This window comes from Pseudonocardia sp. Ae331_Ps2 (assembly GCF_001932405.1).
Taxonomy (GTDB): Bacteria; Actinomycetota; Actinomycetes; order Mycobacteriales; family Pseudonocardiaceae; genus Pseudonocardia.
The window spans coordinates 3742662-3829514 of sequence record NZ_MCIM01000001.1 but is presented as its reverse complement, the minus strand read 5'-3'; the positions used below and the strand labels follow the sequence as shown (position 1 = coordinate 3829514).

86 protein-coding genes (1 of these 86 cut by a window edge) are annotated in these 86853 nt (G+C 73.6%); 35 read left to right on the top strand and 51 right to left on the bottom strand.

All coding sequences use genetic code 11. The features are described from left to right. From Ae331Ps2_RS18410 to Ae331Ps2_RS18400, 3 genes are all read left to right on the top strand, one after another. Nucleotides 1-412 (top strand): transposase family protein (locus tag Ae331Ps2_RS18410; RefSeq protein ID WP_254864910.1); only part of this gene is annotated, 412 nt, incomplete at its 5' end. A 448-nt stretch (nt 413-860) separates the two neighbouring features. Further along, entirely contained in the window at nt 861-1628 is a 768-nt protein-coding gene (locus Ae331Ps2_RS18405; RefSeq protein ID WP_212611730.1) for a 2-phosphosulfolactate phosphatase, read from the top strand. 272 nt (nt 1629-1900) lie between these two features. Continuing rightward, nucleotides 1901-2725, top strand: a complete 825-nt coding sequence (locus Ae331Ps2_RS18400) for a transposase family protein (protein ID WP_075313133.1) — start codon at nt 1901-1903, stop codon at nt 2723-2725. On the opposite strand, the gene Ae331Ps2_RS18395 is transcribed toward Ae331Ps2_RS18400, so the two are convergent. The 3 genes from Ae331Ps2_RS18395 to Ae331Ps2_RS18385 form a co-directional block, all read right to left on the bottom strand. Next, a complete protein-coding gene (locus tag Ae331Ps2_RS18395) occupies nt 2726-3793 on the bottom strand; it encodes a hypothetical protein (RefSeq protein WP_075307519.1) in 1068 nt (355 codons plus the stop codon). A gap of 5 nt (nt 3794-3798) precedes the next feature. Beyond that, nucleotides 3799-4050, bottom strand: a complete 252-nt coding sequence (locus Ae331Ps2_RS18390) for a hypothetical protein (RefSeq protein ID WP_075307521.1) — start codon at nt 4048-4050, stop codon at nt 3799-3801. 173 nt (nt 4051-4223) lie between these two features. Further along, nucleotides 4224-4703: a DUF456 domain-containing protein gene (locus tag Ae331Ps2_RS18385; RefSeq protein ID WP_020627871.1), complete on the bottom strand. Its 480-nt coding sequence runs from the start codon at nt 4701-4703 to the stop codon at nt 4224-4226. A 230-nt stretch (nt 4704-4933) separates the two neighbouring features. Here Ae331Ps2_RS18385 and Ae331Ps2_RS18380 point away from each other — a divergent pair, with 230 nt between their 5' ends. From Ae331Ps2_RS18380 to Ae331Ps2_RS18365, 4 genes are read left to right on the top strand one after another with little or no spacing between them, the layout of a single operon-like run. After that, nucleotides 4934-5917, top strand: coding sequence for an ABC transporter permease (locus tag Ae331Ps2_RS18380; protein WP_020627872.1), 984 nt, complete (start codon nt 4934-4936; stop codon nt 5915-5917). A 1-nt stretch (nt 5918) separates the two neighbouring features. After that, nucleotides 5919-6875 carry an ABC transporter permease gene (locus tag Ae331Ps2_RS18375; protein WP_060712828.1) on the top strand — a complete coding sequence of 319 codons (957 nt, stop codon included), beginning with the start codon at nt 5919-5921 and terminating at the stop codon, nt 6873-6875. Next, a complete protein-coding gene (locus Ae331Ps2_RS18370) occupies nt 6872-8944 on the top strand; it encodes an ABC transporter ATP-binding protein (RefSeq protein WP_075307523.1) in 2073 nt (690 codons plus the stop codon). Before Ae331Ps2_RS18375 ends, Ae331Ps2_RS18370 begins: the two co-directional genes overlap by 4 nt. 41 nt (nt 8945-8985) lie before the next feature. Then, nucleotides 8986-10680, top strand: a complete 1695-nt coding sequence (locus tag Ae331Ps2_RS18365; RefSeq protein WP_075307525.1) for an ABC transporter family substrate-binding protein — start codon at nt 8986-8988, stop codon at nt 10678-10680. Nucleotides 10681-10840: 160 nt separating this feature from the next. Here the strand turns inward: Ae331Ps2_RS18365 and Ae331Ps2_RS18360 are convergent, their stop codons facing one another. The 7 genes from Ae331Ps2_RS18360 to Ae331Ps2_RS18330 all read right to left on the bottom strand — a co-directional run bounded on the left by Ae331Ps2_RS18360 (nt 10841) and on the right by Ae331Ps2_RS18330 (nt 18510). Next, the gene (locus Ae331Ps2_RS18360) at nt 10841-12157 is read right to left on the bottom strand and encodes a pitrilysin family protein (RefSeq protein WP_075307527.1); all 1317 of its coding nucleotides are present in this window, start codon (nt 12155-12157) and stop codon (nt 10841-10843) included. Between the two features lie 64 nt (nt 12158-12221). Continuing rightward, the gene (locus tag Ae331Ps2_RS18355; RefSeq protein WP_075307529.1) at nt 12222-14498 is read right to left on the bottom strand and encodes a polyribonucleotide nucleotidyltransferase; all 2277 of its coding nucleotides are present in this window, start codon (nt 14496-14498) and stop codon (nt 12222-12224) included. 244 nt (nt 14499-14742) lie between these two features. After that, entirely contained in the window at nt 14743-15012 is a 270-nt protein-coding gene (gene rpsO, locus Ae331Ps2_RS18350; protein ID WP_020621572.1) for a 30S ribosomal protein S15, read from the bottom strand. A gap of 300 nt (nt 15013-15312) precedes the next feature. Then, the gene (locus tag Ae331Ps2_RS18345; RefSeq protein WP_083695722.1) at nt 15313-15852 is read right to left on the bottom strand and encodes a helix-turn-helix domain-containing protein; all 540 of its coding nucleotides are present in this window, start codon (nt 15850-15852) and stop codon (nt 15313-15315) included. Nucleotides 15853-15916: 64 nt separating this feature from the next. Beyond that, entirely contained in the window at nt 15917-16879 is a 963-nt protein-coding gene (locus tag Ae331Ps2_RS18340; protein WP_075307531.1) for a bifunctional riboflavin kinase/FAD synthetase, read from the bottom strand. Between the two features lie 65 nt (nt 16880-16944). Then, nucleotides 16945-17841 carry a tRNA pseudouridine(55) synthase TruB gene (gene truB, locus Ae331Ps2_RS18335; RefSeq protein ID WP_075307533.1) on the bottom strand — a complete coding sequence of 299 codons (897 nt, stop codon included), beginning with the start codon at nt 17839-17841 and terminating at the stop codon, nt 16945-16947. 9 nt (nt 17842-17850) lie between these two features. Continuing rightward, nucleotides 17851-18510, bottom strand: coding sequence for a response regulator transcription factor (locus tag Ae331Ps2_RS18330; protein ID WP_075307535.1), 660 nt, complete (start codon nt 18508-18510; stop codon nt 17851-17853). Between the two features lie 116 nt (nt 18511-18626). Here Ae331Ps2_RS18330 and Ae331Ps2_RS18325 point away from each other — a divergent pair, with 116 nt between their 5' ends. Then, nucleotides 18627-20093: a cation:dicarboxylate symporter family transporter gene (locus tag Ae331Ps2_RS18325; RefSeq protein ID WP_075307537.1), complete on the top strand. Its 1467-nt coding sequence runs from the start codon at nt 18627-18629 to the stop codon at nt 20091-20093. Nucleotides 20094-20217: 124 nt separating this feature from the next. Next, entirely contained in the window at nt 20218-22029 is a 1812-nt protein-coding gene (locus Ae331Ps2_RS18320) for an ATP-binding protein (protein WP_075307539.1), read from the top strand. Nucleotides 22030-22387: 358 nt separating this feature from the next. Here Ae331Ps2_RS18320 and Ae331Ps2_RS18315 read toward each other — a convergent pair whose 3' ends face one another. The 9 genes from Ae331Ps2_RS18315 to rimP form a co-directional block, all read right to left on the bottom strand. Next, nucleotides 22388-23818, bottom strand: a complete 1431-nt coding sequence (locus Ae331Ps2_RS18315) for an MATE family efflux transporter (protein WP_075307541.1) — start codon at nt 23816-23818, stop codon at nt 22388-22390. After that, the gene (locus tag Ae331Ps2_RS18310) at nt 23815-24453 is read right to left on the bottom strand and encodes a class I SAM-dependent methyltransferase (protein ID WP_020623266.1); all 639 of its coding nucleotides are present in this window, start codon (nt 24451-24453) and stop codon (nt 23815-23817) included. The genes Ae331Ps2_RS18315 and Ae331Ps2_RS18310 overlap by 4 nt, the downstream gene beginning before the upstream one ends. A gap of 127 nt (nt 24454-24580) precedes the next feature. After that, complete coding sequence (locus Ae331Ps2_RS18305; RefSeq protein WP_075312112.1) at nt 24581-25567, bottom strand: bifunctional oligoribonuclease/PAP phosphatase NrnA; 987 nt, start codon at nt 25565-25567, stop codon at nt 24581-24583. Between the two features lie 8 nt (nt 25568-25575). Next, a complete protein-coding gene (gene rbfA / locus Ae331Ps2_RS18300) occupies nt 25576-26022 on the bottom strand; it encodes a 30S ribosome-binding factor RbfA (RefSeq protein ID WP_020623264.1) in 447 nt (148 codons plus the stop codon). 82 nt (nt 26023-26104) lie between these two features. Continuing rightward, nucleotides 26105-26398: a DUF503 domain-containing protein gene (locus tag Ae331Ps2_RS18295; RefSeq protein ID WP_075307543.1), complete on the bottom strand. Its 294-nt coding sequence runs from the start codon at nt 26396-26398 to the stop codon at nt 26105-26107. Nucleotides 26399-26467: 69 nt separating this feature from the next. After that, complete coding sequence (gene infB / locus Ae331Ps2_RS18290) at nt 26468-29434, bottom strand: translation initiation factor IF-2 (protein ID WP_075307545.1); 2967 nt, start codon at nt 29432-29434, stop codon at nt 26468-26470. Between the two features lie 97 nt (nt 29435-29531). Further along, the gene (locus Ae331Ps2_RS18285) at nt 29532-29918 is read right to left on the bottom strand and encodes a YlxR family protein (protein WP_083695718.1); all 387 of its coding nucleotides are present in this window, start codon (nt 29916-29918) and stop codon (nt 29532-29534) included. 35 nt (nt 29919-29953) lie between these two features. Continuing rightward, entirely contained in the window at nt 29954-30997 is a 1044-nt protein-coding gene (gene nusA, locus Ae331Ps2_RS18280) for a transcription termination factor NusA (RefSeq protein WP_020628120.1), read from the bottom strand. Further along, nucleotides 30994-31629, bottom strand: coding sequence for a ribosome maturation factor RimP (rimP, locus tag Ae331Ps2_RS18275; RefSeq protein WP_083696304.1), 636 nt, complete (start codon nt 31627-31629; stop codon nt 30994-30996). The genes nusA and rimP overlap by 4 nt, the downstream gene beginning before the upstream one ends. 377 nt (nt 31630-32006) lie before the next feature. Between rimP and Ae331Ps2_RS31310 the strand changes: the two genes are divergently transcribed. Together Ae331Ps2_RS31310 and Ae331Ps2_RS18260 are read left to right on the top strand one after the other, a co-directional pair. Next, entirely contained in the window at nt 32007-32519 is a 513-nt protein-coding gene (locus Ae331Ps2_RS31310) for a hypothetical protein (protein ID WP_139318778.1), read from the top strand. Next, nucleotides 32516-32998 (top strand): ferritin-like domain-containing protein, encoded by a 483-nt coding sequence (locus tag Ae331Ps2_RS18260; protein WP_060711415.1) that lies wholly within the window; start codon nt 32516-32518, stop codon nt 32996-32998. The genes Ae331Ps2_RS31310 and Ae331Ps2_RS18260 overlap by 4 nt, the downstream gene beginning before the upstream one ends. 22 nt (nt 32999-33020) lie before the next feature. Here Ae331Ps2_RS18260 and Ae331Ps2_RS18255 read toward each other — a convergent pair whose 3' ends face one another. Then, complete coding sequence (locus tag Ae331Ps2_RS18255; protein WP_075307551.1) at nt 33021-34088, bottom strand: aminotransferase class V-fold PLP-dependent enzyme; 1068 nt, start codon at nt 34086-34088, stop codon at nt 33021-33023. Between the two features lie 38 nt (nt 34089-34126). Here Ae331Ps2_RS18255 and Ae331Ps2_RS18250 point away from each other — a divergent pair, with 38 nt between their 5' ends. Both Ae331Ps2_RS18250 and Ae331Ps2_RS18245 read left to right on the top strand, forming a co-directional pair. Then, nucleotides 34127-34537, top strand: coding sequence for a secondary thiamine-phosphate synthase enzyme YjbQ (locus Ae331Ps2_RS18250; protein ID WP_075307553.1), 411 nt, complete (start codon nt 34127-34129; stop codon nt 34535-34537). 98 nt (nt 34538-34635) lie between these two features. Continuing rightward, on the top strand, nt 34636-35388 hold the full coding sequence (locus tag Ae331Ps2_RS18245; protein WP_075307555.1) for a hypothetical protein: 753 nt from the start codon (nt 34636-34638) through the stop codon (nt 35386-35388). Nucleotides 35389-35451: 63 nt separating this feature from the next. Here the strand turns inward: Ae331Ps2_RS18245 and Ae331Ps2_RS18240 are convergent, their stop codons facing one another. Then, nucleotides 35452-37197, bottom strand: coding sequence for a proline--tRNA ligase (locus Ae331Ps2_RS18240; protein WP_075307557.1), 1746 nt, complete (start codon nt 37195-37197; stop codon nt 35452-35454). Between the two features lie 66 nt (nt 37198-37263). Between Ae331Ps2_RS18240 and Ae331Ps2_RS18235 the strand changes: the two genes are divergently transcribed. Beyond that, nucleotides 37264-37686: a PPOX class F420-dependent oxidoreductase gene (locus Ae331Ps2_RS18235; RefSeq protein WP_060711411.1), complete on the top strand. Its 423-nt coding sequence runs from the start codon at nt 37264-37266 to the stop codon at nt 37684-37686. A gap of 55 nt (nt 37687-37741) precedes the next feature. Here the strand turns inward: Ae331Ps2_RS18235 and Ae331Ps2_RS18230 are convergent, their stop codons facing one another. Both Ae331Ps2_RS18230 and Ae331Ps2_RS18225 read right to left on the bottom strand, forming a co-directional pair. Further along, a complete protein-coding gene (locus Ae331Ps2_RS18230; protein ID WP_075312116.1) occupies nt 37742-38878 on the bottom strand; it encodes a homoserine O-acetyltransferase in 1137 nt (378 codons plus the stop codon). Nucleotides 38879-38903: 25 nt separating this feature from the next. Next, nucleotides 38904-40214: a bifunctional o-acetylhomoserine/o-acetylserine sulfhydrylase gene (locus Ae331Ps2_RS18225; protein WP_075307559.1), complete on the bottom strand. Its 1311-nt coding sequence runs from the start codon at nt 40212-40214 to the stop codon at nt 38904-38906. Between the two features lie 288 nt (nt 40215-40502). Here Ae331Ps2_RS18225 and yaaA point away from each other — a divergent pair, with 288 nt between their 5' ends. The 3 genes from yaaA (at nt 40503) to Ae331Ps2_RS18205 (ending at nt 44744) form a co-directional block, all read left to right on the top strand. Next, complete coding sequence (gene yaaA, locus Ae331Ps2_RS18215; protein WP_075307561.1) at nt 40503-41252, top strand: peroxide stress protein YaaA; 750 nt, start codon at nt 40503-40505, stop codon at nt 41250-41252. Between the two features lie 464 nt (nt 41253-41716). Then, on the top strand, nt 41717-42655 hold the full coding sequence (locus tag Ae331Ps2_RS18210) for an RIO1 family regulatory kinase/ATPase (RefSeq protein WP_083695715.1): 939 nt from the start codon (nt 41717-41719) through the stop codon (nt 42653-42655). Between the two features lie 829 nt (nt 42656-43484). Further along, nucleotides 43485-44744, top strand: a complete 1260-nt coding sequence (locus Ae331Ps2_RS18205) for a DEAD/DEAH box helicase (RefSeq protein WP_075312120.1) — start codon at nt 43485-43487, stop codon at nt 44742-44744. A gap of 46 nt (nt 44745-44790) precedes the next feature. On the opposite strand, the gene Ae331Ps2_RS33380 is transcribed toward Ae331Ps2_RS18205, so the two are convergent. Beyond that, nucleotides 44791-45216 carry a lipopolysaccharide assembly LapA domain-containing protein gene (locus tag Ae331Ps2_RS33380; RefSeq protein WP_083695713.1) on the bottom strand — a complete coding sequence of 142 codons (426 nt, stop codon included), beginning with the start codon at nt 45214-45216 and terminating at the stop codon, nt 44791-44793. Nucleotides 45217-45393: 177 nt separating this feature from the next. Beyond that, nucleotides 45394-45861: a GNAT family N-acetyltransferase gene (locus Ae331Ps2_RS18195; protein ID WP_075307563.1), complete on the bottom strand. Its 468-nt coding sequence runs from the start codon at nt 45859-45861 to the stop codon at nt 45394-45396. Between the two features lie 54 nt (nt 45862-45915). On the opposite strand from Ae331Ps2_RS18195, the gene Ae331Ps2_RS18190 reads away from it, so the two are divergent. Beyond that, nucleotides 45916-47307, top strand: a complete 1392-nt coding sequence (locus tag Ae331Ps2_RS18190) for a mycothione reductase (RefSeq protein ID WP_075307565.1) — start codon at nt 45916-45918, stop codon at nt 47305-47307. Nucleotides 47308-47311: 4 nt separating this feature from the next. On the opposite strand, the gene Ae331Ps2_RS18185 is transcribed toward Ae331Ps2_RS18190, so the two are convergent. The 3 genes from Ae331Ps2_RS18185 to Ae331Ps2_RS18175 are packed head-to-tail and all read right to left on the bottom strand — an operon-like array spanning nt 47312 to nt 48804. Continuing rightward, entirely contained in the window at nt 47312-47740 is a 429-nt protein-coding gene (locus Ae331Ps2_RS18185; protein ID WP_020622012.1) for a type II toxin-antitoxin system VapC family toxin, read from the bottom strand. Continuing rightward, nucleotides 47721-47954, bottom strand: coding sequence for an AbrB/MazE/SpoVT family DNA-binding domain-containing protein (locus Ae331Ps2_RS18180; RefSeq protein ID WP_020622013.1), 234 nt, complete (start codon nt 47952-47954; stop codon nt 47721-47723). The genes Ae331Ps2_RS18185 and Ae331Ps2_RS18180 overlap by 20 nt, the downstream gene beginning before the upstream one ends. A 40-nt stretch (nt 47955-47994) precedes the next feature. Further along, complete coding sequence (locus tag Ae331Ps2_RS18175) at nt 47995-48804, bottom strand: 1-acyl-sn-glycerol-3-phosphate acyltransferase (RefSeq protein ID WP_170917089.1); 810 nt, start codon at nt 48802-48804, stop codon at nt 47995-47997. A 345-nt stretch (nt 48805-49149) separates the two neighbouring features. Between Ae331Ps2_RS18175 and Ae331Ps2_RS18170 the strand changes: the two genes are divergently transcribed. The 7 genes from Ae331Ps2_RS18170 to Ae331Ps2_RS18140 are packed head-to-tail and all read left to right on the top strand — an operon-like array spanning nt 49150 to nt 55920. Continuing rightward, on the top strand, nt 49150-49878 hold the full coding sequence (locus tag Ae331Ps2_RS18170) for an alpha/beta hydrolase (RefSeq protein ID WP_020622016.1): 729 nt from the start codon (nt 49150-49152) through the stop codon (nt 49876-49878). 5 nt (nt 49879-49883) lie between these two features. Further along, nucleotides 49884-51155, top strand: coding sequence for an NAD(P)/FAD-dependent oxidoreductase (locus Ae331Ps2_RS18165; RefSeq protein WP_075307567.1), 1272 nt, complete (start codon nt 49884-49886; stop codon nt 51153-51155). Continuing rightward, entirely contained in the window at nt 51152-51928 is a 777-nt protein-coding gene (locus Ae331Ps2_RS18160; protein WP_075307569.1) for a DUF1365 domain-containing protein, read from the top strand. The genes Ae331Ps2_RS18165 and Ae331Ps2_RS18160 overlap by 4 nt, the downstream gene beginning before the upstream one ends. Beyond that, nucleotides 51925-53232, top strand: coding sequence for a cyclopropane-fatty-acyl-phospholipid synthase family protein (locus tag Ae331Ps2_RS18155; RefSeq protein ID WP_083695711.1), 1308 nt, complete (start codon nt 51925-51927; stop codon nt 53230-53232). The genes Ae331Ps2_RS18160 and Ae331Ps2_RS18155 overlap by 4 nt, the downstream gene beginning before the upstream one ends. A gap of 21 nt (nt 53233-53253) precedes the next feature. Next, nucleotides 53254-54618, top strand: a complete 1365-nt coding sequence (locus Ae331Ps2_RS18150) for a cyclopropane-fatty-acyl-phospholipid synthase family protein (RefSeq protein WP_020622020.1) — start codon at nt 53254-53256, stop codon at nt 54616-54618. Nucleotides 54619-54622: 4 nt separating this feature from the next. Continuing rightward, nucleotides 54623-55423: a DUF1295 domain-containing protein gene (locus tag Ae331Ps2_RS18145; protein ID WP_075307571.1), complete on the top strand. Its 801-nt coding sequence runs from the start codon at nt 54623-54625 to the stop codon at nt 55421-55423. A gap of 32 nt (nt 55424-55455) precedes the next feature. After that, a complete protein-coding gene (locus Ae331Ps2_RS18140) occupies nt 55456-55920 on the top strand; it encodes a peroxiredoxin (RefSeq protein ID WP_075307573.1) in 465 nt (154 codons plus the stop codon). Between the two features lie 37 nt (nt 55921-55957). Here Ae331Ps2_RS18140 and map read toward each other — a convergent pair whose 3' ends face one another. From map to dxr, 9 genes are all read right to left on the bottom strand, one after another. Further along, nucleotides 55958-56815, bottom strand: coding sequence for a type I methionyl aminopeptidase (map, locus tag Ae331Ps2_RS18135; protein WP_075307575.1), 858 nt, complete (start codon nt 56813-56815; stop codon nt 55958-55960). A gap of 24 nt (nt 56816-56839) precedes the next feature. Continuing rightward, nucleotides 56840-57223 (bottom strand): DUF3054 domain-containing protein, encoded by a 384-nt coding sequence (locus Ae331Ps2_RS18130; protein ID WP_233147468.1) that lies wholly within the window; start codon nt 57221-57223, stop codon nt 56840-56842. Between the two features lie 68 nt (nt 57224-57291). Further along, nucleotides 57292-59124 (bottom strand): penicillin-binding transpeptidase domain-containing protein, encoded by a 1833-nt coding sequence (locus tag Ae331Ps2_RS18125; RefSeq protein WP_158071463.1) that lies wholly within the window; start codon nt 59122-59124, stop codon nt 57292-57294. A gap of 169 nt (nt 59125-59293) precedes the next feature. Next, nucleotides 59294-60004 (bottom strand): CPBP family intramembrane glutamic endopeptidase, encoded by a 711-nt coding sequence (locus tag Ae331Ps2_RS18120; RefSeq protein ID WP_075307577.1) that lies wholly within the window; start codon nt 60002-60004, stop codon nt 59294-59296. A 105-nt stretch (nt 60005-60109) separates the two neighbouring features. Next, entirely contained in the window at nt 60110-60943 is an 834-nt protein-coding gene (locus Ae331Ps2_RS18115; protein WP_043276319.1) for a GNAT family N-acetyltransferase, read from the bottom strand. Between the two features lie 45 nt (nt 60944-60988). Then, the gene (gene ispG / locus Ae331Ps2_RS18110) at nt 60989-62146 is read right to left on the bottom strand and encodes a flavodoxin-dependent (E)-4-hydroxy-3-methylbut-2-enyl-diphosphate synthase (protein ID WP_043276332.1); all 1158 of its coding nucleotides are present in this window, start codon (nt 62144-62146) and stop codon (nt 60989-60991) included. 56 nt (nt 62147-62202) lie between these two features. Then, complete coding sequence (locus Ae331Ps2_RS18105) at nt 62203-62694, bottom strand: nucleotidase (RefSeq protein WP_020622029.1); 492 nt, start codon at nt 62692-62694, stop codon at nt 62203-62205. Continuing rightward, entirely contained in the window at nt 62691-64010 is a 1320-nt protein-coding gene (locus Ae331Ps2_RS18100; protein ID WP_075307579.1) for an RIP metalloprotease, read from the bottom strand. The genes Ae331Ps2_RS18105 and Ae331Ps2_RS18100 overlap by 4 nt, the downstream gene beginning before the upstream one ends. Further along, nucleotides 64007-65170, bottom strand: a complete 1164-nt coding sequence (gene dxr / locus Ae331Ps2_RS18095) for a 1-deoxy-D-xylulose-5-phosphate reductoisomerase (protein WP_020622031.1) — start codon at nt 65168-65170, stop codon at nt 64007-64009. Before dxr ends, Ae331Ps2_RS18100 begins: the two co-directional genes overlap by 4 nt. A gap of 73 nt (nt 65171-65243) precedes the next feature. Here dxr and Ae331Ps2_RS18090 point away from each other — a divergent pair, with 73 nt between their 5' ends. The 3 genes from Ae331Ps2_RS18090 to Ae331Ps2_RS32100 are packed head-to-tail and all read left to right on the top strand — an operon-like array spanning nt 65244 to nt 66721. Further along, on the top strand, nt 65244-65531 hold the full coding sequence (locus Ae331Ps2_RS18090; protein WP_020622032.1) for a DUF2631 domain-containing protein: 288 nt from the start codon (nt 65244-65246) through the stop codon (nt 65529-65531). Nucleotides 65532-65555: 24 nt separating this feature from the next. After that, entirely contained in the window at nt 65556-66533 is a 978-nt protein-coding gene (gene ligD / locus Ae331Ps2_RS18085) for a non-homologous end-joining DNA ligase (RefSeq protein WP_075307581.1), read from the top strand. A gap of 11 nt (nt 66534-66544) precedes the next feature. Beyond that, nucleotides 66545-66721 carry a hypothetical protein gene (locus Ae331Ps2_RS32100; protein ID WP_158071462.1) on the top strand — a complete coding sequence of 59 codons (177 nt, stop codon included), beginning with the start codon at nt 66545-66547 and terminating at the stop codon, nt 66719-66721. Here the strand turns inward: Ae331Ps2_RS32100 and mug are convergent. Continuing rightward, a complete protein-coding gene (mug, locus tag Ae331Ps2_RS18080; protein ID WP_075307583.1) occupies nt 66718-67311 on the bottom strand; it encodes a G/U mismatch-specific DNA glycosylase in 594 nt (197 codons plus the stop codon). The genes Ae331Ps2_RS32100 and mug overlap by 4 nt on opposite strands. Before the next feature lie 122 nt (nt 67312-67433). Here mug and Ae331Ps2_RS18075 point away from each other — a divergent pair, with 122 nt between their 5' ends. Further along, nucleotides 67434-68498, top strand: a complete 1065-nt coding sequence (locus Ae331Ps2_RS18075; protein ID WP_020622036.1) for an ATP-dependent DNA ligase — start codon at nt 67434-67436, stop codon at nt 68496-68498. Between the two features lie 7 nt (nt 68499-68505). Here Ae331Ps2_RS18075 and Ae331Ps2_RS18070 read toward each other — a convergent pair whose 3' ends face one another. Continuing rightward, entirely contained in the window at nt 68506-69486 is a 981-nt protein-coding gene (locus Ae331Ps2_RS18070; RefSeq protein WP_198932143.1) for a LacI family DNA-binding transcriptional regulator, read from the bottom strand. Between the two features lie 168 nt (nt 69487-69654). Here Ae331Ps2_RS18070 and Ae331Ps2_RS18065 point away from each other — a divergent pair, with 168 nt between their 5' ends. The 4 genes from Ae331Ps2_RS18065 to Ae331Ps2_RS18050 are packed head-to-tail and all read left to right on the top strand — an operon-like array spanning nt 69655 to nt 74005. Continuing rightward, nucleotides 69655-71052, top strand: a complete 1398-nt coding sequence (locus tag Ae331Ps2_RS18065) for a sugar ABC transporter substrate-binding protein (RefSeq protein ID WP_075307585.1) — start codon at nt 69655-69657, stop codon at nt 71050-71052. Beyond that, nucleotides 71049-71987: a carbohydrate ABC transporter permease gene (locus Ae331Ps2_RS18060; protein ID WP_020622040.1), complete on the top strand. Its 939-nt coding sequence runs from the start codon at nt 71049-71051 to the stop codon at nt 71985-71987. Before Ae331Ps2_RS18065 ends, Ae331Ps2_RS18060 begins: the two co-directional genes overlap by 4 nt. After that, entirely contained in the window at nt 71987-72850 is an 864-nt protein-coding gene (locus tag Ae331Ps2_RS18055; protein ID WP_020622041.1) for a carbohydrate ABC transporter permease, read from the top strand. The genes Ae331Ps2_RS18060 and Ae331Ps2_RS18055 overlap by 1 nt, the downstream gene beginning before the upstream one ends. Before the next feature lie 30 nt (nt 72851-72880). Further along, nucleotides 72881-74005: an ABC transporter ATP-binding protein gene (locus Ae331Ps2_RS18050; RefSeq protein WP_075307587.1), complete on the top strand. Its 1125-nt coding sequence runs from the start codon at nt 72881-72883 to the stop codon at nt 74003-74005. Between the two features lie 89 nt (nt 74006-74094). Here the strand turns inward: Ae331Ps2_RS18050 and rlmN are convergent, their stop codons facing one another. Further along, nucleotides 74095-75204 (bottom strand): 23S rRNA (adenine(2503)-C(2))-methyltransferase RlmN, encoded by a 1110-nt coding sequence (gene rlmN, locus Ae331Ps2_RS18045; RefSeq protein WP_075307589.1) that lies wholly within the window; start codon nt 75202-75204, stop codon nt 74095-74097. Between the two features lie 32 nt (nt 75205-75236). Next, a complete protein-coding gene (locus Ae331Ps2_RS18040) occupies nt 75237-75815 on the bottom strand; it encodes a hypothetical protein (protein WP_020622044.1) in 579 nt (192 codons plus the stop codon). Nucleotides 75816-75987: 172 nt separating this feature from the next. On the opposite strand from Ae331Ps2_RS18040, the gene Ae331Ps2_RS18035 reads away from it, so the two are divergent. Further along, nucleotides 75988-76473, top strand: a complete 486-nt coding sequence (locus Ae331Ps2_RS18035) for a Rieske (2Fe-2S) protein (RefSeq protein ID WP_075307591.1) — start codon at nt 75988-75990, stop codon at nt 76471-76473. A gap of 21 nt (nt 76474-76494) precedes the next feature. On the opposite strand, the gene Ae331Ps2_RS18030 is transcribed toward Ae331Ps2_RS18035, so the two are convergent. The 5 genes from Ae331Ps2_RS18030 to rpsB form a co-directional block, all read right to left on the bottom strand. After that, complete coding sequence (locus tag Ae331Ps2_RS18030; protein ID WP_083695704.1) at nt 76495-77247, bottom strand: class I SAM-dependent methyltransferase; 753 nt, start codon at nt 77245-77247, stop codon at nt 76495-76497. After that, on the bottom strand, nt 77244-78179 hold the full coding sequence (locus tag Ae331Ps2_RS18025; protein ID WP_020622046.1) for a phosphatidate cytidylyltransferase: 936 nt from the start codon (nt 78177-78179) through the stop codon (nt 77244-77246). The genes Ae331Ps2_RS18030 and Ae331Ps2_RS18025 overlap by 4 nt, the downstream gene beginning before the upstream one ends. A gap of 5 nt (nt 78180-78184) precedes the next feature. After that, on the bottom strand, nt 78185-78742 hold the full coding sequence (gene frr, locus Ae331Ps2_RS18020) for a ribosome recycling factor (protein WP_020622047.1): 558 nt from the start codon (nt 78740-78742) through the stop codon (nt 78185-78187). A 101-nt stretch (nt 78743-78843) separates the two neighbouring features. Then, nucleotides 78844-79659: a translation elongation factor Ts gene (gene tsf, locus Ae331Ps2_RS18015; protein WP_020622048.1), complete on the bottom strand. Its 816-nt coding sequence runs from the start codon at nt 79657-79659 to the stop codon at nt 78844-78846. 92 nt (nt 79660-79751) lie between these two features. Continuing rightward, nucleotides 79752-80615 carry a 30S ribosomal protein S2 gene (gene rpsB, locus Ae331Ps2_RS18010; RefSeq protein ID WP_060711374.1) on the bottom strand — a complete coding sequence of 288 codons (864 nt, stop codon included), beginning with the start codon at nt 80613-80615 and terminating at the stop codon, nt 79752-79754. A 373-nt stretch (nt 80616-80988) separates the two neighbouring features. Between rpsB and Ae331Ps2_RS18005 the strand changes: the two genes are divergently transcribed. Further along, complete coding sequence (locus Ae331Ps2_RS18005) at nt 80989-81777, top strand: M23 family metallopeptidase (protein ID WP_233147467.1); 789 nt, start codon at nt 80989-80991, stop codon at nt 81775-81777. Here Ae331Ps2_RS18005 and Ae331Ps2_RS18000 read toward each other — a convergent pair. The 5 genes in view from Ae331Ps2_RS18000 to Ae331Ps2_RS17980 are tightly spaced (at most 31 nt apart) and all read right to left on the bottom strand, a layout consistent with a single transcriptional unit that may run on beyond the window. Continuing rightward, nucleotides 81734-82777 (bottom strand): FliA/WhiG family RNA polymerase sigma factor, encoded by a 1044-nt coding sequence (locus Ae331Ps2_RS18000; protein ID WP_083695702.1) that lies wholly within the window; start codon nt 82775-82777, stop codon nt 81734-81736. The two genes, Ae331Ps2_RS18005 and Ae331Ps2_RS18000, sit on opposite strands and share 44 nt — an antisense overlap. Next, on the bottom strand, nt 82752-83837 hold the full coding sequence (locus Ae331Ps2_RS17995; protein ID WP_083695700.1) for a tyrosine-type recombinase/integrase: 1086 nt from the start codon (nt 83835-83837) through the stop codon (nt 82752-82754). The genes Ae331Ps2_RS18000 and Ae331Ps2_RS17995 overlap by 26 nt, the downstream gene beginning before the upstream one ends. A gap of 31 nt (nt 83838-83868) precedes the next feature. Further along, nucleotides 83869-85080, bottom strand: a complete 1212-nt coding sequence (locus Ae331Ps2_RS17990; protein ID WP_233147466.1) for a DNA-processing protein DprA — start codon at nt 85078-85080, stop codon at nt 83869-83871. Next, nucleotides 85077-86591, bottom strand: coding sequence for a YifB family Mg chelatase-like AAA ATPase (locus Ae331Ps2_RS17985; protein WP_075307595.1), 1515 nt, complete (start codon nt 86589-86591; stop codon nt 85077-85079). The genes Ae331Ps2_RS17990 and Ae331Ps2_RS17985 overlap by 4 nt, the downstream gene beginning before the upstream one ends. Further along, on the bottom strand, nt 86591-86853 hold the 3' portion of the coding sequence (locus Ae331Ps2_RS17980; protein WP_020627283.1) for a YraN family protein. It continues 100 nt past the right edge of the window; 263 of the gene's 363 nt are visible here — the last part of the coding sequence; the start codon falls outside the window, past its right edge — the gene reads right to left on this strand; the stop codon is at nt 86591-86593. The genes Ae331Ps2_RS17985 and Ae331Ps2_RS17980 overlap by 1 nt, the downstream gene beginning before the upstream one ends.

Sequence of the window (86853 nt, the reverse complement as noted above, 5' to 3'; positions counted from 1 at the left end):
CGGGAACATCCAGGTCCTCACCGCACCTGATGGATGGCCGCTATGGACCAGCGACGTGCGGCCGGGCCGCGAGCACGACACCCGCTGCGCCCGTACCCACCCCGGGCTGCTCGAGGGCCTGGCCGCGTTCACCGACGACACCCACGCCGAGCTGGGCGACCTCGGCTACGAAGGCGAAGCCGACCGGCTCACCGTGCCCATCAAACTCGCCCCCGGCCGCGGGCAGACGGTCAACCAGCGCACCGTCAACACCCTGCACTCAGCCCTTCGTGCTCTGGCCGAACGCGGAAACGCCCTGCTCAAGACCACCTTCGCCGCGTTGCGGCGAGTCACGCTATGTCCCTGGCGCACCGGCGCGATCACCGCAGCTGCGCTCGTACTACTCCACACCGAGTACGACCGCACGACATGATCAACCCGCTACTGAGAACACCTCAATGTTCTTTCTGGCTGGGCGACACTCTCCTCCCTTCTTGATGAACAAGCGCGATGCATAGGAAGGATGCACCTGGACGCAGCGATGGGGGATCGGTACTGCTTGGCAACTAGATTCGAGCAACTCGCCGATCTTGAGTCGAGGTTGTATGTGGCCGCAATTGACGCCAGGGCTTGTGATCGAAAGTGAACGTAGGTATCTCCACTGCGGAGCCGCACGATGACGAGAGCCCTTGGGCTACTGCTAGCGCGGGCTCGCACTGCTAGTCGAAGTAACGTGCTGCGAGTTTCGAATGCTGCCGGATCCGCCTCTTGAGGATCAAGGCGCCGCCTCCGGCGGCGCGGGCCGGCCCAGCCGCCCGGATTGCGCCCTGCTGTCAAGTCGATCGAAGCAGCTGCACGGTGGTGCCTCTACTGTCGCCCACGTGACCCGGATCAACGATGCGCATCGCCAGAGCACGTACTCGCTGCGTCTGGACTGGGGGCCAACGGGCGCCGATGCGCTCGGTCCAGGGTGCGACGTCGCGGTCGTCATCGACGTCCTCAGCTTCACAACGACGCTCACAGTCGCCGCGGATCGCGGAGTTGTGGTCTACCCCTACCAGTGGCGCGGCGAGAGCGCGGAGACCTTCGCGAGGGAGCATGACGCGGTGCTTGCGGTCGGCCGTTCCCATGTCCGGCACGGACAGATCAGCCTGTCCCCGGCGAGCGTCCGCGCGGCGCCCGCAATGTCGCGCCTTGTCCTGCCATCCCCGAACGGGTCGACCATCGCCGCTCGACTCGCTGCCACCTCGCCAGAAGTGCTCGGTGTCGGACTCCGTAACAGGCAAGCGGCCGCGGAGTGGCTGCATCGTCGGGGTCAGGCGGATTCGACGCTGCGCGTGGCTGTGATCGCAGCGGGGGAGCGCTGGCCCGACGGTGGTCTTCGCCCCGCCGTAGAAGATCAGTGGGGAGCGGGGGCGCTCATGAAGGAACTCGTCGAGCATGGCTGGAAGAACCTCTCGCCCGAGGCGCATGCAGCGATCGGAGCCTTTGACACAATCTCGGATGATGTCGAGGGTGCGTTGCGGCGGTGCGCCAGCGGGCGGGAGCTCATCGACATCGGCTTCATGGACGACGTAGAGACAGCCGCGCAGCTCGATCAAAGCGCCGCTGTCCCGCTCCTGCGCGGTGACGCCTTCACCCCGCAGTAGATCCATACGTCCAACCTTCGGGCTCCGCCCGAACCCGGCACCGCTTCGTAGATCAAGAGGAGTGCGGCGGGGGTGGTGATCTCCTCACGGCGCGCCGAGACGGTTGCCAGCCCGAGGGGTGGGGTACAAGGCGGGACTGAGTGAGGTGTTCTCAGTAGCGGGGTGGCAGGTCGTGGCGACACGCCGAGGGTGGTGAGATGAGCGGGAACGGGGCAGGACCCCGGTAGATCGGTTCGGTCCAGCACAGATCGACACCGTCACCGAGGTCCTGCATGTCTGATCCTGTCACCTACACCGCTGTCCTCCCGATCGGGGAGCGCACCGTGGCCTATCTGGCGCGGCTCCTGGTCCTTCAACGCCGTCGACGTGGCACCCGGCGGCGGGCGTTGACCCCGTTCGCCCAGGCAGTGCTGGTGATCCGCTGGTTCTGTGATGCTACCCGGGTCCGATGTTTGGCCGGTGACAACGCGATCAGCACTGCAACGGCCTACCGTTACCTGCACGAAGGCATCGACGTCCTCGCCGCGGCCGCACCCGGCCTGCACGGAGCCCTGCTCGCCGCCCGCACAGCCGGGCACACCCACGTGAATCTCGACGGCACCCTGATCGCCACCGACCGGTGCCGCGCGCTCGGCCTCACCCCCGGGGTCGACCTGTGGTGGTCGGGCAAGCACCGCCGCCACGGCGGGAACATCCAGGTCCTCACCGCACCTGATGGATGGCCGCTATGGACCAGCGACGTGCGGCCGGGCCGCGAGCACGACACCCGCTGCGCCCGTACCCACCCCGGGCTGCTCGAGGGCCTGGCCGCGTTCACCGACGACACCCACGCCGCGCTGGGCGACCTCGGCTACGAAGGCGAAGCCGACCGGCTCACCGTGCCCATCAAACTCGCCCCCGGCCGCGGGCAGACGGTCAACCAGCGCACCGTCAACACCCTGCACTCAGCCCTTCGTGCTCTGGCCGAACGCGGAAACGCCCTGCTCAAGACCACCTTCGCCGCGTTGCGGCGAGTCACGCTATGTCCCTGGCGCACCGGCGCGATCACCGCAGCTGCGCTCGTACTACTCCACACCGAGTACGACCGCACGACATGATCAACCCGCTACTGAGAACACCTCAATGGGACAGGCGCCCTCGAAGTCGAGAAGGTGCACCCGCCCCCGGGATCCGACCACGATGTTGGCCGGCTTGCAGTCGTTCCAGATCCAGCCGTGGGTGTGTACCGACCGCACGGACTCGGCGAGGCGCAGCACGATGGCACGCAGTGTGTGTGCCGGAACGTGTCCGTGGACCATCTGCGCGACGTCCACACCCGCGATCGGCTCCATCTTCAGGTAGACGTGCCCACCTGCGGTCTCGACGCCGGTCAGGACCGGCATGCAGCCCAGTCCGCGCAGAGCCGTGAGCGCATCCGCCTCGTCGAGGCCCCGTCGACGGCCGTCGACACCGTCGAAGTCGGTCTCACCGTGCCTGCGCCCCTCCTTGGCGATGCACAGGTGGCGCCGACCGGCATTGCGATCCACCGCGAGGTAGACGCCGCCCTTACCCCGCTGGCTGACGGCCCGGAGCCCGACGAACGACATCGCCTCCTGTCGGTGCACCGTCCGGGCCCGCCACACAACCGGGTCCCGCACCCACGCCGGAGGCTCCGTGTCGGAACGACGGTCGGGCACGACCTGCCCGTCGGGGCCCCTCAGGTGGCACGCCCCGAGCGTCGTGTCGACCGAGGGGTCGACGACGCCGTACCGGTAGAAGACCGGACGACCCGCGGCCAGCTGCTTCTCGAAGGGGACCGCGGGCCAATGATCGCAGTCCTCGGTGGCTGCGACGAGTGCGTCCCCGAGTGCGACGAACTCCTCGTCGGAGGACGGATAAACGGTGAAGATCTTGCCGATCTGAGAGTACGTCGGTCCTATTCCCTGGTTCAGCCGGGCCACTCCAGCGAGGGTCCGCGGACATTTCGCGAGGACGCCGTACTCCCGCACGATCTGCGCGACCCGATCGAGGATCACGGGCACCGTCATGACCGTGGCCGAGACATGGATCTTCCACCCGGCATGGGGAAGATCCGCGTCCTCGGGCGGCGAGGTGAATCGCCACTCGCCCCGCTCGCACGGGAAGGTCCGCGACGACTCCCGCAGCCAGTCGTCAGCGAGGTGCACGCCCGTTACGCCTCCTGCACCGCGGTCAACGTCGTCAGCGTTGCGGTCGTCACGGTCGTCGGGCTGGTCAGCGTGCACGTCGTCGCCGTCGTGACGGTCGTCGAGAACTCGGCTTCATTCCCGGCCGCCTGGGTGAGGTTCCCGAGTCCGGCCGGATCGAGCGCCATCTTGCGCCGCAGGTCGTCGGTGGTGGCCGTGCCGCTCACGACCTTGTTCAAGGTGGTGCGCATGTCCTCCGCATAGGCCTCGTCGGTCACGAGTCGATTGACGTATTCGGCGACGGAGTTCTTGTGAGCATCAGGCATGAGAGCTGCTCCTCGTCCTGGGATTCGCGTCTTCGCCCTCGTAGTGTTCGCTCCCCCCGAACGTCGGACATGATGCGAATTGACGATATCCGGGCATGCCGAGCGGGCAGTCCACGCCGAAGGACTCACCCTACGACGAGGCCGCCGATCCACACCGCGACCGTGACCAGCCCCGCGGCGAGCTCGATCAGGATGCTCCAGCCGACGGCGGTGAGCGCCTCGCGTGCCGAGCGCCAGGCGGTGGCGGCGTCGGGCAGACGGGCCAGCTCGGCCAGCCAGACCCCGAGCACGAACCCGAGGAACAGCCCGACCACCGGCACGACGAAGAACCCGACGACGCCCAGCACGAGCCCGGCGAACAGGGTGCGGGTCGGGACCCCGGCGGCCTTGAGCCGGCGTCCCGGGAGCAGGTACTTCGCGACCTGGCCGGCGACGGTGACGAGCACCGCGATGCCGAGCACCCACCAGCCGACCGCATCGCCGCGCGGGACCGCCCAGACCGCGACCCCGCCGACGATCAGCAGCGGCCCGGGCAGGACCGGCAGCACGATCCCGGCCAGTCCGACGAGCATCATCAGGCCGGCGACGACGGCGAGGGCGGTCATGGCGCCCAGCCTGCCAGCAGGTCCGGCGGTTCCCTCGGACGAACCCGCGGTGCCGGGAGGGTGTCATCATCACGAGTGGGTAAACGCTGTGAGCCGGGACTACCAACTTCTGGTACTGGCGTGCCAGCCTCGATGTCGCCCGAAACAGTGACACCCGCTCACCTGCGGTCGTCCCACCACCCGCGCGCTGCCGGTCACCACCGCACCGCGGACGAACAGAGAAGAGCAGCGTGCTCCGGTACCTCCTGCGCAGGGGCGCCGGGTGGCTCGCGATGATCGTCGTCGCGACCAACCTGGTCTACTTCCTCGCGAACTCCTTCCTCGACCCCCGGGTCAACTACCTGCAGCTGCGACCGCCGCGCACCGACGCGGAGATCGCCCGGTCGCTGGGCCAGTACAACCTGGACTCGAACGTCCCGGTCCTGGAGCGGTGGTGGATCTGGATCACCGGGATCGTGACCCGCTGGGACTGGGGCACCAGCCCGATCGGCGACCCGGTGAACGCGCAGGTGGCGTTCCGCGTCGTGGTGTCCGGGCAGCTGGTGTTCTTCTCGCTGCTGCTGTCGATCGTGATCGGGGTGGCGCTCGGGGTCTACTCGGCCCAGCGCCAGTACCGGCTCGGTGACCGCGCCGCCCAGCTGACCTCGGTGTTCACCCTGAACATCCCGTCGGCGGTCGCGGCGCTGGCGGTCGTGTTCGTCGCCATCGCGATCAACCAGGGTGTCGGCGGGACGCTCTTCTACGTCGCGGGGTCCGAGTCGCCCGGGGTCACCGGGTTCTGGCCGCTGCTGGTCGACCGGGCCCAGCACCTCGTACTGCCGACGATCTCGCTGCTGATCATCTCCTACGCGGGTTACCACCTGCTGCAGCGCTCGATGCTGCTCGACGTGGTCAACTCCGACTACGTGCGGACCGCCCGGGCCAAGGGGCTGACCCGCAGGCAGGCCATCCGGCGTCACGGGCTGCGCAGCTCGATGATCCCGGTGGCGACTCAGGTGGCGTTCGCGATCCCGGCGCTGTTCACCGGTGCGGTGATCACCGAGAAGACCTTCGCCTGGCAGGGCATGGGCGACTACTTCATCCGCACCATCTCGACCAACGACATCCACGGCGTCGTCGCCACGGCGGCGTTCGGCGCGGTGACGACGGCGGTCGGCGCCATGCTCGCCGACATCGCGGTCGTCGCCCTCGACCCGAGGGTGCGGGTGGGCTGACATGAGCCTGAACATGCCCGAGCTCGCCCCCACCGTCTCCGACGGTGCCGACGGCGCCCCGGGGCCGGGCGCACCCCGTCGTCGCCGGGGTGCCCGCGCCGCGCTGGTCTGGCGTCGCTACCGGCGCAACCGGCCCGCGATGGCAGGTCTGGTCGTCTTCGGTCTGCTGGTGCTGTTCTCCCTGGTCGGCGGGTTCCTCTCCCCCTACGACCACACCGACGTCGACTTCGCGGCGCTGACCGCGGCGCCGTCGCTGGACCACCCGCTGGGCACCACGGCCGGCGGTAACGACGTCTACGCCCAGGCCGTGCACGGCCTGCAGCGCTCACTGACCATCGCCGTCACGGTCTCGCTGCTGACCACCCTGATCGCCGCGGTGGTCGGGGCGGGCGCGGCCTACCTGGGCGGCGGGCGGACCTGGGCCCGGCGCGGCGAGCGCGTCCTGCTCACGGTCGTCCACTTCCTGATGGTGGTGCCGTCGTTCCTGATCCTGGCGCTGGCCTCCCAGTGGGGGTCGGGCGACTACCGGATCCTGATCGTCGCCCTGACCCTGCTGGGCTGGATGACCACCGCCCGCGTGGTCTGGACCGTCGCGACGACGCTGCGCGAACGCGAGTACGTCTCGGCCGCCCGCTTCATGGGGGTGTCCGGGCCGGGGATCGTCTTCCGCCACCTCATCCCGAACATCGGCTCGCTGCTCATCGTCACCTTCACCCTGAACGTGGCGAGCACCGTGCAGAGCGAGACCGCGCTGTCGTTCATCGGGTTCGGCGTGCAGATCCCCGACGTCTCGCTGGGCACGATGCTCGCCGACGGCGGCTCGTCGATGGCGACCGCGCCGTGGATCTTCATCGTGCCGTCGGTGCTGCTGGTGCTGCTGACCGCGTCGCTCGCGTTCGTCGGCGACGGCCTGCGCGACGCCCTCGACCCGACGTCCCGGGCCGGAGGCAGCGCATGAACGCCCCCGTGCTGTCCGTGCGCGACCTGACCGTCGCGTTCCCCTCCGAGGCCGGCCGGGTGGCGGCCGTCCGCGGCGTCGACTTCGACCTGTTGCCCGGGCGCACGCTCGGCATCGTCGGCGAGTCCGGATCCGGCAAGTCGGTGACCTCGCTGGCCGTGATGGGCCTGCTGCCCGAGACGGCGTCGGTGACGGGCTCGATCACCCTGGCCGGCCGCGAGCTGGTCGGACTGTCCGACGAGGAGCTGTCCGGGATCCGCGGCAACGACATCGGGATGGTCTTCCAGGACCCGCTGTCCTCGCTGACACCGATCTTCACCGTCGGCGACCAGCTCGTCGAGGCCATGCAGATCCACCGCGACATCGGCCGCGCGAAGGCCCGCGAACGTGCGGTCGAGCTGCTCGACCTGGTCGGCATCCCCGATCCTCGACGACGCGTGCGCGCCTTCCCGCACGAGTTCTCGGGCGGCATGCGTCAGCGCGTGATGATCGCGATGGCGATCGCGAACGACCCGTCGGTGATCATCGCCGACGAGCCGACGACCGCCCTGGACGTCACCGTGCAGGCACAGATCCTCGACGTGCTGAAGGTGGCGCGTGACGAGACCGGCGCCGCCGTCGTCATGATCACCCACGACCTGGGAGTGGTCGCCGGGGTCGCCGACGACGTGCTCGTCATGTACGCCGGGCGCCCGGTCGAGACGGCCCCGGTGGACGAGCTGTTCGCCGCGCCGCGGATGCCGTACACGATCGGTCTGCTCGGCGCGGTCCCCCGCGTCGACAGCGTCGAGCGGCGCCCGCTGGTCCCGGTGCCCGGCAGCCCGCCCGCACCGACCGACCTGCCGACGGGCTGCCCGTTCGCGCCGCGCTGCCCGGTCGCCGTCGACGCCTGCCGCACCGCCGAGCCGCCGCTTCGGCCCGTCCCGGGTCGCGACGGCCACGCCGCCGCCTGCGTGCGGACCGGCGAGATCGTCGACGGTGCGATCGACGGCGAGCCCGTGTTCGCCGTTCCGGACCTCCTCCTCGACGACGACCGCGCCGGCGACCGCGAGACCCGTCCCGCGGTGCTGTCGGTGAGCCACCTGCGCAGGACGTTCCCCCTGATGAAGGGGTCCCTGGTGCGACGCCGGGTCGGCACGGTGCACGCCGTCGCCGACGTGGACCTCGACATCCGCCGCGGTGAGACCCTCGGCCTGGTCGGCGAGTCCGGCTGCGGCAAGACCACGACGCTGCTGGAGATCATGAACCTGCTCCCGCCGGAGAGCGGGACGATCGAGATCGCCGGAACCGACGTCGCCACGCTGCGCGGCCGCAGCGACATCGCCGCGCTGCGTCGCGAGATCCAGATCGTGTTCCAGGACCCGATGGGCGCGCTCGACCCGCGCATGACGGTCGGCGACATCCTCACCGAACCGCTGCGGGCGGCCGGCTGGACCGACCGGGACCGGGTCGCCACCCGGGTCGACGAGCTGATGGCGCTGGTCGGTCTGGACCCGGAGCACGTCGACCGGTTCCCGGCGGCGTTCTCCGGCGGGCAGCGCCAGCGCATCGGGATCGCCCGCGCGCTGGCGACGAAGCCGTCGCTGCTGGTGCTCGACGAGCCGGTGTCCGCCCTCGACGTCTCGGTGCAGGCCGGGGTGCTGAACCTGCTCACCGCACTGCAGCGCGAGCTGGGGCTGAGCTACCTGTTCGTCGCGCACGACCTGTCGGTGGTGCGGCACGTCGCGGACCGGGTCGCGGTCATGTACCTGGGCCGGATCGTGGAGTCCGGCGCGGTCGCCGACGTGTTCGGCAACCCGCAGCACCCTTACACCCAGGCGCTGCTGTCGGCGATCCCGGTGCCGGACCCGCAGGTCGAACGGACCCGGCAGCGGGTGGTGCTCTCCGGGGACCTGCCCAGCCCGACCGACGACGCGCCGGGCTGCGCGTTCCTGGGCCGCTGCCCGCTGGCCCGGACGCTGTCCGAGCACGAGCGCTCGCGCTGTGCCGGCGAGACCCCCGAGCTCCTGGTCAAGGACGGCGCGAGCGACGCAGACTCCGACCACCGCAACGCCTGCCACTTCCGCTGACCCACCTCAACCCCGACCGGGGAACCGAACGAAGGAGAGACATGCGCAGACCCATCCGACGCGGGGCGACCACCGCCGCCGTCGCGGCGCTGGCCCTGGTGCTGGCGGGCTGTGGCGGAGGTGGCTCCGGCGGGCCCGCGCAGACGGCCGAGTCGCTGTCGACGACGCCGTCGTACAACGCCCAGCCCTACGAGAACGTCAAGGACGGCGGCCAGGTCACCCTGCCGTTCCGCTCGGACCTGAACCCGCAGTTCAACCAGTTCCAGGGCGACATGACGACGGACACCCGTCTGGCCTGGGGCTTCTACAACCCCATGGTCATCACCTTCACCCCCACCGGTGAGCCGGTGATCAACCCGGACTACGTGACCAAGGCCGACACCGTCGACAACGGCGGGAAGACCACCGTCACCTACACGATCAACCCGAAGGCCGTCTTCAACGACGGCACGCCGATCGACTGGCGGGCCTTCGAGTCGACCTGGAAGGCCAACAACGGCAAGGACAGCGCCTTCATCCCGAACTCCACCGACGGCTACGACCGGATCACCTCGGTGACCCGCGGTGCCGACGACAAGCAGGCCGTCGTCGCCTTCAACGGGCCCAACCCGTGGTGGCAGGGCCTCTTCAACAACCTGCTGCACCCGAAGGCGGCCACCCCGGACGTCTTCAACAAGGGTTACCTGAACAACCCGCATCCCGAGTGGGGCGCCGGCCCGTACGTCCTGTCGAACTTCGACAAGCAGAACTCGACGCTCACCTTCGAGCGCAACCCGAAGTGGTGGGGCAAGAAGGGCAAGCTCGACCGCATCACCCTGGTGCAGATGGAGACGCAGGCGAAGGTCAACGCCTTCCGCAACGGGCAGATCGACGCCGCCGAGGCGGAAACCGCCGACCTGCTCGCCCAGGCCCGCAGCGTGCCGAACGCCGACATCCGCATCTCCGGGACCCCGGCCAACTTCCTGCTGACGCTCAACAGCACCACCCCGGTCCTCAAGGACCCCGCGGTCCGCAAGGCGGTGTTCGACGCCATCGACCGAACCCAGCTCGCCAAGATCGCGTTCCAGGGGCTCGACTACACCGAGGACCCCGGTGGGTCGTTGGTGCTGCAGCCCTACCAGAAGGGCTACGAGGACAACCTCGCCGCCGCGGTCGCCTTCGACCCGGAGCGCGCGAAACAGGGCCTCGACGCCGCGGGCTGGGTCGCCGGCCCGGACGGCGTCCGGACCAAGGGCGGTCAGCCACTGACCTTCACCTACGTACAGACCGGAGACACCCCCACCAAGCGGGCGTCCTCGGGTGCCATGGTGGCCATGCTGAAGAACATCGGCGTCGACCTCAAGGTCCGCGTCGTACCCTCGACCGACTTCTCGAAGGTCATGGCGAACAAGGAGTTCGACATGGTCTTCAGCGGATTCAAGTCCTCGGACCCGTACGGCGTCGCCTACATCTGCCAGCAGTACTGCTCGGACTCGACGCTGAACAAGTCCGGCACCGGCACCGGCACCGCCGCGCTCGACGAGGAGCTGCGCAAGGTCAACACCCTGCCGACCGCCGACGAGCAGTACGCCGCCGCGAACGCGGTGGAGAAGAAGGCATTCGCGACGTACGGGCTGCTCCCGGTCTACTCGGGCCCCGCGATCTGGGCCACCAAGCCCGGGCTCGCGAACTGGGGCGCAAGCCTGTTCGCCTTCAACCCGCTGCCCGAGACCCTCGGCTGGCAGAACGGATCCTGAGCGACCCCGCACCACACCGACGGAGCCCCGGACCCGCACCGGGTCCGGGGCTCCGCCTCTGCCTCCTCGACACACGAAACGGGCCCCTCGTACGGAAGTTCGTACGAGGGGCCCGTTCGTGCGTAGGAAGCCGCCCGGCGAGGCGGCCGAAAGGGTGGGGTCAGGCCAGGTCCCGCAGGGCGACCGGGAGGTCGTCGACGTCGGCGTAGGGCCCCACGACGGCCGCCGTCAGCGGCTGGGCCAGCAGGTCCGCGGCCAGCGCCGCGACCTCGCCCGGGGTGACCGCGTCGATGCGGGCGAGGCTGTCGGCCAGCGACCGCTGCCGCCCGTGGTCCAGCTCGGCGCGGCCGAGCCGGTTCATCCGCGACGCGGTGGCCTCGCAGCCCAGCACCAGTCCCCCGCGCAGGGCGCCCTGGGCACGGACGACCTCGGCCTCGGTCAGTCCGTCGGCCGCGACCCCGCCGAGCACGTCGCGCACCACGGCGACGACCTCGCCGAGGCGTTCGGGGGCGCATCCGGCGTACACCGACAGCGCGCCGGCGTCGGCGTAGCGCACCGTCGAGGAGTAGACCTGGTAGGCCAGCCCGCGCTGCTCCCGGACCTGCTGGAACAGCCGCGAGGACAGCCCCCCGCCGAGGGCGGAGTTGAGGACGGCGAGCACCGGGAGGCCGCGGCCGGCGCGGCCCGCGGTGGGCACGCCGAGCATCACGTGGGCCTGCTCTGACTCGTCGTCGAGCAGCCCGAGGGCACCGGTGCGGACCGGGCGGACACCTGTGGCGCTGCGCGGGGGCACCGGACGGGCCCCCTCGTGGTGCCGCGCGGCCGCGCCGAGGGCGGCGGCCACGAGCTCGGCGACGTGGGAGTGGTCGAGGTTCCCGGCCGCGGCGACGACCATCCGCGGCGCCGTGTACTGCCCGCGCCAGAAGCTGTGCAGGGTGTCGCGGCTCATCGCCCGGACCGACTCCTCGGAGCCGATCACCGGGCGCCCCAGCGGGTGGTCGCCGAACAGGGTCTCGTCGAACAGGTCGCCGAGCAGGTCCTCCGGGTCGTCGTCGCGCATCGAGATCTCCTCGAGCACGACGCCGCGTTCCAGCTCGACGTCGGTGTGCGCCAGCTCGGCGTCGGTGACGACGTCGGCCAGCACGTCCACCGCGAGCGCCACATCGGTGTCGAGGACGTGGGCGTAGTAGCAGGTGTGCTCCTTGGCGGTGAACGCGTTCAGCTCACCGCCGACGGCGTCCATCTCCTCGGCGATGCCCGCCGCGGTGCGCCGCCGGGTGCCCTTGAACAGCAGGTGTTCCAGGAAGTGCGCGGCGCCGGCCTGCTCGGGTGTCTCGTCGACCGAGCCGATCCCGATCCAGATGCCGAGTGCCACCGAGCGGACCCCGGGCACGGCCTCGGTGACCAGCCGCACCCCGCCGGGCAGATCGCTGCGGCGGACGGTGTCACCGGAGTCGGCGTCGGGGAGCGGGGACACACGGGCGGCGGCCCGGGAGGAGTCCCGGGCCGCCGTCGCGTGGTCGTTCTCAGATGCCAACAGTTCAGCTCGGGTTGGCGGCGGCCTCGGCCGGAGCCTCGGCGTCGACGACGCCCTCGGCGGGCGCCTCCGCGACCGCGGACTCGTCGACCACCGGGATCAGCGAGATCTTGCCGCGGTTGTCGATGTCGGTGACCTCGACGCGCAGCTTGTCGCCGACCTTGACGACGTCCTCGACCTTGCTGATCCGCTTCCCGTTGCCGAGCTTCGAGATGTGGACCAGGCCGTCCTTGCCGGGGACCAGCGAGACGAAGGCACCGAACGCGGCGGCCTTGACCACCGTGCCCAGGAAGCGCTCGCCGACCTTCGGCAGCTGCGGGTTGGCGATCGCGTTGATCATGCCGATCGCCTCCTCCGCGGAGGGGCCGTCGTTCGCACCGACGTAGATCGTGCCGTCGTCCTCGATCGAGATGTCGGCGCCGGTCTTCTCGGTGATCGAGTTGATCATCTTGCCCTTCGGGCCGATGACCTCGCCGATCTTGTCGACCGGGACCTTCACCGCGGTGACCCGCGGCGCGTACTTGCTCATCTCGTCCGGGCCGTCGATGGCCTCGCCGATCACCTCGAGGATGGTCAGGCGGGCGTCCTTGGCCTGGTTCAGCGCGGCGGCGAGCACCTCGGACGGGATGCCGTCCAGCTTGGTGTCCAGCTGCAGCGCCGTGACGAACTCCTTGGTGCCGGCGACCTTGAAGTCCATGTCGCCGAAGGCGTCCTCGGCGCCGAGGATGTCGGTCAGCGCGACGTAGCGCGTCTGGCCGTCGACCTCGTCGGACACCAGGCCCATCGCGATGCCCGCGACCGGCGCCTTCAGCGGCACACCGGCGTTGAGCAGCGACATCGTGGACGCGCAGACCGAGCCCATCGAGGTCGAGCCGTTCGAGCCGAGGGCCTCGGAGACCTGGCGGATCGCGTAGGGGAACTCCTCGCGGTTCGGCAGGACCGGGATCAGGGCCCGCTCGGCGAGCGCGCCGTGGCCGATCTCGCGGCGCTTCGGCGAGCCGACGCGACCGGTCTCACCGGTCGAGTACGGCGGGAAGTTGTAGTGGTGCAGGTAGCGCTTGCGCGTCTCCGGCCCCAGCTGGTCGATCTGCTGCTCCATGCGGAGCATGTTCAGCGTGGTGACACCCATGATCTGGGTCTCGCCGCGCTCGAACAGCGCCGAGCCGTGCGCCCGCGGGACGACCTCGACCTCGGCCGACAGCGGCCGGATGTCGGTCAGGCCGCGGCCGTCGATCCGGACCTGGTCGGTCAGGATCCGGCGGCGGACCAGCTTCTTGTTCAGCGCGCGGAACGCGTTGCCGAGCTCGGACTCGCGGCCGACGAAGCGCTCGCCGAGCTTCTCGAGCACCGACGCCTTGATCTCGTCGGTGCGGGTCTCGCGCTCCTGCTTGCCGGCGATGGTCAGCGCCTGCGCCAGCTCCTGCTCGACGGCCTCGGAGACGGCCTCGAAGGCGTCCGGCTGGTAGGCCGGGAACACCGGGTAGTCGCCGGTCGGCTTGGCGGCGACGTCGGCCAGCTGCTGCTGGGCGATGCACAGCGAGCGGATGAAGGGCTTCGCGGCCTCGAGGCCGTCGGCCACGACGCCCTCGGTCGGGGCGGTGGCGCCGCCCGCGATCAGCTCGATCGTGTTCTCGGTGGCCTCGGCCTCGACCATCATGATCGCGACGTCGTCGCCCACGATGCGGCCCGCGACGACCATGTCGAACGCGGCGCGGTCGAGCTGGTCGTGGGTCGGGAAGGCGACCCACTGGGTGTCGGTGCCCGCCTCGTTCGCGATGAGCGCGACGCGGACGCCGCCGACCGGGCCGGAGAACGGCAGGCCGGCGAGCTGGGTGGACGCCGACGCGGCGTTGATCGCCACGACGTCGTAGGGGTCCTTCGGGTCGAGCGACATGACCGTCACGACGACCTGGATCTCGTTGCGCAGACCGTCCACGAAGGACGGGCGCAGCGGGCGGTCGATGAGGCGGCAGGTCAGGATCGCGTCGGTGCCCGGGCGGCCCTCGCGGCGGAAGAACGAGCCGGGGATCCGGCCCGCGGCGTACATCCGCTCCTCGACGTCCACCGTGAGCGGGAAGAAGTCGAACTGGTCCTTCGGCCGCTTCGAGGCGGTCGTGGCGGACAGCAGCATGGTCTCGTCGTCGAGGTACGCGACGACGGACCCGGCAGCCTGGCGCGCGAGCCGGCCGGTCTCGAACCGGACGGTGCGGGTGCCGTAGGTGCCGTTGTCGATGACGGCGGTGCTCTCGTGCACGCCGTCCTCGGAGATGACGTCAGTCATACGGGGGTGTTCTCCTCGTCGTTGGGAGTGGTCTTCGTCTACCCCCACCACCGTGGCGCCGGCTCGATCCCCTGCTGGGCCGGTCTTCGATCGAAGCCCCCGGCCGCGCGTCGCGCTCCGGGGGCCACTACCGAGGACCGGCGGATGTCCGGTCGCCTCGCGTGGCGGGCTCTGTTCAGTTGTGTCGCTCGGTGTTACGGAACGACCCGGCACCGGGAACCGGTGCCGGGTCGCCCCAGGCGGGTCAGCGGCGCAGACCCAGCTTCTCGATCAGCGCGCGGTAGCGGGCGACGTCGACCTCGCGCAGGTACTTGAGCAGCCGGCGACGACGACCGACCAGCAGCAGCAGGCCGCGCCGGCTGTGGTGGTCGTGCTTGTGCTGCTTCAGGTGCTCGGTCAGGCCGACGATGCGCTGCGTCAGCAGCGCGACCTGGGCCTCGGGGGACCCGGTGTCGGTGGCGTGGGTGCCGTACTGCTCGAGCGTGCTCTTCTTCTCGGCGGTGGTCAGTGCCACTGCTCAACTCCTTCATCCTTGAGACGGTCCGTGGGGCCGTGACGTCCGACGAAACCCGGGTGAACCGGCGGGACGGCAGGAAGTCGGTCGCGGCCGCCACGGACTGCAGCCGGACCCGAGGTGAAACGGTACCAGCGACGGGTGCGCCGACCGCCGCCGACCCGCGTCACCCCGGTGTGTGGTCCGGTGTCCCGGCGTTGTGTGCTCCGGTGTCCCGGCACGCGGCGGGACCCGGTGGACCACCGCGGCCACCGATGCGGGTCACCCCACCGCGTCCGCACCCGGGGTCGGCAGCCGGGCTCAGCGCCGTCCGGCGGCGGCCCGGCGCAGCACCTCGGCGATCTCCGGGAACGCCGCGGCCAGCTCGGCCGCCGCCGCGACGAGCCGGGCCGGCGCACTCACCCCGCGCAGCGCGTCCTCCGCGGTCGGCTCGGCCGGGGCCCGTCGCGGCTGCGGCACCGCCGGCCCGGTCGTGGGTGCCTGCCCGGCGCAGCGGCAGGCACCGGTCGGTGCACCCGGCGTCGGCTCCTGCCGGACCCTGGCCAGCAGCACCTCGCGTTCGGCCTCGGGCACCGGACCGTGCGCGAGCCGCCGGTCCAGCGCGGTCATCCGGCCCAGCACCGCAGGGTCCCCGATCTTGACCCGGCGCCCGCCCGCCAGCTGGGACAGCATCGCCGGGCTCAGCCCGATCGCGGCGGCGAGGCGGGCCTGGGTGATGCCGAGGCCGGTCGTGAGCCGGCGGATGCGTTCGTCGAGGGGCTCGCCGTAGATCGCGCTCTGGCGGTCGCGGTTGCGCGCGATCTCCTGCGCCACCGGGTCCACGGTGCGGGGGTCGTCCATGCCTGCCAGCCTCGGTGACCACGCGGTTTGGCGCGGTCGTTCGGCCCCGGCAGGGGGTTTTCACCTAATCCGGCACCCAGTCGGGTCCGGTGGCGTCGCCGGCCGCGGTGAGGATCTCGCGGCAGGTCTCCACGTCGCGGCCCATCTGCGCGACGAGCGCCTCGACGCCGTCGTAGTGCTCCTGGCCGCGCAGCCGCTCGACGAACTCGACGCTGACCTCGTGGCCGTAGAAGTTCTCGTCGACGTCGAGGACGTAGACCTCGACGGTGCGCACCCGCCCGGAGAACGTCGGGTTGGTCCCCACCGAGATCGCGCCCATCAGACGACGGTCGCCGATGCGGAACCAGCCCGCGTAGACGCCGTCGGCGGGGATCGCGGTGTGCGGCGGGGTGGCGACGTTCGCGGTCGGGTAGCCCAGGTCACGGCCACGTTTGTGGCCGTGCACGATCACGCCGTCCACCCGGTGCCAGCGGCCCAGCGCGTGCGCGGCGTCGCGGACGGCCCCGGCGGCGATGCAGGACCGGATGTAGGTGGAGGAGAAGGTCACGTCGTGGTCGGAGACCAGGTCGAGCGCCTCGCAGGCGAACCCGAAGCGACGGCCCAGCTCGGCGAGGGTCCCGACGTCACCCTCGGCCCGGTGGCCGAAGGTGAAGTTGCTGCCCACCACGACGACGGCCGCGTGCAGCCGGTCGACCAGCACCTCGTGCGCGAACCCGGCGGGCGGCATCCGGGACAGCGCCTCGGTGAACGGGATGACACAGAAGACGTCCGCGCCCACCTCGGCCACGAGCTCGGCCCGCCGGTCGAGTGTGGACAGCCGCGCCGGGTGGGTGCCGGGCCGGATCAGCTCGGCCGGGTGCGGGTCGAACGTCACGACGACGGCGGGCAGGCCGCGCTCGTGCGCCCGTTCCACCGCGCGGGAGATCAGCTGCCGGTGTCCACGGTGCACCCCGTCGAACACGCCGACGGTCACGACGCACCGGCCCCAGCCGGGCGGAACCGCCTCCAGACCACGCCACCGCTGCACGGGCGCGAGCCTAGGCGAACCGGGCCGGGTCCCGCGCAGCGGGCGACCGCGCTCGGCCCGCAGGGTCAGCCGGCCGGCGCGAGCACGACGACCGGGCGGGCGGCGGCACCGCGGTCGGCCATCAGGGCCAGCGCGGCGCCGTCCGGGGCGAACACCCCGTAGGTGCCCGCGATCCCGGCCGCCGGCAGTGACTTGCCGAACCGCACGTCGGTGGCGGCCGAGGCGTCGAGGTCGACCCGCGGGAACGCCGTCGCGACGGCCGCGGCGAGGTCCAGCGACAGCCCGGGTTCCTCTTCGAGCTGCTCGACGGTGCGCGCGTGCTCCAGGGTGAAGGGTCCGACCCGGGTGCGCCGCAGCGCGGTCAGGTGCCCGGCGGAGCCCAGCGCAGTGCCGAGGTCGCGGGCGAGCGCGCGGACATAGGTGCCCGAGGAGCAGTCGACGGCGACGTCGAGGTCGCACCACGGGCCGTCACGGCGCACCGCGAGCAGCTCGAACGCCGACACGGTGACCGGGCGGGCCGGGATCTCGACGGTCTCGCCGTCGCGGACCCGCTGGTAGGCGCGCTTTCCGTCGATCTTCACCGCGGACACCGCGCTGGGGACCTGCATGATCTCCCCGGTCAGCGCGGCCATGGCGGCGCGGACGGCGTCGTCGTCGGCCCCGACCGGGACGGGCTCGCCGACGGGCGTGCCCTCGGCGTCGTCGGTGTCGGTGCCCTGCCCGAGCCGCACGGTCGCGGTGTAGGCCTTGGTGTCGAGCGACAGGTGCCCGAGCAGCTTGGTGGCCCGCTCGATGCCGACGACCAGCACCCCGGTCGCCATCGGGTCCAGCGTCCCGGCGTGGCCGACCTTGCGGGTGCCCATGATCCGGCGGAGCTTCCCGACGACGTCGTGGCTGGTCGGGCCCCGGTCCTTGTCGACGATCACGAGGCCGGGCGGCGGGGGCGGGTTGCGTGCGGGCACGCCGGGACGCTAACGCGCCAGCCGGTACCCGACTCCACGGACCGTCACCACGACGTCGCGGGCCCCCAGCTTCGACCGCAGCGACGCCACGTGCGCCTCCAGCGTGCGTGCCGCGGACGCGTCGGCGGTCCCCCACACCTGTTCCAGCAGCTCGGTGCGCGGCAGCACCGCTCCCTCCCGGCGGGCGAGCGCGGCGAGCAGGTCGAACTCCTTGCGGGTCAGCGCGACCTCGGTGCCGGCCGCGGTCACCGCCCGCCGGTCGAGGTCGACGACGACGTCGCCGACGCTCACCGTCGCGGCCACCGCCGCGCCGGTGGCACGACGCAGGACGGCCTCGATCCTGGCCACCAGCTCGTCGGTGGAGACCGGCTTGACCAGGTAGTCGTCGGCGCCCGAGCGCAGTCCCTGCACCCGCGCCGCGACGTCGCCGCGGCCGGTGATGGCGAGGATCGGCACCCGGGACCGCTCCCGGATCTCCCGGCAGACGCCGATGCCGTCGCGGTCGGGCAGGCCCATGTCGAGCAGCACGACGTCGGGCTCCCGCTCGGCGACGGCGGCGATGGCCGCGGACCCGCTGGTCACGAGGTCGGTCGGGTATCCCTGGCGGACGAGGCTGCGTCGCAGGGCGTCGCCGAGGACCGCGTCGTCCTCGACCAGCAGCACCCGCACGGACCCACCCTAGTCACGATTCCTCAAAGCTTCCTCAAGCTCGGTGCCCCCGCGGTTGCCCCACGACACGCCCCGGCTCCATCGTGTCCGCACCGAACACGTCGAGGAGGACGGACATGGCCGAGGTCGCCAACGCAGACGGCTCGTCCGGGACGGGGTCCACCACCCCCACCCGGACCAAGAAGAAGGTCTACACCCAGCTCTGGTTCTGGGTGCTCGTCGGCATCGCGTCCGGCATCGCGGTCGGGTTCCTCGCTCCCGGCTTCGCCGGTGAGCTGAAGTGGCTCGCCGACACGTTCGTCCAGATGATCAAGGTCATCATCGGCCCGGTCATCTTCTGCACCGTCATCGTCGGCATCGCCTCGCTGGGCAACCTCGCCCGGGCCGGGGGGCTCGCCGCGCGGGCCATGGGCTACTTCCTGATCATGACGGTGATCGCGCTGACGCTCGGCCTCATCGCCGGCAACGTCTTCCAGCCGGGTGCCGGTTTCGAGGGGCAACCGAGCGCAGCGGAGCTGACCCGGGCCGAGGGACAGTTCGAGACCGGGGCCCAGGAGTCGGGTGTCATCCCGTTCATCCAGGACTCGCTGCTCCCGAAGAGCTTCTTCGGCCCGTTCGTGGACAACTCGGTCCTGCAGGTCCTGGTGCTGGCCATCCTGGCCGCCTGCGCCATCTCCTCGCTGAACCCGGCCCTGCGCAGCCGCCTGGTCGGCGGCATCGAGGGCATCGCCCAGGTCATCTTCGGCATCATCAAGATCATCATGTGGGCCGCGCCGGTCGCCGCGTTCGGCGGCATGGCCTACACCGTCGGCCAGATGGGCGGCGCGTCGCTCATCAACCTGCTCAAGCTGATGCTGGTCTTCTACGGCACCTGCCTGTTCTTCATCGTCGTCGTCCTCGGTGCGGTGTCCTGGATGGCAGGCATCAACATCTTCAAGGTCATCCGCCTCATCAAGGACGAGCTGCTGATCATCCTCGGCACCTCGTCGTCGGAGTCGGTGCTGCCGCGCTTCCTCACCAAGCTGCAGTCCGCCGGTGCGTCCAAGCAGACCGTCGGCATGGTCATCCCGACCGGCTACTCGTTCAACCTCGACGGCACCTGCATCTACCTGACCCTGGGTGCGCTGTTCATCATCCAGGCGGGCAACGAGTACCTGCCGATCGGCGCGCAGATCGCGCTGGCCGTGCTCATGGTGCTCACCTCGAAGGGCGCCGCGGGCGTCACCGGCGCCGGCCTGGTCACCCTGGCCGCGTCGCTGCAGGCCTTCGGCGGGGAGTTCTTCACCCCCGAGGCCATCGTCGTCGGTCTCGCGCTGATCGTCGGCATCGACCGCATGATGTCCGAGGGCCGTGCGCTCACCAACGCGATCGGCAACGTCGTGGCGACCTTCGTCGTCGCCCGCTGGAACGGCGAGCTCGACCGCGAGCGGCTCGCCGCGGTGCTGGACGACCCGAAGCTCGTCGAGGCCGACATGGAGGCCGCGCACGGGGGCGGTGCCGCCGACGAGCAGATCGAGCAGGCCGCCGAGGGCGCCGAGAAGCCCGAGTCCGGCTCCCGCGAGAAGGTCGGCGCGGGCTCCTGACCACGGCGCGGGTCCTCCTCCCATGACCGTCGCACCCCCGCGGAGCCGGCAGGCCCGCGGGGGTGCCGACGTCCCGGCCGGTGCACGGGTCCCCCTGCCACTCCCGCGGTGGCAGGCTGGGCCCGTGCGCCGGCCGTTCCGTTCCTCCCCACCGCTGCAGCGGTCGCGGCTGGTGCGGCGGCTGTTCCTGCTCCAGGTCGTCACCGTGCTGCTCACCGTCGGCGGGCTCGCCGCGCTGGGTGTCGTCGGTGCGACCCGCCTGGAGCACGACGCCGCCGGGCGGCTCACCACCGCCACCGCGCTGTCGCTGGCCTCCGATCCCGAGGTCGTGTCCGCGGTCGGCGAGGGCGGCGGGCTCGCCACCCTCGCCGGGCGGCTGCAGCCGGTGGCCGAACGCGTCCGCCGGGCCACGAACAGCAGCTTCGTCGTCGTCATGTCCCCGCAGGGCATCCGCTACAGCCACTACAACCCCGACGAGATCGGGCGGCCGTACCAGGGCAACATCGTCCCGGCACTGGCCGGACGCACCTCCACCGAGGTCTACACCGGCACCCTGGGCCCCTCGGTCCGCACCGTCACCCCGGTGCTCGTCGACGGCCGGGTCGCCGCGGTCGTGTCCGTCGGCGTGCTGCAGACCCGGATCAGCGATCTCGCGCTGCGCTGGCTGCCGGGCATCCTCGCCGCGGCCGTGGTCGCGGTGCTCGTGGGCTCGGGACTGGCGGTGGTGCTGGCCCGGCGGCTGCGTCGCCAGACCCTGGGCCTGGAGCCCGAGGACATCACCGCCGCCTACACCCACCACGAGGCGGTGCTGCACGCCGTCGGCGAGGGGCTGCTGGTCGTCGACGGCGACGGGCGGCTCGTCGTCGTCAACGCCGAGGCCCGGCGGCTGCTCGGCCTGCCCGACCACGACTCCCCCGGCGACCCCGCCGTCCCGGGCCGGCCGCTCACCGGGCTCGGCATGGACCCGGCCGTCGCGGCCGTGCTCACCAGCGGGCTGCGCTCGGACCTGCGCGACCGGGCCGCGCTGGCCGGGGAGCGGGTGCTGCTGGTCAACAGCAGGCACGCCGGGCCGGCCGCGGGCCCGGGGACGCGGGTGTTCACCCTGCGCGACCGCACCGAGCTGGCCGGGGTGCTGCGCGAGCGCGACGAGGCCCGCGACACCGTCGCCGCGCTGTCCGGGCAGGCGCACGAGTTCGGCAACCGGCTGCAGACCGTGCTGACCCTGATCGAGCTCGGCGACACCGCCGACGCCGCGGCGGCCGGCACCGCGGCGCTGGACCGCACCCGCGGGCCCGGCGCGCGGATCGTGGCCGAGGTGTACGACCCGGTCCTGGCCGCGCTGCTCGCCGACAAGGCGTGGCAGGCCTCCGAGCACGACGTCACCTTCTCCGTCACCGACGCCTGCGACCCCGACGTGCTGCCGGAGCTGCGGCTGCCCTTCGCCGCGAACGACCTGGTCTCGCTGGTCGGCAACCTCGTCGACAACGCGGTCGAGGTCGTCACCGGGCGCGCCGGGGAACGGTCGGTCGCGGTCGTCCTGCGCACCGGGCCCGACGGCCGCGAGCTGCTCCTGGAGGTCGCCGACAGCGGCCCCGGGGTGCCCCCCGACACCGCCCGCGAGCTGTTCACGTTCGGGTTCAGCACCCGTGCGACGCCCGGCGGCCGCCCCCGCGGCATCGGGCTGGCGCTGGTCGACCGGATCGCCCGCCGCCTCGGCGGGTCGGTGACGGTCGGTGCCCGCGACGACGGCACCGGCGCCGTGTTCACCGTGCGGCTGCCGCTCCCGGCCGCGCCCCCCGGGGACACCGGACCGCCGGAGGACCCCGGCCCCCCGGTACACCGGCCGGACGCCCCGGTACACCGCCCGGACGCCCGGGTGGACCGGCCGGACGCCCCGGGCCACCGGCCGGAGACCTCGGCCACCGGCCGGGGCTGACCACCTGCCGCCACCGGATCCCGGCCCGCGGGGAACGCGACCACAGCCCGGCACATCCCGTCCGGTGCCCCGTCCCGGAGGCGCCGAGTGGCACGTCACATACCTCCGGGCCCCACCACAGAGTGCCTGGTGTGCCACTCGGCCGTCCGGACTCCGTCGACGGGTCGCTCCACGCACCGCGGCGAACGGGCCCCGTCGCGGCGACGGAGGGGTGCGGACTCGTTCGTCCTGCCCGGCCGAGGCCGACGACCCCGGCGACCGGGCGGACATCTCCTGCGGGCCGAGCAGGCCGGCCACCGAGCCACCGGGGCCCGCAGCCCGGGGAGGGCCACATCGCGGGGTGCAGCAGGTCGGACGGTCAGGCCCGGATCTCCCCCGGGACCGCCCAGCGCCCCGACCGTGCCCGCAGCCCCACCGCGACCAGGCGGACCACCATGAACGCGGCGAGCCCGGTCCAGATCCCGGCCAGCCCCCACCCGAACAGCAGGGACAGCCAGATCATCGGCAGGAACCCGCCCAGTGCGGCGAGCAGCGTGGTGGTGCGCAGGAAGGCCGCGTCACCGGCGCCGAGCAGCACACCGTCCAGGGCGAACACCACCCCGGCGATCGGCTGCAGCGCGGTGAAGAACCACCACGCGGCGGGGATCGCCGCGAGGACGGCCGCGTCGCGGGTGAACACCGGCGGCAGGACGGGATAGAGCGCGGCGAACAGCACGCCGAACCCGCAGCCGAGCACGAGGCCGTAACGGGTCACCCGGGCGGCGAGCGCCCGCGCCGGACCCGTGTCCGCACGGTCGCCCCCGGCGCGGTCGTCGGCAGAACGGTCGTCAGCAGCACGGTCGCCGGCAGCACCCTGCTCGCCGGCAGCACCACCGAGGGCGGCCCCGACCAGCGACTGCGCCGCGATCGCGACCGCGTCGAGCACCAGGGACTGGAACACCCACAGCTGCAGCACGATCTGGTGCGCGGCGACGGACTCGGACCCGAACCGGGCGGCCACCGCCGTCGCGGACAGGAAGCAGGCCTGGAACCCCAGCGACCGCACGATCAGGTCGCGGCCCATCGTCGCCTGGGAGCGGAGGACCGCGGTGTCCGGGGCGAAGCGGACCGGGTCACCGGCGGGGGCGCGCCGTCGTTCGACGACCAGCGCCCGCAGGAACAGCGACGCCGCGACGGCCTGCCCCGCGACGTTCGCGATCGCCGAGCCCTCGAGCCCCCAGCCCGCCCAGTCCCCCGCCCCGTGCACCAGGAGCGGGCAGAGCAGCGCGGACAGCAGGTTGCCGCCGATCACGATCCACATCGGACGACGCGTGTCCTGCACCCCGCGCATCCACCCGTTGCCGGCCAGCGTCACCAGGACCAGCGGGGCACCGAGCAGGGCGATGCGCAGCCACGAGACCGCGCCCTCGGCGATCGCCGGGTCCCCGGCGATCAGCCCCGCCAACGGTGCGGCGGCGAGCTGTCCGAGCGCGACGACGAGCAGCCCGACGCCCAGCGCCAGCCAGGTCGCCTGTACTCCCTCGGTCACCGCGGCCGAGCGGCGCCCGGCGCCGTAGAACCGGGCCGCGCGCGCCGTCGTCCCGTAGGACAGGAACGTCAGCTGGGTCGTGACCTGCGCGAAGAGCACCGCCGCGACGGCGAGCGAGGCCAGCGGCAGCCCACCCAGCCGTCCGACGACGGCCGTGTCGACCAGCAGGAACAGCGGCTCGGCCGCCAGCACCGGGAGAGCGGGCAGGGCGAGCCGGAGGATGTCACGGGGCCCGCCCGCGAGAGGGGCGGGCCGGGTCACCGACGAGGGCGGCGGCAGAGGAAGCAGAACGCGGGCGGCAGGTTGCGCCACACCGTCCGGGTCATCACGACCTCGTCGAACGTGTCGTGCAGAGTCGCCTTGAACCGCCGCGCCGAGGGCATCGGCAGGGTGTGGGAGTAGGCGAACGTCGCGAACGCGCCGGTCTCCCCCACTGCCCCGACGACCTGGTCGAGGATCTCCTGCTGCATCACGCGGTCGAACAGCGACCAGGGCAGCCCGGAGATCACCGCGTCGACCGAGGTGATGTCCCGCTCGGCGAGCAGCGCCCCCAGCTTGCGGGCATCGCCGTTCACGACCTCGACGCCCGGGTGGCGCTCCTGGAGGTAGCGGGCCATGCCCGGGTCGAGCTCGACGGCGAGATGCCGCCCCTCCGGGGGCAGCCGCCTGCTGACCTGCGTGGTGACGGCGCCGGTGCCCGGCCCCAGCTCGACGACGACCGGGGCGCCGTGCCCCGGCGCGATGCGGGCCAGCTTCGCCGACAGCCGCGGCGAGCTCGGCCACACCGCACCCACCCGGGCCGGGTTGCGCAGCCAGGCACGGAGGAACTCCGGCCACCCGCTGGACGCGTTGCCGTGACTGTCGCCCCCGCGGGCCGCAGCGGGCTCGGATCGCACCGCACACCTCCTGGTCTCGCGGGACACGCTACGTGCCCCGACGCCGTGACGCCGGACCGCCCCGAGGTGTACCCGGTCGTGATGTCGGGGCCGTGTACCCGGGATGAACCCGGTCAACCGGGCGTTCTCAGCGGGCCAGCTCCGCACGCAGCAGCGCCAGGATGCCGTCGCGGGTGCCGGCGCGCTCGAACCCGGCCGCACCGGCGTGCCCACCGCCACCGAGCGCCGTCGCCACCCGGGACAGGTCCGGGGAACCGCTGCCGCGCAGCGACACCGACCACTCACCCGGCGCCGTCTCGGTCAGCAACGCCGCGACCCCGCCCCCGGCCGCGGCCTGCAGCGACCCGACCAGCGTCACCGTGCGGTCCCGGAACCGGGCCGCGGTCGCCACGTCGACGGCGGCCCACACCAGGTCCGCCCCGGCGGCGACGCCCGGTTCGCGATGGGCCCCGGCCAGCACCGTGGCCTGCGCCGCGAGCCACGCGAACGGCACCGGTCCCCCGATGTCCCGCAGCAGCGGGGCGGGCTCGACGCCGGCGTCGACGAGCTCGGCGCCCAGCCGGAGCGCGTCCGAACCGCCGCGCCGGAAACCGCCTGTGTCGGTGTAGAGCCCCGCGAACAGCGACCGGGCGAGGACCGCGTCCAACGGGGTGCCCAGCTCGGCGAGCACCTCCCGGACGAGCGTCACCGTCGCCGGGGCCCCCGGGTCGACGAGGTACCGGTCCGTGAACGCCGCGAACGACGCGTGGTGGTCCACCGCCAGCGACGACCCGGCCGTGTCCAACACCGGCTCCAGGTCCCCGAGCCGACGGGCCGCGGAGATGTCGCAGCAGACCAGCAGGTCCGGCGAGCGCGGCGCGTCCACCGAGGCGACGACGAGCCCGTGGGGATCGAGGCTGTCGACCAGCGCGGCCGGCACCTGGTCCGGCCCACCGAACGACACGGTGACCGGGGTGCCCGCGCGGTGCAGCGCCGTGGCCAGGGCCAGGGCGCTGCCCGCGGCGTCCGCGTCGGGCCGGACGTGCCCGACCACGAGCACGTCACGGGCCCGGCGCAGGATTGCCGCGGCCCCGGCCGGATCGACCGGACCGGGGCCCGGGACGGTCTCGTGCACGACGCCGGTCACTCGTCGTCGGTCTCCCGCGGCGCCTTGTACGGATCCGGGTCCCCCGCCGGGGACGCCGTGGCCGCCAGCCGGGCCACCTCCTCGTCGGAGGCGCGGGTGCGCGCCAGCAGCTCCTCCATCCGGCGGGCCGTGTCCGGCACCGCGTCCAGCACGAACGCGAGGCTCGGCGTGTGCCGCACCCCGGTCTGCTGCCCCACCCGGCTGCGGAGCACTCCGCTCGCGCTCTGCAGCGCCGCGGCGGCGCCCGCGGTGTCCGGCTCCTCTTCCAGCGAGGCACCCATGACCGTGTAGAACACGGTCGCCTCGCGCAGGTCCCCGGTGACACGGGTGTCGGTGATCGTCACCATCGCCAGCCGCGGGTCCTTCACCTCGTGCTCGAGGGCCTCCGCGACGATCTGCGAGATCCGCTTCGCGAGCTTGCGGGCGCGGGCCTGGTCGACCATGTCCTGCTCCTTCCACCGGGTCGTGCGAGACCGAGTCTAGGCACGGGTCGCGGGGTTGCGCCGCGCCCGAGCGGGGCGGCGGTCAGTCGTCGTCCGGGCCGAACAGCCGTGTCCGCGCGGACAGCAGCTCCAGCTCGGGACGGGCGGCGACGAGTCGCTCGCACCGCTCCAGCAGGGCGTGCACGTGGCCCGTGTCGGCGGCCACACAGCTCACCCCGATCAGCGCGCGCCGGTGCAGGTCCAGGTGGCCGGCCTCGGCGGCAGCCACCTCGAACCGGCGCAGCTCGGCGAGCAGCGGACGGACCATCGACCGCTTCTGCTTGAGCGACCGGACGTCGCCGAGCAGGACGTCACACTCCAGGGAGCCGACGTACACACACACCTCCACTGACGCCGACGGGGCGGCCGGTGACCGGCCGCCCCGTCGGAGCGCGTTCGTCAACCGCTAGTCGCGCGGCTTCTCCCGCATCTCGAACGTCTCGATGACGTCGTCGACCTTGATGTCGCTGTAGGTACCGAGCGTCAGACCGCACTCGAAGCCCTCGCGGACCTCGACCACGTCGTCCTTGAACCGGCGCAGCGACGAGATCGGGAGGTTCTCGTGGATCACCTTCGAGTCGCGCAGCAGGCGCGCCCGGGCGTTCCGGCGGATCTCCCCACTCATCACCAGGCAACCGGCGATCGTGCCGAACTTCGAGGACTTGAAGACGTCGCGGACCTCGGCGCGGCCCAGCTCGACCTCCTCGTACTCCGGCTTGAGCATGCCCTTGAGGGCTGCCTCGATCTCGTCGATCGCCTGGTAGATCACCGAGTAGTAGCGGATCTCGACGCCCTCGCGGTTGGCCAGCTCGGTGGCCTTGCCCTCGGCACGGACGTTGAAGCCCATGACGATGACGTTGTCCGCGATGGCGAGGTTGATGTCGCCCTCGGTGATGCCGCCGACGCCGCGGTGGATGACCCGCAGCTCGACCTCCTCACCCACGTCCAGCTTCATCAGGGCTTCCTCGAGCGCCTCGACGGTGCCCGAGTTGTCACCCTTGATGATCAGGTTGAGGGTGTTGGTCTCCTTCAGCGCGGCGTCCAGGTCCTCCAGGCTGACGCGCTTGCGACGGCTCGCCAGCTCGGCGTTGCGCTCGCGGGCGCGGCGCCGGTCGGCGATCTGGCGGGCCACCCGGTCCTCGTCCACGACGAGGAACGTGTCGCCCGCACCCGGCACCGACGTCAGACCGATGACCTGCACCGGGCGCGACGGGAGCGCCTCGGTGACGTCCTGGCCGTGCTCGTCGACCATGCGCCGGACACGCCCGGAGGCGTCGCCGGCCACGACCGAGTCGCCGACCCGGAGCGTTCCGCGCTGGACCAGCACGGTGGCCACCGGGCCGCGACCGCGGTCCAGGTGACCCTCGATGGTGACGCCCTGCGCCTCCATCTCGGGGTTGGCCCGCAGGTCGAGCGCCGCGTCGGCGGTCAGCAGGATCGCCTCGAGCAGGGCCTCGATGTTGGTGCCCTGCTTCGCGGAGATGTCGACGAACATGGTGTCGCCGCCGTACTCCTCGGCCACCAGGTTGTACTCGGTGAGCTGCTGACGGATCTTCTGCGGGTTCGCACCCTCGACGTCGATCTTGTTGACCGCGACGACGATCGGCAGACCGGCCGCCTGGGCGTGGTTGATCGACTCGACGGTCTGCGGCATCACGCCGTCGTCCGCCGCCACCACGATGACCGCGATGTCGGTGGACTTCGCACCACGGGCACGCATGGCGGTGAACGCCTCGTGACCCGGGGTGTCGATGAACGTGATGAGCCGCTCCTCGCCCTCGAGCTCGGCCGCGACCTGGTAGGCGCCGATGTGCTGGGTGATGCCGCCGGCCTCGCCCTCGCGGACGTTCGCCTTGCGGACCGTGTCCAGCAGCCGCGTCTTACCGTGGTCGACGTGACCCATGACGGTCACGACCGGCGGACGGGCCTCGAGCGCGTCCTCGTCGCCCGGGTCACCGAACTCGATGTCGAACGACTCCAGCAGCGCACGGTCCTCCTCCTCGGGGGAGACGACCTGCACGCGGTAGTTCATCTCCTGGCCGAGCAGCTCCAGGACCTCGTCCGAGACCGACGCGGTGGCCGTGACCATCTCACCGAGGTGGAACAACACCTGTACCAGCGAGGCCGGGTTGGCGTTGATCTTCTCGGCGAAGTCGGTCAGCGACGCGCCACGCGGCAGCCGGATCGTCTCGCCGTTGCCCTTGGGCAGGCGGACGCCGCCCACCGAGGGCGCGGCCATGGCGTCGTACTCCTGGCGCTTCTGCCGCTTCGACTTGCGACCCTTGCGGGCCGGACCGCCGGGACGGCCGAACGCACCCGCGGCACCGCCGTGACCACGCGCACCGCCACCACCGGGACGACCGCGGAATCCACCACCGGCCGGGGGCGGACCACCGGGACCGCCACCACCGGGACGGAAACCGCCGCCACCGCCACCGGGACGACCGCCACCGGGGCCACCACGACCGGCACCGGGGCCACCACGACCGCCGCCGGGGCCACCACGGCCACCGGCACCGGCTCCGGGGCGACCGGCAGCCGGACGCGCGGGCATCATGCCCGGGTTCGGCCGCGGAGGCATGTTGCCCGGGTTCGGACGGGGACCGCCCGCACCCGGAGCGCCGCCCGGACGGGGCGGACGCGGCGGGGCCTCACCGGAACGCGCGGCGGGAGCCTCGGGACGGCCGCCCTGCTGGCCACCGCCCTGCTGGGGCTGCGGCGCACCGGGACGCGGGCCCGGCTTGGGCGAACCCTGGCCGACGCCGAACGGGTTGTTGCCGACGCGCGGCTGGCGCGGGCCCGGACGGGCACCACGCTCACCGGGCTGACCCGAGGGACGCGGGGCGCCACCGCCCTGGCCGCCCTGGCCCTGACCGGGACGGGGGGTCGAGGCGGGCTTCGGCGCGGCCGGGGCCTCGGCGGCCGCGGCGGGAGTCTGGGCGGCCGGGGCAACCGGAGCCGCCGGGGCCTGCGGGCCGGGCTTGGGCGCGGCCGGTCCCGGCTTCGGGGCGTCGGTGCGCGCCGCGGGCTGCGACGGCGACGGGGCACCCGGGGTGGGTGTCGCGGGGGCCGGCGGACCCGGACGCGGGCCGGGCTTGGGGGCCGCACCCGGGGTCGGGCGCGACGGCGACGGGGCGCCGGAGCCACCGGCACGCGGACGACCGCCACCGGGCGCGCCGGAACCGCGGCGCTGGCCGCCGGCGGGGCCACCACCGGAGGCCATCGCGTCGCGCAGCTTGCGCACGACCGGGGCCTCCACGGTGGAGGAGGGGGACTTCACGTACTCCCCGAGGTCCTGCAGCTTGCTGAGGACCTGCTTACTGCTGATTCCGAGCTCTTTCGCGAGCTCGTGCACGCGGGCCTTGCCTGCCACTGCTCTCCTCATCCTGACCGGAGGCCGGGCGGCAGCATCCCGCTCGACCTCGAACCTAGTGTCGAAGCACGTTCATGGTGCGATCTTCACTGCTGGCTCATGACTGGTCGACCTTGCTTTCTTCCGATGACGGGTCCGAGAGGTTCCCGAGCCCCAGCGGGTCGTGCGACTCCTGCAGCCACCGCCTGACGGCGGTGACGTCCGGTGCCGAACGGACGCGTAACGCCCGGGCGAACGCCGAGCGTCGCTCGGCCTTGTCCAGGCACCCCGTCGAGAGGTGCAACCAGGCACCCCGTCCGGGGAGACGGCGGCGCGGATCCGGAATGCAACGTCCGTTCTCCACGACCACCCGCAACAGTACGTCGGCCCGTTCCCGGGTCCGGCACCCCACACAGGTCCGGATCGGAACCGACCGGGTGTGCGTGGGCGACGGTCCGCGACCGCGGGCCGATGACGAGTGTAGCGCAGGGCGGTCGTCGGGCATTCCCTCGCCCGACCCCTGCTGTTGATCTCCGTCGGTCAGGACGGCTCCCCGGCGGGGTCGGCCGGCCCGCCGTCGGGCGTGACCGGGTCGCGCGGGTCGGCGTCACTGCGGATGTCGATCTTCCAGCCGGTGAGCCGGGCGGCCAGACGGGCGTTCTGCCCCTCCTTGCCGATCGCCAGCGACAGCTGGAAGTCCGGCACGACGACGCGGGCGATCCGGGCGCGCTCGTCGAGCACCGTCACCGACACCACCTTCGACGGCGAGAGCGCGTTCCCGACGAACTCGGCCGGGTCCTCGGACCAGTCGATGATGTCGATCTTCTCACCGGCCAGCTCCCCCATCACGCCGCGCACCCGGGCGCCCATCGGACCGATGCAGGCACCCTTGGCGTTGAGCCCGGAGCGGGTCGAGCGCACCGCGATCTTGGAGCGGAACCCCGCCTCACGGGCCACCGACACGATCTCGACGGAACCGTCGACGATCTCGGGCACCTCCAGGGCGAACAGCTTGCGCACCAGGTTCGGGTGGGTCCGCGAGAGCGTGATCGAGGTGCCCCGCGGGCCGCGGTTCACACCGATGACGAAGCAGCGGATCCGGTCGCCGTGCTTGTAGACCTCGCCCGGCACCTGCTCGGCGGCGGGCAGCACGGCCTCGGTGCCGCCGGAGAGCTCGACCACGACGACGCCGCGGGCGTTGGCGCGCGCGTCGCGCTGAACGATGCCGGCGACGACCTCGCCCTCCTTGGTGGAGAACTCGCCGTAGGTGCGCTCGTGCTCGGCGTCGCGCAGCCGCTGCAGGATGACCTGGCGGGCGGTCGTCGCCGCGATCCGGCCGAAGCCGTCCGGGGTGTCGTCGAACTCCGGGCCGGGGGTGCCGTCCTCGGACGCGTCGGCGGCGTCGCGGACCATGACCCGCACCACACCGCTCTTGCGGTCGATGTCGACGCGGGCGTCCGGGTGGTGACCGTCGGTGTGCTTGTAGGCGGTGAGCAGCGCCGTCTCGATGGCCGAGAGGACCGTCTCGAACGGGATCTCCTTGTCCCGCTCGATCGCGCGCAGCGCGGGGATGTCGACGTTCACCGGTTCTCCTCGTCGCGGGCAGTGCCCTCAGGGCCGTCAGGGCCGTCAGGGCCGTCGTGGTTCGTGGGGGCCCCGTCGGCCCCGTCGGTGCTGCCGGACAGCGCGTCCGGGTCGAGCAGTGCGGTCTCCGCGGGCGGGGCGGGCTTGAACTCGACCTGCACCTGGGCGTGGCGGATCTCCGCGAGCGGGATGTCGCGCCGCTCCGGGGACTTCCGGCCGGGGACCGCGACGGCGACCGTGTCGCCGTCGAGCCGGCCGACCCGGGCGTCGACGACGGAGCCGTCGGTCAGCGTGAGCCGCGCCAGGCGCAGGTAGGCCCGCCGCCAGTGCCGGGGCTCGGTGAGCGGCCGGGCGATCCCGGGCGAGGTCACCTCGAGCGTGTACGAACCCTCGATGAGGTGCTCGTGCGGGTCCAGCTCGGCGGCCGCGGAACGGCTGAGCCGGGCGATGACGTCGAGGTCGATGCCGGTCTCGGGCGAGGACTCGGGCAGGTCGACGACGAGCTTGACCGAGTGCCGTCGCCCGGCGGAGCGGACCTCCACGGCGTCGATCTCCAGCCCGGCCCCGTGGACCACCGGCTCGAGCACGCCGCGCAGCTGGTCTGCCAGCTGTGCGGGGTCCGGACTGCGCATCGGGTGACTCTCCTCGTGTGGGGGGCCTGCCGGGGTGACGACCGGTCGGCAGGGCTCCGGTTGGGGTCGATCGTGGTGTCGCGACCGCCGGTGGGCGGGCACGTCGGACGCTCGCGGACGGCATCCGACAGCGGCGCCGCACACCGCGACGCGTCCGGACGGGACCGAGCGGTGCCGGTGACGGTGGGGACGGCCGACGAGCCTAGCGCGTCCGCCCGGCGGGCCGACGGTCGGTGGCCCGCCGGCGGGCGGTCGTCCGCGGCCCGTGCGGGCACGGTCGGTGCCGCGCGGCCCGGCGCGTGCTGGCAGCATGACCCGACGTGAACGACCGCCAGCCATCCGTGTCGTCCCGGGTGTCACCCGGGGTGTCCCCCCGGATGTCACCGACCGGGCCGCCGTCGTCGCCGGTCCCGTCGTCGGTGACCGGCCCCCGCCGTGTCCGCCCGACCCGACGCCAGGTGCTGGTGACCGCGGCCGCGGTGGCCGCGACGGTGCCGCTGGCGGGCTGCTCCCGCGCGACCACACGCACCCAGGACGCCTCGGACGCCCTGCTCGCGCTCGCCGACGCCGCCCGCTCCGACGCCGCGCTGATCGTCGCCGCGGTGACCGGCGACCCGTCGCTCGCGGGCCGGCTGGAGCCGCTGCGCGCGGCCCGGATGGAGCACGCCGCCGCGCTGGACCAGGCGGGCGGGCGCACCCCGGGCCAGATCGCCTCCCCCGCGACGCCACCGTCGGGTGACCTCGCCGCGGTGCGCGACGCCGTCGCCGGGTCGGCCCGCAGCGCGGGCGAGGTCGTCCCCCGCGCCTCGGCGCTGCAGGTGGGGCTGGTCGCCGAGGTCGCCGCCTGCTGCGCCACCTACGCGGCGATCCTCACCGGGGCCCCGGCATGAGCGCGGGTCCGCTGCCGCGGCAGTCCTCCGACGACGAGCCCCAGGTCCCCCAGGTCACCGTCGACGCGCTGCAGCGGGCGCTCGCCTGCGAGCACGCGGCCCTGTGGGCGTACAAGATGGCGCTCGCGTTCATCCCGCCGGAGTGGGCGACCCGGGCCCGCGGCGACATCGAGGCCCACACCACCCTGCGCGGCCAGATCACCCAGACCCTGTCCGACATCGGGCAGCGGCCGGTCTCGGCGCAGCCGGCGTACGCGGCCCCGCAGCCCGTCGTCGACGGCGTGTCGGCCGGGGCGCTGCTGGTGTCGGCCGAGACCGACGCGATCGCCGCGTGGCGGTCGGTGACCGAGCGGTCGTCGTCGGTCCCGCTGCGCGAGGCCGGGCTGAAGGCGATGGTCGAGTGCACCGGCCGGCTCGCGTACTGGCGCGGGGTCACCGAGCGGTCCCCCGTCGTGCCGGTGTTCCCCGGCCGGAGCTGAGGGGCGCGCCGCTCGGCAACGCTCAACGGAGCGCGGCGGCGGCCGCCTCGACGTCGTCGAGGGTGGTCGACAGGTGGAACGCCAGCCGGGCGGCTCCGTCGCGTACGGCGGCGGTGATCCCGGCCGCGGCCAGCCGGTCGGCCGCACCCTCGGCGCGCACCGACACGATGGCCGACCCGGCGGGTGGCATCCCGAGGCGCTCGCGCAGGCCGTCGGCGAGGCCGACGCAGTGCGCGCGCAGTGCCTCGGGGTCGAGCGAGGCCAGCCACGGCAGCGTCACCGCGGCGCCGGCATGGGCGAACCAGACGGGGGCCTCCTCGCCCCCGGCCGGTCCGGGCCGTGCGGGCGGGTCCGGGGTGTAGAGCCCACCACCCCAGCGGTCCCGGGTGCCGTACCAGCCCGCGGAGTGCGGGGTGGGCTCCGGCCAGCGCGCCCCGGTGGGCGGTCCGTCGACCCAGGACGGCCGCCGGGCCAGCCAGGCGGTGCCGCGCGGCGCGAGCAGCCACTTGTACCCCGACCCGACGACGGCGTCGGCGTCGTGCATGCGCAGCGGGAGCCATCCGGCGGCCTGGGTGACGTCGAACAGCAGCCGCACGCCGCTGCGGGCGCGGGCGGCGAGCAGCGCGTCGACGTCGGCGATCGCGCCGTCGGAGGACTGCACCACCGACACCGCGACGAGGTCGTGGTCGGCGGCGTGTGCCGCCAGCTCGGCGAGCGGCACCTCGGTCACCCGGACCCCGCGGTGGGCCTGCACCGCGAACGGCCGGGTCACCGAGGAGAACTCGCCCCGGGCGACGAGCACCCGGGTGCCCTCGGGCACCGACGCGGCGAGCGGACCGATGAGACCGGACGTCGTGGCGCCCTGTGCGACGTCGGCGGCCGGCACCCCGGTGATCGCGGCGAACCCGGCACGGGCCGTCTCGACGGCGTCGTCGAAGTCCTTCGGCGAGGTCCCGCCGACGGCCCACCGCGCCACGACGTCGGCGACCACCGCCGACGCCCGTCGCGGCGGGATGCCGATGCTCGCGGTGTTCAGGTAGCCGGGCCGGTGTGGCAGTTCCCATCCGGCAAAGGTGACCGAGTCGTCCACGCTGCCCGACCGTACCGACGGTCCTACTGTCTCGGGGTGTGTACAGCGAGCTGATCGAGATCCGGACCGGTTCCGAGGAGACGGTCGTGGACCTGACGCACCGGATCGAACGCTTCCTGTCCGACTGCGGTGCCGACGACGGCCTGCTCAACGTCTTCGTGCCGCACGCGACGGCCGGGATCGCGGTCATCGAGACCGGGGCGGGCAGCGACTCCGACCTGCTCGCGCAGCTGCGCGAGCTGCTGCCCGCCGACGACCGCTGGCGGCACCGGCACGGCAGCGCCGGGCACGGTCGCGACCACGTGCTGCCCGCGTTCGTGCCGCCGTCGACGACGGTCCCGGTGATCGACGGCCGGCCCGCGCTGGGGACCTGGCAGTCGATCTGCCTGGTCGACACCAACGTGGACAACCCGACGCGGTCGGTGCGGCTGACGTTGCTGCCGGGCTGAGGCCCCGCGGCACCTGCTCAGGACCGCCGGGCGACCGCGGCCCGCCGCCCGTCGGAACGCCGCGCCGGGGTCGGACGACAGCGCCGTACGCTGCGCCGGTGACCTCCGGCCGGACGACGACCGACCGCCCGGCTGCCGCGATGTCGTCGCGGCAGGGCGGGCCCTCCCCCGGTTCCGGGCGACGGCTGCGTCCCGCGTTGGCCGCCGCCGTCGCCGTGCTGGTCGTGGCAGGCGCGGCGGCCGGGCTCGGTGGCATCCGCCCGGCCACCCCGGCCGTCCCTGCGCCCGCCCCGCCCCCGGCCGTGGAGCCCGCCGCGTTCGCGGTCACGCCCCCGCCGGGATGGACCGCTCCGGCACCCGGGGCGCCCGCGCTGGAGGTTTTCGGGGTGCCGTTCGCCCGGCTCGCCGAGGCCCCGCCCTTCGCCGCGGGCGACTGCCCCGTCGGCGCCGCACCGCGCGGGGTCGCCGCCGCGGCGCTCGTCGCCGTCCCGGCCGGGACGAGCGTCGAGCAGGCCGCGCAGGCCTTCGCCCGCGGCGCCGGGGAGTCCGCCTACGCCGGCGCGGCCCCGCAGGTGGCGGTCGGGCCGCCCGGGCCACGCCCGGGCGACGACGAGCCGGGGACCTGGGTGGAGGCCACCGTGCGCACCGACGGCACCGCGTCGGGGGCGGGCGGCTGCCGCGCCACCGACGGCGCGGTCGGGGTGCTCGCGGTGCCGCGGACCCAGGCCCGCGACGGCTCGGTCGGTGTCGCGATGCTGGTGGTCGCGGCGGACGTGGGCGGCGGCCCCGGCGACGCGGTGCCCCGCTCCGCGCTCACCGACCTGGCCGCCTCGGCGGTCCGCCCCGGCTGACCCCGGAACGCACGGAGCGCGCCCCTCCGGCGAGGGACCCGCTCCGTGCGGCGGCGGTGCGGCTCAGGCCCCGCGGACGATCCCGGCGACCAGCTCCGCGGCGCCGGCGCGGTCGATCTCGCTCCGCTCGCCGGTGGCCCGGTCCTTGAGTTCCAGCTTCCCCTCCGCGAGCCCCCGCCCGACGACGACGATCGTCGGGACCCCGATCAGCTCGGCGTCAGCGAACTTCACGCCGGGGCTCGCCTTGCGGTCGTCGAGGACGACCGACAGGCCCTGGGCCTCCAGCTCGGCGGCGACGGCCTCGCCGCCCTCCAGCAGCTCCGCGGACTTGCCCGCGACGACGACGTGCACGTCGAACGGCGCGACCGAGCGCGGCCACACCAGGCCGGAGTCGTCGTGGGACTGCTCGGCGATCGCGGCGACCAGCCGGGAGACGCCGATGCCGTAGGAGCCCATCGTGATCCGGACCGGCTTGGAGTCCGGGCCGAGCGCGTCGAGGGAGAAGGCGTCGGCGTACTTGCGGCCGAGCTGGAAGATGTGCCCGATCTCGATGCCGCGGGCGGCCTCCAGCACCCCGGTGCCGTCCGGGGACGGGTCCCCGGCGCGGACCTCGGCGGCCTCGATCGTGCCGTCCGGGGTGAAGTCCCGGCCCGCGACGAGGTCGACGACGTGGTGGTCGGCCTTGTCCGCGCCGGTCACCCAGGCGGTGCCGGTCACGACGCGCGGGTCCACGAGGTAGCGGACGCCGTTCGTGGCCAGCGCGCCCGGGCCGATGTAGCCCTTGACGAGGAAGGCGTTCCGGGCGAAGTCGGCCTCGTCGAGCAGCTCGACCTGGGCCGGCTCCAGCGACGCCTCGAGGCGCTTCATGTCGACCTCGCGGTCCCCGGGAACGCCGATCCCCAGCAGCTCCCACTCGGTCGCGCCCGGCTGCCGTGTCTTGACCAGCACGTTCTTGAGCGTGTCGGCCGCGGTGAAGGTGCGCTCGGTGTTGGCGTTGAGGAAGTCCACCAGCGACGCGATGGTCGGGGTGTCCGGGGTGTGGTGCACCTGCGCGGCGGGCAGCCCCTCGAGCGGGATCGCCGGGGGCGCGGGCGTGGTGACGGCCTCGACGTTGGCCGCGTAGCCGCCGGGGCCGCGGACGAAGGTGTCCTCGCCGGTCTCGGACTCGGCCAGGAACTCCTCCGACGCCGAGCCGCCCATCGCGCCCGAGGTCGCGGACACGATCACGTAGCGCAGCCCGAGCCGGTCGAAGATCTTGACGTAGGCGTCGCGGTGCTTGCGGTAGGACTCGGACAGGCCCTCGTCGGTGAGGTCGAACGAGTAGGAGTCCTTCATGAGGAACTCGCGGCCGCGCAGGATCCCCGCGCGGGGCCGCTCCTCGTCGCGGTACTTGTTCTGGATCTGGTAGAGGATGACCGGGTAGTCCTTGTAGGACGAGTACTCGCCCTTGACCGTGAGGGTGAACAGCTCCTCGTGGGTCGGGCCGAGCAGGTAGTCACCGCCCTTGCGGTCCTGCAGGCGGAACAGGTTGGGGCCGTACTCGGTCCACCGGTTCGTCGCCTCGTAGGGCTCGCGCGGCAGCAGCGCCGGGAACTGGATCTCCTGGGCGCCCATGGCGTTCATCTCCTCGCGCACCACGTTCTCGATGCGGCGGAGCACCGTGAGGCCGAGTGGGAGCCAGGAGTACACGCCCGGGGCCACGCGACGGACGTAGCCGGCGCGGACCAGCAGCTTGTGGCTGGGCACCTCCGCGTCGGCCGGGTCCTCACGCAGGGTGCGCAGGAACAGCGACGACATCCGGGTCAACACCTGCAGAAGGGTAGCGAGGGACCCCGGAGCTCCTCATCCCGGTTCCGGAGCGGGCAGACTCGGGGCATGGGAGACGAACAGCACGAGCTGCTCGCGGGGGCACGCCAGGGCGTCCTCGCGACGATCAAGCGCAGTGGCATGCCCCAGCTGTCGCCGGTGACGCCGTACTACGACCGGGCGGCGGGCACGGTGCAGGTGTCGATGACCGAGGGGCGCGCGAAGACCGCGAACCTGCGGCGGGACCCGCGGGCGGCGCTGTCGGTCGAGAGCGCCGACGGCCGCTCGTGGGCGACGGCCGAGGGCCCGGTCGAGCTCGTCGGCCCCGACGACTCGCCCGACGGACCGGCCGTGCAGGCACTGGTCGACTGGTACCGGGCCGCCGCCGGGGAGCACCCGGACTGGGACGAGTACCGCGAGGTCATGGTCCGGGACCGGCGGGTGCTGATGACGATGCGGGTGCAGCGCGTCTACGGCGAGAACCTGGGCTGAGCCCCACGTCGGGCAGGGGTGCACGGGTGGGCCCGCGCGCCCCGGCCCGAGCGGCTCAGACCGCCTCGTCCAGCAGCTCGCCGAGCATCCGGGCGACCGTCGGGGTCTCCACCAGGAACCCGTCGTGCCCGTACGGGGAGTCGATCACCTTCAGCGGGTCGGCGCGCGGGATCCCGTCGGCCAGCTCCTGCTGCTCGGCGAGCGGGTACAGCCGGTCGGAGGTGACACCGGCGACGTAGGTGCGGGCGCTCACCCGCGACAGCGCCGACGCCACCCCGCCCCGGTCGCGTCCCACGTCGTGGTGGTTCATCGCCTGGGTCAGCCGCACGTAGGACGCGGCGTCGAAGCGGTGCACCAGCTTGTCCGCGTGGTGGTCCAGGTAGGACTCCACGGCGTAGCGGCCGCCGTCGAGCGGATCCTCACCCGGCTGCGGGTCCCGGCCGAAGCGGGTCGCCAGCTCGACGCCCGACCGGTACGACAGGTGCGCGATCCGCCGGGCGACGCCCAGTCCGCGCCACGGCCCCTCGGGCGTGTCGTGGTAGTCGCCGCCGTGCCAGTGCGGGTCGGAGGTGATGGCCTGGATCTGCGGGCTCGCCCAGCCGATCTGGTCCGCCGACGACGCCGCGGGCCCGGCGAGCAGGAACAGCCGCCGTACCCGGTCGGGCTCGGTCGCCGCCCACTCCAGGGAGCGCATGGACCCCATCGAGCCGCCGATCACGCAGGCGAACGCGTCGATGCCGAGCGCGTCGGCCAGGTACTGCTCGGCGGCGACGGTGTCCCGCACGGTGACCGTCGGGAACCGGCTGCCCCAGGTCCGGCCGTCCGGGGCCCGCGACGCCGGACCGGTGCTGCCCTGGCAGCCGCCGACCGCGTTCGGCGCCACGACGAACCAGCGCGCCGGGTCCAGCGGGCCGCCCGGCTCGATCAGCCCGGGCCACCAGCCCGGCGTCGGGTGCCCGGGGCCGGCCGGGCCCTCCAGGTGCGCGTCGCCGGTGAGGGCGTGCAGAACCAGGACGGCGTTGGAGCCGTCCGGCGCGAGCTCGCCCCAGGTCTCGTAGGCCAGTCGTACACCGGGGAGCTCCCCGCCGGCCGCCAGCTTCAGCGGCGCCGGCAGGTCGAGGAACCGGCGGCGGCCGGGGTCGTCCCCCTCCCGCCAGGCACCGCTGGCGGGAGGGGGCTCGATGTCGTTCACGGACACCAGGTAATCAGATCCGCGCTCATGCGCCCTTCGCGGCGCGGAACCCGGCGTCGAGGTCGGCCTTGAGGTCCTCGATGCCCTCCAGACCGACCGAGAGCCGGACCAGGCCCGGGGTGACCCCGGACGCGATCTGCTCCTCGGCCGACAGCTGGCTGTGCGTGGTCGACGCCGGGTGGATGACCAGGCTGCGCACGTCGCCGATGTTGGCGAGGTGGCTGTGCAGCTCGAGGGCGTTGACGAACTTCTTGCCCGCCTCGACCCCGCCCTGCAGCTCGAACGCCACGATCGCGCCGCCGCCCTTGGGCAGGTACTTCTTCTGCAGCTCGTGCCACGGGCTCGACGGGAGGCCCGCGTAGTGGACCTTCTCCACCTCGTCGCGACCCTCCAGCCACTCGGCCAGCGCCTGGGCGTTCTGGTTGTGCCGGTCGATGCGCAGCGACAGCGTCTCGATGCCCTGCAGGATCAGGAACGCGTTCTGCGGGGAGATCGCCGGGCCGAGGTCGCGCAGCAGCTGCACGCGGGCCTTGATGATGTAGGCGATCGGGCCGACGGCGTCGGTGAACACCGCGCCGTGGTAGCTCGGGTCGGGGCTGGTCAGGCCCGGGAACCGGTCCTTGTTGGCGACCCAGTCGAACTTCCCGGAGTCGACGATGATGCCGCCGACCGAGGTGCCGTGGCCGCCGAGGAACTTGGTCAGGGACTCGACGACGATGTCGGCGCCGTGCTCGATCGGCCGCACCAGGTACGGGGTCGGGACGGTGTTGTCGACGATCAGCGGGACCCCGGCGGAGTGCGCGACGCCGGCGACGGCCGCGATGTCGAGGATGTTGCCGCGCGGGTTGCCCAGCGTCTCGCCGTAGAGGGCCTTGGTGTTCGGCCGGATCGCGGCCTTCCACTCCTCCAGGTCGTCCGGGTCGTCGACGAAGGTGACCTCGATGCCCAGCTTCGGGAAGGTGTAGTGGAACTGGTTGTAGGTGCCGCCGTAGAGCGAGGCGCTGGAGACGATGTGGTCCCCGGCCTCGGCGATGTTCTGGATCGCCAGTGCCTGCGCGGCCTGCCCGGACGCGACGGCCAGGGCCGCGGCCCCGCCCTCCAGCACGGCGACGCGCTGCTCCAGCACGTCCTGGGTGGGGTTCATGATCCGCGTGTAGATGTTGCCGAACTCGGCGAGCCCGAACAGGTTCGCGGCGTGGTCGGTGTCGCGGAAGACGTAGGACGTCGTCTGGTAGATCGGCGTCGCCCGGGCGTTGGTGGTCGGGTCGGGTGCGGCGCCGGCGTGCACCTGCTTGGTCTCGAACGACCAGTTGGCGGTGATGTCGGGGTCGGTCACGGTGGGACTCCTCTTCGGGTCGACCGCCGGTGTGAGCGTGCCGAGGCGGGCCGTGCCCGGGTCGGTCGATCGCGGCGGCTACAGGGGTAGCTACAGGACTGTGGCGGGGCGGACGCGTACGTGGGCCCTCGGACGAGCGCGGGTCAGCGACAGGGGCGACAGGACGCGCTCGTGATCCGCATGCAGTCGACGTGGATGCGCGCCACCAGGCAGGTCACACACCCGAACGTAGTGCGGTCCCCCGGCGGGCACAACGGCCGTCCGCGGTGATCACTACTCTGTGGCGCCGTGCTCGTCCTGCTGCCGCCCTCGGAGACCAAGCGTGACGGCGGCGACGGCCCGCCGCTCGACCTCACCGCGCTCTCCCACGACGCCGACCTCGGCCCCGTCCGCACGGAGCTCTGCGACGAACTCGTCGCACTGGCCGGCGACCGTCCGGCCGCGCGTGCCGCGCTCGGGGTCTCCCAGCGCCAGGACGCCGAGATCGACCGCAACGCCGCGCTGCGCACGAACCCGACCCTCCCGGCGCTGGACCGCTACACCGGGGTGCTCTACGACGCCCTCGACGCCGGGTCCTTCACCCGCGCCACCCGGGACCGCGCCCGGTCCCGGCTCGCCGTGTGCTCGGCGCTGTTCGGGCTCCTCTCCGCCGACGACCCGATCCCGCCCTACCGGCTCTCGGCGGGCTCGAAGCTGCCCGGTTCCGGCACGCTCGCGGCGCGCTGGCGCCCGGCGCTCGACCCGCTGCTGGCGCGCATCGCCGACGGCGAGCTCGTCGTCGACCTGCGCTCGGGCGGCTACGCCGCGCTCGGCACGGTCCCCGGCGCGGTCACGGTGAACGTGCTGGCCCAGCGCCCGGACGGGTCGCGCTCGGTGGTCAGCCACCACAACAAGTCGCACAAGGGCGACCTGGCGCGGCTGCTGGCGACCTCGCGGGCCGAGCCGGCCGACGCCGGCGCGGTGGCCCGGATCGCGCGGCGGGCGGGGCACCTGGTGGAACGCGACGGCAACCACCTCGATCTCGTCATCCCGGCCTGACCCCGGCCCCGGAGCCGGGGACACGCCCGCCGTGCCGGCCCTCGGTCGTGCCGGTCCCGGTCGTGCCGGTCCCGGTCGTGACGGTCCCGGTCGTGACGGCCCGGTCGTGACCGCGGGCAGCGCTGTCGTGCCGGCCCGGCCGTGACGGTGCGGCCGTGACGGTGCGGTCGTGACGGTGCGGCCGGGCCCGGCCGGCACGCGTGGCGGCCGCCGTCGGCCGGCGGCGCGGAGGACCCCGGAAAACCCGTGGCGGGCCGGGGCGGCGTCCGGCAGGGTCACGACCGGCCGGAGGGACCGGTGGCGCGGCAGGACCGCGCGGTGCGAGCGGGGAGGTGCGTACCGATGGCCGTCCGTCGTGTCCGGGTGCGCAACGCGCGCCCCACCGCACCGTCCCCGTCGCGCGGCACGACCGGTCCCTGAGGACCGGCTCCGCGCGGCACCCCTCGCTGCCTCCGGAGCCGCACGTGTACTCCTCCGACCGTCCCGATCCCGTCCGCCGTCGCCGCCGCTTCGACGACCACAATGACGACGACGAGCCCCGCCCCCGTCCCGGCCGCGCCGACACCGCCGCGCTCGACCTGGACGGCCGTGCCGGGCACGACCCCGACACCGCCGAGATCCCCGGCGGTGCCGACCGCTGGTCCACCTGGACCGGGCTGCCCGCCGGGTCCCGCGGTCCGCACCCCCGCCCCGGCTGGCTGGTGACCGACGCCGGCGCCGTCGACCACGAGCGCGGGGTGCTCAAGACCGGCAAGGAGGCCGACGTGCACCTCGTCGAACGCGGCCTCCCCGGCCACGACGGGGTGCTGCTCGCCGCCAAGCGCTACCGCGACCCCGCACACCGCATGTTCCACCGCGACGCCGGCTACCTGGAGGGGCGCCGCGTCCGGCGCTCCCGGGAGACCCGCGCGATGGCGCGGCGCACCGTGCTGGGCCGCGACCTCATCGCCGGGCAGTGGGCGGCGGCGGAGTTCGCCGCGCTCGCCCGGCTGCACGGCGCGGGGGCGCCGGTGCCCTACCCCGTCTCGGTCGACGGGACCGAGGTGCTGCTGGAGTTCCTCGGCACCGCCGACGGGCGCGCCGCGCCCCGGCTCGCCGCGCTGCGCCCGGACCCCGACGAGCTGGCCGCGCTGTGGGGCGACCTCGTCGACGCCCTCGGGGTGCTCGCCGATCTCGGGTGGGCGCACGGCGACCTGTCGGCCTACAACGTGCTCGTCCACCGCGGCAGGGCGGTGCTGATCGACCTGCCGCAGGTGGTCGACGTCGTCGGGAACCCGCAGGGACCGGAGTTCCTCGACCGTGACGTGCGACGCATCGGCGAGTGGTTCGTCGCGCACGGGCTGGACCCGGCCGCCCCCGCCGACCTGCTGTCGGACCTGCGGGAACGCTCCCGGATCGGCTGACGGTCGACCCCGGTCGCCGGGGTGCGGCCCGGACACCACGGGCGGCATCCCGGCGGGCGGAGGAGGTCCCGCCGTCGTCCGGGCCGGGCGCGGGGCGTAGTGTCGATCGACGAGCGCCCGGGCATTCTGTCACCGGGCCGAGCCCTTCCATCACGGAGCGCGCACCGCGACGACGCACCTGCCGCGCCCGGGCCCGTCGGCCGAGCACACCTCCCCCGAGGTCTCCGCAGGACGTGCCACGTTCTCGAGGAGACCTGTCTTGACCAGGCCGCAGTTCCGCCCGCCGTCGTCCGACGCCGGCACCGCCACCGACCGTCCCGCCCGTCGGCGGGCCACCCGCCCGTCCGGGCCGTCCGCAGACGGCGGCGCCCAGCGCGGGTCGACCCGACGCGACGACCGCCGCACCGAGTTCCGCAGCGAGACCCGCGGCGAGTTCCGTGGCGAGGACCGCCGCGACCGTCCCGCCCGGGACGACGACCGCCGCGACGCCGCACGTCCGGCCCGGGGCGCCCGTACCGGCGGCCCCGCCCGCGGTGAGCGCTCCGGCGCTCCCCGCGGCGAGCGCACCGCCCGGGGCGAGCGCTCCGGCGACGGCGGCACCGGCAACCGCGCCGAGCGCCGCGAGCACCTGCAGGACGGCAGCCGCGTCGACCGCGGGCCCGCCCGGTCCTCCCAGCGCAACGGCGACCGTCCGGCCTCCCGCCGCGGACGCCGCGGCGGCGGTGGCGGTGGCAATGGCGGCGCCGCGTCCCGTCCGGCCGCGGCCCGCGCCGCCGTCGCCGCGCCGAAGGCCGAGCCGGAGCCGCAGTGGGTCGAGCCCGAGGACGGCATGCCGTCGTTCGCCGCGCTGGGCCTGCCCGAGCGGCTGACCACGGCGCTGGCCGAGCAGGGTTTCACCGCCCCGTTCCCGGTGCAGGCGGCCACGCTGCCCGACACCCTCGCCGGGCGTGACCTGCTCGGACGCGGCCAGACCGGGTCCGGCAAGACCCTCGCCTTCGGGCTCGCGCTGCTGGCCCGCCTGGCCGGGGAGCGCTCCCGCCCCACCGCTCCGCGCGGTCTGGTGCTGGTCCCGACCCGCGAGCTCGCCACCCAGGTCGTCGAGGTACTGAAGCCCCTGGCGAAGGCGGTCGACCTGCGGGTGACCGACATCGTCGGCGGGATGTCGATGAACAAGCAGGTCGCCGAGCTCAGGCGCGGGATCGACCTGCTGGTCGCCACCCCGGGCCGGCTGTCCGACCACCTCCAGCAGCGCACCTGTGACCTGTCCGAGGTCACGATCACCGCGCTGGACGAGGCCGACCGCATGGCCGACATGGGCTTCCTGCCCCAGGTCCGCGCGATCCTCGACCGCACCCCGGCCGACGGGCAGCGTCTGCTGTTCTCCGCGACCCTCGACGGCGACGTCGACACCCTGGTCCGGCGCCACCTCACCGACCCGGTGACCCGCTCGGTCGCCCCGCCGACCGGCAGCGTCGCGACGATGGAGCACCACGTGCTCGTCGTCGACCGCGACGACCGGCCCCGCGTCGTCGCCGAGATCGCCGCCCGGGAGGGCCGGACGATCCTGTTCGTGCGCACCAAGCACGGCGCCGACCGGATGGTGCGGGTGCTGCGTCGCGAGGGCGTCGCCGCCGGGCCGCTGCACGGTGGCCGCTCGCAGAGCCAGCGCAACCGCGCGCTCGACGACTTCCGCTCCGGCGCGGTGCCGGTCCTCGTCGCGACCGACGTCGCGGCCCGCGGCATCCACATCGACGACGTCGGGCTCGTCGTGCACGTCGACCCGCCCGCCGACCCCAAGGCCTACCTGCACCGTGCCGGGCGTACCGCCCGGGCCGGGGAGGACGGCGTCGTGGTGACGCTGGCGATGCCCGAGCAGCGAGCCGAGGTGGACCTGCTCACCCGCCAGGCCGGGGTCTCCGCGGAGGTCTCGACGGTCCGTCCGGGGCACCCGGACCTGGTCCGTGTGACCGGTGCGCAGGAGCCATCCGGCGAGCCGATCATCGTCGCCAAGCCGCCGAAGCCCACCCCGCGCCGTCGCCCGGCCGCGGGCGGGGCCGCGCGCTCCGACCGGCCGCGCCGCCGGCGCTGACCTCCCCCGGGTCGCGGCCGCCTCACCCGGCCGCGACCCGTGCGGGTCAGCCCCGCCGCGCCTGCCGGCGCAGCTGCAGGATCCGGCCCGTCCCGGGCACGGCGACCAGCAGGATCCCGGCGATCGCGGCGAACAGCAGCGCCACCCCGGTCGGCAGGGTCCCGGTCATCCACAGGAAGGTGATCGCGACCGGCTCGGTGTTCTGCAGGATGAACACCAGCAGGAAGATCAGCACGACCGCCGAGAGGATCAGTGCGGCCCACAGCCCGCCGGCGCGGGTGTGCGGGATCGCGCGCTTCTCGGTGGTGGCCTCGGAGTCCGGTCCGCCCTCCACCGGCACCGCCACGGTCGGCTGCTCGGCCGTGGGGTCGGGCGTGCGCAGCGCCGGATGGGTCGCCGGGTCCGCCGTCGGGTCCGCCGGTCCGACCCGCCCCCAGGCCGGGGAGTCGCCGCCCCGTCGGTCCTCGCTCATCCGTTCCGCCTTCCTCTCCCAGCGTGTCCGCTCGTGCACCCTCGGTCGGAGCACGCGCGGGAGTATCGCGCACTCGGCGCCCCGGCGACGGCGACGCGCGGAGCACGCCCCTCGTCCGGTCGTGCGCCGCACGGTCCCCGCCGGACCTGCGCACACGGGCCGCGGGCCGGGCCCCGCTCAGGAGCGACGGCGCTCCATCGGGACGTGCGGGATGCCGTCCTCGACGAACCGCTCCCCCGCCGGCACGAAACCGTGCCGGGCGTAGAACACCTGCTGGACCTCTTGGGCGTCGAGCACGCAGGGGCGGTCGCCGACCTCGGCGAGCGCCGAGTCCATCAGCCGGTGCCCCAGCCCGCGCCCGCGCGCCTCGGCCCGGGTGCACACCCGGCCGATCCGCATGACCCCGCCGGGCTCGGCCAGCAGCCGCAGGGTCGCGACCACCGTCGCGCCCTCGGCCAGCCAGTGGTGCCGGGTCCGTGGTTCGAGGTCACGCCCGTCGAGCTCCTGGTAGGGGCACTCCTGCTCGACGACGAAGATCGCGGTGCGCAGCGCGAGGAGCGCGTACAGCGTGGCCGGGTCGAGGTCGGCGGCCCAGGCGCGGTGCAGGGTGGGGGCCGCCGCCGCGGCCGGTGTGGGGACGGTCATCTCCAGAGGGGTACCAGAACGCCGCCGACCCGCGGAAGCGGTTAGCCTCGCGACGTGGCCCACCATGATCTGGTCGTCATCGGCACCGGTTCCGGAAACACCTTCCTCGACGAACGCTTCGCCGGTCTCGACGTCGCGCTCGTCGAGCACGGGGTGTTCGGCGGGACCTGCCTGAACGTCGGCTGCATCCCGACGAAGATGTACGTCTACGCCGCGGACGTCGCCGAGACCATCCGGCACGCGCACACCTACGGCGTCGACGGCACCGTCGACAAGATCCGCTGGACCGACATCCGGGACCGGGTGTTCGGGCGGATCGACCCGATCTCCGAGGGCGGACGCTCCTACCGGGTGGACCGCAGCCCCAACGTCACCGTGTACTTCGGGCACGCCCGCTTCACCGGCGAGCGCGAGCTGGGCATCGAGCGCACCGACGGCTCCGGCACCGTCACGGTCAGCGGCGACCGGATCGTCATCGCCGCCGGGTCGCGGCCGAGCATCCCGCCGCTGGTCGCCGAGGCCGGTGTGCCGTTCGAGACCTCCGACACCGTGATGCGTGTCGACGACGTGCCGCGCCGGCTCGCCATCCTGGGCGGCGGTTACATCGCGTCGGAGTTCGCGCACGTGTTCTCCGCGCTCGGCGCCGAGGTCACCGTGATCGCCCGCGGGCCGAAGCTGCTGCGCCACCTCGACCACACGCTGTCCGACCGGTTCACCGAGATCGCCACCGCCCGCTGGGACTGCCGGCTGGGACGCCAGGTCACCGCGCTGTCCGGCGACGGCAGCGGTGGCCCCGGCGAGGTCGAGATCACCCTCGACGACGGCTCCACCGTCGTCGCCGACACGCTGCTCGTCGCCACCGGCCGGGTGCCCAACGGCGACCGGATGGATCTGGACCGCGGTGGCGTGACCGTGCACGCCGACGGCCGGGTCGCCGTCGACGAGTACCAGCGCAGCGTCTCCGCCCCGGGGGTGTGGGCGCTGGGCGACGTGAGCTCCCCGCACCAGCTCAAGCACGTGGCCAACCACGAGGCCAAGATCGTCGGTCACAACCTGGCGCACCCGGACGACCTGCGCACCACCAACCACGACCTCGTCCCGGCCGCGGTGTTCACCGAGCCGCAGATCGCCTCGGTCGGCCTGACCGAGGCCGAGGCCCGCGACGCCGGGTTCGACATCGCGGTCAAGGTGCAGAACGTCGGCGACGTCGCCTACGGCTGGGCCATGGAGGACCGCACCGGCATCTGCAAGCTGATCGCGGAGAAGGGCACCGGCAGGCTGCTGGGCGCCCACCTGCTCGGGCCGCAGGCATCGACGCTGGTCCAGCAGCTGATCCAGGCGATGGCCTTCGGCCAGACCGTCACCGAGATCGCGACCGGCCAGTACTGGATCCACCCGGCGCTGCCCGAGGTCATCGAGAACGCCCTTCTGGGGCTGGAGATCTGACGGCTCAGGTCACCAGGACGACGTCGACGTCGAGCACCCGGTAGGTGCCGAGCGCACGACGATCACGGGTCACGAGGGGAACCCCGGCGTACGCGGCGCAGCCACCGACCAGGGCGTCGTAGACCGACCCGCCGGAGACCCCCGTGCCCGCCAGCCGGTCGAGCAGCTCCGCGGACGCGGCGGGCGACAGGAAGACCGTGTGCGGGAAGTTGTGCCGGATCAGCGTCGCGACCGCGGCGACGGTGCGGCGGCTCGGCGCCGGGAGCCGGGTGAGCACCGAGAACGTCTCGAACGCCGCGTGACCGGACAGGCCGATCCGTCGTCCCTCGACGACGGATCGGCATGCTGCCCGTGCCTCGTGGTCGGCGGTACTGAGCGCCACCGCGACACTGGTGTCGACGAGCAGCTGCGGGTCAGCGCTGGTCGGCGTCACGGAGCTGCTGCACGTCGTCGTCGGTGAGAGGAGTTCCCGACGACGGGACCAGGAGCCAGCCGTCCTCCTCCGCCAGGGTGTCCTGCGCGACCGGACGGACCCTCAGGTCCGCACCGTCGGCCTCGACATCCACCTCGCCCGGGACCAGGCCGAGGCGGTCCCGCAGCTGCTTCGGGATCACCAGACGCCCGGCATTGTCGATGGAGGCCTTCATACCATCAGGCTACCAACGAGATGCCACCCGCGGGGCCGGGTCAGGACGCCGCCCGCTGCGCCGGGTCCGCCGGCTCGCCCGGTGATTCCGGACGCGGCCGAGCCTGCGGGTCGTAGGGCGTCGCCGGGCGGGTCTCCCCGCGCAGCTCCTCCAGCAGCCCGGTCACCGCGTCCATGATCTTCGCGGTGGCCGCGTCGAGGGTGGTCTTCGTCAGCGGCTTCCCGACGAACTCCGAGAGGTCCACCGGCGGGCCGAGCGCGACCGTGACGCGCTTGCGCGGGAACGGCGCCGGCTTCCCGTCGGCGGGCAGGAAGTCCTGGGTGCCCCAGTTCGCCATCGGGATCACCGGGACGCCGGAGCGCAGCGCGATCCGGGCGACGCCGTTCTTCGGCTTCATCGGCCAGTGCTCGGGGTCACGGGTGTAGGTGCCCTCCGGGTAGATCGCGACGATCTCCCCGCGCTCCAGGGCGTCGATCGAGCCGGTGAACGACTCCGACGCCCGCTTCGACGACCGGTACACCGGAATGTGCCCGCCGTGGCCGAGCACCCACTTGACCACCGGCACCGACCACAGCTCGCCCTTGGCCAGGAACCGCGGGATCCGGCCGTGCGCGGTGCCGAAGGCGATGTCGAAGATCGGGTCGGAGAACGAGACGTGGTTGCCGACCAGCAGGGCGCCGCCGGTGCGCGGCAGGTGCTCCGCACCGCGCCAGCCCAGCCGGGTCCCGAAGACGACGAACGGCCAGATCACCGCGATCGCGAGGCCGAACCAGAAACCCGACCCGCGACGCCGGCGTCGCACCGTCGCCACGACCTTCTGCCACACCGTCAGCTCCGGTGGCACGCCCATCGTCGTCGTCCTCTCCCCGCCCGTCCGCGGCGCCCGGCTCCCGGGCGCACGCACATCTTCGCGCCTCCCGCGGCCGGGTGCGTCCGTGGTCCTACCCACCCACGCCGTGACCACCGGAGGTGATGTGCACCTCACTCGTTCGAGCGGCCCGCGCGCCGAGATGTCTCGACGAGCAAGGTACCGGGGCCCGATCTAGGGTCGACGGGTACGCACCGGCCGCGGGCCGTGTCCGGGCCGACCCGATGTGAGGACGGTCCCACCGACCGGCCACCACCGGGCCGCCGGACGAACACGCGCCGAGACCGTCCCGGTGCCCCGTGCACCCCGTCCCCTGCGAGGCGCCCCGTGCCCGATCCGAGTCCGTGGCTGGAGAACGCCGGCGACCGCCACCCCGACCCCGCCGGTGTGGTGCTCGTCGCCCACGGTGGGAAGTCGCACTCCACCGCCCCCGCCCGGCGCGGGCTGGCGCTGCTGCGCATGCTGCCGTTCGCGCACTCCCTGGAGCGCGGCGGGCGCGGCCACCGGACCGAGCTGGGCTCGGGCGTCGCGGTGCACCTGCTGCGCTACCGGGTGCGGGGCTGGAACGGCCCGGCCATGGACGCCTACCGCGACGCCGAGTGGGCCGTCCACGAGCTCGCCCGCCGCTACCCGGGGCGTCCGATCGTGCTCGTCGGGCACTCGATGGGTGGCCGTGCGGTGCTGCGGGCGGCGGGCGCGCCCGGTGTCGTCGCGGTGTGCGGGCTCGCCCCCTGGCTGGAGGGATCCGACCCGGTCGAGCAGCTCGCCGGGCGCGCGGTGCTGATCGCGCACGGGGACCGGGACCGGATGACCGACCCCGCCGCGTCCTACGCCTACGCCCTGCACGCCCGGTCGGTGACCGACCGGGTCGCCCGCTTCGACGTCCTCGGCGACGGCCACCCCATGCTCCGCCGCGCCGGTGACTGGACCTCCCTGGTGCGACGTTTCGCACTCGGCGAGCTCGGGGCCGAACCCCGGGACCCGGTCATCTCGAACGCCATGGCGGAACCCGCCCCGGCCGGGCTGCGGGTCGCGCTCGAAGGAGTCCACAGGTGAGTGCAGTGCAGGCGCGTCCGACCGTTGCCGTGGTGGGCAGCGGGGTGTCCGGTCTGACGGCCGCCCACCTGCTGTCCCGCAGCCACGACGTGACGCTGTACGAGGCCGACGACCGCCCCGGCGGGCACGCCCACACCCACGAGCTGGCCTCGTCGGACGGGGGGACGACCCACGTGGACTCGGGTTTCATCGTCCACAACGACCGCACCTACCCGAACCTGCTGCGGCTGTTCGGCGAGCTGGGCGTGGCCACCCAGGACTCCGACATGTCCATGTCGGTGCGCTGCGACGGCTGCGGGCTGGAGTACGCCGGTGCCCGCAAGCTGGGTGGCCTGTTCCCCCAGGCGTCGAACCTGGCCCGGCCGGCCTACCTGCGGATGCTCGGTGAGGTCGTCCGGTTCCACCGCCACGCCCGCCGGGTCCTGGCCGAGTCCTCCGCCGGCGACGTGACGCTCGGGGCGTTCCTCGCGATCGGTGGCTACTCCCGCTACTTCGTCCAGCACTTCATGATCCCGGTGGTGTCCTGCGTGTGGTCGGCGGGCGCGGCGCTGTCGCTGGACTACCCGGCGCGCTACCTGTTCACCTTCCTCGACCACCACGGCATGCTCGGGATCGGCGGCTCGCCGCAGTGGCGGACGGTCACCGGCGGGTCCCGCTCCTACGTCGAGCGCGTCGTCAAGCAGCTCCCGGCCGTGCGCACCGCGACACCGGTCCGCTCGGTCGTGCGCTCGGCCGCGGGCGTCGAGGTCCGCGACGACTCCGACACCGTCGCCGCGGTCGACCACGTCGTGCTCGCCACCCACCCCGACCAGGCGCTGGCGGTCCTGGGCGACGACGCCACCGCCGACGAGCGGGCCGTGCTGGGGGCGTTCACCTACTCCCGCAACGAGACCTGGCTGCACCACGACACCTCGCTGCTGCCGCGCCGCGGCGGCGCCCGGGCGTCGTGGAACTACCTCAAGCCGGCCTGCGCCGACTCCGCCCAGGCTCCGGTGCTGGTCAGCTACGACATGAACCGGCTGATGCGCCTCACCGACCCCGACGACTGGGTGGTCACGCTGAACGGCGCCGGGCGGATCGCGCCGGACGCCGTCGTCGCACGGATGACCTACGAGCACCCCGTGTACACGCCGGGCTCGGTGGCCGCGCAGCGCCGCCTACCGGAGCTGAACACCCCGGTCACCGCCTTCGCCGGCGCCTACCACGGCTGGGGCTTCCACGAGGACGGCTGTGCCTCGGGGGTACGCGCCGCCCGCGCGCTCGGGGTGAGCTGGTGAGCACCCCGGCGCTGTACGACGCCGAGGTGCGGCACGCCCGCCGGCGCGACCTGGAGTCGTCGTTCTCGCACCCGATCTACTACTGGCTCGTCGACCTCGACGCGCTGCCGCGGCTGCCGTTCTGGCTGCGCCCGTTCGCCCGCTTCGAGTCCCGCGACCACCTCGGCGACCCCGGTCGCGGGATCCGGGAGAACGTCGACACCTACCTGGCCGCGCACGGCATCGACCTGGCCGGGGGCCGGGTCCTGATGCTCGCCCACGCCCGGGTGCTCGGCTACGTGTTCAATCCGATCTCGGTGTTCTGGTGCCACCGCGCCGACGGCACGCTCGCCTGCGTGATCGCGGAGGTGCACAACACCTACGGCGAACGGCACTGCTACCTGCTGCACCCCGACCCGTCGGGGCGGGCGAGCGTGGACAAGGAGTTCTACGTCTCGCCGTTCCTCACCGTCGACGGCCACTACGCGATGCGCCTGCCCGAACCCGGCGACCGGCTCGGCATCGCGATCACGCTGCACCAGGACGGCGCGCCCGCGTTCGTCGCCACCCTGGCCGGGACCCGCAGGCCCGCGACCACCCGGCAGGTGGCGCGCACGGTGCTGCGGCGCCCGCTGGTCACCCAGCGGACCGCGGCGCTGATCCGGCGGCACGGCATCGCGCTGTGGACCCGGCTCCCGGTCGTGCCGAAACCGGCCCGTCCACCACAGAACCGCGCGGGCCTGCCCGACGAACACCCCGTACAGGATCTGCCTCAGGAAGGGCTCTCGCGATGACGATGCAGCACGACGGGATCGCCGTGCCGGTGACCGGCGGGGCGCGCGGCGTCCGGCCCCGCACCCACGCCGTCCCCCGCCCCAACGAGGGAGTGTGGCCCGGGCTGGCGACGCCGCCCGTGGCCCCGGTCAAGGCCAGGATCGCGGAGTCGCTGTTCCGCAACGCCGTCCGGTCGCTGCCGGTCCGGGTGGTGTTCCCCGGTGGGGAGCGCATCGGGTCGGGCGGCCCGGACTCCCCGGTGATGCGGATCGAGCGGCCGTCGGCGCTCTTCCACCGGCTCGGCGCCGACTCGAAGATCGGGTTCGGCGAGTCCTACATGGTGGGTGACTGGACGACCAGCGACCTGCCCGGTCTGCTGACCCCGTTCGCGTCCCGGCTGTCGACGCTGATCCCACCGGCGCTCCAGCGGCTGGGCCGCCGGTTCGCCGAGGCCCGCCGGCCCACCGCCGAGGTCAACTCGGTGGAGGGGTCGCGGGAGAACATCCACCGCCACTACGACCTGTCCAACGAGCTGTTCTCGCTGTTCCTCGACGACACCATGTCCTACTCCGCGGGCTGGTTCGCCGACGGCTCCGACGACCTCGTCCTGGCCCAGGAACGCAAGATCGACGGCATCCTGGACATGGCGGGCGTCGGGGCCGGGATGCACGTGCTGGAGATCGGAACGGGCTGGGGCGGGCTCGCGACGCGGGCCGCGCAGCGCGGCGCCCGGGTCACCACACTGACGATCTCGCAGGAGCAGAAGACCCTCGCCGAGGCGCGGCTCGCCGAGGCGGGCGTGGCCGACCGGGTGCAGGTGCTGCTGCGCGACTACCGCGAGGCCCAGGGCTCCTACGACGCCGTCGTGTCGGTCGAGATGATCGAGGCCGTCGGCGTCGAGTACTGGCCGACGTACTTCGCCGCGCTGGACCGGCTGCTCAAGCCGGGCGGGCGGGTCGGCCTGCAGTCGATCACCATGCCGCACGACCGGATGATGGTCGCCCGCGACGACTACACCTGGATCCACAAGTACGTCTTCCCGGGCGGGATCATCCCGTCGGTCGAGGCGATCGAGCAGAACCTCGCCGACCACACCGGCGGCCTGCACGTCGCCGAGCGGCGCAGCCTCGGCTTCGACTACGCCCGCACCCTGGGCCACTGGCGCACGCGCTTCCTCGAGCGGTGGGACGAGGTCGAGGCGCTCGGCTTCGACGAGACGTTCCGCCGGATGTGGGAGTTCTACCTCGGCTACTGCGAGGCGGGCTTCCGCGTCGGCTACCTCGACGTCTTCCAGTTCTCGCTGCAGCGCCGCCCGTCCTTCTGAATCGAGCTGAATCGAGGCCCCATGACCACCACCCCCGCGGAGCGCCTCGCCTCGCTCCTGGAGGACGTCCTGCGCGCCCCGCTCCCGGTGCGGCTGCGTGCCTGGGACGGCAGCGAGGCCGGGCGGACCGGCACGCCCGACGACCCGACCCCGCCGACGGTGATCGTCCACCGGCGCCGGGCCCTGCGCCGGCTGCTGTGGGCGCCGGGCGAGCTCGGCCTGGCCAGGGCGTTCGTCTCCGGCGACCTGTCCTTCGACGGCGACATCGCCGACGGCCTGTCCCGGTTCTGGGCGCTCGCCCGGCCGGGCACCGGTGCCGTGCGGCTCGACCTGCGTCAGAAGCTGGGGGCACTGGGCACCGCGGCCCGGCTCGGCGCCGTCGGCCCGCCGCCGCGGCCGCCGTCGTCGGAGGCCCGTCTGGGCGGGCGGCGGCACAGCCGCCGCCGCGACCGCGACGCGATCAGCCACCACTACGACCTGTCGAACGAGTTCTACGCCTTCCTGCTCGACCCGCAGATGGCGTACTCGTGCGGCTACTGGACCCGCGACGAGGGACCCGACTACACCCTCGTCGACGCCCAGCGCGACAAGCTGGACCTGATCTGCCGCAAGCTCGGCCTGGCGCCGGGGATGCGGCTGCTCGACGTCGGCTGCGGCTGGGCGTCGCTGCTCGTGCACGCCGCGGAGCACTACGGCGTGCACGCCACCGGGGTGACCCTGTCGGCGCAGCAGCGCGACTACGGCGTCGAGCGCGTCCGCCGGGCTGGACTGTCCGAGCGGGTGGAGATCAGGCTGCAGGACTACCGCGAGATCTCCGACCAGCCCTTCGACGCGGTCGCCTCGATCGAGATGGGCGAGCACGTCGGCCAGGAGAACTACGGCGTCTACGCCGCGCAGCTGCACCGCATGCTGCGCCCGCACGGACGCCTGCTGCTGCAGCAGATGTCGCGCGGCTCGGTCGGGGCGAACACCGCACCCGGCGGCGGCGCGTTCATGGAGGCCTACGTCGCGCCGGACATGTACATGCGCCCGCTCGGCGAGACCCTCGGGTTCCTGGAGCAGGCCGGGCACGAGGTGGTGGACGTGCACTCGCTGCGCGAGCACTACGTGTGGACGGTCCGGCCGTGGCTGGAGACGCTGCAGGCCCACCGCGAGATCGCGATCCGGATGATCGGTGCGGAGCAGTGGCGGATCTGGCTGCTGTACCTGGCCGGCGCGGCGCTGGCGTTCGAGGAGAACCGGATGGGTGTGCACCAGATCCTGACCGTGCGCCCCGGCGCCGACGGCACCTCCGGTCTGCCGCGCAGCCGCACCGGGATCCTGGGGCTCGACCCGGCCGTCGGGCACGCCCCGGCGGGCGCGCCGTCGCCGGCCGCGACAGCATGATCTCGTGAACCCGTTCCCCTGGGCCGCGTGGGCCGTCAACCTCGGCGTCACCGCCGTCGCCGTGGCCGTGCTCATGGCCCTCGCCTACGCGATCGGGGTACGGCGCGGCAGGCACGACGGCGTCGACGTCGTCTGGGGCCTCGGGTTCGTGTGGGTCGCGCTGGTCACCGCGGTGACCGCGACGGCCCTCGACCCGACGGGCGACGGCTGGCGGCGCGCCCTGGTCGTCGTGCTCGTCGCGGTGTGGGGCGGGCGGCTGGCCCGGCACATCGCGCGGCGCAACCACGGGAAGCCGGAGGACCGGCGGTACGTGGAGCTGCGCGAGCGCGGTGCGATCGGCCGTCGCGTCTACCTCACCCAGGGTGCGGTGATGTGGGTCGTGTCGCTGCCCGTGCAGCTCGCCCAGTACGGCAGCGCGGCGACGGGATGGCTGGTCGCCGTCACCGTGCTCGGTGTGCTCGTCTGGGCGGTCGGGTTCGCCTTCGAGTCCGTCGGCGACGCCCAGCTGGCCCGGTTCACCGCCGATCCCGCGAACCGCGGCGAGGTGATGGACCGCGGGCTGTGGCGGTACACCCGCCACCCCAACTACTTCGGCGACGCCTGCGTCTGGTGGGGTCTGGGCATCCTCGCGCTGCACCACCCGGCAGGTCTGATCGGCCTGGTCGGGGTCGCCGTGATCACCGCGAACCTGGTGAAGGGCACCGGCGCGGCGCTGCTGGAACGCGACATCGCCGGCCGGCGCCCCGGCTACGCCGACTACGTCCGCCGCACCAGCGGGTTCCTCCCGCTGCCCCCACGTTCCTGACCCACCCCGCACCCCCGACCCGAGGAGACACCATGGCCGTCGGCGACACCGCCACCGACTTCGAGCTGCCCGACGAGGCCGGCACACCGCGCAGGCTGTCCGACCTGCTGGCCGCCGGGCCCGTCGTCCTGTTCTTCTACCCGGCCGCGATGACCGGTGGCTGTACCGCCGAGGCCTGCCACTTCCGCGACCTCGCGGCCGAGTTTGCCGAGGTCGGCGCGCAGCCGGTCGGGATCTCCTCGGACCGGCCGGACAAGCAGAACATGTTCGCGGCCGCGAACGGCTTCGGCTTCCCGCTCCTGTCCGACGCCGACCACACCGTCGCGAAGTCCTTCGGCGCCTACCGGGCCTGGCTCCCGGGGAACTTCCACACCCGCCGCAAGACGTTCGTGATCGGGCCGGACCGCCGGATCCTCGCCGAGATCGGCTCCGAGACCGACATGAACAAGCACGCCGACGAGGCGCTGGCCCTGCTGCGCGAGCGCACCGCGGCCTGACCCGGGCGCCCCGGCCGCGCAGGCCGGGGCGACGGGCTCAGGGCAGGGTCAGGATCTCCGCGCCGTCGTCGGTCACGACGATGGTGTGCTCGAACTGCGCGACCCACGACTTGTCCTTGGTGACGACGGTCCAGTCGTCGTCCCAGGTGTCGTAGTCGATCCCGCCAAGGGTGATCATCGGCTCGATGGTGAAGGTCATCCCGGGCTCGAGGACGGTGTGCACGTCGGGCTGGTCGTAGTGCAGCACGACCAGCCCGGAGTGGAACTCGTGGGCGATGCCGTGGCCGGTGAAGTCGCGGACGACGCCGTAGCCGAAGCGCCTGGCGTAGGACTCGATGACCCGGCCGACGACGTTCAGCTCGCGCCCGGGACGGACGGCCTTGATGGCGCGCATCGTGGCCTCGCGGGTGCGCTCGACGAGCAGCCGTGCCTCCTCCGACACGTCACCGGCGAGGAAGGTCGCGTTGGTGTCGCCGTGCACCCCGCCGACGAACGCCGTGACGTCGACGTTGACCACGTCGCCGTCGTTGATCACGGTCGTGTCCGGGATGCCGTGGCAGATGACCTCGTTGAGGCTGGTGCAGCAGGACTTGGGGAAGCCGCGGTAGCCCAGCGTCGAGGGGTACGCGTCGTGGTCGACAAGGAACTCGTGGACCACGCGGTCGATCTCGTCGGTGGTGATGCCCGGGCGGACGGTCTCACCGGCGAGCTGCAGCGCCCGGGCCGCGATCTTCCCGGCGTGCCGCATCAGCTCGATCGTCTCGGGCGTCTGGACGTCGCCGCGACGGCTGCGCGCCGGGGCCGGCTTGCCGACGTACTCCGGACGCGGGATGTGCGCCGGCACCTCGCGACTCGGGGTCGGTGTACCGGGGACGAGCAGCGTGCGGGTCGACATGACCCCATCGTACGTCCGGCTCGGTCAGCGGGTCGGGGTGCGCGGGGCCCCCAGCCGCGCGACGGCCGCGGAGATCCCCCGCCAGCCCAGCAGCAGCACCGCGAGCGAGATCGTCGCGACGACGGCGAACGACAGCGGCAGCCGCCCCAGGAACCCCAGGCGGAGCAGGAGCCCGACGACCACGGCCCCGACGAGCACGACCGTCCCGGCACGCAGCGACGCCGGCGCCGACCGCACCCACGGCGTCGCCCAGGCCGCCGCGGCACCCAGCGCGAACGGCAGCGCGGTGCCGAGCAGGCCGAGCACGCTGTCGGCCTCGGCGTGGCTCATCCTCCCGACGGCGGCGAACACCACGACGGCGACGAGGTCGGCCACGAACGCCAGGGCGGGGATCCGGCTGGGGTGCACGACGACCAGGGTAGGACGCCCCACGCGGCGCCGGCCCGCCGCCGCCCGGCCGGTCCCTCCCGGGTCGCTCAGCGCGGGAGGCCCGACAGGAACCGCGCCGTCATCTGCACCGCGGGCCCCGAGGACCCGCCGTCGACGATGAGGGTGGCGAAGGCCAGGTCACCGCGGTAGCCGGTGAACCAGCCGTGCGACCGGTTGCTGCCGTCGGGGCCCGCGTACTCGGCGGTGCCGGTCTTGCCGAAGACCTCGCCCTGCCCGGCGGCGGCCCGCGCCGTCCCGGAGGTGACGACGGCGCGCATCATCGGCCGCAGCTGGTCGAGCACCGCGCGGTCCGGGGTGCCCGGCGCGACGGCGGCCTCGGTCGTCGTGCCGCGGATCAGCGACGGGGTGACGGGCGCACCGTGCGCGACCGTCGCCGACACCATCGCCATGCCGAACGGGGAGGCGAGCACGTCGCCCTGGCCGAAGCCGTCGCTGGCCCGCTGCAGGTCGTCGGTGGCGGGCGAGACGGTGCCGGTGATCGTCGTCATCCCGGGGATCTTCCAGTCCGCGCCGAAGCCGAGCGCCTTCCCCGCGGTCGGCAGCCCGTCGGCGGGCAGCCCGAGCGCCAGCCGGGAGAACGTGGTGTTGCAGGACTGGGCGAACGCCTCGGTCAGCGGCACGGTGCCGAGGACGAAGGAGTTCTCGTTGGGGATGGTGCGCCCGTCGATCACGGTGGTGCCCGGGCACTCGACCGGGGACTGCGGGGTGAGGTTCTCCGCCGGCATCGCCCCGTACGCGGTGACGATCTTGAACGTGGAGCCGGGCGGGTAGCGGCCGGTCAGGGCCAGTGCGCCGTCACGGTCGGCGGCGGCGTTCTGCGCGACGGCGAGCACCGCCCCGGTGGACGGCCGGATCGCGACGATCATCGCCTGCCGGGAGTCGGCGTCGACGGCGTCCTGCGCCGCGTTCTGCACGGTGCGGTCCAGCTCCAGGGTGACCGGCCTCCCGGGCCCGGCGGGCTGCCCGGCGACCGAGCGGACGGTCTCGCCGCGCGGGCCGACGACGTCGACCGACCAGCCGGGGGTGCCGCCCGCGGCCTTCTCGATGTCCGCGCGGGCGCCCTGCATCAGCTGGCCCGCGAAGCCCTGGTCGGGCGGCAGCAGCCGGGTCGAGGACACGAAACGGACGCCGGGCAGGTCGTAGATGCGGTCCCGGACCCGCTGGTAGTCGGGCTCCCGCAGCACGACGACGGTGTAGGCCTGCCCGTCCGGCACGGCGTTCGCGCCCGCCCTGATGCTCGACGCGGTGATGGCGGGGTCGATCGACCCCAGCGCGGAGCCGAGACCGCTCGCGGCCTGCTCGACCTGCGCCTTGTCCAGGGTGACGGTGACGACCGGGGTGGGCGCGAGCAGGGTGGCCCCACCGGCGTCGAGCACGGGCGCGGGCGCCGCGGTGACGGTGCGGGTCACCGGCCGCTGGCCGTCGGTGAGGCCCGGCGCGAACGCGGCGGGCGACCAGTCGACCGCCCATCCGGTGTCGTTGCCGGGGGTGTCGTCGGCGGCGACGAGCGGCAGGTCGAGCGTGTAGTTCCAGGCCCGGCCCTGCCCCAGGTCCCAGGCGACCTCGACGGTCGACGTGGCGCGGTCGCCGTCGGTGCGGGTGCCGGTGATCCGCGCGGTCATCCCGGTCGGCGCGAGGTCGTCGCGGGCCTTCTGCAGGTAGGCGCCCGCCGTCTCCGCGTCCGTGGTGTAGACGGCGGCACCCGGCGCGTCACCGGCGGCCCACGCGGTCACGTACCGCTCGGCGGTCGTCCCGGCGCCACCCCAGGGGCGCAGCAGCGCCACCACGACACCCACCGCGACGAGCACGACGATCGCGGCGGCCAGGACCAGGGGGCGCTTCCGCAGGGTGGCGATCACGATCACCGAGTATGCCGCCCCCGGTGTGAGGCCCGGGTGTCCGGGCGCCGGCCCGTTCGCGGAGGCGAGCTCGGCGAGCACCCCACCCGGTGGGAGCCCCGCTCCCGGAGAGAGATGTCCTCGTCGTGCACGCATCGGCGCCGTCAGGGGCCTGGTACGGATCCGTCGTTCACAGCACCCCGGCGAACGCCAACGCCACGACCTGGGCGATCGTGTTGTGCACCACGTGCGTGACCACCCCGGGCCACACCGAGCCGCTGCGCCGTCGCAGCTCCCCCGCGACCAGACCGACGACGAGCGCGGTCACGAACACCGCGTTCAGCCCGTGCGCCAGCGCGAACACCAGGGCGCTGCCCACCACACCGACGACCGCCCCGTAGCGCAGCAGCCCCGAGGTGACCACCCCGCGGAACAGCAGTTCCTCCCCCAGCGGGGTCAGCACCGCGAGGAACAGCAGCGACAACGCCACCGACCACGCCCCGCCACTGCCCGCGTCGGCGTAGGCGCCCTGGATGTTCTCCGGCTCGATCCCGACCAGGACCATCCCGATCGCCAGCAGCCTGCTGACGACGAACGCCAGGATCGCCCCGGCCGCGCCGATCACCAGCCAGCGCACGGTCGTCGCCCGCACGCCGAACTCGGGCAGCGGGCGACGCCGGACGGCGACGGCCGCGGCGAAACCGGCGATGCCCGCGATCCCCGACAGGGCCGCGAGGAACAGGCCTCCCGCGAGCGGCCCGAGGTCGAGGGTCCGCAGCACCAGCGGCCCACCTCCGTAGGCCACCGCGGCCAGCACGACCAGCCCGACGACGATCTCCCCCCACCCGGGACTCGACGGGCTCCCCGCTGTGACGGGTGCTGCGGAGCGGGAACGGGACACGACGGGGCCTCCCCGGTGCGGTGGCGCCGGGGCGGATGCCCGCGGCAGGCACCGAGTCGACACCGTGCCGCTACGGCACGGTCAAGTCGGGGTACCCGACCGGGTCTAGAACAGGACGGTCGCGAACCGCGCGACCTGCACGAACCCGACCCGCTGGTACGCGGCCCTGGCCGGGGCGTTGAAGGCGTTGACGTACAGGCTGGCGCGCCGGCCCATTCCGGCGAGCGCGACCGCGACCGCCGACGTCCCGGCCGTGCCGAGCCCGTGTCCCCGCCAGGCCGGGTTCACCCAGACCCCCTGGATCTGGCCGACGGTGCGCGACAGGGCACCGATCTCGGCCTTGAACACGACCTCGCCGTCGTGGAACCGGGCGAACGCCCGCCCGGAGGTGATCAGCTCGGCGACCCGGGCCCGGTAGCCCGCCCCGCCGTCGCCCTCGCGGGGGTCGACGCCGACCTCCTCGGTGAACATCGCGATGGCGGCCGGCAGGTACCGGTCCAGCTCGGAGATGCGGACCGGACGCACCCGGCTGTCGGGCGCGACCATCGGCGGCCGTTCGAGCGTCATCAGGGGCTGGTCGGGCCGGATCTCGCGGGCCGGGCCCCAGCCCGGTGCGAGCTCCTCCCACAGCGGCAGGACGAGCTCGGCCCGCCCCACCAGCGACGAGCACAGCCGCCCGGCCCGGCGCGCGCGGTCGGCGAAGGCACGCAGCGCCGCCCGGTCACCGCGCAGCGGCACCAGGTTCGCCCCGGAGAAGCACAGACCGTCCGCCGGGGCCCCGTGGGACCACAGCTCACCGCCCAGCCGCCACGGGTCGAGGCCGACCGCCTCGATGCGGGAGGCGACCATGCACGCGGCGACGGGGTCGGCGTCGAGCACGTCGTGCACCCCGGAGCGGTGACGATCGTCGAGAAGCCGTGCCCCGGCCACCCTCAGCACGGGTTCATGATGCCACGTCGAGGCCCGTCCGGTACCGGTACTCGCTCAGCCGACGGTCACCTGGGGTTCACCCGTCACGCCCTCCGCGCTCTCGCCCATCTCCTCGGCGAGCCGCATGGCCTCCTCGATCAGCGTCTCCACGATCTTGTGCTCGGGGACGGTCTTGATGACCTCGCCCTTGACGAAGATCTGCCCCTTGCCGTTGCCGGAGGCGACGCCGAGGTCGGCCTCGCGGGCCTCACCCGGGCCGTTGACGACGCAGCCCATGACGGCCACGCGCAGCGGGACCTCCATGCCGGTCAGTCCGGCGGTGACCTCGTCGGCGAGGGTGTAGACGTCGACCTGGGCCCGCCCGCAGGACGGGCAGGACACGATCTCCAGCTTGCGCGGGCGCAGGTTCAGCGACTCCAGGATCTGCTGGCCGACCTTGATCTCCTCGACCGGCGGCGCGGACAGCGACACCCGGATGGTGTCGCCGATGCCCTGGCGCAGCAGCGCCCCGAACGCGACGGCCGACTTGATCGTGCCCTGGAACGCGGGCCCGGCCTCGGTGACGCCGAGGTGCAGCGGGTAGTCGCACTGCTCGGCGAGCAGCTCGTAGGCCCGCACCATCACGACCGGGTCGTTGTGCTTGACCGAGATCTTGATGTCGTGGAAGTCGTGCTCGGCGAACAGGCCCGCCTCCCACAAGGCCGACTCGGCGAGCGCCTCGGGCGTCGCCTTGCCGTACTTCTCCAGCAGTCGCTTGTCGAGCGAGCCCGCGTTGACCCCGATCCGGATCGGCGTGCCGTGGTCCTTCGCGGCGTGGGCGATCTCCTTGACCTGGTCGTCGAACTTGCGGATGTTGCCCGGGTTCACCCGCACCGCGGCGCAGCCGGCCTCGATAGCGGCGAACACGTACTTGGGCTGGAAGTGGATGTCGGCGATCACCGGGATCTGCGACTTCTGCGCGATCGCGGGCAGGGCCTCCGCGTCGTCGGCCGACGGGCAGGCGACGCGCACGATGTCGCAGCCGGCCGCGGTCAGCTCGGCGATCTGCTGGAGGGTCGCGTTGACGTCGGAGGTCAGGGTGGTCGTCATGGACTGGACGGAGATCGGGTGGTCGGATCCGACACCGACCGGGCCGACCTGGAGCTGCCGGGTCCTCCGGCGCGGGGCCAGGGTCGGCGCGGGCGCGGACGGCATACCCAGGGAGACGCTCACGACCTCCACTATCCCACCGTGTGGCACGGTCCGCCGTACCCGGTGAGGAGGGGCACTCACGTGCGGCCGTGCTTCTCCTGCGCATCCTGCAGCGTCGAGCTGTGGGGCAGCCAGGTCGCCAGCTCGACCGGCCAGCCGTCGTCGGCCAGCATCCGGACGACGGCGGGGTCGTCGTCGAGGATCATCGCGATCTCCCGCTCGCGGGCGAGCAGCCGCAGGACCTCGCGCTTGACGTAGCGGGCGGGGCGGTGGTCGTCGTCGGGGCGCATGAACAGCGGCCCGGTCGGCAGGCCGACGCGCTCCAGCCAGGTCTCGGTCAACCTGCGGTTCCGCTCGGGGCGGCCGGTCAGGTAGACGACGTCGTACTCGGCCTGGGCCGCGCGCAGCCGCTCGGCGCCCTCGTCGAGCAGCGGGTCGGCGTGCGCGGCGGCGAAGAACGTCTCCCACCGGTGCACGTCGAGGTAGTGCAGCCGGTGCGAGACGTCGGCGAGGACGCCGTCGATGTCGAAGACCGCCAGCGGACGGGCGCCCTCGGGTGCTGCGCTCACCCGAACAGCCGCACCGGGTTGACGATGTCGGCGATCGCGACCATGACCGAGAACCCCAGGAAGACGATCACGAACACGTAGGCGACCGGGAGCAGCTTCGCCGCGTCGACCGGCCCGGGGTCGGGGCGTCCGAGCAGCTTCGCGGTGTTCCGCTTGATCGCCTCCCAGATCGCCGGGACGATCTGGCCGCCGTCCAGCGGCGGGACGGGGAGCAGGTTCAGCAGGAACAGCGACAGGTTCACCGCGGCGAGCATCATCAGGAATCGGCTGACGTCGGCCTGCCACGGGACGTCCTGCTGGGCGAGGATCTCACCGCCGATCCGCGAGACGCCGACGACACCCATCGGGCTGTCCTGGCTCCGCTCCTCGCCGAGGAACGCGGCTCCGAACAGGGCCGGGACGCGGGCCGGGATCTGGGTGATCGCCTCCGCCGTGCGGACGACGCCGTTGCCGATCTGCGCGGCCACGTCGCCCGGGCCGAGCTGCATGTACTTCGTGTCGAGGGCGACACCGAGATAGCCCGCCGTCACCGTGGCGTACGGGTCGGCCGAGTTCCGGGCCGGGAGGACGTTCGGGATGACGTCGACGGTCAGCGGGATCTGCCGGCCTGCCCGCTCGACGACGATCTGCGTGGGTCCCGACGACGCGCGGATCGCGTCCTGCAGGGCGGTCCCGTCGTCCGGGCCGAACTCCTGTCCGCGGACGGACAGGATGCGGTCGTCGGGCTGGACCCCGGCCGCGAGCGCCGGCGCGAGCGGCGCTCCGGCCGGGCACTCCTTCGGGACGCCGTTCTGGACCGCGACGGCCGGGAGCACGCACTTCTCGAGCGACTCGATCTGGGTGGTGGCCGCAGGCACGCCGATCCCCATCAGGACAAGCGAGAACAGCACCACCGCCAGGATCAGGTTCATGAACGGCCCGGCGAACATGACGATGATCCGCTTCCACGGCGACCGGGTCCAGAACTGCCGGTCCGCGTCCTGCGGCAGCACGTCGGCCTGACTCTGGCGCCGCGCGTCGTCCATCAGCCCCTGGAACGGGCCGGTCCGTCGGTTGCGGCCCAGCGTGCCGCCCTTCGCGGGCGGCAGCATCCCGATCATGCGCACGTAGCCGCCCAGCGGGATGGCCTTGATGCCGTACTCGGTCTCGCCGCGGCGCACCGACCAGACGGTGCGGCCGAACCCGACCATGAACTCCGGGACCTTGATCCCGAACCAGCGGGCCGTCGCGAAGTGCCCGAGCTCGTGCCAGGCGATCGACAGCAGCAGCCCGAAGAAGAAGATCGCGATCCCGACGACCGTCCACACGATGGTCACGACCGCGTCTTCTCCCGCTCGTGGGCCTTCTCGCGCGCGTGGGCCCGGGCCCAGGTCTCGGCAGCCAGCACGTCGTCCACGGTAGCCGGGTCACCCGTCCAGGCGTCGGCCGCCTCCAGCACCTCGCCGAGCAGGTCGGTGATCCCGGTGTAGCCGATCGTCCCGGCGACGAACGCCTCGACGAGCTCCTCGTTGGCGGCGTTGAGCACTGCGGGCAGGCAGCCGCCCGCGGTGCCGGCGGCGCGGGCCAGGCGCACCCCGGGGAACGCGTCGTCGTCGAGGGGCTCGAAGGTCCAGCTCTGCGCGGTGTCCCAGCGGCACGGCGCCGAGGCGCCGGCGATGCGCTCCGGCCAGCCGAGCGCCAGCGCGATCGGCAGCCGCATGTCCGGCGGCGACGCCTGGGCGATCGTCGAGCCGTCGGTGAAGGTGACCATCGAGTGCACGATCGACTGCGGGTGCACGGTGACGTCGATGCGGTCGTAGGGCACCCCGAACAGCAGGTGCGCCTCGATCACCTCGAGACCCTTGTTCACCAGCGTCGCCGAGTTGATCGTGATGACCGGGCCCATGTCCCAGGTCGGATGCTTCAGGGCCTGCTCGACCGTGACGCCCGCCAGCTCCGCGCGGGTCCGTCCGCGGAACGGGCCGCCAGACGCGGTGAGGACGAGCCGGTCGACCTCGGACTCCCGTCCGCCGCGCAGGCACTGCGCGAGCGCGGAGTGCTCGGAGTCGACCGGCACGATCTGCCCCGGTGCGGCCGCCGCCGACACCAGCGGACCGCCTGCGACCAGCGACTCCTTGTTCGCCAGCGCGAGCCGGGCGCCGGTGGCGAGCGCGGCCAGGGTCGGGCCGAGGCCGCGGGAGCCGGTGATGCCGTTCAGGACGATGTCGGCGCGGCACGCCGTGACCAGCTCGGTCGCGGCGTCCGGGCCGTCGAGCACCTCGACGCCCGGCAGTTCCGCCCGCAGCCGCACCGCCGCGGCGGCGGACGCGACCGCGACCCGCCGGACGCGGTGCGCACGGACCTGGGCCACCAGCAGGTCCACGTCCGATCCGCCCGCGGCCAGCCCGGACACCGTGAACCCGCCGGCGCGGGTGATCACGTCCAGGGCCTGGGTACCGATCGACCCGGTGCTGCCCAACACGACGAGTGACTTCATCACGGCACATCATCCTCGCCCCGCGAGCTGTGCGACGATGACCCCGCACGGAGCCGGACCAGGAGGACACACGGTGGCCAGCAAGGCAGTCGCGCACAGCGCAACGACGAGCAAGACCCGCGAGATCGCCGTCGCGTCCGGGATCGACCCGGCGGACGAGCCCTCGGTCGACTGGGGCTGGCACCAGAACTTCCACCGGGGCGTGCCGATCGCGGCCGCCGTGGTCGGCGTCGTGCTGCTGCTGTTCACGATCGGCCACCCGGTGAGCTGGACCGAGTTCCTGTTCTCCGCGGTGCCCGCCGTCGTCTGCTTCATCGGCGCGATCGCGTACCCGCTCCACCAGCGCCGCCGTCGTCTCTGAGGCGCGGCACCGGGCCGACGCCGGATGGCGCGCGACGCGGGTGAGCCGGTCGAGCTGACGATCGGCGACCGGGTCGTGCGGCTGTCCACCCCCGACCGCGTCTACTTCCCGGAGCGGGGCGAGACCAAGCGGGACCTGGCCGCGTACTACACGGCGGTCGGCGACGGTGTGGTCCGCGCGCTGCGCGACCGGCCGTGCATGCTGCACCGCTTCCCCACCGGTGTCACCGGGGAGAAGGTGCACCAGAAGCGGTTGCCGCGCGGCGCCCCCGACTGGGTCCGCACCGTCCGCGTGACCTTCCCGCGGTACAACCGCACCGCCGACGAGCTGTGCGTGACCCACCCGGCCGACGTCGTCTGGGCGGTGCAGATGTCCACCGTCGAGTTCCACCCCTGGAACTCCCGCGCGGCCGACGTCGAGTCCCCCGACGAGTGGCGCATCGACCTGGACCCGATGCCGCAGGCGTCCTGGGCCGACGTCCGCCGCGTCGCCGGCGTCGTCCGCGAGGTCCTCGACGAACTGGGCGCGACCGGCTTCCCGAAGACCTCCGGCGGCTCCGGGCTGCACGTCTACGTGCGCATCCCACCCGACCACGGGTTCGCCGACGTCCGCCGCGCCGCGCACGCCTTCGCCCGCGAGGTGGAGCGTCGCTGCGACCGCGTCGACCTGTCGTGGTGGCGCAAGGACCGCGACCCGTCGACGGTGTTCGTCGACTACAACCAGAACGCCCGCGACCACACGATCGCCTGCGCCTACTCCGTGCGCGGCACCCCCGACGCGCGGGTGTCGACCCCGGTGACCTGGGACGAGATCGACGACTGCGAGCCCCGGGACTTCACGATCGCCACCGTCCCGGCGCGCTACGCCGAGCTGGGCGACCTGCACGCCGGCATCGACGAGGCCGTGTTCGGCATCGAGCCGCTGCTGGAGTGGGCCGCCCGGGACGAGCGCGACGGCGCCGCGACACCCGATCTGCCCGATCTCGACGCGGGCGCCCGCTAGGCTCGGCGCCCATGGACGACGGGCCCCGCAAGGACAGACTGACCCGGCTCGGGTACGGGATCGGCGGCGGCCTCGCCGTCGGGTCCGCCGTGTGGGTGCTGTCGGGCACGTGGTGGTGGCTGCTGCTCTTCCTCGTCGTCGGGCTGGCGCTCGGGCTGTTCCTGCGCGCGACGACCCCGGAGTCCTAGCAGGACACCTGGCCCGGCCCGGGCTCCTGGGCGCGGGCCCGCAGTCTCGCGAACTCGGCGACCATCGCCGCGCGCGACCAGTGCGCGTTGAGCCCCGACGGGTTCGGCAGCACCCAGATCCCGGTCGCACCCAGCCGCTCCGCCTGCTCCCCCACCACCGCGCCGCGTCGCCCGAACGCGGTCCGGTAGGCACCGATCCCGACGACGGCCAGCCACGCCGGTTCCCGCGCCGCGACCAGCGCCCGCAGCCGTACCCCACCGGCGACGAGCTCGTCGTCGGTCAGCTCGTCGGCGCGGGCGGTGGCCCGGGGCGCCATGTTCGTGATGCCGAGACCGAGCCCCGCGAGCTCGCCCTGCTCCGCGGGCGCCAGCAGGCGCGGGGTGAACCCGGAGGAGTGCAGGACCGGCCAGAAGCGGTTGCCGGGGCGGGCGAAGTGGTGCCCGGTCGCCGCCGACACCAGGCCCGGGTTGATGCCGCAGAACAGCACCCGCAGCGGCGGGTCGTCCGGGCCGGGCAGGACGTCGTCGATCGTGGAGTCCCGGGCGCGGTCGAGGGCGTCGCGGTCGGGCAGGCGGGGCACGAGGGTCATCCGACCACGACCGCACCGGGGCCCGCCGCCCGGGACCGATGGATTCCGGGCGCGCGAACGGTCTGTCCACGGACGGGCGAGCCGGGATGCCGCGCCCGCGCCCCGAGAGGAGACTCCCCGCCGTGGACCTGCCCGTGATGCCCCCGGTGAAGCCGATGCTGGCCAAGCCCGCCCCGTCCATCCCCGACGGCAGGCTCTACGAACCCAAGTGGGACGGCTTCCGCTCGATCGTCTTCCGCGACGGCGACGAGGTCGAGATCGGCTCCCGCAACGAGCGGCCGATGACCCGCTACTTCCCCGAGGTCGTCGAGGCGGTGCGGGAGCACTTCCCGCCGCGCGCGGTCGTCGACGGGGAGATCGTCGTCGCCTCGGGGAACGCGCTGGACTTCGAGGCGCTCCAGCAGCGGATCCACCCCGCGGTCAGCCGGGTGACGCTGCTCTCGACCGAGACGCCGGCGTCGTTCGTCGCCTTCGACCTGCTGGCCCTCGGCGACGACGACCTCACCGCACGCCCGTTCGCCGAGCGCCGCGCGCTGCTGGAGGAGGCGTTCGCCGGCGTCGCCCCGCCGGTGCACCTCACCCCGATCACCGACGACACCGGGACCGCGCGCCGCTGGTTCGAGAAGTTCGAGGGCGCCGGGCTCGACGGCCTGATCGCCAAGGACCCGGCCGGGACCTACCAGCCCGACAAGCGCGTCATGACCAAGATCAAGCACGAGCGGACAGCGGACTGTGTCGTCGCCGGGTACCGGGTGCACAAGTCCGGGCCGGACGCCGTCGGGTCGCTGCTGCTGGGCCTGCACGACGCCCGCGGCGTGCTGGTGTCGGTCGGCGTCGTCGGGGCGTTCCCGATGGCGCGCCGACGCGAGCTCATGACCGAGCTGCAGCCGCTGGTCACCGACTTCGACGACCACCCGTGGGCCTGGGCGAAGCAGCTGGAGGGCGAGCGCACCCCGCGCAAGTCCGAGACGAGCCGGTGGAACGCCGGCAAGGACCTCTCCTTCGTCCCGCTGCGCCCGGAGCGGGTGGTCGAGGTCCGCTACGACTACATGGAGGGCCAGCGGTTCCGCCACACCACCCAGTTCGTGCGGTGGCGCCCGGACCGCGACCCCGCCTCGTGCACCTACGAGCAGCTGGAGCGCCCGGTGACCTTCGACCTCGCGGAGGTCCTCGCCGGGCACGGGTGATCGGCGATCACGGCCGGCAGCCGCAGGACTCCCGGTGCACGAAGGTCGTCGGCAGCCGCAGCGAACGCCGCTCGGCGTCGGGTTCGGCCATGCGGCGCAGCAGCAGCCGGACCGCCTCGCGCCCGATGTCGGCGAACGGCTGCGCGACGACGGTGAGGCGCGGGCTGAACGCGTCCGCCCACGGGAAGTCGTCGAAGGCGGCCAGCGCCAGGTCCCCGGGGATGGTGAGCCCCAGGTCGTGGGCGGCCTGGACAGCGCCGATGGTCATCGCGTTGTTGCCCGTGACCAGCGCGGCGGGCCGGTCGGGCGAGGCCAGCAGCTCGCGCACGACGGCACGGGCGGGCTCGCTGTCCGAGCGTCCCTCCACCACCGGCCCTGGCGGGAGATCCGCCCGGCGCATCCCGAGCCGGTAGCCCTCCAGCCGCTCGACGGTCGTCGACAGCCCGGGGAGACCCATCACGAAGCCGATCCGGCCGTGCCCAGCCTCGGCGAGGTGGGTCACCAGCCCCGCGACGGGCTCCACGTTCTCCGAGCCGACCTCGTCCAGGACGCCGTCGAGCATCCGGTCGACCAGCACCGTCGGCACGCCCTGCGCGGCGAGCGCCTCCAAGGTCGCGGTGGAGTCGCCCGAGGGGGCGAACAGCACGCCGTCGACGCGGCTGCGGAGCTGCGTGACGGCCGTCGCCTCGTAGCCCGGGTCGTCGTGCGGGTCGGCGAGCAGCAGGGTGTGCCCGGCCGCGGCGGACTCGTCCTCGACCGCGTGCAGCAGCTCGCCCAGGTACGGGTTGGAGATCGCCGACAGGGCGAGCCCGAGCGTGCGGGTGCGGGAGGTGGCGAGCGAGCGGGCCGCGGCGTTGGGCGTGTACTGCACCTGCGCCATCGCGGCGAGCACCTGCTCGCGGGTGGCCTCCCGGACCGGCCGGGTGCCGTTGAGGACGTGGGACACGGTCGCGGTGGACACCCCGGCGAGCCGGGCGACCTCGGCCATGGTCGCGATCACACACCTCCGACGCGGGTCACGGGTTGGCGACAGGCTACAGGCAACCGGTTGCGCAAGCGGTTGCTCCGCACTTACCGTGCACCGGTCATACCGGACGGACGTGTCCCGGATCACACCGTTGCACACCCGTCGGAGCCCTCGACGAGGAGAGTGCCCGTGCGCCCGAGAACCAGGTCGCGTCCCGCCGTTCTCACCGCGCTACTGGCGGTCATCGGCCTCGCCCTCACCGGCTGCGCCGGTGCCGGCACGTTCGGCCTGCCCGAAGGTACGCGGATCGTGACGATCGCGATCGTGTCGAACCCCCAGATGGAGGACGCGATCGAGCTCAGCCCGCGGTTCGAGGCCGAGAACCCCGGCATCACCGTGCGCTTCGTCAGCCTGTCGGAGAACGAGGCCCGCGCGAAGATCACCGCGTCGGTCGCCACCGGCGGCGACGAGTTCGACGCCGTGATGATCTCGAACTACGAGACCCCCCAGTGGGCCCGCAACGGCTGGCTGGTCGACCTCGACCCGCTGATGGACGCCACCCCCGGCTACGACCGCGACGACTTCATCCCGACGATCCGCGGCGCCCTGTCCGGCCCCGACGGGCACATGTACTCGGTGCCGTTCTACGGCGAGTCCGCGTTCCTGATGTACCGCAAGGACCTCTTCGCCCAGGCCGGGCTGACCATGCCCGCGAAGCCGACCTGGGACCAGGTGGCGCAGTTCGCCGACCGCCTCACCGACCGCCAGCAGGGCCGTGGCGGCATCTGCCTGCGCGGCAAGCCCGGGTGGGGCGAGGTCATGGCCCCGGTCGACGCGATGATCAACTCCTACGGTGGTCGCTGGTTCGACCAGGACTGGAACGCACAGCTGACCTCGCCCGAGGTGCGCAAGGCGGTCAACTTCTACGTCGATCTCCTCCGTCGCGACGGCCAGGCCGGTGCGGCGGGCTCCGGGTTCTCCGAGTGCGGCAACCAGTTCAGCCAGGGCAACACGGCGATGTGGTTCGACGCCACCGTCGCCGCGGGCCTGCTGGAGGACCCGGCCCAGTCCAACGTCGCCAGGAAGGTCGGCTACGCGCCGGCGCCGACCGGCGTCGACGGCCTGTCCTCGGGCTGGCTGTACTCGTGGGCGCTGGCCATCCCCCGCACCACCGCGGAGAAGGGCCCCGAGCAGGTCGACGCGACCTGGAAGTTCCTGTCCTGGATGACGTCCAAGCCGTACCAGGAGATGGTCGGCGAGGACCTCGGCTGGACCTCCGTCCCGCCCGGCGCCCGCCAGTCGACCTACCGGATCCCCGAGTACGTCGCGGCGTCGAAGGCCTACGCGCCGCAGACCATTGCCGCGATCAACGCCGCCGACCAGGACCGGCCGACGCGCGACCCCGTCCCGTACACCGGGCTGCAGTTCGTCGGGATCCCCGAGTTCCAGGACCTGGGGACCCGGGTCAGCCAGCAGATCTCCGCGGCGATCGCCGGACAGCAGACCGCCGACGAGGCCCTCGACGAGGCCCAGAGCTACGCCGAGACCGTCGGCGAGTCCTACCAGCAGAGCGGGGGCGACCGGTGACGACCACAGAGGCACCACCGCAGGCGGCACCGGAACGGCAGACCTCGCCGGCAGCACAGCGCCGCGACGGCTGGATCCGCCGGGCCCCGCTGCTGCCCGCGCTGATCTTCACGATCATCATCACGCAGCTGCCGTTCCTGGTGACGATCTGGTACTCGCTGCAGTCCTGGAACCTGGTACGCCCCGGCAGCCAGCGCTTCGTCGGGCTGGAGAACTACGCGACGGTGTTCACCGACTCGCAGTTCCGCGGGGTCGCGCTGAACTCGATCCTGCTGACCCTGGGGTCGGTGGCCATCGCGATGGTCCTCGGGCTGCTGATCGCGCTGCTGCTCAACCGTGCGTTCCTGGGCCGCGGCATCGTCCGGACGCTGATCATCACGCCGTTCCTGATCACCCCGGTCGCCGGTGCCCTGCTGTGGAAGTCGGTCCTGTTCGACCCCACCTACGGCCTGGTGAACTTCCTGCTCTCGCCGTTCGGCGCCGGGCAGACCGACTGGGTGTCCACCTTCCCGCGGGCCGCGGTGATCATCGCGCTGGTGTGGCAGTGGACGCCGTTCATGATGCTGCTGATCCTCGCCGGGCTCGGCTCGCAGCCGCAGGAGGTCCTCGAGGCCGCCCGGATGGACGGGGCGACCGGGTTCGCGGTGTTCCGCGAGGTGACGCTGCCGCACCTGCAGCGGTTCATCGAGCTGGGTGTTGTGCTCGGCGCGATCTACCTGGTCAACACGTTCGACACGATCTACATGATGACCCAGGGCGGTCCGGGTACGGCGTCGGCGAACCTGCCGTTCTACATCTACCAGCGGGCGTTCCTGGGCTTCGACATCGGTGAGTCCGCCGCGATGGGCGTGGTCACCGTGGTGGCGACGATCATCGTGGCAACCCTGGCGCTGCGTCTGATCTTCCGCAGCTTCTCCGCCGCCGAGGAGGCGTGATGACCGCAGTCGCCGAACGGACCTCCACCCCCGCGACGACGCCGCGGAAGGCCCCGCGCGGGGCCGGGCCGCTGTTGGGCGTCCTGGCCTGGATCGTCGGGCTCGGGTTCTTCTTCCCGGTGCTGTGGATGGTGATGACCGCCTTCAAGACCGAGGCGCAGGCCGTCACGATCCCGCCGACGGTGTTCTTCGCACCCACCTTCGACAACTTCGCCGAGGTGTTCGGCGGCGGCGTCGGGCCCTACCTGCTCAACTCGCTGTTCGCGACGGTCGCCTCGACGGTCCTGGTGCTCCTGCTGGGCACCCCGGCCGCGTTCGCGCTGTCGCTGCGGCCCGTGAAGAAGACCCAGGACGTGCTGTTCTTCTTCATCTCGACCAAGATGCTGCCGGTCGTCGCCGCGATCGTGCCGATCTACGTCGTCGTGAACTACCTGGGCGCGCTGGACAACATCTGGACGCTCGTCGTGCTCTACACGGCGATGAACCTGCCGATCGCGGTGTGGATGATGCGGTCGTTCTTCCTGGAGGTCCCCAAGGAGCTCCTGGAGGCCGCGAGCATGGACGGCGCGTCGCTGTGGCGCTCGCTCCGCGAGGTCGTGCTGCCGATCATCTCGCCCGGCATGGCCGCCACGGCGCTGATCTGCATGATCTTCGCCTGGAACGAGTTCTTCTTCGCGGTGAACCTCACCGCCTCCCGGGCCGCGACCGTGCCCGTGTACCTCGTCGGGTTCATCACCTCCGAGGGCCTCTACTTCGCCAGCCTGTGCGCCGCGGCGACCGTGGCCGCGCTGCCGGTGGTCATCGCCGGCTGGATCGCCCAGAACAAGCTGGTCCAGGGCCTGTCCTTCGGGGCCGTCAAGTGATCGTGTTCGTGAACAGGATGGGAGCCCGCCGTGGCTGACGTGGTGTTCGACCAGGCATCTCGGATCTACACCCCCGGGGCGAAGCCTGCCGTCGACCGGCTGGACCTGACGATCGAGGACGGCGAGTTCGTCGTGCTCGTCGGGCCGTCCGGATCGGGCAAGTCGACGGCGCTGCGGATGCTCGCGGGCCTCGAGGAGATCGACGGCGGCTCGATCCGGATCGACGGCGAGAACATGGTCGGGGTGCCCTCGCGCGACCGCGACATCGCCATGGTGTTCCAGAACTACGCGCTCTACCCGAACAAGACCGTCGGGGAGAACATGGCGTTCCCGCTCAAGATGGCCGGGATCGACAAGGCCGAGCGTGCGGTCAAGGTCAAGGAGGCCGCCGAGATCCTCGGCCTGACCGACTACCTCGACCGCAAGCCGCGCGCGCTGTCCGGCGGCCAGCGCCAGCGCGTCGCGATGGGCCGGGCGATCGTGCGCGAGCCGCGGGTCTTCCTGATGGACGAGCCGCTGTCGAACCTCGACGCGAAGATGCGGGTGCAGACCCGCACCGAGATCGCCGCGCTGCAGCGGCGGCTGGGCGTCACCACCGTCTACGTCACCCACGACCAGGTCGAGGCCATGACGATGGGCGACCGCGTCGCGCTGCTGGCCGACGGCAAGCTGCAGCAGTTCGCCACCCCGGCCGACCTGTACGACCGGCCGCAGAACGCGTTCGTCGCCGGGTTCATCGGCTCGCCGGCGATGAACCTGTTCACCGCGCGGGTGACCGAGCGCGGGGTGACCCTGGCCGGGCGGGAGATCGCCCTGCCCCAGGACGCCCGGTCGACGATCGGGGCGCAGCGGCTCACCGAGGTGACCCTCGGCATCCGTCCCGAGCAGTGGACGGTCTCCCCCGACGGCGGCGAGGGCATCCCGGCCCGGGTCGACGTCGTCGAGGAGCTGGGATCGGACGCCTACCTCTACGGCACCCTCGCCGAGGTCGCCGGTGACCTGTCGGCGACGGCCTCGCTGACCGGTTCGCGTGACGACGCCGTCGTCGTGCGGACCGCGGGACGCACCGGCGCACGGCGCGGGGACCGGGTGGCGCTGACGCCCTCGACCGAGGGGCTGCACCTGTTCCACCCGGAGACCGGCGACCGGCTCTGAGCGGCTCTGCCCGGCGGCGCGAGGGGGCCGCCGGGCGGAGACCGGCCCGGATGCGACGCGGCGAGCGGCACGAGGGGCCGCCGGGCGGGTCAGCCCGGGTGCGAGGCGGCGAGCTGGCCGCAGGCCGCGTCGATCTCCTGGCCGCGGGTGTCGCGGACGGTGCAGGCGACGCCGGCCGCGCGGACCCGGCGCACGAACTCCTCCTCGACGGGCTTGGGCGAGGCGTCCCACTCGCTGCCCGGCGTCGGGTTCAGCGGGATCAGGTTGACGTGCACCCTCGAGGTCCCGATGTGCTGCCGCAGGACCTTCCCCAGCATGTCGGCGCGCCACGGCTGGTCGTTCACGTCACGGATCAGCGCGTACTCGATGGAGACGCGGCGGCCGGTCGTGGTGGCGTAGCGGCGGCCCGCGTCGAGGACCTCGGCGACCTTCCACCGGTTGTTGACCGGGACGAGGGTGTCGCGCAGCTCGTCGTCCGGGCAGTGCAGCGAGATCGCCAGGGTGACCGGGATGCCCTCCTCGCGGAGCCGGTCGATCGCCGGGACCAGCCCGACGGTGGACACGGTGACCCCGCGGGCGGAGATGCCCAGCCCGTCCGGGGCGGGCTCGGTGATCCGGCGGACGGCGGCGACGACCCGCTTGTAGTTGGCGAGCGGCTCGCCCATCCCCATGAACACGACGTTCGACAACCGGGTCGGCTCGTCCAGCACCCCGTCGCGCGCCTGGGCCGCGGCGCGGCGGACCTGGTCGACGATCTCGGCGGTCGACAGGTTGCGCTGCAGACCGCCCTGGCCGGTCGCGCAGAACGGGCACGCCATCCCGCAGCCCGCCTGGCTGGAGATGCAGACCGTCGCCCGGTCCGGGTAGCGCATCAGGACACTCTCGGCGAGCACGCCGTCGTGGCCGCGCCACAGCGTCTTGCGGGTGGCGCCGCCGTCGCACGCCTTCTCGGTCAACGGCGTGACCAGCGGCGGGAGCAGCGGACGCAGCTGCTCCCGGACGTCACCGCCGAGGTCGCTCATGGCGTCGAGGTCGTCGGTGAGACGACCGAACCAGTGGCGGGCCAACTGGTCGAGGCGGAACCGCGGTACGCCGAGCTCCTGCGCGACGGCGGCACGGTCGGCCGGGTCGAGGTCGGCGAGGTGGCGGGGCGGAGTACCGCGGCGGGGTGCGTCGAAGACGAGCGGGAGGCTGGACATGGCACCCCCCAGTGTGCCAGCCCGGTCGCGGGTCAGCGGATCCCGGGGATCCGCACGTTGAAGCGCCGGGACAGGTCCTCCAGGATCCCGAGCCTGCGCGCGGCCGCGACCCACAGCACGATCCCGGCGCAGAGACCGGTCACCGGCACCGCGGACCCGGTCCCCTGCCCCTGGTAGGTCAGGGCCAGGAAGGCGCCGAACGCGGCGATGAGCAGGACCAGGCCGCCGGTCGCGACGAGGCTGCGCTCCTCCAGCACGGTGGACGCCTGGATCAGCAGCACCCCGACGAGCGCGGCGGACAGGGGGGTGGACAGCTCGCCGTAGCCGACCAGGGACAGCAGCAACGGCAGCAGCACGATCCCCGCGACGCCGATCACGATCAGCCGCTGCATCCGGCGCTTGCGCTCGGGGTGCAGGGTCACCGCCATCGCGGCGTTGCGCCGGCGCACGATCCACAGGTACGCGGTCAGGAAGATCCCGAGCGCGACGAGGACGGTGGCGAACCCGTTCCCGAGGCCACCCGCGCCGACCGCCCAGGCGAGCAGGCCCAGGACGATCTCCAGACTCGGCACGGGAACGCCCAGCGACGGCTGGCGCATCGTGTACGGCATGCACCCACGGTAGCGAGAGCGCCCCGGGACACGGCGCGGGTGTGGCGGAACGACACACCCGTCCTCCCTCGAACCGGACATCATGGGAGGCTCGTCACGTGCCCGGGTCCCCGAACCCCCGGGCCGCCACCACCACACCGCCGGGCCCCGCCCGGCCTCCCCCAGGAGAGCCATGACCCTCCCCACGACGTCCTCCACCGACCCCGAGCCCGCCCCGCGCGCCGGAGGTCCCGCCCTCGGTCGCCGCGCGATGATCGCCGGCGCCGGCGTGGCCGCGATCGGCGCGGTCGCCGCCTGCGGTGGCGGCAGCGGTTCCACCACCACCGACAACGGTGGTCAGGCCCAGAGCGGGGACGCCCCGCAGGGCTCCCCCGGCACCGTCCTCGGCCCGGCGTCCGCGGTACCGGTCGGCGGCGGCGCGATCTTCACCGACGCCCAGGTCGTCGTCACCCAGCCGCAGCAGGGGACGTTCACCGGGCTGTCCGCGGTCTGCCCGCACCAGGGCTGCGCCGTCAGCCAGATCACCGACGGGCAGATCGTCTGCCCGTGCCACAACAGCCGTTTCTCCCTCGACGGCGCCGTCCTCGACGGACCGGCCCAGCGGCCGCTCGACCCGCGGCAGGTCACCGTCGCGGACGGGTCGATCACCCTGTCCTGAGCCCGCTCCCGGCGCCGCGGCTCAGGACGGCAGCACGAGGCCGTCCGCGCGGCGCCGGGTGTGGAGCCGGTAGCCCACGCGCACGGTGCGGTCGGCGACGTCGTCGATCGCCCGGCGCGCGGTGCGCGGGGAGAACTCGATGCGCAGGACCTCCTCCAGGTCCGCGCGGGAGTCGAACCGCCAGGTCGAGGTGACCCGGCGCAGCGCGAAGCCGTGGGCGGCGAAGAACCGGTCGACCGCGGGCGCGTCGTAGCGCGGCAGGTCCGCGCGCAGCCACGTCCCATAGGGCCGCGCCGTGAAGTCCAGGTCGACGACGGCGAGCACCCCGCCCGGGCGGAGCACCCGCTCGGCCTCGGCGAGCCCCGGCTCGCAGCCCGGCCCGAAGAAGTAGGCGGTGCGGGCGTGGACCAGGTCGGCACTCGCGTCCGGCAACGGGAGCCGCTCGGCGCCCGCGGTGTGCAGGGTGATGCGGGGGTCGTCGGCGACGCGCCGACGTGCCCGTTCGACCAGCGGCGGGTGCGGCTCGACACCGGTGACGGTGGCGGCCCGTTCGGCGAAGCGCGGCAGGTGGAAGCCGTCGCCGCAGCCGACGTCGACGACGTCGGCGCCCGCCCAGCCCCCGGTCTCGGCCCACAGCGCCGCCCAGAGCTCGCCGTCGGCGTCCTGGGCGCGGTTCTCGGTCTCGTAGACCTCGGGCCAGTTCCAGATGTTCGGGCTGGGGATGGCCGGGCCGGGCTTCGGCTGTCCGCCGAACCCCTGGTAGGTGCGCCTCACGCGATCGGGACGACGATCCCGAGGATCGCCCAGGCGACGAACGCGGCCGGCAGCAGCGAGTCCAGACGGTCCATCAGACCGCCGTGCCCGGGCAGCAGGTTGCCCATGTCCTTGACCCCGATGTCGCGCTTCACCAGCGACTCGACGAGGTCGCCCAGGGTGGCCGTCGCGACGAGCAGCGCGCCGACCAGCGGTCCCCAGTACCAGGGCGCGTCGAGCAGCAGCCCCATGCAGAGCGAGCCCACTGCCATGCCGGCGATCAGCGAGCCCGCGAAGCCCTCCCAGGACTTCTTCGGGCTGATCGTGGGGGCCATCGGGTGCCGGCCCGCGACGACGCCCGCGGCGTACCCGCCGACGTCGGAGGCGACCACGCAGAGCAGGAAGGTCAGGACCCGGCCCACGCCGTCCGGGGCGACGGTCAGCTGCACGGCGAAGGCCACCAGCAGCGGCACATAGACGGCGACGAACAGCGAGGCGCTGATGTCGCGCACGAAGTGCGCCGCCCCGCTCCGCATCCGCCACAGCAGGCAGCCCAGCACCGTGGCGGTGAGGGCGATCGCGGCGCCGTGCAGGCCGAACGGCCAGGACAACCAGACGACGGCCTGACCGCCGACCAGCAGCACCGGCAACGACACGCGGATGTCGGCGCCCCGGCGCAGCGCACCCGCGAGCTCCCAGGTCCCGACCGCGGTGACGCAGGCGAGCACCAGGACGAAGCCCTGACGATGGATCAGCAGGCTCAGCAGGATGACGACGCCGAGCCCGACGCCGACCGCGATCGCCGCGACGAGGTTGCGACCCAGCCGGGACCGCTTGTACCCCTTCTGTCCCCGGACGGGCTTCGGCACGTCCGGGGTCGCCGACACGCCGGCGGGCCCGTCACCGGGGAGGTCGGAGGTCACGGGGACGGCGGCGTCGGAGGAGGAGGGCACCGGGCTCAGACCTCGAGGAGCTCGGATTCCTTGTTCTTGACCAGCTCGTCGATCTGCGCGACGTAGCGGTCCGTGACGCCCTGCAGTTCCTTCTCGGCGCGGGCGACCTCGTCCTCGCCGGCCTCGCCGTCACGCTGGATGCGGTGCAGCTCGTCCATCGCCTTGCGGCGCAGGCCACGGAGCACGACGCGCGCGTCCTCACCCTTGCCCCGGGCGACCTTGACCATGTCCCGGCGCCGCTCCTCGGAGAGCTGCGGGATGATCACGCGGATGATCTGCCCGTCGTTCGACGGGTTGACGCCGAGGTCCGAGTCGGCGATCGCCTTCTCGAGCTGCTTGAGCTGGCTGGCGTCGTAGGGCTTGATGACCGCCATCCGCGCCTCGGGGATCGACACCGAGGCGAGCTGGTTCAGCGGGGTCCACGCGCCGTAGTAGTCCACGACGATCCTGGAGAACATGTTCGGAGTGGCCCGGCCGGTACGCACCGACGCCAGATCGTCACGGGCGACCGTGACGGCCTTCTCCATCTTCTCCTCGACGTCGAAGAGGGTTTCCTCGATCACGGTTGCATCCCCCGGCCTGGTCGTACTCGCTGGCGGTCACGATCCTCTCACCCGCCGCCCGGGCGGTGCGCGGAGCACCACCCGGGCGGGGGCGGGGAGGATCAGTTCTGGCCGACCTCGAAACGGACGAAGTCGTTGATGGTCAGACCCGCCTCGTCGGCGACGGCCTTGACCGACTTCTTCGGGTCGACCACGGAGGCCTGCTCCAGGAGCACGACGTCCTTGTAGTAGCCGTTGACCCGGCCCTCGACGATGCGGGGCAGGACCTGCTCGGGCTTGCCCTCCTCGCGGGCGGTCGCCTCCGCGATCTTCTTCTCGTTCTCGACGATCTCGGCGGGGACCTGCTCACGGGTCAGGTACTCCGGCCGGGCCGCCGCGACCTGCATCGCGAGACCGCGGGCGGCCTCGGCGTCGTCGCCCTCGTAGGCGAGCAGGACGCCGATCTGCGGGGGCAGGTCGGTGGCGCGCTTGTGCAGGTAGACGGCGGCCTGGCCGTCGACCCGGGCGTAGCGCTTCAGCTCGAACTTCTCGCCGATGCGGGCGGACAGGGCCTGCACGGCCTCGCCCACGGTGCCGTCGTCGAGCTTGGTCTCGCGCAGCGCGTCGAGGTCGGCCGGCTTCTCGGCGACCGCGGCGGCCAGGATCTTCTCGGCCAGCGCGATGAAGTCGTCGGACTTGGCGACGAAGTCGGTCTCGCAGTCCAGCTCGACCAGGGTGCCGCCGTCGGCGACGACCAGGCCGTTGGCGGTGGCGCGCTCGGCGCGCTTGCCCACGTCCTTCGCGCCCTTGATGCGGAGGAGCTCGACGGCCTTGTCGAAGTCGCCCTCGGACTCCTCGAGCGCCTTCTTGCAGTCCATCATCCCGGAGCCGGTGAGCTCACGGAGCCGCTTGACGTCGGCGGCGGTGTAGTTCGCCATCGGGTGTCTCTCGTCCTCTGGGTCGTGACGGGAATGGGTCACCGGGTCGCACCGGGCGGGCCCACGGAAGCGGGCCCGCCCGGTGCGCGTACTCAGTTCTGGGTGCCGTTGCTGGTCGACGCCGGGGCGGTCGCAGCGGCCGCACCGTCGCCACCGGCGGCGGAGAGGCTGGCACCGTCGGAGCCGACCTCGTTGCCCGCCAGGACGTCCTGCTCCCACTCGGCGAGCGGCTGCTCGGCGGCGGCCTCGCCACCCTCGCCACGGCGCTGGCCACGGGAGACCAGACCGTCGGCGGCGGCCTTGGCGATGACCTTGGTCAGCAGCGCGGCCGAGCGGATCGCGTCGTCGTTGCCCGGGATCGGGAAGTCGACCTCGTCCGGGTCGCAGTTCGTGTCCAGGATGGAGACGACCGGGATCTTGAGCTTCCGGGCCTCGCCGACGGCGATGTGCTCCTTCTTGGTGTCCACGATCCAGACGGCGGACGGGACCTTGGACATGTCGCGAATACCGCCGAGGGTCTTCTCGAGCTTGTCCTTCTCACGGGTCAGCGTGAGGATCTCGCGCTTCGAGCGGCCCTCGAAGCCACCGTTCTGCTCCATCGCCTCGAGCTCCTTGAGGCGCTGCAGGCGACGGTGCACGGTCTGGAAGTTCGTGAGCATGCCACCCAGCCAGCGCTGGTTGACGTACGGCATGTTGACCCGGGCCGCCTCCTCGGCGATGACCTCCTGGGCCTGCTTCTTGGTGCCGACGAACATGATCGTCCCGCCGTGCGCGACGGTCTCGCGCACGAACTCGTAGGCGCGGTCGATGTACGACAGCGTCTGCTGGAGGTCGATGATGTAGATGCCGTTGCGCTCGGTGAGGATGTAGCGCTTCATCTTCGGGTTCCAGCGACGGGTCTGGTGCCCGAAGTGCACGCCGCTGTCGAGCAGCTGCTTCATGGTGACGACGGCCATGGCCTGCGTTCACCTCTCGGTCGGGCGCGGCGGGTGCCGCGCAGGCGGTTCGTGGGCCCACCGGTCGGTGGACCACCCTGGCGCCCGCGGCGGAGCCGGACCCGCTCCCCCTGGCCACACGTGAGCGTGACGTCGGGATCGCAGGACCGCCCGGCCTCCGCTCCCGACGCCGTACCCTGGGGAACGGCGCGACGGGCGAGCGGGCGCGCGAAGTCACCACGACGGACGTGGTGCGGGATCCAGTGTACGCCGGGGCCTCCGGGCCGATCGCGGCGGAGCCCGGTTCCGACGGCGGCTGTCCACAACCGGCCGGTACGTCCACAGGACGGCGGTCCACCCCGGCGACGAGCGGTCGCCGCCGCAGGCTGGACGGGTGCCTCTGCCCGTCCCGTCCGTTCCCCCGCTCGACGACCTGCCCCGGAGCCCGCGCCCCGTGTCCCGCCCGCCGGGATGGCGGGCCGGGCTGCGGGCGGGGGCGGTGCTGCTCGCCGTGGTGGTGATCGGTGTCGCGCTCGTGCCGCCGGGGGCGGCGGTCGCCGCACCTGCGTCCGCGGCGCCCGCGTCCGTCGACCCCGCGCCCGTCGAACCCGCTCCGGGCGGCCCCCCGGACGGGGTCGGCCCCGCGCCCGCACCGCCGCGGCCACCCGGGGCGGGGATCCCGGCACCGGGGGCGGACTACGCGTGGCCCCTGCTCCCGCCCCCGGCGGTCACGGCGGTGTTCCGCAAGCCCGCGTTCCGCTACGGCCGCGGGCACCGCGGCGCCGACCTGGCAGGTTCCCCCGGACAGGCGGTGCTCGTCGCGCGGGAGGGGGTCGTCGTCTTCGCCGGCCGGATCGCCGGGCGCGGCGTCGTCTCGGTCGACCACCCCGACGGGTTGCGGAGCACCTACGAGCCGGTGACCGCCGGCGTCGTGGCCGGGGCGCGGCTCGCCGGGGGCGACCCGGTGGGGACGCTGGAACCCGGGCACACCGGATGCCCGGTCGCGGCCTGCCTGCACTGGGGCGTGCGACGGGAGCGGCTCGACCACCTCGATCCGCTGGTACTGCTGCGCCCTCCCCGGGTGCGGCTGCTGCCCTGGGAGGGGGCACCCGAGCCCACGGAGGACGCTCCGGCGGAGGTCAGCCCGCCAGCGCCGGCTCCAACGAGGCCCGCAGGCGGGTGATCGTCCGGGCATGGAGCTGGCAGACCCGGGACTCGGTGACCCCGAGGATCCCGCCGATCTCGGCCAGTGTCCGGTTCTCGACGTAGTAGAGGTGCAGGACCAGCCGGTCCCGCTCCCCCAGCAGACCGATCGCGGCACGCAGCTCCGCCCCGGTCTCCCGCCGGACCGCCGCGGTCACCGGGTCCACCGAGTCGTCGGCCGCGAGCGTGGACAGCGGCGAGCCCGCGGAACCGCCCGCACCGAGGTCCTCGGCGCTGACCAGGTACATCGGCCGCCGGGCCTGACGGAGCTCGCGCACCGCGACGCCCAGCTCCGCGGCGAGCTCCCCGTCGGTCGCGGGGCGCCCGGCCCGGAGCTGCACCGCCTCGCGGGCCCGCTCGACCTCGCGGCTGCGCGCCCGCACGGTGCGGGGCACCCAGTCCTGGGCGCGCAGCTCGTCGAGCATGGCGCCCCGGACGCGCTGGGCCGCATAGGCCTCGAAGCGGATCCTGCGGGCGGGGTCGAACCGGTCGACGGCCTCCATCAGGCCGAACGTCCCGGACTGGAGCAGGTCGGCCAGCTCGATCGACGACGGCAGCCGTACCGCCAGCTTCGTGCCCACGCCGCGCACCAGCGGGGCGTGGTGCTCGACCAGGCGTCGCCGAGCGGCGGGGGCGCGGGTGGCGAGGAACTCGCGCCACAGCGGCACGACCGCCGGCTCGACGGTCTCGTTCAGGTGACCTCGGACGCCGTCGGGCGTGTCGCGGGGCGACCCGCCCGTCGACGGGACCAGCGCGATGCACCCCGGGGCCACGTCCGCCGACGGTTGCCCCGAGGTGGCCTCGAGGGGACCGCGACGCGGGGACCCGGGTGGGTCGGGGACCGGTCCGAGGACGGCCGCGCGGGGTGTGTCGGCCCCCGCGGCGACCCGGTCGAGGGCCGTGGCCAGGGCGGCGGGGAACGCGTCGGGCCGGCGCGGTGTCGTCGGGGACACCTCACGCCCGAGGGTGCGCCTGGTCATGAACCACCTTCAACCGGTCGACGGTCACGTGCGTGTAGAGCTGCGTGGTCGACAGCGTAGCGTGACCGAGTAACTCCTGTACGTAACGAAGGTCGGCTCCGCCCTCGAGCAGATGCGTCGCCGCGGCGTGCCGCAGACCGTGCGGCCCGACGTCGGGGACGCCCGGTACCGCCCGGATCGCGCGGTGCACGACGGTCCGCGCGACGCGCGGGTCGAGCCGCCCGCCCCGCACGCCCAGCAGCAGTGCCGGCGGCGACGACGGGGTCGCCAGCGCCGGTCGGCCGTGGTCGAGCCAGCGGCGCAGGGCGCGCGCGGCGGGGACCCCGAACACCACGGTCCGTTCCCGGTCGCCCTTGCCCCGGACCCGCAACGTACGGGCGGACTCGTCGATCGCACCGACGTCGAGTCCGCACAGCTCGGCGACCCGGATCCCGGTCGCGTAGAGCAGTTCGAGGACCAGCAGGTCGCGCAGGGCCTCCGGGGCGTCCTCCGCCGCGCCCGAGGTCACCGCGTCCAGCACCGCCGCGGTCTCCGCCGCGGCGGGTACCTCCGGGAGGACGGTGCCCGCGCGCGGTGACCCGAGGCGGGCCGCCGGGTCGTGGTCGAGCCGCCCGGTGCGCACCGCCCAGACGCAGAACGTACGGGCCGCGGCGGTGCGCCGCGCGACGGTGGCCCGCCCGGCGCCGGCGGCGTGCGTCGCGCCGAGCCGCCGACGCAGGTGGTCCAGGTCGAGCGCGCCGAGGCCGGGGAGACCACGGAGCAGGTCGGTGAGGTCCGAGCGGTAACCGCGGACGGTGTGCGGCGAGCGGTTCCGCTCGAGGCGAAGGTGCCCGGTGAACTCCTCGAGCGCGGCGGCGACGTCCGGGGCGAGCCCGTCACCGGTGGCGGTCCGGTCGCCTGCAGCACGAGCGCCCGCCCGGTCCGCGGGCGGGCCGTCGGCCTCGGTCCGGGTCCGGTCGTCGGGACGCGCGACCGCGCCGGGGCCCGGCTCGGCTGCGGGATCGGAGGACGCCGCGGGACCGGAGGGCGCCGCGGGACCGGTGGACTCTGTGCGCGCCATGACCGGACGGTCCGCTGCTGAGGGCCGCCGGTCAAGGACCCGCCCGGCGTGCCGGGCGCTGCCACAGCCCCTGGTGGTACTCGGCGAGCCCACGGTCCTCCAGCTCGGTCAGCGCCGCGCGCAGCTCGTCGGGGCCGACGCCCGCGGCCTCGCCGATCCGTCCCGGCGGCCACGCGGCCCGGGCGGGCAGCGCGTCGTGGACCGCGAGCACCCGCGGGTCGAGCCCGTCGGTCGGGCGGGACTCCCCCTGCGGCGGCAAGGCGAGGTCCACGCCCAGCCGGCCGACGACCTCCAGGACGTCCTCGGGCCGCCCGACGAGGCCCGCCTGGTGCGAGCGAACCAGCTCGTGGCAGCCGACCGACATCCCCGACGTGACCGGGCCCGGCACCGCCATCAGCGGGCGCCCGAGCGCGGTCGCGTCGGCGGCGGTCCGTTTCGTCCCGCTGCGCGCCCCGGCCTCGACGACGAGGGTCCCGACACCGAGTGCGGCCAGCAGCCGGTTGCGGACCAGGAACCGCAGCCGCCCGGGGATCGTGCCGGGCGGGTACTCGGTGAGCACCAGACCGGTCGCGGCGATCCGTTCCAGGAGACCGGTGTGCGCGGCCGGGTAGACCCGGTCCGGGCCACAGGCCAGGACCGCGACCGTCGCACCGTCGACGGCGAGGGCCCCCCGGTGCGCGGCCGCGTCGATGCCGAACGCGGCGCCGGACAGGACCGCGACGCCGCGCCGGGCCAGGGTCGCGGAGAAGTCCGCGGCCACGCCCAACCCGTACGGGGTCGCGGCGCGCGAGCCGACGACGGTGACCGACCGGTCGGCGAGCGTCGCGATCTCCCCCGGCCCGCGGGCCCACAGCGCGATCGGGGGCGCGAGGTCGGCCCGCGGGGCCTCGGCGAACGACCGGAACGGCCACGACGGCCACCCCGGGTCCTCCGGCACGAGCAGGCGGGCCCCGGCGTGGGCGGCCTCCTCCAGGTCGGCCTCGGACCGGTCGGTGCCCCGCCGGGCCGCGGCGGCGCGCAGCAGCTCGTCGGGGACCGCGCCGCGGCGCAGCCGGTCGGCCGCCTCGACCGGCCCGTACCGGTCGACCAGCGCGACGAGGTGCCGGTTCGGGGGTTCGACGCAGCGCATCAGGTAGGCGCGGGCGCGCAGGACCTCCTCGGGCACCCTGCCGACGCCCCGGCCGATGTCGGTGCCCCGGGCGATGTCGGTGCCCGTGCCGGCGGCCGGGCCCGGGGCGCTCACGCGGCACCCCGCTCGCGGAAGTACAGCGCCGCGTCGACCAGACCGCGGTCGGGCCGGTCGGCCCCGGCGAGGTCGCTGAGCGTCCACGCGACCCGTAGCGCGCGGTCCGCGCCGCGGGCGCTGAGGTCACCGGCGCGCAACCGGGCCTCCAGCGGTGCGATCACGCGGGCGGGCAGCGGGAAGCGGGTCCGCAGGGCGGGGCCGGGCACCTCGGCGTTGCACCGCCACCCGTGCTCCGACCACCGCGCGACGGCGGCGGCACGCGCGTCGAGCACCCGGCGGCGGACGGTCGCGGTGTCCTCGCCCCGCTGCTCGGTCACCCGCAGCGCGGTCACCGGCTCCATCGCCACCCGCAGGTCGACCCGGTCGAGCAGCGGACCGGACAGCCGGGACAGGTAGCGGCGGCGGACGTCGGGGCGGCAGGTGCAGTCACGGTCGATCGGCGGGGCGCACGGGCACGGGTTCGCTGCGAGGACGAGCTGGAAACGGGCCGGATAGCGCACGGTGCCGTCGGCGCGGGACAGCCGGACCTCGCCCTCCTCCAGCGGGGTGCGCAGCCCGTCGAGGACCGAGGCGGGCCAGTGCGGGCACTCGTCGAGGAACAGCACCCCGCGGTGGGCCAGCGACACCGCGCCGGGCCGGGCGACGCCGCTTCCCCCGCCGAGCAGCGCCGCGGTCGACGCCGAGTGGTGCGGCGCGACGAACGGCGCGCACGTGCTGAGCGCCCCGGTGTCGCCGAGCCGCCCGGCCACCGAGCGGATCGCGGCGAGCTGCAGCGCCTCGGAGCGGTCGAGCTCGGGCAGCAGCCCCACCACCCGCTGGGCGAGCATCGTCTTGCCGGTGCCGGGCGGGCCGACCATCAGCAGGTGGTGCCCGCCGGCGGCGGCGATCTCCAGGGCGCGCCGGGCGTCGTGCTGGCCGAGCACGTCGGCCAGCTCGGGGGCCACGGCGGCCGGGGCCTCCTCCGGTCCGCCGTCGTGCCGGTGCAGCAGCCGGTTGCCCGTCGCCCAGTCCAGGACGTCGCCGAGGCTGTCGGCGCCGAACGCCTCGATGCCGTCGACCAGCGCGGCCTCCGCGAGCGTGGCGCGGGGCACGACGGCGCGGATCATCCCGGCGTCCCGCGCGGCGAGCAGGCAGGGCAGCACGCCGCGCACCGGGCGCAGCCTGCCGTCGAGAGCGAGCTCGCCGAGCAGCACGGTGCCGCGCAGCCGGTCGGGCGGCACCGCGGCCGCGGCGACCAGGACGCCGAGCGCCAGTGCGAGATCGAAGCGGCTGCCGGTCTTGCGCAGTGTCGCCGGGGAGAGGGCGAGCACGATCCGCTCGTTGGGCCAGGTGCGGCCGGAGTGCACGATCGCGGACCGCACCCGGTCCTTGGACTCGTTGAGCGCGGCGTCGGGCAGGCCGACGAGGTGCACGCCGGGCATCCCGCCGCCGATGACCGCCTCGATCTCGACGGGGACGCCGTCGACGCCGTGCAGCGCGACCGACCAGATGCGTGCCGGGGGCCGCATCAGAACGCCGCCGGGTAGTGGGTGAGGGTGACCGGCCGGCCGGGTCGGATCAGGACCGCCACGACGTCGAACCTGATCTCGACCCAGCTGACCCGGTGGGCGGCCATGAACGCCTTGGCCAGCATCCGGATCCGGCGTGTCTTGCGGGGGGTCACCGCCTCGGCGGGTTCGCCGTAGCGGAGACCGGAACGGGTCTTGACCTCGCAGAACACCAGCCGTTGCTGCGGGTCGACCGCGACGATGTCGATCTCGCCGTGCGTGC

Coding starts and splice junctions, on each gene's coding strand:
- dxr (WP_020622031.1), bottom strand. CDS start 65,170: ATGAAGTCACTCGTCGTGTTGGGCAGCACCGGGTCGATCGGTACCCAG.
- Ae331Ps2_RS32100 (WP_158071462.1), top strand. CDS start 66,545: ATGGACGACGGGCCCCGCAAGGACAGACTGACCCGGCTCGGGTACGGG.
- Ae331Ps2_RS18035 (WP_075307591.1), top strand. CDS start 75,988: ATGACCCTCCCCACGACGTCCTCCACCGACCCCGAGCCCGCCCCGCGC.
- Ae331Ps2_RS18365 (WP_075307525.1), top strand. CDS start 8,986: ATGCGCAGACCCATCCGACGCGGGGCGACCACCGCCGCCGTCGCGGCG.
- Ae331Ps2_RS33380 (WP_083695713.1), bottom strand. CDS start 45,216: ATGAGCGAGGACCGACGGGGCGGCGACTCCCCGGCCTGGGGGCGGGTC.
- mug (WP_075307583.1), bottom strand. CDS start 67,311: ATGACCCTCGTGCCCCGCCTGCCCGACCGCGACGCCCTCGACCGCGCC.
- map (WP_075307575.1), bottom strand. CDS start 56,815: ATGTCGACCCGCACGCTGCTCGTCCCCGGTACACCGACCCCGAGTCGC.
- Ae331Ps2_RS18070 (WP_198932143.1), bottom strand. CDS start 69,486: ATGGCCGAGGTCGCCCGGCTCGCCGGGGTGTCCACCGCGACCGTGTCC.
- Ae331Ps2_RS18040 (WP_020622044.1), bottom strand. CDS start 75,815: ATGCCGTACACGATGCGCCAGCCGTCGCTGGGCGTTCCCGTGCCGAGT.
- Ae331Ps2_RS18055 (WP_020622041.1), top strand. CDS start 71,987: ATGACCGCAGTCGCCGAACGGACCTCCACCCCCGCGACGACGCCGCGG.
- Ae331Ps2_RS18000 (WP_083695702.1), bottom strand. CDS start 82,777: ATGACCAGGCGCACCCTCGGGCGTGAGGTGTCCCCGACGACACCGCGC.
- Ae331Ps2_RS18180 (WP_020622013.1), bottom strand. CDS start 47,954: ATGAAGGCCTCCATCGACAATGCCGGGCGTCTGGTGATCCCGAAGCAG.
- rlmN (WP_075307589.1), bottom strand. CDS start 75,204: ATGTCCAGCCTCCCGCTCGTCTTCGACGCACCCCGCCGCGGTACTCCG.
- Ae331Ps2_RS18385 (WP_020627871.1), bottom strand. CDS start 4,703: ATGACCGCCCTCGCCGTCGTCGCCGGCCTGATGATGCTCGTCGGACTG.
- Ae331Ps2_RS18375 (WP_060712828.1), top strand. CDS start 5,919: ATGAGCCTGAACATGCCCGAGCTCGCCCCCACCGTCTCCGACGGTGCC.
- Ae331Ps2_RS18285 (WP_083695718.1), bottom strand. CDS start 29,918: ATGCCCGACGACCGCCCTGCGCTACACTCGTCATCGGCCCGCGGTCGC.
- Ae331Ps2_RS18355 (WP_075307529.1), bottom strand. CDS start 14,498: ATGACTGACGTCATCTCCGAGGACGGCGTGCACGAGAGCACCGCCGTC.
- Ae331Ps2_RS18345 (WP_083695722.1), bottom strand. CDS start 15,852: ATGGACGACCCCCGCACCGTGGACCCGGTGGCGCAGGAGATCGCGCGC.
- Ae331Ps2_RS18150 (WP_020622020.1), top strand. CDS start 53,254: ATGACCACCACCCCCGCGGAGCGCCTCGCCTCGCTCCTGGAGGACGTC.
- rimP (WP_083696304.1), bottom strand. CDS start 31,629: ATGCGCAGTCCGGACCCCGCACAGCTGGCAGACCAGCTGCGCGGCGTG.
- Ae331Ps2_RS18235 (WP_060711411.1), top strand. CDS start 37,264: ATGGGAGACGAACAGCACGAGCTGCTCGCGGGGGCACGCCAGGGCGTC.
- rpsB (WP_060711374.1), bottom strand. CDS start 80,615: ATGGCCGTCGTCACCATGAAGCAGCTGCTCGACAGCGGCGTGCACTTC.
- Ae331Ps2_RS18370 (WP_075307523.1), top strand. CDS start 6,872: ATGAACGCCCCCGTGCTGTCCGTGCGCGACCTGACCGTCGCGTTCCCC.
- tsf (WP_020622048.1), bottom strand. CDS start 79,659: ATGGCGAACTACACCGCCGCCGACGTCAAGCGGCTCCGTGAGCTCACC.
- Ae331Ps2_RS18195 (WP_075307563.1), bottom strand. CDS start 45,861: ATGACCGTCCCCACACCGGCCGCGGCGGCGGCCCCCACCCTGCACCGC.
- Ae331Ps2_RS18175 (WP_170917089.1), bottom strand. CDS start 48,804: ATGGGCGTGCCACCGGAGCTGACGGTGTGGCAGAAGGTCGTGGCGACG.
- Ae331Ps2_RS18205 (WP_075312120.1), top strand. CDS start 43,485: ATGCCGTCGTTCGCCGCGCTGGGCCTGCCCGAGCGGCTGACCACGGCG.
- Ae331Ps2_RS18260 (WP_060711415.1), top strand. CDS start 32,516: ATGAGCGCGGGTCCGCTGCCGCGGCAGTCCTCCGACGACGAGCCCCAG.
- Ae331Ps2_RS18140 (WP_075307573.1), top strand. CDS start 55,456: ATGGCCGTCGGCGACACCGCCACCGACTTCGAGCTGCCCGACGAGGCC.
- Ae331Ps2_RS18155 (WP_083695711.1), top strand. CDS start 51,925: ATGACGATGCAGCACGACGGGATCGCCGTGCCGGTGACCGGCGGGGCG.
- Ae331Ps2_RS17995 (WP_083695700.1), bottom strand. CDS start 83,837: ATGGCGCGCACAGAGTCCACCGGTCCCGCGGCGCCCTCCGGTCCCGCG.
- ligD (WP_075307581.1), top strand. CDS start 65,556: ATGGCGCGCGACGCGGGTGAGCCGGTCGAGCTGACGATCGGCGACCGG.
- Ae331Ps2_RS18325 (WP_075307537.1), top strand. CDS start 18,627: ATGGCCGAGGTCGCCAACGCAGACGGCTCGTCCGGGACGGGGTCCACC.
- rbfA (WP_020623264.1), bottom strand. CDS start 26,022: ATGGTCGACCAGGCCCGCGCCCGCAAGCTCGCGAAGCGGATCTCGCAG.
- Ae331Ps2_RS18400 (WP_075313133.1), top strand. CDS start 1,901: ATGTCTGATCCTGTCACCTACACCGCTGTCCTCCCGATCGGGGAGCGC.
- Ae331Ps2_RS17985 (WP_075307595.1), bottom strand. CDS start 86,591: ATGCGGCCCCCGGCACGCATCTGGTCGGTCGCGCTGCACGGCGTCGAC.
- Ae331Ps2_RS31310 (WP_139318778.1), top strand. CDS start 32,007: ATGTCACCGACCGGGCCGCCGTCGTCGCCGGTCCCGTCGTCGGTGACC.